Below are 112,838 nucleotides of genomic sequence, written 5' to 3' on the forward strand. Positions count from 1 at the left end.
CGCGCCGCTGGCGGCGGCGGCGTATTTCTACCCCCCCGCCCACCCCCCCTCCCCCCGGCGCGGGGGCCCCCCCCCCCGGGCGGGGGGCGGCCCCCCCCCCCCCCCCCCCCCCCCGCCACCGGCTTGTCCGCATACGTTCGTCCCCGCTACGAGCCGCCGACACAACGGCGGCTCCCCGGACGGGAGATGATCGGGGGTGCACACGTGCGCATCGGACTGCTGACGGAGGGTGGCTATCCGTATGTGAACGGTGACGCCGGACTCTGGTGCGACCGGCTCGTGCGCGGGCTCGGGCAGCACGAGTTCGACGTCTACGCGCTCAGCCGCACCCAGCGGCAGGAGGACGAGGGCTGGGTCCCGCTTCCCCCGCAGGTCAACCGGGTGCGAACCGCACCGCTGTGGACCGCCGAGGACGACGGGCCCGGGCACGGGCGGCGCGCACGCCGGCGCTTCACCGAGTGCTACGAGGAACTCGCAGGGGCGGTCTGCACGGCCCCGGATACCGATCCCCATGCCCCGGCGGACCGTTTCGGCAGCGCGCTGTACGGACTCGCCGAACTCGCCCGCGACGAGGGCGGACTGCCCGGCGCGCTGCGCTCCGAAACCGCCGTACGCGCCCTGGAGCGCGCTTGTCGCGCGCCCGGCGTCCTGCGCACCGCGCGCGAGGCCCGCGTCCCCGAACTGCTCACCGTCGCCGCACACCTCGAACGCGCCCTGCGCCCCCTCTCCCTCGACTGGTACGAGGACGACGACCTCGGCGCCGCGGACCTGTGCCACGCCACGACCGGCGGCCCGGCGGCCCTGGCCGGACTCCTAGCCGGCCACTTCTGCGGGGTGCCGCTGCTGGTCACCGAGTACGGCGTACAACTGCGCTCCCACTACCTCGCCTCCGGCCCCGGCACCGCGGCCCCGGCCGTACGGGCCCTGCTCGCCTCCTTCCACCGCCTGCTCGCCGCCGAGATCTACCGGCGGGCCGCGATCATCACGCCCGGCAACGGGCACGCCCGCCGATGGCAGGAACACTGCGGCGCGGACCGCGTCAGGATCCGCACCGTCCACCCGGGCATGGAGGCGTCCCGCTTCACGGAGGTCGGCGAATCCCCGGACCGCGCCGACCCGGGCACGCTGGTGTGGGTCGGTCGGGTGGACCCCGCCAAGGACCTGGTGTCCCTGCTGCACGCCTTCGCCGAGGTGCGCAGGTCCGAGCCCAAGGCACGGCTGCGCATCGTGGGCGCGGCGACCGGACCCGAGGCCCAGGCGTACCTGGGGCAGTGCGAGGTGCTGGCCGCACAGCTCTTCCCGGCCGAGGCGGAGGGCGCGCACGCGGTCGGCGAGAACCCCGTCTCCTTCGAGGAGATCGGCGGTCCCGAGGTCCCGACCCTCGCCGACGCCTACGCGGCGGGCGCCGTCGTCGTCCTGTCCAGTGTCGTCGAGGGCTTCCCGATCAGCCTGGTCGAGGCCATGCTGTGCGGCCGGGCCACGGTGTCCACGGACGTCGGGGCGGTGGTCGAGGCAGTCGGCGGCACCGGTCTCGTCGTGCCGCCACGCAATCCGCGAGCGCTCGCCGAGGCGTGCGTGACGCTGCTGCGCGACCCGGAGCGCCGTGCGCGCCTGGGCGCCGCCGCCCGCGCCCGCGCGCTCGAACTCTTCACCGTCGAGCAGAACATCGCGGCATTTCACAGCATTTACCTGGAGATCGTCTCGCGCTGTCCCGTACGCCGCGTGATCACCGGCAAGACCGGCGAACCCCTCCCGTTCGCCGTCCCCGCCGAGGCCCGCGTCCCCGGCCGCTGGACCGGCCCCGCGGCCCGCGTCGTGGCTCGCGGCGGCCCCGGGCGGGCGACCGGCGCACCGGGCCGGGCCATCCGGACAGTGGCGCCGGAGGCGGCGCGATGAGCGGCCTGGGTGAGCTGGACCGCCCCGGAACCCCCGACAACCCCGGGGCGTGGGACGCACGGTCGCAGGAGTGGCTGGCGGGGGAGAGGCCGGCGCCGGGCGCGGCGCACGGGTCCGGACCCGTGCCCACTGCCCGCCGGGGCGCCGCCGACCCGGTCAAGGCGCTGATGCACCGTCACCGCGAGCTGTGCGAGCGAGCCGTGGACCCGCTGGAGATCGCGGCGGGCCTCGAAGCCCACGGCGTCACCGACCGGACCGCCGCGAGCTTTCGCCACCGGGACGTGTTCTCGCTCGCCGAGGAGATGTTCGCGCGCGCCTCCCGCGACGCCGACAACGTCCAGCCCGCCGACACCGCCGCCCCTCCCCGGCCCCGTCTCGACTGGGCCCTGCTCACCCTCCTGCCGGGCGCCCTCGGCGCGGCGGTGGTCACCGGGCTGCGCCTCACCCACGGCCGGCCGCGCCTGCTGGTCGCCGCCGTGAGCCTCCTCGCCATGGCCCTCGCGGTGCGCGCGGCACTGCGCCGGGGCCCGCTGAGCACACCGGCCGGCACACGCGCGTGGCGCGCGGCGACCCGCACGCGCGCCGCGACCGTCTGGCTCCTCGCCTACGCCCTGCTCGGCGACGGCCTGCTCCGAGCCGTCCTGGAGGGCGGCCCCGACGAGCTGCCGACCGGCGCCGCGGACGGCCCCTGGCCCCTGGCCACCGCGCCCGTACTGGCCCTCTTCCTGAGCTGTGCACCGGCGGCCTGGTGCGCCCACCTGTTCGCCGCGCGGGCCCACCGCAGACTCACGGCCAGCCGCGGCCTGGACGAGTTCGCCACCGCCACCCGACCGGCGCTGTTCGGCACGCTCGCCCTGTTCCTGGCCCTCCTCACGGCCCTGCTCGCCGTGTGCGGCGCGGCCCTGCACCAGCCCGCCGCCTACCCGCAGGCACTCGCCCTGGGCGGCCTCCTCCTGCTCGCCCGCCTGCTCACCGTCCACCGCCATCGCCACGCCCCGGCGCTGGTCCTGGCCGGCGCGGCCGTGACGGAGGCGGCGGCCTCCGCCCTGGACCTCACGGGCCGCCTGCCCGGGTGCGCGTTCGCGGCGGCCCCCGTCGAGTCGCTCGTGGACGCCTGGGGCCCGGGCAGCGTGCCCACCCTCGCCTGCGCGACCGCGGCCCTGGTCCTGCTGGTCCACGCGAGCCGCACCCTGACCCGGGCCTCGGCCCACGCGCCGGCGGAGGACCGGACGGGAGACCAGCCATGACGAGACCAGGCATGACGAGACCAGGCATGGCGAACCCAGGCATGGCAAACCCAGGCAGGACGGCCGCAGGCCCAGGCGCCCGGCCGTTCGCCGCGGGCAACCGCAGGCAACCGCACCACCCCCTCGAAGGAGAACACCAGATGACCACCTCCCGACCCGGAGCGTCCGGAGCCACCGGAACAGCCGGAGCGATCACCCCGGGAGCGGCCCGATGAGAGTCCTGCTGATCGGAGCCAATGGCTACCTCGGCCGCTTCGTCGCCGACCGCCTGCTCGCCGACCCGGCCGTCCAGCTCACCGCACTCGGCCGCGGCGACGACGCCGACGTCCGCTTCGACCTGGCGACGGGCAGCCCCGGCGCCCTCACCCGCTTCCTCGACGCGGTCCACCCCGGAGTCGTCGTCAACTGCGCGGGCGCCACCCGCGGCGGCGCCCGCGAGCTCACCCGGCACAACACCGTCGCGGTCGCCACCGTCTGCGAGGCACTGCGCCGCAGCGGCTGCGGCGCGCGTCTGGTGCAGATCGGCTGCGGCTCCGAGTACGGCCCCAGCCAGCCCGGCTCCTCCACGGCCGAGGACGCCATCCCGCGCCCCGGCGGCCCGTACGGCGTCAGCAAGCTCGCGGCCACCGAACTCGTCCTCGGCTCCGGCCTCGACGCCGTCGTGCTCCGCGTCTTCTCGCCCGCCGGCCCCGGCACCCCGGCCGGCTCCCCGCTCGGCCGCCTCGCCGAGGCGATGCGCCGCGCCATGCAGTCCGGTGACGGCGAACTCAAGCTCGGCGGCCTCGGCGTCCAGCGGGACTTCGTCGACGTACGCGATGTCGCCCGCGCCGTGCACGCCGCCTCGCTGTCCGCCGCGCAAGGAGTCATCAACATCGGCTCGGGCCGTGCCGTGCGCCTGCGGGACGCCGCCACCGTCCTCGCCCGGGTGGCCGGGTACGGCGGTGCCCTCCACGAGCTCGACGGCCCGCCCGGCCCGCTGCGCACCGCCATCGGCCACCCCCGCCCCGACGCCGACCACGCCTCCCCGGTCGCGTACCCGTATCCGGACGGCTGCGGCAGCTGGCAGCAGGCCGATGTCCGTACCGCCCGCGACCGGCTCGGGTGGCGCCCCCGGATCAACCTCGAGGAGTCCCTCGCCGACATCTGGATGGAGGCGGCATGCCGTATCTGACCAGCACCAGGTCGGGCACCACGACCACCGGCATCCGCACCGGCTTCGGCGTCCCGGGCTACGCCCACCCCCTTGTCGCCCCGGCCGAATGGGCCGCGTTGACCCGGCCCGGCGCGCCCCTGCACTGGGTCGTCCTCAACGTCGCCCAGGGCCCCGGCACCCGCCCCGACCCGCACTGTCTCCAGGCGGCCGGTGGGCTGCGCAACGCGGGCGTGCGCGTCCTCGGTCACCTGGACGCCAGGTACGGCCTCCGTGCCTTCGGCGAGCTGGTCGCGGACGCGCACCGCTTCCTCGACTGGTACCAGGTCGACGGCTTCCTGCTCGACCGCTGCCCCGCCGAACGCCCCGCGCTCGGCGAGGTCCGCCGCACGGTGAGCAGGCTGCGCGCGATCCGTGACGACGCCCACATAGTCCTCGGCCACGGCACCCACCCCTGTCCGGGATACGCCGAGAACGCCGACCAGCTGGTGACCTTCTCCGGTTCCTGGAGCGACTACCGCTGGTCGCAGGTCGCCGAGTGGACCGCCGACTACCCGCCCGACCGCTTCTGCCACTTCGTGCACGGCGTGCCTCGCGGCCACCTCGACGAGGCACTCCGCATCGCCCGCTGGCAGGGCGCGGCGACGATCTGGTTCACCGACCGCACCGATCGCGGCGGTCGCCGAGGTCCGGGCAGCCGCGGCGGCCGCGTCGATCCCTGGGAGGGCATGCCCGGCTACTGGGACGAAATCGTCTCGCGTGTCGGAACGGGTGTCTCGGAATGAAAAAGGCCGTGGCAGTGTTACGCGGAGAACAACCGTACTGTTTGACCGACCAACGGAGTCCCCGTGTCGCTGCCACCCCTGGTCGAGCCAGCTGCTGAGCTCACCGTAGACGAGGTCCGCAGGTACTCCCGCCACCTGATCATCCCCGACGTCGGGATGGACGGGCAGAAGCGGCTGAAGAACGCCAAGGTGCTCTGTGTGGGCGCCGGCGGCCTGGGCTCGCCGGCGCTGATGTACCTGGCCGCCGCGGGCGTCGGCACCCTCGGCATCGTGGAGTTCGACGAGGTCGACGAGTCGAACCTGCAGCGCCAGATCATCCACAGCCAGTCCGACATCGGCCGCTCCAAGGCCGAGTCCGCGCGCGACAGCGTCAAGGGCATCAACCCGTACGTGAACGTGGTCCTTCACGAGGAGCGGCTCGAGGCCGACAACGTGATGGACATCTTCAGCCAGTACGACCTGATCGTCGACGGCACGGACAACTTCGCGACCCGCTACCTGGTCAACGACGCGTGCGTACTGCTGAACAAGCCGTACGTGTGGGGTTCGATCTACCGCTTCGACGGCCAGGCCTCGGTCTTCTGGTCCGAGCACGGCCCCTGCTACCGCTGCCTCTACCCGGAGCCCCCGCCCCCCGGCATGGTCCCCTCCTGCGCCGAGGGCGGCGTGCTGGGCGTGCTGTGCGCGTCCATCGGCTCCATCCAGGTCAACGAGGCCATCAAGCTCCTCGCGGGCATCGGCGAGCCGCTGGTCGGCCGTCTGATGATCTACGACGCCCTGGAGATGCAGTACCGCCAGGTCAAGGTCCGCAAGGACCCGAACTGCGCGGTCTGCGGCGAGAACCCGACCGTCACCGAGCTCATCGACTACGAGGCCTTCTGCGGCGTCGTCTCCGAGGAGGCCCAGCAGGCGGCGGCCGGCGCCACGATCACTCCCAAGCAGCTCAAGGAGTGGATCGACGACGGCGAGAACATCGAGATCATCGACGTCCGCGAGCCGAACGAGTACGAGATCGTCTCCATCCCCGGCGCCCGCCTGATCCCGAAGAACGAGTTCCTCATGGGCACCGCCCTCGAGGGCCTCCCGCAGGACAAGAAGATCGTCCTGCACTGCAAGACGGGTGTCCGCAGTGCGGAAGTCCTCGCCGTCCTGAAGTCCGCCGGCTTCGCCGACGCCGTTCACGTCGGCGGCGGCGTCATCGGCTGGGTCAACCAGATCGAACCGGACAAGCCGGTCTACTGAGCCACGGCTCGGCCCGTTCGTCCGACGGCGGGGGTTTCGCGCACCTCGGGTGCGTGGGGCCCCCGCCGTCGTCATGAGCAGACCTTGCCGTTCTTGGGAACCGTGCCGTTCAGCAGGTAGGCGTTCACCGTCGAGTCGACGCAGTCGCTCCCTCGGCCGTAGGCCACGTGTCCCTCGCCCTTCCAGGTGAGCTCGACGCCGACACCCCGGCCCAGTTCGTCGGCCATCCTGCGGGTGCCCTCGTACGGCGTCGCCGGGTCCCCGGTGTTGCCGACCAGCAGGATCGGTGCCGCGCCCGGTGCGCTCACCTCGGGGGTCTCGTACTGTCCGGGTACCGGCCAGTCGTGGCACCAGCCGGCCGCGTCCCAGCCCAGGAAGTCCCCGAAGACCGGCGAGAGCCTCTCGAATCGGGGCAGCAGCTTCTTCGTCTCCTGGAGCGTGGGCCGCTCCTTGTCGTCCAGGCACGATATGACTCGTTGGGCCTGGGTCGTCGTGTCGTAGTGCCCCGAGGCATCCCGCCCGTTGTAGTCGTCGGCGAGTGCCAGCAGCCGCGTTCCGTCTCCCGCTTCCGCCGCGGTGAGGGCGCCGGTCAGGTCCGGCCAGCGGGACTCGCTGTACAGCGGGAGGATGATGCCGGTGACGGCGAGCGTCTGGGTCAGCTTGCGACCGGAGGACGTGGGCAGCGGCCTCGCGTCGACCCGCCTCAGCAGGTCCACGATCTTCTGCGAGCCCTTCGCGGGGTCCTGGCCGGTCGACTTCAGGTAGTCGTCGAGTGCCCGCTGGAAGCCCTTGGCCTGGTTCTCGGCGTGGCCCACCGAGTCCGCACTCGGGTCGACCACCGCGTCGAGGACCAGGCGCCCCACGTTCTTCGGGAACAAGTGGGCGTAAACGCCGCCCAGTTCGGTGCCGTAGGAGAAGCCGAAGTAGTGCGTCCTGGCGTCACCGAGCACTTGGCGGATCAGGTCCATGTCGCGGGCGGTGTCGGTGGTCGAGACGTGGGCCATCAGTTTTCCGGCGGCCCGTGAGCAGCCCTTGCCGAAATCGGTGGCGTCCTGGAAGTACGCCTTCTCCTCGGCCGGGGTGTCGGGGGTGGCGTCCACCGCCTCGGCGGCCTGCACGTCCTTGTCGCCGCGGCAGCGGATGCCCTTGGTGGCGCCGACCCCGCGCGGGTCCCAGCTGACCAGGTCGTACCGCTCGCGCAGCGTGGACATGGTGGGCCCGAAGGCGGGCATCGTCGAGACTCCCGAGCCGCCCGGCCCGCCGAAGTTGAACAGCAGCGAGCCGATGCGGTCGTCCCCGGTGGCCTTCGCCCGGATCAGCGGCAGGCCGATGGTGGCGCCCTTGGGGCTGCGCCAGTCGAGCGGCACCTTGACCGTCGCGCACTGCCACTCACCGCTCGGTGCCGGGGAGTCTTCGGTGGCCTCGCAGCCACCCCAGTCGAGCTTCTGGGACGTGAGCGAAGAGGGGAGGCCGGCGGCGGAGGGGGCGGTCGGCGACGCCGACGGCGCATCGGACCGCCGCTTCGCGTCGTCCCCGCTCCCGTCCGGCCCGCTGCCGCACCCGGCCACCAGCATCGCGGCGGCGACCACGGCCGACCACCGTACGAAACGCGACATGCACACCCCCTCGCCAGGCCCTCCGCTTCTCGGTCGCGGTGAGCGGTCAAGCCATGGTAGGCGGATCTTCCCAAACCCGTTTTGGCCTGTGGATAACCGTCTGACCTGCGGCTTTTTGTCGTGGGGTCGCAGTGGTTCAGGAGCAGACGGTTCCCGCCGACGGCACCTTGCCCTCCAGCAGATAGCCGTTCACCGCAGCCTGCACGCACTTGTTCTTGCTGTCGTAGGCGCCGTGACCCTGCCCCTTGTACGTCAGTTCGACGCCGACACCCTTGCCGAGAGCGTCCACCATCTTCTTCGCGCCCTCGTACGGCGTCGCCGGGTCACCGGTGTTGCCGACGACGAGGATCGGCGCCGACCCGGGCGCGCTCACGTCGGGGTGGTCGGCGGCGCCCGGCACGGCCCAGTCGGTGCAGCCGATCATGCCCCAGGCCAGGTAGTCCCCGAACAGGGCGGAGGCGGCGCGGAATTCCGGCAGCTTCTGCTGGATGTCGGCGGCGGTGTAGCGCGGTTTCGCGTCGCCACAGTTGATCGCGGTGTTCGCGGCGGCGATGTTGCTGTACTCGCCGTTCTCGCTGCGTCCGTTCATCGAGTCGGACAGCAGCATCAGGATCCTGCCGTCGCCGTCGTAGGCCTGCTCCAGACCCTCGGTGAGGTACTCCCAGAAGTCCTTCGAGTACAGCGACTGCGCGATGCCGTTGGTCGCGTCGCTCTGCGTCAGCTCGCGCGGGAGGATACCGGGGATCGGTTTGCGATCGAGGTCGGCCAGCAGCTTGGCGATGCGGTCCTTGACGTCCTGCGGGGTGTCGCCGACGGGGCAGTCGGTGGTCTTCGAGGTGCAGTCCTCGGCGAAGTTGTCGAGCGCCAGCTGGAAGCCCCTGGCCTGTCCGAGCGAGCTCTGCTCAGGGTCCTGGGTGGGGTCGACGACGGCGTCGAAGACGGCGCGGCCGACGTTCCTGGGGAACAGGTGGGCGTAGACGCCGCCGAGTTCGGTGCCGTAGGAGATGCCGAAGTAGTACAGCTTGGGGTCGCCGAGGACCTGGCGCATCAGGTCCATGTCACGGGCCGCGTCGGTGGTGCGCACGTGCGGCAGGATGTCCTTGGAGTGCTTCTCGCAGGCCGCGTTGAACTGCTTGGTGCGCTCCAGGAGCTGGGTGCGCTCCGCGCTGTCGTCGGGTGTGGCGTCCTGCTGGAAGTACTCGTCGAGCTGCGCGTCGCTCTCGCACTCCACGGGCGCGCTGCGGCCCACCCCGCGCGGGTCGAAACTCACCAGGTCATAGCGGGTGCGCAGCTGCGCGTAGTCCTCGCCGAACGCGGGCAGCGTGGTGACGCCGCTGCCGCCGGGGCCGCCGAAGTTGAACATGAGCGAGCCGATCCGCTCGCTCGCCGCCCCGCTCGCCCTGGCCCGGATCAGCGCGAGGTCGATCGTGTCGCCCTTGGGGTCGCTCCAGTCGAGGGGCGCCTTCATCGTGGCGCACTGCCATTTGGCGCCGCCCGGCAGCGGCGAGGGGGCGCTGCCGCCGCCCTCGGCCGCCGACGGGGCCGGGCAGTCCGTCCAGTCCAGCTTCTGCGCCGTCAGGTTCCCGTCCTTCTCACCCTGATCGCACCCCGCCAGCAGTGCGGACAGCAGCACAGCCGAGGCCAGGGCGGCGGCGGCTCGGATGCGGGTGGGGTTCGGCATGTCTCCATCCTGCGGCCGCGTGACGCTGGGCGCGCGGGACGCGAGCCGTACGAGGTACGCCCCGCACCGGGCGCTAAAGTGCGCCCTTGCGCGACAGGTGGTTGAACGCCAGCCAGCCCGGCAGCACCGGCAGCCACAGTGTCAGCAGCCGGAACAGCAGGACTGCCGGTGCGGCGACCTCCTTGGGAAGGCCGACGGCGATCAGGCCGACGGTCAGGGTGGCCTCGACCGCGCCGACGCCGCCCGGGGTGGGCGCCGCGGAGCCGAGCGCGTTGCCAGCCAGGAAGACCACGGCGACGCTGGCGATGCTCAGCGAGGTCGTGTTGTCGCCGAACGCCCGGATCGACGCGTCCAGGCACATCACGAAGCAGGCGGTCAGCAGCAGCATGCCGCCGATGCCGGTGACCAGCTTCTGCGGCCGCTGGAGAACGTCCAGCATGCGTGGCACGACGCCGGCGAACAGCGACCTCACGCGCGTGACGACGAACTTGCGCAGGAACGGCACCGAGGTCACCACGAGCACGAGCACCGCCACCGTCAGCAGACCGGCGATGACCGTCCTGGACGGCGACAGTGACGGCGTCTTCTCGGTGCCGGTCAGATAGCCGAAGGACAGCAGCATCAGGATGTGGCAGCCGAGCCCGAACAGCTGAGAGGCGCCGACGCTCGCCACCGCGAGCCCGGGGCGCACGCTCGCGCGCTGGAGGAAGCGCGTGTTGAGTGCGACACCGCCGACCGCGGCGGGCGCCACGATCTTCACGAACGAGCCGGCGACCTGCGCGGCCACGGTCCGCAGGAAGGGCACACGCTCGGGCACGAACCCCAGCAGGGCCATCGCCGCCGCGAAGTAGCTGGCCGCCGAGAACAGCACGGCCGCGGCCACCCAGCCCCACTGGGCATTGGCGACCAGCGGACCGAACTCGATGTGCGTGAGCTGCGTCAGCAGGAAGTACGCACCGATCGCGCCGGCGATGAAACTGATCAGCGTGCGCGGTCGCACCCGCTCCAGCCGGGCCGGCTCCACGGGCGCCTGCGGCCTGATCCGCAGCACCTGGTGCCGGATCTGGGTGAGCAGGTCCTCCTCGCGCGCTTCCTCCAGGGCCTCGTCGATGGCCCGTTTCTCGGCCCGCTGCTCGGCGCGCACGGTCTTCTTGTCGGGTTTCTCCAGAGCGGGTCTGGTGTCGTCCGAGGCTTCCTCCAGGCGGGCCTGCTTGGCCTGCCGGGACGCGTCGAGGACCGCTTCGCGCTCGCGCTCGGCCCGTTCCCGGGCCAGTTTTCGCAGCGTCGCGCGCGTGGAGCGGGTCAGAGCGATCGGCTGGAGCATGGGCAGGCAGTCGGCGACCGCGTCGGGTCCGAGGACACCGACCGCGGAGGCCACCGCACGTTCGGCGCCCACCCGCAGGCCGAGCGTGGTGACCAGCTGGGCGACGTCCATGCGCAGCAGCAGATCACCGGCCGCGATCTCGCCGCCGCGCAGATCGGTGAGGATCACCGTGCCGGAACGATCCACCAGAATCGCGTCACCCGCGAGCCTGCGGTGCGCGATGCGCCGGGACTGAAGGGCCCGCACCTGGTGCCAGGTGCTGCGCAGCAGGTCGTCGGTGATCTCGTCGTCGGCCACCGAGTCGAGGCTGCGCGCGCCGGTGTGCTCGTAGACGAGCATCACCGCGTCGGGGCCCAGCTCGGACGTGGCGATCAGCTTGGGGGCGTTGGCGCCCGCCGCGATCGCCGCGTACGCCAGCAGCGCCTCCTGCTCCAGCGCTTGGCGCAGCGACTGGAGGCTGGAGCGGGTGGCGAAGCCGCGCAGGGTGAGGTTGCGCCACGCGCGGTAGAAGAAGCCCTGGGCCTGCTGCTCCCGGTCGACGACCGTGACGTCCAGCGGCGGGCCGTCCTCCAGGGTCACGAAGTAGCGCCGGCCGCGGTCCGCGTTCTCGGCGTCAGGGGCCTCGTCACGGGCCGCGCTGACCGGGTGGAACCCGACGTGCCGCAGCCCCGCCATCAGGGTCTGGCCGGTGGGACGGATGTTGGGGGAGCCGACCGCGTACAGCGTGCCGTAGGCCACCGTCCAGCCGATCAGCACGGTCAGGATGATCGAGAAGGGGGTCGTGTAGCCGGTGACCAGCATCGAGAAGGCGTCGAGCAGCAGCACGATCCACAGCACCGCGCGCCAGCGGGGCCGCCGGGACATGCCGACGGCCGTCATGTAGGCGATGACGGGGGCGAGGTAGCCGTGCACCGGGTCGGTCAGGGCGTGGATGTCACCGGGGGAGGGCTGGGTGAGCGCCTCCTGGATGGAGCCCGGTGCGGCCCGGGCGACCCACAGGTCGGTGGCGAGCGTCACACCGTGCGCGAGGACCGCCGCGAGCACGCCGTCGGCGATGCGCAGCCCGTCCCGTTTGATCAGCCGCTCGATCGCGAACGCGACCGGCACCAGGAGGATCGCGATGCTCGACGCCAGCCCCGCGACCCTGATCAGCAGATCGGGTGCCTGGCCGGTGCCCTTGTTGATGTCCTGCTCGAACCCCGAGGTGGTCCCGTGCGCGAACGCGGCGATCGCCAGCAGCACGGCGATGGCGAGCACACCCACCAGCAGGCGCATCAGGTCGGAGGGGCGGTGCACGCGCGCGGGGAGCAGCGGTTCGTCGCCCTCGACGGCTTCGGCGTGCATCTCGTCATCCGGCTCGGTTCCGGGCACTGCCGCGTCGTCGGGCCGCCGTGTGTCCTCGCCGGCCGGACGCTCGGCGGGTGCTTCGGCGGGGTCCGGGCGCGACGCCGCGGCAGAGGTGCCCTCCGCGCCTTCGGGGTGCACGCCCTGCTGCTTCATCGTCTCTTCTTGATCTCGTATCACCAGTCACCGCCCGCACGATGGTGGCATGCCGCACCGACACACGGGGGCATCAGGGTGCAAATGCGGGAGCGCACAGTCTGCCGGAAGCTCCGCCGGAGGGCGAGGGACCGTCCCGCCGCCGTCCGCGTCACGTTGTCGGTGGGGTGGGGCAGGATGGGGCGGATGAGCGAGCAGAGGCATCCGGAGGACACGCGCGCCGGATACGCGGACGCGCTGCCGGAGTACGCCGAGCGGGTCCTCGACGTCGCCGAGCTGATCCCGCCCGGGCGGGTCATGACGTACGGGGACGTCGCGGAGTGGCTCCAGGAGGGCGGCCCGCGCCAGGTGGGCCGGGTCATGGCCCTCTACGGCGGAGCCGTCCCGTGGTGGCGGGTCGTCCGCGCGGACGGCCTCCTGCTGCCCGGCCACGAACTGCGGGCGCTCGAGCACTACCGCGCCGAGGGCACTCCGCTGAGGGAGGCGGGCAGAGCGGCCGAGGGCCACCTGCCCCGCCTCGACATGAGGCGGGCCAGATGGGACGGCGGCGAGAGCGCGGAGGGTCACACCTGACAGCTTCCGCCATCGGACGCCCCCGAGGGGAGCCCGTGCCCCATAAGGGGGAAACGGGCCACCTCCGTGGCATGGCGTACGTTCGTGAGTCGTGGGGCTCGCGTGGCGCGAGCGCTGCGAGGGATGAACCGGAAGCCCTGCTTCCGTCCCTTTCGGCGGCGTCTCCGGCGTAGCGTCGGCTGCGCGCGTCCCCCTCACCCCGCGGCCACCGTCACGCACGCGTGACCGCCTGCCAACCAGCACACCCACCAGGACCGGCGAACCACGTGAGCTCCTCTTCCTCCACCAGGCGCCTGCCGCACCCCCCGGTGCGGCAGGGGAACAGTGGCGCTTACCGACTGGTGCGTACCCCTCCGACCGAGCCGGATCCCCTCCGTCTGGACGCCGCTCAGCGCTCCGTGGTTGACCACAGGACCGGCCCGCTGCTCGTCCTCGCAGGTCCTGGCACCGGCAAGACCACCACGCTCGTCGAGTCCGTGGCCGCGCGGATCGCCCGTGGCGGGGACCCCGAGCGCATCCTGGTGCTGACGTTCAGCCGCAAGGCGGCCGTCGACCTGCGCGACCGCATGGCCCGGCGCATAGGGGCGGCCCGCGCCCCCCAGGCGACCACTTTCCACTCGTACTGCTACGCCCTGGTCCGCGCCCACCAGGACAGCGACCTCTTCGTGGAGCCACTGCGCCTGCTCTCCGGCCCCGAGCAGGACGTCACCGTCCGCGAGCTGCTCGCGGGCCAGCCGGAGCTGGAGCGGCTCGGGCTGAACCACGTGCGCTGGCCGGACGAGCTGCGCGCCTGCCTGACCACCCGGGGCTTCGCCGACGAGGTCCGCGCGGTGCTGGCCCGCAGCCGCGAGCTCGGCCTGGGCCCCGCCGCCCTGGACGCCTTCGCCCGGCGCATCGGCCGCCCCGACTGGCAGGCCGCGGCGGCCTTCCTCGCCGAGTACCTCGACGTCATCGACCTGCAAGGCGTGCTGGACTACGCCGAACTCGTCCACCGCGCGGTGCTCCTCGCCCGCCGCCCGGAGACCGCCGCACGGCTCGCCGCCCGGTACGACGCCGTCTACATCGACGAGTACCAGGACACCGACCCGGCCCAGGTGCGTCTGCTGCACGCCCTGGCCGGCGGCGGCCGCACCCTGGTCGCCTTCGGCGACCCCGACCAGTCGATCTACGCGTTCCGGGGCGCCGACGTGAACGGCATCCTCGACTTCCCGCAGGCCTTCCCGCGCGCGGACGGCCGTCCGGCCGCCGTAGAGGTCCTGCGCACCTCCCGCCGGTCCGGCGCCGCCCTGCTGGCCGCGACCCGCCTGCTGACCCAGCGCATGCCGCTGACCCGCCTCCCCGCCGACAAGGTCCGCGCCCACCGCGAGCTGACCCCGGTACGGGACTCGGGCCGCGCCGAGGTCTACACGTACCCCACATCCGGTACGGAGCTCGACAACATCGCCGACATCCTCCGCAGGGCGCACCTGGAGGACGGCGTGCCCTGGAGCGACATGGCCGTCCTCGTACGCGCCGGGTCCCGCACCATCCCGACGCTGCGCCGCGCCCTCTCGGCGGCCGGCGTCCCCCTGGACATCGACGGCGACGACCTGCCCCTGCGCCACGAACCGGCGGTGGCACCGCTGCTGACGGCGCTCCGGGCGGTGGCCACGGCGGAGGCGGCGGAACGCCCCGGCCAGGACACCGGCCAGGACACCGGTCAGGACCCGGGCCAGGACTCCCAGCAGCCCGGCCAGGGGCCCTGCTGGCTCGACACCGAGACCGCCCTCACCCTGCTCGCCTCCCCCCTGGCCGGCATGGACGCCGCCGATCTGCGCCGCCTCGGCCGTGCCCTGCGCGAGGAGGAGCGGACGGCGGGCAACCCGTTGCCGCCGCCCTCGGACGAACTGCTCGCGCGGGCGCTCGCCGAACCGGAGCGCCTGGTCGCGCACGATCCCGCGTACGCGCGGGGGGCCCAGCGCCTCGGCGCGCTGCTCAGGAAGGCCCGGGAGTGCCTGGCGGGGGGCGGCACGGCCGAGGAGGCGCTGTGGGAGCTGTGGGAGGGCACGCCGTGGCCCGCCCGCCTGGAGCGGGCCGCCCGGCGCGGCGGCGCTGCCGGCCGCAACGCCGACCGCGACCTGGACGCGGTGTGCGCCCTGTTCGCGACCGCCGCGCGCGCGGAGGAGCGTACCGGCGGGCGGGGCGCCCTCAACTTCCTCGAGCAGATCGCGGCCGAGGACATCGCCGCCGACACACTGACCCGGCGTGCGCTGCGCCCCGACGCCGTACGCCTGATGACCGCGCACCGCTCCAAGGGCCTCCAGTGGCGCCTGGTCGTCGTGGCCGGCGTGCAGGAGGGGCTGTGGCCCGACCTGCGCCGGCGCGGCTCCCTGCTGGAGGCCGACCGCATCGGCCGCGACGGGCTCGCCGAACCGCTCACTCCAGGAGCGCTTCTCGCCGAGGAGCGCCGCCTGTTCTACGTGGCCGCCACGCGCGCGCGTGAGCGGCTCGTGGTCACCGCGGTGAAGGCGCCCGCCGACGACGGCGACCAGCCCTCCCGGTTCCTCACCGAACTCGGCGTCGAGCCGCAGGACGTCACCGGCCGCCCGCGCCGCCCGCTGTCCGTGGCCGCGCTGGTCGCCGAGCTGCGTGCCACGACGGTCGACCCGCGCGTGTCGGCGGGCCTGCGCGAGGCCGCCGCCCGCCGTCTCGCCCGGCTCGCCGCCCTCGCCGACGAGGACGGCCGCCCGCTGGTCCCCTCCGCGCACCCCTACCGCTGGTGGGGCATGTTCGAGCCGACCGAGAGCAAGGTGCCCCTGCGCGATCGGGACCAGCCGGTCGTGCTGTCGGGCAGCGCCCTCGACCAGCTCGCCAACACCTGCGCCCTCCAGTGGTTCCTGGGCCGCGAGGTGAAGGCCGACACCCCCGCCACCGCCGCGCAGGGCTTCGGCAACGTCGTCCACGTCCTGGCCGACGAGGTCGCCTCCGGACGCACACCCGCCGACCTCGACGTCCTCATGGAACGCCTGGAGTCCGTGTGGAACGCGCTCGCCTTCGACGCGCCCTGGAAGTCGGCGCAGGAGAAGGAGCACGCGCGCGTGGCGCTCGAACGCTTCCTGCGGTGGCACGTGCTGGACCGGACCGGGCGGACACCGCTGGCGAGCGAGCACGACTTCGACGTCAGCCTCGAAGCGGGTGACTACGAAGTCCGCATCCGCGGCCAGATGGACCGGGTCGAAGCGGACGGCGAGGGCCGGGCGTACGTCGTCGACTTCAAGACCGGCAAGCAGGCCCCGACCGCCCGCGAGGTGGAGCGGCACCCCCAGCTGGCCGTCTACCAGCTCGCGATCCGCGAAGGCGCCGTGGACGACGCCTTCGACGGCGTGCGGCCCGAGCCCGGCGGCGCCGAACTGGTCCACCTGCGGCAAGGCGCCGCCCAGCGGGACGGCGGCGACAGCCTGCCCAAGGTGCAGGCCCAGGAGCCGCTGAAGGGCGAGTGGGTCGGCGAGCTGCTGGCCAACGCCGCCGGGAAGGTGCTCGACGAGCGGTTCACGCCGAGCACGGGCCAGCACTGCACCCACTGCGCGTTCCGGGCGTCGTGCAGCGCACAGCCCGAAGGACGGCAAGTGATCGAGTGAGGCACCGGAACGGGGCCGGCTGACGCACGTGACGCATCGCACCACACCCGCTGACCAGCGCCTCCTCCGGCCCGGAGGGACGATCGGGCACCGGCTGTCAGTGCCCACCGCTAGCCTCTGACGACATGCCCGCCCGTATCACCGACCCCGAGCAGCTCAAGGAGCTCCTCGGCATCCCGTTCACCCCGGAGCAGATGGCCTGCGTCACCGCACCGCCCGCTCCGCAGGTGATCGTGGCCGGAGCCGGTTCGGGCAAGACCACGGTGATGGCCGCGCGTGTGGTGTGGCTGGTCGGCACCGGCCAGGTCGCCCCCGAACAGGTCCTCGGCCTGACCTTCACCAACAAGGCCGCCGGCGAACTCGCCGAACGCGTCCGCAAGGCCCTGATCCGGGCCGGCGTCACCGACCCCGAAGTCATCGACCCGGACAATCCGCCCGGCGAACCGGTGATCTCCACCTACCACGCCTTCGCCGGCCGGCTGCTGACCGACCACGGCCTGCGCATCGGGCTCGAACCGACGTCCCGCCTGCTCGCCGACGCCACCCGCTACCAGCTCGCCGCGCGCGTGCTGCGCGAGGCGCCCGGCCCCTACCCGGCGCTGACCCGCTCCTTCGCCGACCTCGTCAGCGACCTCCTCACCCTCGACGCCGAGCTCGCCGAACACCTCGTACGCCCCGAGGAACTGCGTGCCCGGGACGCCGACCTGCTGCGCACCCTCGCCGGCGCCAAGCTCACCAACGCCGACCTGCGCAAGGTCCCCGAGACGGCCGCCGCCCGCCGCGAGCTCGCCGAGCTGGTGCTGCGCTACCGGGCCGTCAAGCGCGAGCGGGACCTGCTCGACTTCGGCGACCAGATCGCCCTCTCCGCGACCCTCGCCCAGATCCCCGAAGTGGGCCGGGCCCTGCGCGAGGAGTTCCGCGTGGTGCTCCTCGACGAGTACCAGGACACCTCGGTGGCCCAGCGCGTCCTCCTAGCGGGCCTGTTCGGCGGCGGCACCGGCCACCCGGTGACCGCCGTCGGCGACCCCTGCCAGGCCATCTACGGCTGGCGCGGCGCGTCCGTCGCCAACCTCGACGACTTCCCCGAGCACTTCGCACACCCCGACGGGCGCCCTGCCACCCGCCAGGCGCTCAGCGAGAACCGCCGCAGCGGCGGCCGCCTCCTCGACCTCGCCAACGGTCTCGCCGAGCCCCTGCGCGCCATGCACGCGGGCGTTGAGGCCCTGCGCCCGGCCCCCGGCGCCGAGCGGGACGGCACGGTCCGCTGCGCCCTGCTGCGCACCCACGCCGAGGAGATCGACTGGATCGCCGACTCCATCGCCCACCTCGTCCACACGGGCAAGGCGCCCGGCGAGATCGCCGTACTGTGCCGCACGGCGACCGACTTCGCCCAGATCCAGGGCGCCCTCGTCGCCCGGGACATCCCCGTCGAGGTGGTCGGCCTCTCCGGGCTGCTGCACCTGCCCGAGGTCGCCGACCTCGTCGCCGTCTGCGAGGTGCTCCAGGACCCGGGCGCCAACGCCTCCCTGGTCCGCCTGCTGACCGGCCCGCGCTGGCGCATCGGCCCCCGCGACCTCGCCCTGTTGGGGCGGCGCGCCCGCCTGCTCGTGTCCCACACGCGCGTGGGCGCCGAGGACGACCCGGACCGCCGGCTCGCCGAGGCCGTCGAAGGGGTCGACCCGTCCGAGGTGATCTCGCTCGCGGACGCACTCGACACGTTCCTCGAATCACCCGTGTCACCCGTGGCCGGCGCCGGGGACGACGACGGGCTGCCCTTCTCGGCCGAGGCGCGCGTGCGGTTCGCCCGCCTGGCGGCCGAACTGCGCGAGCTGCGCCGCTCACTGGCCGACCCCCTGATGGACGTCCTGCACCGCGTCCTGACCGTCACGGGCCTGGAGGTCGAGCTGTCGGCGTCCCCGCACGCCCTCGCCGCGCGCCGCCGCGAGACGCTGTCCAACTTCCTGGACGTCGCCGCGTCCTTCGCCGCGAACGAGAGCGAGGCGAGCCTGCTGGCCTTCCTCGGCTTCCTGCGCACCGCGGCCCAGTACGAAAAGGGCCTCGACAACGCCCTCCCCGGCGGGGAGAACACCGTCAAGGTGCTCACCGCGCACAAGTCCAAGGGCCTGGAATGGGACGTCGTCGCCGTCCCCGGCCTGGTCACCGGCACCTTCCCCAGCAGCCAGGGCCGCGAGAAATGGACCACCCAGGCCAAGGTGCTGCCGCACGGGCTGCGCGGCGACGCCGACACCCTGCCCGACATCGAGACCTGGGACTCCCGGGGCATGAAGGCCTTCCACGAGGCCATGAAGGACCACCAGCACACCGAGGAGCTCCGCCTCGGCTACGTCACCTTCACCCGTCCCCGCTCCCTGCTCCTCGGCTCCGGCCACTGGTGGGGCCCCAGCCAGAAGAAGCCCCGCGGCCCGTCCGACTTCCTCATGGCCCTGTACGACCACTGCACCGCCGGCCACGGCGAGATCGAGGCCTGGGCCGACGCACCCGAGGAGGACGAGGAGAACCCCGCGCTCGACCGGGCGACCGCCGACCAGGCCTGGCCGCTGCCCCTGGACGAAGCCGCCCTGGCCCGCCGCCGCGCCGCCGCCGAGACCGTCCTCGCCCACCTCGAAACCCTCGCCACCGGGGACGCCGCCCACCCCGTGGCCACCCACGACCCCGACACCCACGACGACCCGGACTGGCCCGCACCGCCGGACGACGAAGAGCTCGCACACGACGAGCCACTCCTTCGCGACGAACCACCCCTTCACGACGAGCCACCGCCGTACGACGAACCCGACCCGTTCCATGAGGACCCGGCCGACTGGGACGCGTGGAGCACCGACCGCCCCACGGTTCCGCACCAGGCGACGGCACCCGAACCGCTCGCCGTCCGCACCCACCGCGCCGAACCGGACCCCGCCGCGTCCCTCACCCCCGAGGAGGCCCGCACCGTCGCCTCCTGGGACCGCGACCTGGACGCCCTCACCGGGGAACTCCTGCGCGCCCGGGAGAGCGTCACGGAAGTCCCCCTGCCGGCCACACTGACCGCGTCCCAGCTGCTGCGACTGACCGCCGACCCCGACGGATTCGCGCAGGAACTCGCGCGCCCCATGCCGCGCCCCCCGCAACCGGCCGCGCGCCGGGGCACCCGGTTCCATGCCTGGGTGGAATCCCGCTTCGAAGAGTTGACGCTGCCCATGCTGGAACCCGAGGAGCTGCCCGGCGGCGAGGCGGAGATCGCCGACGAACGCGACCTCGAGGCACTCAAGGACGCCTTCGAACGCACCGAGTACGCACACCGCACGCCCTACCGCGTCGAGGCCCCCTTCCAGCTCGCCCTCGCCGGCCGCGTCGTACGGGGCCGTATCGACGCCGTCTACCGGCACGACGACGGCGACCGGACGACGTACGAGATCGTCGACTGGAAGACCGGCCGCGGTCGCACCGCCGACCCGCTCCAGCTCGCCGTGTACCGGCTCGCCTGGGCCGAGCAGCAGGGAGTGCCGCCGGAATCGGTCACGGCCGCGTTCCTGTACGTGCGCAGCGGCGAGGTCGTCCGGCCCGCGCACCTGCCCGGACGGGAGGAACTGGAGAGGTCGCTCCTGGGGCAGGCAGAGTGTGACGAACCGCCCGCCGAGGATGTCGGCACGGGCCGATAGGGTCGTGAACATGAGCCAGACCCCGGACAGCGCCGTCCGCACGTACATCGAGCAGCACCGCGCCGCCTTCCTCGACGACCTCGCCGAGTGGCTGCGCATCCCTTCCGTGTCGGCCCAGCCCGACCACGCGCACGATGTACGGCGCAGCGCCGACTGGCTCGCCGCCAAGCTCACGGAGACCGGCTTCCCGACCGCCGAGGTCTGGGAGACCCCGGGCGCACCCGCGGTCTTCGCGGAGTGGCCCGCCGCCGACCCGCAGGCGCCGACCGTCCTCGTCTACGGCCACCACGACGTCCAGCCCGCCGCCCGCGAGGACGGCTGGGACAGCGAGCCCTTCGAACCCGTCGTCCGCGGAAACCGCCTCTACGCGCGCGGGGCGGCGGACGACAAGGGCCAGGTGTTCTTCCACACACTCGGCGTCCGCGCCCACCTCGCCGCCACCGGCCGCACCGCCCCCGCCGTCCACCTGAAGCTCCTGATCGAGGGCGAGGAGGAGTCCGGCTCCCCGCACTTCCGGGCCCTCGCCGAGGAGCACGCGGACCGCCTCGCCGCCGACGCCGTGATCGTCTCCGACACCGGCATGTGGGCCGAGGACACCCCCACCGTGTGCACCGGCATGCGCGGCCTCGCCGAGTGCGAGATCCACCTGTACGGCCCCGACCAGGACATCCACTCCGGCTCCTTCGGCGGCGCGGTGCCCAACCCGGCGACCGCCGCCGCCCGCCTGGTCGCCGCCCTGCACGACGAGCACGCGCGCGTGGCCGTCCCCGGCTTCTACGACGGCATCGTCGAGCTCACCGACCGCGAGCGCGCCCTCTTCGCCGAACTCCCCTTCGACGAGCAGACCTGGCTGCGCACCGCCAAGTCGTACGCCACCCACGGCGAGGCCGGACACACCACCCTGGAGCGCATCTGGGCCCGCCCCACCGCCGAGGTCAACGGCATCGGCGGCGGCTACCAGGGCCCCGGCAGCAAGACGATCATCCCGTCCTCGGCCATGGTGAAGCTCTCCTTCCGCCTGGTCGCCGGCCAGGACCCCGACCACATCGAGAAGGCGGTCCGCGCCTGGGCCGCCGAACAGGTGCCCGCCGGCATCCGGCACGAGATCACCTTCGGCTCGGCCACCCGCCCGTGCCTGACCCCGCTGGACCACCCCGCACTCCAGTCCGTGGTCCGCGCCATGGGCCGCGCGTTCCAGCAGCCGGTCCTCTTCACCCGCGAGGGCGGCTCCGGGCCCGCGGCCGACCTCCAGGAGGTCCTCGGCGCACCCGTGCTCTTCCTGGGCATCTCCGTCCCCTCCGACGGCTGGCACGCCCCGAACGAGAAGGTGGAGCTCGACCTCCTCCTCAAGGGCGTCGAGACCAGCGCCTACCTGTGGGGCGACCTCGCCGAGCACTGGCGCCATGCGCCCTGACCGCCCCACGCCGTTTCCTGCCCTACGTCCCGCTGAACCCGCCGACACACATCCGTTCCACCGGGGGAGTTGGAAGCACCCGTGACCACCTGGACCGACCAGACCGCCGACCGACCCATCTCGCTCACCGCCCCGAGCGGCATCGACCGCGCAGCCCACCACCGGCTCGACGAGGCCTGGCTCGCGGCGGCGTGGAGCCACCCCACGACCCGCTGCTTCGTGGTCTCCGGCGGCCAGGTCCTCATCGACGAGACGCCGGACGGCCGGACCGAACTCGTCATGACCCCCTCCTTCGAGGCGCCGCTCACCGAGGCCCACCGCTACTTCCTCGGCATCGACGAGGAAGGCGTCAGCTACTTCGCGCTCCAGAAGGACTCGCTGCCCGGCCGCATCGACCAGTCCGCTCGCCCGGCCGGCCTGCGCGAGGCGGGCCTGCTGCTCTCCGCGCGCGACACGGGCCTCATGGTGCACGCGGTCGGCCTCGAGAACTGGCAGCGCACCCACCGCTTCTGCTCCCGCTGCGGCGAACGCACGGTCATCGCCGCAGCCGGCCACATCCGCCGCTGCCCGGCCTGCGGTGCCGAGCACTACCCGCGCACCGACCCCGCCGTGATCATGGCCGTCACCGACCAGGAGGACCGCATCCTGCTCGGCCGCCAGGTCCACTGGCCCGAGGGCCGCTTCTCCACGCTGGCCGGCTTCGTCGAACCCGGCGAGTCCATCGAGCAGTCGGTGCGCCGCGAGGTCCAGGAAGAAGTCGGCATCAGCATCGGCCCGGTCGAGTACGTCGCCAGCCAGCCCTGGCCCTTCCCGTCCAGCCTCATGCTGGGCTTCATGGCCCGCGCCACCTCGACCGACATCGAAGTCGACGGCGACGAGATCCACGAGGCCCGCTGGTTCTCCCGCGAGGAACTGCGCGCCGCCTTCGAATCCGGCGAGGTGCTGCCCCCCTACGGCATCTCCATCGCCGCCCGCCTGATCGAGCTCTGGTACGGCAAGCCGCTGCCGACCCGCAGCTTCATGTGAGCCTCAGCACATGTGAAAGGGCGGTACCCGAGACCTCTCGGGTACCGCCCTTTTCGGCTGCCGTGCCGTCCTCAGGCGCCGATCTTCTGCTTCACCTGGGCCAGCGACGGGTTCGTCAGCGTCGAGCCGTCGGCGAAGAGCACCGTCGGGACCGTCTGGTTTCCGCCATTCGCCTTCTCGACGAACACCGCGGACTCCGGGTCCTGCTCGATGTTGATCTCGGTGTACGCAATGCCCTCGCGGTCCATCTGGCTCTTCAGCCGGCGGCAGTAGCCGCACCACGTGGTGCTGTACATCGTCACAGTGCCCTGCATCTCGCTCGCGCTCCTCTGGCAGCTCGGGGAAGGTCGTCCAGGGAGGGAACGCACACGACGGGGCCCCCATTCCCACAGGGGGTATGCGGTCCGACGTGACGCCTGCCGCATTAGTACGACTGCGGGGCCCTCCCTGTGGACAACCGCCACAGCCGTCTCCGGCGACCTGGCAGCATGGCCATGTGACAGCAGCAACGCACTCCACCCTCTTCCCGCAGGTACCGGACTCTGCCGACGCGGTGCTCGAAGGGCTCGACCCCGAGCAGCGCGAGGTGGCCACCGCCCTGCACGGTCCGGTGTGCGTGCTGGCGGGCGCCGGCACGGGCAAGACCCGGGCGATCACCCACCGCATCGCCTACGGGGTGCGCGCCGGTGTCCTCCAGCCCTCCAGCGTGCTCGCCGTCACCTTCACCAACCGCGCCGCCGGCGAGATGCGCGGCCGGCTCCGCCAGCTCGGCGCGCACGGCGTCCAGGCCCGAACCTTCCACTCCGCCGCGCTGCGCCAGCTCCAGTACTTCTGGCCGAAAGCGATCGGTGGCTCCATGCCCCGGCTCGTGGACCGCAAGATCCAGCTCGTCGCGGACGCGGCCGCCGCATGCCGCATCCGCCTCGACCGGGGGGAGCTGCGGGACGTCACCGCCGAGATCGAGTGGTCCAAGGTCACCCAGACCGTGCCCGCCGACTACGCGCCCGCCGCCGCCAAGGCCGGCCGTGCGGCCCCCCGTGACCCGGCCGAGATCGCCCAGCTCTACTCCGTCTACGAGGACCTCAAGCGCGACCGCGCGGTCATCGACTTCGAGGACGTGCTGCTGCTGACCGTCGCCATCATCCAGGACCGCCACGACATCGCCGACCAGGTCCGCTCCCAGTACCAGCACTTCGTGGTCGACGAGTACCAGGACGTCAGCCCCCTCCAGCAGCGCCTACTGGAACTGTGGCTCGGCGAACGGGACAACCTGTGCGTCGTCGGTGACGCCAGCCAGACGATCTACTCCTTCACCGGTGCCACCCCCGACCACCTCCTCGACTTCCGCACCCGGCACCCCGGTGCCACGGTGGTCAAACTGGTCCGCGACTACCGCTCCACCCCCCAGGTCGTCCATCTCGCCAACGGCCTGCTCGCCCAGGCACACGGCCGGGCCGCCGACCACCGGCTGGAACTGGTCTCCCAACGAGCCCCCGGCCCAGAGCCCGTCTACGCCGAGTACGCCGACGAGCCCGCCGAGGCCGAAGGCGCCGCCCGCCGCATCCGCGAGCTCATCGACGCGGGCGTCCCGGCCGCCGAGATCGCCGTCCTGTTCCGTACGAACGCCCAGTCCGAGACCTACGAGCAGGCACTCGCCGACGTCGCGGTCCCGTACCAGCTGCGCGGCGCCGAGCGCTTCTTCGACCGTCCCGAGGTCCGCAAGGCGGGCGTCGCGCTGCGTGGCGCGGCCCGCTTCGGCGGCAACGACTCCCTCCTGGACGACGTCGTGACCCTGCCGTCCCAGGTGCGTGCGGTGCTCTCCGGCGAGGGCTGGACCAGCGAGCCCCCGGCCGGCTCCGGCGCCGTCAGGGAGCGCTGGGAGTCGCTGGCCGCGCTGGTCAACCTCGCCCAGGACCTCGCCGCCGCCAGACCCGACGCCACGCTCGCGGACTTCGTCGCCGAACTCGACGAGAGGGCGGGCGCCCAGCACGCCCCCACCGTCCAGGGCGTCACCCTCGCCTCGCTGCACTCCGCCAAGGGCCTGGAGTGGGACGTCGTCTTCCTGGTCGGTGTCGCCGAGGGCATGATGCCGATCACCTACGCCAAGACGGAGGAGCAGATCGAGGAGGAGCGGCGCCTGCTCTACGTCGGCGTGACCCGCGCCAGAGAACGGCTCCACGTCTCCTGGGCGCTGGCCCGATCGCCCGGCGGCCGCCCCGTCCGCCGAGCCAGCCGCTTCCTCGACGGCCTGCGCCCCGGCTCGGCCACCGCGCTCGGCCGCTCGGCCGCCCGGACCTCCGCAGGTGTGGAGCGCGGTGCGGTGAACGGCTCCACGGCAGCGGTCCCGCGGCGGACCCAGCGCACCCCGGCCCGTTGCCGAGTGTGCGGGCGCACGCTCACCGACGCGGGCGAGATGAAGCTGATGCGCTGCGAGGACTGCCCCTCCGACATGGACGAGGGCCTCTACGAGCGACTGCGCGAGTGGCGCGCGGAGCAGGCCCGGCACAGCGGACAGCCGCCGTTCTGCGTCTTCACCGACAAGACACTGATGGCCATCGCCGAGACCGTCCCCGAGGACGACGGGGAGCTGGCCCGCATCCCTGGCGTCGGCGTGCGCAAGCTCAACCGCTACGGAGCCGATGTCCTGGCCATCTGCGCAGGCCAGCAGGCTGATTGAGGAGGCGCCGGCGGCTGATGCGAACTCGTCGAAAAAATAGTTTGCGCATGCCCCGGCAATCCCCATAGGTTCTAGGCACGGAAGCGGCGGCCTTCTCCAAGGCCCTGTTTCCGTGATGTACTTGCATATCCGAACGGGCTGGTTCACCCCAGCCCCTTGAGACGCCGAGAGGAGGCGAGTCCAGTGATCAGCATCAACACCAGCACCATCAGCACGGCCAAACTGACCGATCGCTCGGCCGTCTCCCTGTGCATGCTCGGCGTCTCGAACCTGGGCACCGGTCTGTCCGGCATCTCTGCCGTGCGTCCGGCGTCCTCCGTTGTCCTCGCGGATCTTCCCGTCCGTGAGCGCAATGAGCGACCGACCAAGGCACTGGAAGCAGTAGCGGCACAGGCGCAGGCCTATGCCTTTGCGGCGGCCGGTGCCGGATTCCGGAAGCAGACGACGCAGCATCACCTGATGTGGGCCTTCCGTGGGCCAGAACCCTGGAGTGATCCAGCCTGATCGCCGATCAGGCCGGCGCCTTCAGGGCCGCGGAACCCCACCCGGGATCCGCGGCCCTTCTGTTTTCCCCGAACGGGGACGGCAGAACGAAGGGGCCTCGGGACAAGAAAAGAACCCGGTACCAAGCCGACACCCGGTCAACAGGCCGGACCGACCAGACGAGGAAGACGAACCGTGCAACTCGAAGCGCACGCCCCGTCCGTACCGCCTTCCGAAACGATCCCCCCGCCCGGCCTCACGGAGGACTCCACCTTGATCCCGCTCACCGCGCTCACCGCGCTCGACGACGCCATCGAGAACCTCGGCGTACCCGTCCCCTGCCGTTCCTACGACCCGGAGGTCTTCTTCGCCGAGTCGCCGGCGGACGTCGAGTACGCCAAGTCCCTCTGCCGCACCTGCCCGCTGATCGAGGCCTGCCTCGCCGGGGCCAAGGAGCGGCGCGAGCCCTGGGGCGTCTGGGGTGGCGAGCTGTTCGTCCAGGGTGTCGTCGTCGCCCGGAAGCGGCCGCGTGGCCGCCCGCGCAAGAACCCGGTCACGGCATGAACACCGCAGGAACGATCGACCGCCCCCTCACGCACGACCCCAAGAAGCAGGCCCCGATGAAGCCGTCCACCAGCGAGCCCGCAGGCTCCGCGACTCCAGACTTCTCCACCACCGGCGCGACCGACTCGCGTCAGAACAGGACCCGAGAGATGCAACTCATCCCAGAAGCCCTGGCTCGTGCGCATATGCACGAGCGACTGCATGAGGCCGAGCGGGAACGCCAGGCGGTACGCCTGGTGTCCGCCCGCCGGATGCAGCGCCGGGCCGAGCGCGCCTCGCTGCGCGCCCGCCGCGCGCTGGCCATGGCGGTCATGCAGTAACCGATCACACCTGAAGCGGTGGCCTCCCGGACTCGGGAGGCGGTAGCTCCCCGTGGGGGCCGGTCCGTCCGAACGGACCGGCCCCCACGGTGCGTTGTGCCGCCCGAGCCTTGGCAGGCACAACACCTGGCGCGGCGCCCGACGGAGTGCGGGATTTCAGGGCCCTGGAGTCTCTTCCGCCAAGTCCTTGATCGCCCGCAGCCGGTGCTCCCACTGGGTGGCCAGCGCGTCCATCCAGCGTGTCGCCCGTTTCATCGGGTGCAACTCGGCTTCGTAGCGGACCTCGCGTCCGGTGCGGTGGGCGCGGACGAGCCCGGCGCGGTCGAGGACGGCCAGGTGTTTGGCCACCGCCTGCCGTGTGACGGGAAGCCCTGCCGCCAGCGACGTGGAGGTGGTGCCGCCCTGTCCGGCGAGGGTGGCGAGGATCTGACGGCGGATCGGATCGGCCAGGGCCACCAGGATGTCCTCAGGGGCCCCTTCGGCGTCGGTGCTGGTGGTCATGTCGTGTCGTGCTCGCAGTCCGTGCGCAGGTGATCGAGTTTGCCGGGCCAGTTCCGGCTGTTGGCGCCGTGGCGGACGGCTGACTCCTCGCCCGGCAGCCCGAGCCGCGCGAAGCCGCTTTCGACCATGGTGAGCCGGGTGCCTCCGGTGGAGTCCTCCGCGGTCAGGGTGAACTCGACGAGGGTGGCATTGGTGTCGTCCGGCTCCTCTCCGGCCGCGCCCTGGGACCAGCGCCAGGAGAGGGCGCGCGGCGGCTCGACCCGCTCGATGCGGGCGGGAATGGTGCCGTGCACGCCATGATCGAAGAGCAGCAGGCCACCGGGGCGCAGGTCGATCTTGACCGGTTCCCCGTTGCCGAACCAGCGGCCGAGGAAGGCGGGCTCGGTGAGCACCGACCAGACCCGTTCCGGGGAGGCGTCGATCACTATGCCGCGCTCGATGGTGTCGGGAACCATGGCAACCTCTTCTCGTCCGGAAGTGCTACCTAAAGGTTGCACACCAGGCGCCTACGTGCAACCAGATGGTTGCATCTCCTGGGTCGTTCACGCCTCCGCCGCCGGCTCCTCCGCAGCTTCCTCGGGTTCGACGAACCCTGGCAGCCACTCCTCCAGCTCGTCGCGCAGCCGTACCGTCGCCCCCAGCTGGCACAGGACCCCGATGGTGCTCAGGGTCACCCGGTGTATGAGCAGGTACGCGGGGGGCAGGTTGAGCTGTTTGCCCAGCTGGTAGGCGGGGGAGCGGGGGTCGGCGATGCGGGCCGCCTGGCTGCGCATCCAGGAGCGGGTGAAGGTGAACTCGTCCACCTGCGCCGGCTCGATGATCGGCAGGAGGTAGTCCAGGACCGCCTCTGGGTCGAGGTCTATGGACTCCTTGACGAAGCCCTCGGCGCACAGCAGCTCGTAGACGCCCTCGGCCCTGCCCTCCAGGGTCATGCGCAGGGAGTCGCCGATCGGCGTCGGCAGGCCCCCCGGGAGGCGGTCGACAGTGCCGAAGTCCAGGACGCCCAGGCGCCAGCTGTCCTTGCCGTCGGGCAGCAGGCGGAAGTTGCCCGGATGCGGGTCGGCGTGCAGCAGGGCCGTGCGGGCCGGGCCGGAGAACAGGAAGCGGGCCAGGAGCTGGCCGGCGCGGTCGCGCTGCTCCGTGCTGCCGTCCGCGATCACCTCCGAGAGCGGGATGCCGTCGATCCACTCCGTGACCAGCACCTGGTCGCACTGGTGCACCACCGCCGGGACCACGACGTCGGGATCGTCCGCGAATTCCTCCGCGTGGGCCTGCTGGGCCTGTGCCTCCAGGCCGTAGTCCAGCTCCTCGGAGACGCGGTCCCGCAGTTCCGCGATCAGCGGCTTGATGTCCATGCCGGGGATGAGTGGGCCCAACAAGCGGGCAAAACGGCTCAACTGGTTCAGATCGGACAGAAGGGCTTCGCCCGCTCCCGGGTACTGCACCTTGACCGCCACTTCGCGGCCGTCGTGCCACAGGCCCCGGTGCACCTGTCCGATCGAGGCCGCCGCCGCCGGCTTGTCCTCGAACTCCAGGAACAGCTCACGCCACTGTGGCCCCAGCCGCTCCTCCAGTACCGAATGCACCGTGCGGGTCGGCATCGGCGGAGCCGCGTCCTGCAGCTTCGTCAGTGCGGCCCGGTAGGGCCCGGCGATCTCCTCGGGCAGGGCCGACTCGAAGACGGACAGTGCCTGTCCGAACTTCATGGCCCCGCCCTTGAGCTCGCCGAGGACCTTGAACAACTGTTCGGCCGTCCGCTGTTGCAGCTCCCGGCCGACGATCTCCGCAGACTCGCCGACGATCCGCTTGCCCAGGCCCCAGGTCGCCCGCCCGGCGAAGCCGAGCGGGAGCGCGGCGAGCTTGGCGGTCCGGGTGACCGCCTTCCGGGGAAGATCAGACATGCGCCCTCCAAGTCCCAGTCGGCCGCGTCGCGTCTGTCGTGCTTCGTCGATTCGTCGACGGCCGTTGCACCGCCATTGTCTCGTGCGGCTCCTCGTCCGGGGAGGAGTGTTCCCCCTTACCTCTGTCCGCGGCCCCGCACGGGCATGCCGGATGCGGCCAGATCGGTCGGGCCTGCCAGTTCAGACCGGGTGCGGAGACCTCCCAGCGGGCCCCCGTGCTCGACGGTGATCCACCGTCCAGGAAGGCCAGGGCGTGCGCGGCCGCGAGGCCGGCGACCGTCGTCGCCAGGCCCAGGTCGCACGGCGGCACGGGCCGGGCCCTCCCGGAGCGCCACTGCGCGACCAGGCGGGGCCAGGCCGGGTCCCGGTCCGTGCGGCCCTCGTGCAGGCATCCGGCGCAGCCCGTCTCGCCGGGCAGGACGAGGGGACCCACGATGCCGGTTCCCTCCACGACACCCACATGGAGATGGGGCGTCCCCGAGGCCATCAGGGGCTCGGCCGTGGACGGGTCGGGCGCGTGCACGGTCACGTCGTCCCGCGGGGCGAGGATCACCAGGGAAAAACCGGGCTCACCACTCTCCGACGACGACCGCCGGCCACGACGCGGCGGCCGCCCCGGAGCCGCTCTGCGCACCGCCTGCCGCACGGCCTCGGCCCGCCGCTCACCGACGGACTCGACCGGCAACCCGCCCGGCCCCACGTCCCACGGCTCGACGCACCCCACGTCACGCACGTCCACCTCGCCGACGCCCGCCCCCGACAGCAGGGCGGCCACGAGGGCGCCGACCCGGCCGGCGCCCCTGATCTGAACGCGTTGCGAGCGGCGGGCCGCCAGCCGGGCGATCGCCTCTCCCGGCTCGGACGCGGTCAGCGACAGTGACGCCAGGTCCGGTCGCAGCCGGTCGAGGACGTCCGGCTCGGCGCGCAGCGCGTCGGCGCCCGGCCCACCCCCTTGCGCGTCATCGAGGAGACCCGCCCCCGTCAACTGTCGTACGAGCCCGTCGACATGGCCGTCGGGCAGGTCCATGCGGCGTCCCTCCTCGCGCAGAAGGGGCAGCCCGCGCGTGCCGTTCAGCAGATCCAGGAAACTGCCGGTCGCCGTGTCCATCGGACCGAGTGTCATCGCGTGCGCCGGAGTCATCCCGAACTGCACGGTATTGAGGTCACGCCAGCCGCGCCGGAGCGCGGGTTTCACCATCGGATGCATCACAGGCCCCCGTAGTCCTGGAAAAGTCCCGAACGTCTTCCCGGGCGGTGGAGCCGGTCACGCTCCGCCGACGAGTGCCAGCATGCCCGGTCCGGCGTGCGGGTGTCCGAAGTTGTCCACAAGCGGCGCGGTTCGTCATATAAATCTCCCGCTCGCAGTGGTCGTACAAATCAAACGCACGGCGGGCGATCGGCCGGGAACCCTTCCGGACCCGGGACTTCCCGCATGCGCAACGGGTAACGTCGGGGCGTGCCCGCCGACCCACTGCACCGCGCCGGAAAGCCACAGCGCAGCACGACGAGCCAGCCGCCGAGCGGCTCGGGGGCGAGCGCGATCGAGGTCCGCAGGAGCGCCCGGCGACGCCGGACGGTCTCCGCGTACCGCGAGGGCGATCGCACCGTGGTACTGATCCCTGCCCGGATGTCCGAGGCGGAGGAGCAGCGCTGGGTGACCGTCATGCTCGACAAGCTGGCGGCCCAGGAGAGCAAACGCGTACTGGACGACGGTGAACTGTCCGAGCGTGCACGACGGCTGTCGGCCCAGTATCTCGGCGGCCGGGCCAGGCCCGCCACCGTGCGCTGGGTCACCAACCAGAACACGCGCTGGGGCTCGTGCACCCCCGCCGAGGGCAGCATCCGGCTCTCGCACCGGCTTCAGGGCATGCCCGAGTACGTCATCGACTACGTCCTCCTCCACGAACTCGCCCACCTGCTCGTACCCGGCCACGGCCCGCGGTTCTGGCAGCTGCTGGAGGCCTACCCGCGCACCGAACGGGCCCGCGGTTACCTCGAAGGAGTGGTCGCCGCCGAGCGTTTGCCGCATGCGCCCGGTACGCGGTGAGCTGACCGATCGGTGCGTCGCGACCCCCGACGGACGCCGACCACGGTTGTGTACCGGGTCTGTACCGACTTCGTCCGGCCTCGGGGTTTGCCGTTAGCCTGGCGCGACGCACTCACATTCGGGATGGGGGACGGTCGTAACGCATGGCCAGGGAATTCCAACGGGGCCACAAGGCCAGGATCAGTGACCTCACGGCGGGCACCGATCTGTACGTAGGCGTGCAGATCTCCGCCCCCGGGCTGACCTTCGACATCAGCTGCTTCGGCCTCGACGCCGACGAACGTCTCTCCGACGACCGGTACTTCATCTTCTTCAACCAGCCGAAGTCCCCCGAGGAGGCCATCCAGCTCCTGGGCGCGCAGGCGGGGGACACGGAATCCTTCCGGATCACCCTGGACCGCATCCCGCCGCAGATCCAGAAGCTGTCGTTCACGGCGACCGTCGACGGCGCCGGTCAGATGTCGCAGGTCGGCCCCGGATACCTGCGCATCGTGGCGGGCGGCGAGGAAGTGGCCCGGTACTCGTTCAACGGCTCGGAGTTCTCCACCGAACGGGCCGTGATGCTGGGCGACTTCTACCTGAAGGACGTGTGGCGGTTCGCCGCCGTCGGACAGGGCTTCGACGGCGGCCTCGACGCGCTGCTGAAGAACTTCGGTGGCGAGGTGCTCGAGGAGGAGGCGCCCGCCGCCCCGCAGCAGCCGCAGGCCGGAGCCGCGCCCGGCTTCGCCCCGCCCGCCCAGGCCACCGCGCCGCCCGCGTTCGGCGCCCCCGCCGTCCCCGCTCCGGTGCCCGCGCCACAGCCCGCACCGGCGCCCGCCCCGCAGGGCTTCACGCCGCCGCACTCGCCCACCCAGCCCCCGGCTCCGGCACCCGCGCCCAACGTGCACGCCGCGCCGACCGTCATCGCCCCCCTGGCCCCGCCCACCGGCCCGGTGGCGCCGCCCGCCCCGGCTCCCCAGTACGGCGGGCCCGCCGCTCCGAGCGCGCCGCCCCTGCCCCCCGGCTACGGCGGCCAGCCGCAGGCCCCGCACGCTCCGGCCCCGCCGCCGGGGTACGGCCAGCCCACACAGCCCCCCGGCTACGGCCAGCAGCCGCCGTTCGGCCAGGTCCCGGGCCAGCAGACCGCGCCGTACGGCGTTCCTCAGGGCGCCCCGCAGGGCGCCGGTGTCGGCGCCGCGCTCCAGCAGTTCAAGGAGACGCCCACCGGGCAGCGCTGGACGCAGCAGAACAAGAAGCTCATCCGGGTCGACCTCGGCATCGGCGGCCAGCCCGTGCTCGCCCGCCAGGGCAGCATGGTGCTCTACCAGGGCAAGGTCGACTTCAGCTACAAGGGAGCGGGCTTCGCCGGCCGGATCGTGGGCAACGCGACCGGTCAGGAGATGCAGCTGATGCGCTGTACCGGCCAGGGCCAGGTGTTCCTCGCCGACAGCTCCACGCACCTGCACCCGGTCGAACTCCAGGGCGACGCGATCTGCGTCTCCGCCGAGAACGTCCTCGCCTTCGACGAGAGCCTCCAGTACGAGGTCCGCCGCATCGAGGGCCACGGCATCCCCGGCGGAGCCCTGTTCACCATGCAGTTCCAGGGCACCGGCACGATCGTCGTCAAGACCCACGGCACCCCCGTCGTCCTGCCGGTCACGCCCACCACGTTCGCCGACTGCAACGCGGTGGTCGCGTGGTCCGCCGCCTCCCAGGTGATCGTCTCCAGCCAGGTGCGCATGCGCCGCAACGCCTACCCCGGCGACACCGGGGAGAGCGTGAACCTCCAGTTCCGGGGCGCGCCCGGCAACTTCATCGTCGTTCAGCCGTACGAGGTCTGAGGGAGCCCGTCATGAACCAGCCGCTCGCGGGCTACGCCCCCGCACCCGTCACCGCCCGCATGGAGAACCACGGCAACCACATGCTGAAGGTCGCCATGCAGACCGGAAACGACCTCCTCGCGCGCGTGGGCTCGATGGTCGCCTACGAGGGCTTCATCCAGTACGAGCCCAACCCGCCGGCCGTGCGCCAGATCGCCCGCGACTGGATCACCGGCGAGGGCGCCCCCCTGATGAAGTGCACCGGCGACGGTCTGCTCTACCTCGCCGACTACGGGGCCGACGTCGTCGTGATCAACCTCAACGGTGACGGCATCTCCGTCAACGCCACCAACCTGCTCGCCTTCGACGCGCATCTCACCTGGGGCGTCGAGCGGGTCAAGGGTCTGGCGAAGTTCGCCGGGCAGGGCCTGTGGAACACCAGGATCTCCGGGCAGGGCTGGGTCGCCCTCACCTCCCGGGGCAAGCCGATCGTCGTCGACTGCGGCGGCGGCGAGGACGAGACGTACGTCGACCCGGACGCGCTCGTCGCCTGGTCCCCGAACCTCAAGGTCAAGGGCAAGCGCAGCTTCAAGGCGCAGTCGCTGATCGGCCGGGGCAGCGGCGAGGCCTACCAGATGGCCTTCTCCGGCCAGGGCATCGTCGTCGTCCAGCCCAGCGAGGACAGCACCGACCGCCTCCGGATCCGGGGCTGAGGGGGAGCACGAACACCATGCAGAGCCCGCTTTTCGCCCACAACGACTCCCAGACGCAGGAGCGCTGGAGCCTCCAGAACAAGCAGATGCTCCGCGTCGCCCTGGAGGGGCACGACGACATCCTGGCCCGCAAGGGCACCATGGTCGCCTACCAGGGGCTGGTCGAGTTCGACGCCGAGTACCGCAGCAACAACCAGGCACGCGCGCGTGCGTACACCGGCGAGGGCCTGGACCTGATGCGCTGCCACGGGCAGGGCACGATCTACCTGGCCAACCTCGCCCAGCACGTCCACGTCATGGAGGTGGAGCAGGACGGGCTGACGGTCGACAGCAGCTACGTCCTCGCCATGGACTCCTCGCTGCACCACGAGGTCATCGCCGTGGACAGCCTCTACGGCATCTCCGGCTCCGGGAAGTACCAGCTCAACATCACCGGGCGCGGCAAGGTCGCCCTGATGACCTCGGGCGCCCCGCTGCTGATGCAGGTGACGCCCGACAAGTACGTCAACTGCGACGCCGACGCGATCGTCGCCTGGTCCACCGGCCTGCGCGTGCAGATGCAGGCCCAGACGCACTCCTCCGGGGTGTGGCGGCGCAGGGGCAACACCGGCGAGGGCTGGGAGCTCAGCTTCATGGGCAGCGGCTTCGCGCTGGTCCAGCCGAGTGAACTGCTGCCGCCGCAGAACGCCCAGATCGGGCAGGGCCTCGCCGCCCAGTTCGGGATGGGACAGCAGGGGGCGCGTGGGCAGAACCAGGGGAACGTCTGGAGCTGAGCATGCGTAAGGGGTGACCGCTATGGCGGTCACCCCTTACCTCTTACGCCGTCAGAGCCTGGCGCGCGTGGCCTGGAGCAGCCGTACGACCGAATCGTCCGCGACGTCCGCCACCTCGTCGTACGCGAACCAGCGCAGGTCCAGCGACTCCTCGCTGATCTGCTGGACCGCTCCGGGCGGCGCCAGGACCGCGTACTGCACGTCGAAGTGCCAGTTGCACGGCGGCGGGATCGGGTGCCGGTCCAGGCGCACCGGACCACCCGGCAGCAGGGTCAGGCCGGTGATGCCCGACTCCTCCGCGGCCTCCCGGAGAGCCGCCGCCTCCAGCGTGGCGTCCTCCGGCTCGCAGTGGCCGCCCATCTGGAGCCACATCCGCAACTTCCGGTGAAGGGTCAGCAGGACGCGGCCCCGCTCGGGGTCGATCACCAGCGCGCTCGCCGTGATGTGACCGTCCCCGCAGGCCTTCCACACACCGTCCGGATGGGCCGCCAAGTGGTCGAGGTACGCCTGGCGCAGCTCTTCCTGGCCCCCGTGCCCCTTGAGCACGAGGACCGCGTCGTCGTACAGGCTCACTCGGCGTCGTCGCCCTTGCCCTCGTCCGCGTCCTTCTCGCCGAGGTCGGGCTTCCTCAGGTCCGGCTTCCCGGCCGAGCCGCCCGCCGCCTCGCCGAGCATCTTGTCCAGCTCGGAGAAGTCCAGCTGCTCGCGGTGGACGAAGCCGTCCGGGTCGTCCAGGTCGGTGGCCGTCGGCAGCATGTCCGGGTGGGCCCACAGGGCGTCCCGGCCGTCCACGCCGCGCGCGTCGGTGAGCGAGGCCCACAGGCGGGAGGCGTCCCGCAGGCGACGCGGACGCAGCTCCAGGCCGATCAGCGTGGCGAACGTCTGCTCGGCCGGGCCACCGGTCGCACGGCGGCGGCGCAGTGTCTCGCGCAGCGCGTCGGCGGACGACAGACGGGGCTTCGCGGCCGCGTGGACCACCGCGTCGACCCAGCCCTCGACGAGCGCCAGGGCCGTCTCGAGGCGGGCCAGGGCCGCCTTCTGCTCGGGCGTGTCCTCCGGCTGGAACATGCCCTGCTGGAGGGCGTCCTGCAACTGCTCCGGGTTCTGCGGGTCGAACTGGCCGACCACGTCCTCCAGCTTGGCGGTGTCGACCTTGATCCCGCGCGCGTAGCCGTCGACCGCGCCGAACAGGTGCGAGCGCAGCCACGGCACGTGCGCGAACAGGCGCTGGTGGGCGGCCTCGCGCAGGGCGAGATACAGCCGCACCTCCTCCTTCGGCACGCCGAGGTCCTTGCCGAACGCCTCGACGTTCGCCGGCAGCAGCGCGGCCTTGCCGGCCGGGCCCAGCGGCAGGCCGATGTCGGTGGAGCCGACGACCTCGCCCGCGAGCACGCCGACGGCCTGCCCGATCTGCGTGCCGAACATGGCGCCGCCCATCGAGCGCATCATGCCGATCAGCGGGCCCGCCATGGCCTGCATCTCCTCCGGCAGGACGTCGCCCATGGCCGCGCCGACCCGCTCTGCGACCGGGTCGACGAGCTCCTGCCAGGCCGGCAGGGTCGCCTCGACCCACTCCGCGCGCGACCAGGCCACCGCGGTGCCGGCACCGGACGGCAGGGACGTCGCGTCGTCCAGCCACAGATCGGCCAGACGGACGGACTCCTGCACGGACTGGCGCTCGGCGGGGCCGATGCTCGCGTCCTTGACGCCGTCCGGGGTGCCCTGGGAGACCGTCTGGCGGGCGATCTGCTTGGCCATGTCCCAGTTCACCGGTCCGCCCTCGTAGGAGAGCATCTGGCCCAGCTGCTGGAAGGCGGCGCCCAGGTCGGTGGGGTTCAGCGAACCGAACATGGCTGCGAGCGGATTGTCAGCGCCGGGGCCGCCGAAGCCGCCGGCTCCGGGCACGCCGAAACCGAACGGGTTGGCCGGTCCCTGCCCACCACCGCTCTGCTGGTCCTTCTTCTTGCCCTCGTCGCCGTCTTCCGGCTCCTCCGGCGGAAGGCCGAATCCGAATGGGGTGTCACTCACGGGATTCCTCGGCTGGTAAGGCCACCGGTTCTCCCGGTGGCGCGGCTGCCCGACAACACCACCCAGCGTAGACACCCCGACCCGATAGGGCCTCGATGCTTCGCCGACTCTCGGCCTGCGGCAGGATGGATGCCACCTGGTACGTACGCGTCACTAGCGCTCGTACCGAAGACAACCGCTGGAGACGCCTGGTGAGTTCCCCAGATCCGCAGGTTCGCGCAGCGCGAAACCACTCAACCGGTCCTGCCACGCGCGGGCCCGTCGTCGCCGTCACCGGCGCCGCTACCGGTGTCGGGGCGCTGCTCACCGAGCGGCTCGCCGCGTCGGACGAGGTCAAGCAGGTCGTCGCCATCGACGAGCGGCGAGGGGAGTGCGCGGCGGCGCAGTGGCACATCCTCGACGTGCGGGACCCGGCGATCGCGGAAAAGCTGCGGGGCGCAGACGTCGTCGTCCACCTCGCGCTCGACCTGGATCTGGAGACCGATCCGGCGGCGCGTACGGCTTACAACGTCCGGGGGACGCAGACCGTGCTGACCGCGGCCGCGGCGGCCGGGGTGCACCGGGTGGTGCTGTGCACCTCCGCGATGGTCTACGGGGCGCTGCCGGACAACGAGCTGCCGCTGTCGGAGGACGCGGAGCTGCGGGCGACGGCCGAGGCGACCGGGGTCGGGGACCTGCTGGAGATCGAGCGGCTGGCGCGGCGCGCTCCGCGGGCGCATCCCGGGCTGAACGTCACCGTCGTGCGGCCGGCGGTGCTGGTCGGGGGCACCGACACCGCGCTGACCCGGTACTTCGAGTCGCCTAGGCTGCTGGTGGTGGCCGGGTCGCGGCCGGCGTGGCAGTTCTGTCACGTCGAGGATCTGTGCGGGGCGCTGGAGTACGCCGTTCTGGAGAAGGTCGACGGGGAGCTGGCCGTCGGGTGCGACGGGTGGCTGGAGCAGGAGGAGGTCGAGGAGCTCAGCGGGATCCGGCGGATGGAGCTGCCGTCGGCGGTCGCGCTGGGGGCGGCGGCGCGGCTGCACCGGATCGGGCTGACACCGTCGCCGGCGGGGGATCTCGCGTACACGATGTACCCGTGGGTGGTGAGCGGGAGCCGGCTGCACGATGCCGGGTGGCGGCCGAAGTGGACCAACGAGGAGGTCCTCGAGGAGCTCCTGGAGGAGGTCTCCGGGCGGCACACCGTGGCCGGGCGGCGGCTGGGGCGGAAGGACGCGACGGCGGCCGGGGCCGCGGGGGCGACGGTGGCGCTGCTGGGCGCCGCGGCGGTGGTGCGGCGGGCCCGGAAGGCGCGGCGCCGCATCTGAGCAGCGGGTTCCTCGCCCCCGCCGCCCTTGCCCTTCCCACCCCCAGGGGCTCCGTCCCTTCAACCCCACCGGGGGCTGTGGCCCTTGGGTCCCTGCGGGGCTGCGCCCCTGCACCCCACCGGGGGCTGCACCCCACCGGGGGCTGCGCCCCCTGGACCCTGCGGGGCTCCGCCCCTGCACCCCGCCTTGGGTCCCTGTGGCTGTGTCCCTGGGCCCCTGCGGGGCATTCCGCCCCTGGGCGCTTGCGGGGCTGCGCCCGTGCACCCCGCCGGGGGCTGCGCCCCCTGGACCCTGCGAGGCTCCGCCCCTGCACCCCGCCTTGGGTCCCTGTGGCTGTGTCCCTGGGCCCCTGCGGGGCATTCCGCCCCTGGGCGCTTGCGGGGCTGCGCCCGTGCACCCCGCCGGGGGCTGCGCCCCCTGGACCCTGCGGGGCTGCGCCCCCTGGGCCCCTCGTGGGGCTCCGCCCCAGCGCTCCGCTGGGGCTGTGTGGCCCAGTCGCGGCGGGGCGGGGGCCTTGGTGTGGGTTGTTGTGCCGGGCGGAGGGGGGTGCTGGAGGCTGAGGGACCGTGTTGTTTCGCGTTGTTCGTGGGGTGCGGCACGATGGTCGTATGGAAGCCAACAGGGAGCACCCGGGCGAGCGTGCCGGTCAGGATCCCATCAGGTTGATCGGTGTCCGGGAGAGCGCCCTCTCGGTGGACGAGGTGTTCGGGGCCGTGGGGGACGAGGCCGCCGGGGGGATCGCGCTGTTCGTGGGGACGGTGCGGAATCACGACGGGGGTGCCGACGTCGACGCGCTCGGGTATTCGTGTCATCCGAGTGCCGAGGCGGAGATGCGGCGCGTCGCGGAGAAGGTCGTCGCGGACTTTCCGGTGCGGGCGCTGGCGGCCGTGCACCGTGTGGGGGAGCTGGTGGTCGGCGATCTCGCCGTCGTCGTAGCGGTCGCGTGTCCGCACCGGGCGGAGGCCTTCGAGGCCTGCCGGAAGCTGATCGACGACCTCAAGCACGAGGTGCCGATCTGGAAGCACCAGAAGTTCTCGGACGGCACAGAGGAGTGGGTCGGCGCCTGCTGAGCCACCTGCCGTACCCGGGTTGCGTAACCGGACCCCTCCCGTGAGCGTTGTCAGTGCGGAAGGTTAATCTGCTGATCAGTCAGTCCGGATGCTCACATTGGGGTTGGGAGGTCGCCATGGCGGCGCTCGCCTGGTTGTTGATTCCGTTGGTTGCTGCCATCGGTGCCGGTCTGTGGGGCAGTTGGGCCAACCGGACTCGGAAGGTCCGGAGCGACGGTCCCGAGCTGGACGGGTACGCCCGTTTCCGTGAGGCCATGGAGAGGTCCCACTCCCGTACTTGACGGGGACGGTACAAAGGCGGCCCTGACGGTGCGCCGACAGGGGCGTCCCGTACTGTCGAGACATGCCACGCCGCACCGCGACGATGCTCGCCTCCACCCTGATGCTGATCGCGCTCCTGTGCGCGGGAGTCTTCATCCCCGTGCCGTACTCGGAGATGTCTCCGGGGCCGACCGTGAACACCCTGGGGGACCACGACGGCGAGCCGGTGCTTCAGATCTCCGGGCACAAGACGTACGCGGCCTCGGGGCACCTCAACATGACCACCGTCAGGGTCACCAGCGCCGACTACCGGATGAACCTGGTGGAGGCCGTATACGGATGGCTCGCCCACGACGGCAAGGTCGTGCCGCACGACACGCTCTACCCGGACGGCAAGACGGAGGAGCAGTCCACCCAGGAGAACGCCGAGGAATTCACCCAGTCGCAGGAGAGCGCCAAGGTCGCCGCCCTGAAGGAACTGGGCGTCCCGGTGAAGTCGTGGGTGATCGTCTCCACGGTGGTCAAGGACTCCCCGGCCGAGGGCCGGCTGCACGCCGGTGACGTGATCAAGGCTGTGGACGGCACGGCGGTCAAGGAGCCGGCCGACGTCGCCAAGCTGGTGACCAAGCACAAGCCCGGCCAGGACGTCGTGTTCAAGATCGTCCCGGCCAAGGAACAGGCCGCCGCCGAGAAGGAGCACCGGACGGCGACCACGACCGACGACGTCAAGATCACCACGGCGACCTCCCACGACAGCGGAGCCAAGCGCGCCATCGTCGGCATCTCCGCCGGGACCGACCACACCTTCCCGTTCACGATCGACATCAAGCTCGCCGACGTCGGCGGCCCCAGCGCCGGCCTGATGTTCTCCCTCGGCATCTACGACAAGCTCACCCCGGGCGACCTGACCGGCGGCAAGTTCGTCGCCGGCACCGGCACCATCGACGACGACGGCAAGGTCGGACCGATCGGCGGCATCGAGATGAAGACCGTCGGCGCGCGCGACAAGGGCGCCCAGTACTTCCTGACGCCCGCCGAGAACTGTGCCGCCGCCGCCAAGGACACCCCGAGCGGACTCCGGCTGGTCAAGGTGCACACCATCAAGGACGCCCTCGAGGCCCTCAAGGACATCCGCGGCGGCGACACCGCGGACCTGCCGAAGTGCACGACCAAGGGCTGACCCCGGCAGTCGGCGAGATCGGTCAGCTCACTCCTCGAACGTCGCCCTCAGCGCGTCCGTCAGCCCCGGCACCAGCTCGGGGCCGGTGAGGACCTCCGTCGGGGAGTCCTTCTCGCGCAGCCGCAGCGCCGACTCGCGGGTGCCGTCGCGCAGCACCGCCACCGTCATGCGGACCTCCTGGCGCTCGGGGTGGGCGGCCACCCACTTCGCCAGCTTCGCCTCGTTCAGGCCCTCGGGGACCTGGGCCTCGGCGGACGGCGGCAGCATCAGGCGTTCCACGGTCAGCGCGCAGCCGGCCACCGCGTCGGGCCAGGCGATGGTGCCGAGGAACTCGTCGAGCGGCCGGTCCGTTGGAACCTCGTCCTGCTCGATCGGGGTGAGACCGGTGGTCTCCGGCTCGTCCTGGAGGCCGAGCTGCGCCGCGAGCGAGGGTTCCTGGGCCCGCAGCCGCGCGGTGTCTACGAGGGCGAAAAGGCGAGCGGGCTGGTCCCAGCCGAGGCCGGAGGCGTACTCGTCGATCTCGAGTACGGCCCGGGTGAGCGGGCTCGCTGCCATGGGAGTGTTGGACATGGTCACAATCCTGCCTCGTTCCCGGCCGGAATCGGGAACCGAGTAAACCGTGAGTAAGTTGCATATGTGTGGGACCGCGATCACGGGGGACCACGGAGGGCCCGAGAACACGAGGGCCTGACGGATCGACAGCGAACTTCGAGGGGCGCACCTTGGCTTTCCAGATGCCGGACCGCGGCGGAGGCCCGACGGGGCCGCGGATCAGAGTGGGCCGCCCGTCCCGGCGAGCCCGGACCCTGCTCATGACCTTGGGGGTCCTCGCCGCGCTCGGCATGGCGTTCACCATGTTCGCCGGCTTCTGGACGGACTGGCTCTGGTACCGCTCGGTGCACTACTCGTCCGTGTTCACCACCACCCTGTGGACGAAGACCGGCCTGTTCTTCGTCTTCGGGCTGCTGATGGCCATAGCGGTCGGCTTCAACATCTGGCTGGCCCACCGGATGCGGCCCCCGCTGAGCGCCATGTCCATGGAGCAGCAGAGCCTGGACCGCTACCGCATGGGGATCGCGCCGTACAAGAAGTGGCTGCTGATCGCCATCACCGCCCTGGTGGGCCTGATCGCGGGCGCCTCCGCGGCCGGCCAGTGGCGGACCTGGCTGATGTGGGTCAACGGCGTGCCCTTCCACCAGAAGGACCCCCAGTTCCACCTGGACGTCTCGTTCTACGCCTTCGACCTGCCCTGGTACCGGTTCCTGGTGGGCTTCGGCTTCGCCGCCGCGATCCTGTCCCTGATCGCCGCCGCGCTCACCCACTACCTGTACGGCGGGCTGCGCGTCACCAGCCCGGGCGCGCGCGCCACGGCCGCGGCGACCGGGCACCTGTCGGTGCTCCTCGGTGTCTTCGTCGCCCTGAAGGCGGTCGCCTACTGGCTCGACCGCTACGGGCTGGCGGTCAAGTCCAGCGACTTCAAGGCCAGCGACCACTGGACCGGCCTGAGGTACGTCGACGCCAACGCCTACCTGCCCGCCAAGACGATCCTGTTCTTCATCGCCGTCATCTGCGCCCTGCTGTTCTTCGCCACCCTGTGGCGGCGCACCTGGCAGCTGCCCGTGATCGGCTTCGGCCTGATGGTGCTCTCGGCGATCCTCATCGGCGGCCTGTACCCGGCGATCGTCCAGAAGTTCCAGGTCCAGCCGAACGAGCAGGCCAAGGAAGCGCCGTACGTCGAGAAGAACATCAAGGCCACGCGTGAGGCGTACGGCATCGACGACGCGGACGTCTCCGAGTACGCGGGCGAGAGCACCACCAAGGACAAGACGACCCTGCGCGACGACGCCGGCAAGGCGGCGAGCATCCGGATCCTCGACCCGAACATCGTCTCGCCCACGTTCCAGCAGATGCAGCAGATGCGGAACTACTACGGTTTCCCGACCAACCTCGACGTCGACCGGTACGGCAAGGACGGCGAGGACGGTAAGGACCAAGACACCGTCATCGGTCTGCGCGAGCTGAACCTCGCAGGCATCCCGAAGAAGAACTGGATCAACAACCACTTCCGCTACACCCACGGCTACGGGGTGGTCGCCGCCAAGGGCACCGAGGCGGACTCCGAAGGCCAGCCGGTCTACACCGAGAAGAACCTGCCGTCCAGGGGCGACCTGCCGACGTACCAGCAGCGCGTCTACTACGGCGAGAAGACCACCACGTACTCCATCGTCGGCGGCCCCCAGAAGGAGGTCGACTACTCCGACAACGAGGGCGAGAAGACCACCAGCTACAAGGCCACGAGCGGCGTCAGCCTCTCCAGCCCGATCAACCGCGCCGCCTACGCGGTGGCCTTCAACGAGCCGCAGATCCTCTACTCGGGCGCCATCGGCAAGGGCTCGCGGATCCTCTACAACCGCACGCCGAAGGAACGCGTGGAGGCGGTCGCGCCCTGGCTGACCATCGACGGTGACGCCTATCCGGCCGTCGTGGACGGCCGTATCCAGTGGATCGTCGACGCGTACACGACGACTAACGGATTTCCCTACGCCTCCCGTACGACCCTCGGTGACACGACCGCCGACTCGCTGACCGCCACCAACAACAACCGCGCGGTGGTGGCCCAGCAGAACCAGGTCAACTACATCCGCAACTCGGTGAAGGCGACCGTCGACGCGTACACCGGCGAGATCAAGCTCTACCAGTGGGACACCAAGGACCCGGTCCTGAAGACCTGGATGAAGGCGTTCCCAGGGACGGTGAAGCCCAGGGGTGCCATCTCCGACTCCCTGATGGCCCATCTGCGCTATCCGCAGGACCTGTTCAAGGTCCAGCGCGAGCTGCTCACCCGCTACCACGTGACCGACGCGCAGACCTTCCTGACCGGCAGCGAGGTGTGGCAGGTGCCGAACGACCCGACCAACAAGTCGGGCAACGCGGTGCCGCCGTACTACCTCAGCATGAAGATGCCCGGCCAGGCGTCGCAGGCGTTCTCGCTGTCCACCACGTTCACGCCCAACGGCCGGGACAACCTGAGCGCCTTCATGTCGGTCGACGCCGAGGCGGGCACGAGCGACTACGGCAAGATCAGAGTGCTGAAACTGCCGACGAGCACGGCGGTCGAAGGACCGAAACAGGTCCAGAGCAAGTTCAACTCCGAACAGGAGATCGCCGCGGCCATCAAGCTGCTCAAGGGCGGCGACTCCGACATCGAGTACGGCAATCTGCTGACCGTGCCGCTCGAGGGGGGCCTGCTGTACGCGGAGCCGGTCTATGTGCGCGGCGGCGGCCTCAAGTACCCGCTGCTGAAGAAGGTGTTGGTGACCTACGGGGGTAAGACCGCCTTCGAGAACACCCTCGACGGCGCCCTGGATGTGGTCTTCGGGGCGAAGCCGTCGACCACACCGTCCGACACGGACACCGGCACCGGTAACGCCAACCCGCCCACGTCCGACAACCCGACGGTCCAGCAGGCCCTGAAGGACGCCCAGAAGGCGTTCGACGAGGGCCAGGATGCCCTGAAGAAGAACGACTGGACGGCGTACGGCCAGGCGCAGAAGGACCTGGAGGACGCGCTGAAGCGGGCCGAGAAGGCGCAGTCCCAGCCCGACAAGACCGGTGGCGGCCGATCGGGCTGATCAAGCGGCACCCCGCGCCGTGATACGGTTGGCACACAACGGCGCGGGGTGGAGCAGCTCGGTAGCTCGCTGGGCTCATAACCCAGAGGTCGCAGGTTCAAATCCTGTCCCCGCTACTGAAATCGAAGGCCCGGATCCAAAACTGGATCCGGGCCTTCGTGGTGTGCGGAGGCGGCGGCGAACGCATTTTCCGGTGCGCGGAGCCGCCGCGCCGCCGTGGGGAGTTCGGCGATCTGTGTTTGACTTGTCTCTCTGTGGGCATGTCGACAAAACGCTGAAGTGACCTCACGGGCTGCGGTATACCGGGTGTACCCCGGTTGTAGGTGGTGCGACGATGGACGTTATGGGGGACAAGGCATCTCTGTTGGAGACAGGGCCTTTTGTGCAGCCTGCTGACTTTGCGCAGGATGCCGACGTTGTGCTGCCCGCCGACCTCGTGCCGTCCGCCGACCGCGACGAGGCCGGTGAGGCCGCGGAGGAGGCGCGTCAGCGGCTCGCCGCTCAGGCCGGTGACGCCGAGGCGATGAGCGTCCTCGGAGCCATGCTGCTGCGCCGCGGCGACCTCGACGGCGCCGAACCCCATCTGCGTGCCGCCACGGCGGCCGGCGACCGGGCCGCCGCCAACAACCTCGGCGTCCTCCTGCACCAGCGGGGGTACGCCGACGAGGCCGCCGGATGGTGGCGGATCGCCGCCGTCGCCGGTTCCGCGGCGGCCGCGCACGCGCTGGGCCGGCACCACCGCGAGCGCGGGGACGAGCCCGCCGCCGAGTACTGGCTGCGCCAGTCCGCCGAACAGGGGCACGCACTGGGCGCGTACGCGCTCGCCGACCTGCTCGAGCACCGCGGGGACGAACCCGCCGCCGAGCAGTGGATGCGGGCCGCCGCCGAGCGCGGCCACCGGGAGGCCGCCTACCGGCTGGCGCGCGCACTCGACCGCAGAGCCGCGAACGAGGAGGAAACCGGCACCGACAACGCTGTCGAGGAGAGCGAGCAGTGGTACCGCCAGGCCGCCGCACGCGGGCACCGGCGGGCCGCGCTGCACCTCGGCGCGATCCTGGAGAAGCGGGGTGAGCTGAAGGAGGCCGGGCGCTGGTACCTGACCTCCGCCAAGGACGGTGAGGCGCGCGCCGCCTGCGCGCTCGGCTTCCTGCTGCGCGACGCCGGGGACACCGACAGCGCGGCCGTGTGGTGGCTCAGGGCCGCGCAGGACGGCGACGGCAACGCGGCCAACGCGCTCGGCGCGCTGCACGCCGAGCGCGGCGAGACGCAGACCGCCGAACGGTGGTACCGGGCGGCGACGGACGCCGGTGACGACAACGGCGCCTACAACCTCGCCCTGCTCTGCGCCGAGCAGGGAAGGACCGCGCAGGCCGAGCAGTGGTACCGGCGGGCCGCGTACGCCGGGCACCGGGAGGCGGCGAACGCGCTCGCCATCCTGCTGTTGCAGGGCGGCGACACGACGGGCGCGGAGCCGTGGTTCTCCAAGGCGGCCGAGGCCGGGAGCGTGGACGCCGCGTTCAACCTGGGGATCCTGTACGCCGGGCGGGGCGAGGACGTCGTCGCGCTGGGCTGGTACGAGCGTGCGGCCGCCGCCGGGCACACGGAGGCGGCGCTCCAGGTCGGCATCGCGCGGCTGCGGGAGGGCGACGAGCAGGAGGCCGAGCGGCATCTGCGGTGCGCGGCGGGCGGCGGCAGCGCGGAGGCCGCGTACCGGCTGGCGACCGTGCTCGACGCGCGGCGGCCGGCCGAGCCGGCGCACGAGCTCGGTGAGGTCGTGCACGAGAAGACCGAGTGCGAGGAGTGGTACGAGCGGGCGGCGTGCCAGGGGCACCGGCGGGCGCAGGTGCGGGTCGGGATGCTGGCGGCGGCCCGGGGAGACGTGGTCGAGGCGGCGCGGTGGTACCGGGCGGCGGCGGAGGCCGGGTCGCGGAACGGGGCGTTCAATCTAGGGCTGCTGCTCGCCCGGGAGGGCAGTGAGCCCGAGGCGGCGGTGTGGTGGGAGCGGGCCGCGGACGCAGGGCACGGGCGGGCGGCGCTTCGGCTGGCCCTCGTCTACGCGCGTCGGGGCGAGCTGGCGGTCGGGCAGCGGTGGGCCGACCGGGCGGTGACGCTCGGGCCGGCGGAGGTCGCTGCGCGGGCGGCGCGGTTGCGGGACGCTTTGCGGGAGGAGTTGTCGGCGTAGCGCTCCGCTGGGGGGCGGGGGCGGGGGCGGGGGGCGGGGGCTGTGGTTGCCGCCGGATGTCTCGCCCCCGCCGCCCCTACCCATTCCCGTCGCATTCCCGTCCCCAGGGGCTGTGCCCCTCCAACCCCACCGGGGGCTGCGCCCCCTGGACCCCCGCGGGGCTGCGCCCCCTGCACCCCACCGGCGCTGCGCCCCCTGGACTCCGCTGGGCTGCGCCCCAGGCCACCGCCGGGCTGTGCCCGTGCACCCGGCCGGGGCCGCGCCCCCTACGTCCCTGCGGAGCTACGCGCCCACACCCCTGTGGGCTCGCTCCCTCTGAGCCCCGCAGGGCTGCGCCCCCATCCCCGACCGCCGTACAGACCGCCTGATCGAAAGCGATTTGCTTCCCGGCGCATCCTTCACGTAATGTCGGGTTCACCGACGCGGGGTGGAGCAGCTCGGTAGCTCGCTGGGCTCATAACCCAGAGGTCGCAGGTTCAAATCCTGTCCCCGCTACTGAAGGCCGAGGGCCGGAATCCAGGAATGGGTTCCGGCCCTCGGTGTTTGGCGTTTTGGCGTTCTCTGGGGGAGCGGGGGTGGCGCGAAGCCCCGGCGCCCCTTCAGGGGGCCGGGGCTTCGGGGTGGGGTCAGGCTGCCGCGCAGTTCGGGCAGACGCCGCGGTAGGTCACCTCGACGTCCGAGATCGTGAAGCCGAAGCGCTCCGAGTCGGGGAGGTCGGACAGCGGGTTGCCGATCGGGTGGACGTCCCGGATCGCGCCGCACCGGGCGCAGACCAGGTGCTGGTGCGGGCGGTGCGCGTTCGGGTCGTACCGCTTGGCCCGCTGGTCGGTGGAGACCTCGATCACCTCGCCGAGGGAGACCAGCTCGCCGAGGGTGTTGTAGACGGTCGCCCTGGAGATCTCGGGCAGCTTGGCGACAGCCCGGGCGTGGACCTCGTCGGCCGTCAGATGGACGTGTTCGCCGTCGAGGACCTCGGCCACGACGCGTCGCTGCGCGGTCATCCGCCATCCGCGTCCGCGCAGCCGTTCCAGAAGGTCGCTCATGCGAATCAGCTTAACAGCAAGAGGACCAGTTTCCGAACATGTGTGAGTTTGGAGCCTTGCTTGATTTGGATTTTGTCTAATGTAGGATCGAGGTTGATTGTTGATCAAGTTGTAGGGATGGGTAGACGTGACGCAGGGACCGCTCACGACGGAGACCGGTGCACCGGTGGCCGACAACCAGAACAGCGAGACCGCGGGTGCCGGCGGGCCGGTGCTCGTCCAGGACCAGCTCCTCCTGGAGAAGCTGGCCCACTTCAACCGCGAGCGCATTCCGGAGCGCGTGGTGCACGCCCGGGGCGCGGGCGCCTACGGCACCTTCACGGTGACCGCCGACGTCACCCCGTACACGCGCGCCGCGTTCCTCTCCGAGGTCGGCAAGCAGACCGAGGTCTTCCTGCGCTTCTCGACCGTGGCCGGCAGCCTGGGCGCCGCGGACGCGGTCCGTGACCCGCGTGGCTTCGCGCTGAAGTTCTACACCGAGGAGGGCAACTACGACCTCGTCGGCAACAACACCCCGGTGTTCTTCATCAAGGACGCCATCAAGTTCCCGGACTTCATCCACACGCAGAAGCGCGACCCGTACACCGGCTCGCAGGAGGCGGACAACGTCTGGGACTTCTGGGGGCTGTCCCCCGAGTCGACCCACCAGGTGACCTGGCTTTTCGGCGACCGCGGCATTCCGGCGTCCTACCGCCACATGGACGGCTTCGGCTCGCACACCTTCCAGTGGAACAACGAGACCGGGGAGGTCTTCTGGGTCAAGTACCACTTCAAGACCGACCAGGGGATCAGGAACCTGACCGCCGAGGAGGCCGCCAGGGTCGCCGGTGAGGACCCCGACTCCCACCAGCGCGACCTGCGCGAGGCCATCGAGCGCGGTGAGTACCCGAGCTGGACCGTCGGCGTGCAGATCATGCCCGCCGCCGAGGCCCGGACCTATCGCTTCAACCCCTTCGACCTGACCAAGGTGTGGCCGCACGCCGACTACCCGGTCGTCGAGATCGGCAAGCTGGAGCTGAACCGCAACCCGGAGAACATCTTCGCCGAGGTCGAGCAGTCGGTCTTCTCCCCGGCGCACTTCGTCCCCGGCATCGGCCCGTCCCCGGACAAGATGCTCCAGGGCCGCCTCTTCGCCTACGGCGACGCCCACCGCTACCGCGTCGGCATCAACGCCGGCCACCTGCCGGTGAACCGCCCGCACGCCACCGAGGCGCGCACCAACTCCCGTGACGGTCAGCTGTACGACGGCCGCCACAAGGGCGCCAGGAACTACGAGCCGAACAGCTTCGGGGGCCCCTTCCAGACGGACCGCCCGCTCTGGCAGCCGGTCCCCGTCTCCGGCGTCACCGGCGACCAGGCGGCCCCCGTGCATGCCGAGGACGACGACTTCGTCCAGGCGGGCAACCTCTACCGGCTGATGTCGGAGGGCGAGAAGGAGCGCTTGGTCAAGAACCTCGCGGGCGCCCTCGCGCAGGTCTCGCGGGACGACATCGCCGAGCGCGCGATCGACAACTTCCGCCGGGCCGGCGGTGACTTCGGCAAGCGGCTGGAGATCGCGGTCCAGGCCCTGCGCGGCTGACGGGCACCGACTGACGGGCCGGGTCCCTCGCGGGGCCCGGCCTGTCGGGCGTTCAGGCCGGTACGACGTGCGGCTGGGCCGGTGCCGGCACCCAGCAGCGGATGATGTCGCGGACCGAGACGATCCCGGCGGGCTCGCCGCGGTCGAGGACGATGAGGTGGCGGAAGCCGCCGTGGGCCATGGCGCGGGCGGCCTCCTCCAGGGTCCAGGTCGGGGCAGCGAAGACGACGTTGTTGGTGGTGTGGGCGTGGATGCGTTCCGTGTCCGGGTTCTGGCCGAGGCCCACGGAGTTGAGGATGTCCCGCTCGGTCAGGATCCCGATGCCGCCGGCATCCGGGTCGAGGACGATGGCGGCGCCGACCCGGCGGGCGGACATCAGGGCGGCGGCTTGGCGGAGCGTGTGGGCGGGGCCGACGGTGAGGACCACCGTGCTCATGGCGTCTCGGACGAGCATGGGATGGAGGCACCTCCAACAGATCCGGTGAACCCGTGAAGCACATCGTTCATCGATTCACAAGTTCACAACTGAGGGTGCCCTCAGCGTCCCAGGTAAAGGGCGGGTCAACAAGAGGGCGCGCGCAGCCAGTTGAGGGCGTGCGTGATCACCTCGTGCTGCTCAGTAGCGCTGGTTGAGGTACCCCAGCAACTCGTCGTGCAGCAGGCCGTTCGACGCGGCCGCATTGCCGCTGTGCGGGCCCGGGCGGCCGTCGAGGCCGGTGAAGGTGCCGCCGGCCTCGGTGACGATGATCGCGTTGGCGGCCATGTCCCACAGGGACAGCTCGGGCTCGGCGCAGAGGTCGACCGAGCCCTCGGCGACCATCATGTAGGGCCAGAAGTCGCCGTACGCGCGCGTGCGCCAGACCTCGCGGGTGAGGTCGAGGAAGCCGTTCAGGCTGCCCCGCTCCTCCCAGCCGCTGAGCGAGGAGTACGCGAAGGAGGCGTCGGCGAGCTTCGAGACGCGGGAGACGCGCAGGCGGGTGGCGGAGGTCAGGCTGCGGCCGGTGAAGGCGCCGTGGCCCTTCGCGGCCCACCAGCGGCGGCCGAGGGCGGGGGCGGAGACGAGGCCGACGACGGGCTGGTAGCCGCCCTCGGCCGCCTCCATCAGGGAGATGAGGGTGGCCCAGACGGGGACGCCGCGGACGTAGTTCTTGGTGCCGTCGATCGGGTCGATCACCCAGCGGCGGGGGCCGGTGCCCTCGATGCCGTACTCCTCGCCGAGGATCGCGTCCCTGGGGCGGGCGCGCTGGAGCTGGCCGCGGATGAGCTCTTCGGCGGCCCTGTCCGCCTCGCTCACCGGGGTCATGTCCGGCTTGGTCTCCACCTTGAGGTCGAGGGCCTTGAAGCGAGCCGTCGTCGCGGCGTCGGCCGCGTCCGCGAGGACGTGGGCGAGGCGGAGATCGTCGAGGTAGTCGGGCATGCAGGAACCGTATCCGGGTGACCTGGGGTGGGGCTACCGGGGGGCGGGGGGGTGTGCGCCGGGCCGGGGTGCGGAGAGGGCCGGTGGACACGCGCACGGTGGTTCGAAGGCGCCCCCCGGTGCCTTCGTGAACCCTTGACAGTGCCTGTGTGCGCGTCAAATCTGGGCGCAGAGCCGCTCGCCGAGGGAGGCGATGATGCCTGCAGCGCGGGAATCCCTACTGGACGCCGCCTACACGGCGCTTGCGCGACGGCCGTGGTCCGCCGTGCGGATGGTGGACGTGGCCGCGGCGGCCGGAGTGTCCCGGCAGACGCTGTACAACGAGTTCGGCAGCAAGGAAGGGCTGGCCAGAGCGCTGGTACGGAGAGAGGCCGACGAGTACGTCGCCGGGGTGGAACGGGCGCTCGCCGCGCACGCCGACCCGCGCGAGCGGCTCACCGCCACCGCCGAGTGGATGACGTCGGCCGCCCGGGACAACGCGCTGGTACGGGCCATGCTCACGGGCTGCTGGAGCGAGCGCCTGCCCGCGCCGACGCTGTCCGCCGTGCCGTCCTCCTCCGCCGTACCGGCGCAGCGCCGGGCGGACGGCCCGCTGCCCTCGCCCGGCGACTTCGTGCAGATCGTGCGGGACCGGGTGGTGACGGTGCTGACCGGTCCCGGCGCGGCCCCAAAGGACACCGCCGAGCTCGTCAGGTCCTGCGAACTGGCCGTACGGCTGGCCCTGTCCTGCGTGGCGGCTCCGCCGGGGGAGGGCGGGGTGGGGGAGTTGGTGCGGGCCGTCCTTCCGCGGCAGTCGGTGTGAGTGGTTACTTCAGCCAGCCCACCTTCGTGTAGTCGTCGTCCGCCAGTCCACCAGCGCCGAAGTTCGCGAGGTTCGAGCGGACGGCGAGGATCTGCGGGCGCTGGTAGAGCGGGATCGAGTGGCCGAGGGCCCAGATCCTGGCGTCTGCCTCGTTGTAGAGCTTGTTGGCGGCAGCCGTGTCGTTGGTCCGGCTCGCCTTCTCCAGCAGCGCGTCGACCTCCGGGGAGCCGACCGAGCCGTAGTTCTCGTAGAGGTTCTTGCCGGAGGTTTCGCGGTAGATCGGGTACGCCTCGGACCGGAACACCTGGTCGACCCAACGGAAGCTGGTGAGCTCGAAGTTGCCAATGGTGACGTACTTGGAGAAGTAGTCGTTGGCCGGCACCTTGTCGATGACCAGCTTGATGCCCGCCTGGCCGAGCTGCGCCTGCACCAGCTCCGCCTGGTCCACCTGGGCCGAGGTGGAGCCCGAGCTGAGCGTGTAGTGCAGGGTGAGCTGTTTGCCGCCCTTGACCCGGTTCTCGCCCTGGAGTTTCCATCCCGCCGCGTCCAGCAGCTCGCCCGCCTTCTTCAGGTCGTACGTGCCGTAGGTACCGGAGTTGTCCTGGTAGCCCGCCTGGTTGGGCATGAAGAAGTGGCTGCCGTAGGTCTTGAGCCTGACCGGGAGGTCCTTGCCGAAGGCGGTGGCGATGGCCTTGCGGTCGATGGCGTGCTGGAGGGCCTGGCGGACCCGGACGTCCTTGAGCGGGCCGCGCGCGCCGTTGAACTCGATGTGCACCTCGTCCCAGCGGGCGCCGACGCGGATGTCGGTGCCGGCCGCCTTCGCGAGCCGCTTGTAGTCCTCGGGGAGGAGCGCGGAGGCGTAGTCGATCTCCTTGTTGAGATAGGCGTCCGTCCAGGCCGTGTAGTCGAGGGCGCGGAAGACGATCGAGTCCAGCTTGGGCTTGGTGCCCCACCAGTCGGGGTCCGGGACCGCGGTGATCGTCTGAGCCGTCTTGTCGTACGAGGAGATCTTGAAGGCGGCACCGGTGATCGGGATCTTCTCCGTCCAGCCCTTGTTGAACTTCTCCGGCGTGTCGATCCCGGCGGCCGGCAGGAGGGGGTCGAACAGTCGCTTCCAGTCGGCGTACGGCTTGCCGAAGGTGACCTTGACCTGGTGGGCGTCGGCCCCCTGCTCGACCTTGGTGATCTGGTCGTAGCCGGAGGTGTTGGCGGCCTCGTAGTCCTTGTCCTTGCCGTTCAGGGCCCTCCAGACTGCCTGGAAGTCGCGCCAGCTCAGCGACTTGCCGTCGGACCACTTCGCCTTGGGGTTCAGTTTGTAGACGACCGTCTGCGGACTGGTCGAGGTCACCTCGGCGGACAGCAGGAAGTCCTTGTCCGGGTGCGACTGGCCCTGGGCGTCCGCGTTGAACAGGCTGGGTTCGACGAGCTCGTTGATGTCCGCCGCGTCGCCCTGGTTGCCGTTGGCGGTGTAGCGGTTGTAGTCCGCGATCCACTGGGAGATCGGCAGCTTGAGGGTGCCGCCCTGCCTGATGTCGCCGAGGGGATGCGCGTTGATCTCCTGGCTGCCGGCCGGGGCCGCGCTTCTCTGCGCCGCGGGTCTGCCGTCGTCGGCGGAGCCGCAGCCGGTCACCAGCAACGCGGCGGCCGCGGTGGCGGCGGTCCAGGCTGCGGCGGGGGTCTGGCGCATGTCGATGTCCTTCGTGGGGGCGGGCGGAGGTGCCGGATGCGCCGAACGTAGAACGGCTCACGACCATCGGGGGAGAGGTCCTGATGGGCTGTCATGTTCTCTTCATGATGTGGCAACAAGGCGCCTGGACCATTTCCTCTGTGCTTGCCTACCTGGCCAAACGCCTCGGCTACTACGCCGTGTTGCTCGTGGCCGCCGTCTGCCTCTCCTATCTGCTGGCCTCCTTGGCACTCGACCCGCGCGAGTACTACGCGGCCCGGCAGCCGCCCGTCTCCCCGGCCGCGGTGAACCACCACCTCACCGAGATCGGAGTCAACGACCATGAACCGCTCCTCACCCGCTTCCTGCGGTGGGCCGGGCACGCGGTGCGCGGCGATGCCGGGCAGACGATCGACGGCAGGTCGGTGAACGCCGAGTTCGGGCGGCGGCTCGGGGTGAGCCTGCGACTGCTGCTCGCCGGCACGCTCCTCGGCACGGTCGTGGGCGTCCTGGCCGGCGCGTGGACAGCCGTACGGCAGTACCGTTTCAGCGACCGGGCGGTCACCATCACGTCCTTCGCCCTCCTGTCGACCCCCGTGTTCCTGCTGGCGATCCTGCTCAAAACCGGTGCGATCTGGTTCAACCAGACGACCGGGACGGATCTGATCCAGTTCACGGGCGAGAAGAGCCCCGGAGTGGACGGCGGCTTCTGGACGGTTCTCAGGGACCGGTCGGTACACCTGCTGCTGCCCACCCTGTCCGTCGCGCTCTTCGCGGTGGCGAGCTACAGCCGCTACCAGCGCAGCACCATGCTCGACGTACTCGGCTCCGACTACCTGCGCACCGCGCGCGCCAAAGGGCTCGGGCGGTGGACGGTGCTGCTGAAGCACGGCCTGCGTACGGCGCTCATACCGATGTCGACCTACTTCTCCTACGGCTTCCTCGCGCTGTTCACGGGGGCCACCTTCACGGAGACGATCTTCGGCTGGCACGGGATGGGGGAGTGGTTCGTGGACTCGATCTGGAAGAACGACGTGAACTCGGTCGTCGCCGTCAACATCTTCGCCGCCGTCACCGTGCTGGCCTCCGGCTTCCTCGCCGACCTCCTGCACGCCGCCCTCGACCCGCGCATCAGGCAGGCGTCATGACCGCCACGATTCCCGAAGCCGTCGACGTCAGCGAAGCCCCCGCACCCGCCGGCCGCGCCGGTGTCGTGCTGCGCCGCTTCGTCCGCAACCGCACCGCCCTCGCCGGGGCCGTCGTCCTCGTGCTGCTCTTCCTGCTGGCCTTCGCCGGGCCGTACGTCACCCCGTGGTCGTACAGTCACATCGACTACACCGCCCTGCGCGCCGCGCCCGGCGCCGACCACTGGTGGGGCACCAACCGGATCGGTCAGGACGTGTTCGCGCAGACCGTGCGCGGGCTTCAGAAGTCGCTGGTCATCGGGTTGCTCGTGGCTGTGCTGTCCACCGGGCTCGCCTCGCTGGTCGGGGCCTCGGCGGGCTATTTCGGCGGCTGGACGGACCGGCTGCTGATGTTCTTCGTCGACCTGCTGCTGGTCTTCCCGTCCTTCCTGATCATCGCGATCGTCTCGCCCCGGCTGCGTTCGGGGGGCTGGTTCGCCTTCGTCGGACTGCTCGCCGTGTTCGGGTGGATGATCACGGCCCGGGTGGTGCGGTCGATGACCCTCTCGCTCAAGGAGCGCGAGTTCGTGCGGGCGGCGCGGTACATGGGCGTGGGACCTTTCCGGATCATCTGGCGGCACGTGCTGCCCAACGTCGCCTCCTTCCTCATCATCGACGCCACCATTCAGGTCGGCGGCGCGGTGATGAGCGAGACCGCGCTGTCCTACTTCGGCTTCGGCGTGCAGCCGCCCGACGTGTCCCTGGGCACGCTCATCGCCTCGGGGACGGGCGCGGCGGTGACGTACCCGTGGATGTTCTTCTTCGCGGCCGGGCTGCTGGTCGTGTTCGTGCTGGCCGTGAACCTGGTGGGCGACGGGCTGCGGGACGCCCTGGACCCCACCTCGAAGGGTGCCTCCCGATGAGCCCGTTGCTGGAAGTGACCGGTCTGGACGTCGACTTCGACGGCAGACCCGCGGTCCGCTCGGTGAACCTCGCCCTCGAACGCGGCCAGGTCCTCGGGCTGGTCGGCGAGTCCGGCTCCGGCAAGTCCGCGACCGCGCTCGCCCTCCTCGGGCTGCTGCCGGGCAACGCGTCGGTACGCGGGTCCGTACGGCTCGACGGCACCGAACTCCTCGGCGCACCCGAGCGGGAGCTGACCCGGATCCGGGGCCGCCGTGTCTCGATGGTCTTCCAGGACCCGCTGTCCGCGTTCACGCCCGTGTACCGGATCGGCGACCAGATCGCCGAGGCCGTCCGCGCCCACCAGGACGTCTCCCGGGAGCAGGCGTCCACCCGCGCCGTCGAACTGCTCGACCTCGTCGGCATCCCCGAACCCGCCCTGCGGGCCAGGGCGTTCCCGCACGAGTTCTCCGGCGGCATGCGCCAGCGCGCCATGATCGCCATGGCGATGGCCAACGCACCCGACCTGATCCTGGCGGACGAACCGACCACCGCCCTGGACGTCACCATCCAGGCCCAGGTCCTCGACGTCCTGCGCACCGCCCAGCGCGAGACCGGCGCCGCGGTGCTGCTGGTCAGCCACGACCTCGGGGTGATCGCCCGGACGGCCGACCGGGTCGCCGTCATGCACGAGGGCCGGGTCGTCGAGTCGGGCACCGCGGTGGAGGTCTTCCGGCACCCGAAGGAGCCGTACACCCAGCGGCTCCTGGCGGCCGTCCCCCGCCTCGACACCCCGCGCCGGACGCAACGGGCCACCGGGGAGCCGGTGGTGCGGGTGCGCGGGCTCACCCGCACCTTCCCCGTCCTCAAGGGCACCGCTTTCAAACGCCGCGTCGGCACGGTGTACGCCGTCGACGGCGTCGACCTCGACGTCCGGCGGGGCGAGACCCTCGCCCTGGTCGGCGAGTCCGGGTCCGGGAAGTCGACCACCCTCTTCGAACTGCTCGAACTGGCCGCTCCGGAAGGCGGATCCGTCGAACTGTTCGGGCAGCGCCTCGGGACGCTCACCAAGGCTCAGGTCAAGGCGTTGCGGCGGCGGATCCAGATCGTCTTCCAGGACCCGATGGCCTCCCTCGACCCGCGGCTGACCGTCGGGGACATCGTCGCCGAGCCGCTGCGCACCCAGGGCGCCGACCGGGCCACGATCGCCCGCCGGGTGCCCGAACTGCTCGCCCGGGTAGGCCTCGACCCGGCGCGCGCGGACCGCTTCCCGCACGAGTTCTCCGGCGGCCAGCGCCAGCGCGTCGGCATCGCCCGCGCCCTGTCCGTCGAGCCGGAACTGCTCGTCCTGGACGAGCCGGTCTCCGCCCTCGACGTCTCGGTCCAGGCCGGGGTGCTGGAGTTGCTCCAGCGGTTGAAGGAGGAACTGGGGCTGGCCTACCTCTTCGTCTCCCACGACCTGTCCGTCGTCCGGAACATCGCGGACCGCGTCAGCGTGGTCTACCTCGGCCGCACGGTCGAGGCCGGCCCGGTCGACGAGGTCTTCGCCCGCCCCCGGCACCCCTACACCCAGGCCCTGCTGTCCGCGGTACCCCTGCCCGACCCGGAGCGGGAGCGGCGGCGGACGCGGATCCTGCTCGCCGGCGACCCGCCGAGCCCCACCCGCCGCCACGACGGCTGCCGGTTCCGGACCCGCTGCCCGCTGTACGCGCAGCTCGCGGAGGAGGAGCGGAAGCGGTGCGCCCACGACGTTCCGGTGCTGGACGCGGACAGAGACGGAGACGGCGGCGACGGCGGCGGAGACGGCGGCGGCGACGGGGCGGCCTGCCACTTCCCGCGGGTACGGGAGGTCCTCTAGGCGGCTTCGGCCCGCAGCTTCTCGGCCCGTCGCCGGGGGTCGTAGTTCGGGCCGACGCCCTCGATGAGCAGCAGGTCGCCCACGATGTGGTCGGTCCGCAGCCGGAGGATCGCCTGGTAGGCGGGGGAGGCGTACCAGGCGCGCGCCTCGGCCAGCCCGGGGAACTCGATCAGCACCATGCTGCCCGTCCAGTCGCCCTCCACCACCTCGGCCGGCGGGCCGTGGATGACGAAACGCCCGTGGAAGGGGTCGAGGGTGCCCTGGATGCGCTCCAAGTACTCCAGCACGTCCGGGTGATGACGACGGTCGCGCAGATGCGCGAAGCCATAGGCGGCCACGGCACGCTCCTTCGCTCGCTCGCGCACGCCCCCCGCGGGACGGCGTACCGAACGTAGCGACGAGGGCCCGTACCCGGCGATTACCTCCGAGGTAAGGCCGGATGTCCGGTACTAGTGGGCCGAGCCGGACAGCTGAAGGCCGATCACGCCGGCGATGACCATGCTGATGGAGACGATCTTCAGGGTGGAGACCAGGTCACCGAGGAAGACCATGCCGTAGATCGCGGTGCCCGCCGCGCCGATACCGGTCCACACCGCGTAGGCCGGGCCCACGTCCAGCTTCTTCAGGGAGAGGGTGAGCAGGCCGAAGCTGCCGAGGGCGAAGCAGCAGAAGGCGACCGTGGGCCACAGCCGGGTGAAACCGTGGGAGAGCTTGAGGCACACGGCGAAGCCGGTCTCGAGCATTCCGGCCACGATGACCAGCAGCCACGCCATGTGCTGTCCTCCCGTTGGTCCGGCTCGGTGCGATTATGCACTTACCGGACTCGGGTCCCTCCAAACAACGCGGCGTCAGTCGCCTTCCGTGCGCTCACGGGTGGCCAGCAGCCTGCGCAGCGAGTACAGCCGTGCCGGGTCGGCGTGGCCCTCGGCCACCCAGGCGTCCAGCGCGCAGTCCGGCTCGTCGTGGCTGCACGCGCGCGGGCAGCCCTCCGTGCCGGGTTCGAGGTCCGGGAAGGCGTGGATGACGCGGGACGGGTCGATGTGCGCGAGGCCGAAGGACCGTACCCCCGGCGTGTCGATCACCCAGCCCCCCGCGGCGTCCAGGGGCAGGGCGAGGGCCGACGTGGTGGTGTGGCGGCCACGGCCCGTCACCGCGTTCACATGGCCCGTCGTGCGGCGGCGGTCCTCCGGGACCAGTGCGTTGACGAGGGTCGTCTTGCCGACGCCCGAGTGGCCGACGAAGGCCGTGATCCGACCGTCCAGCTGCTCCCGCACCCGCTCGGCCGCGCCGCCGTCCGCCAGCTCCTCGCGGCTGGTGACGACGTAGGGGATGTCCAGGGCGCCGTACAGCTCCAGCAGCTTGTCCGGCGGTGCCAGGTCCGACTTGGTCATCACCAGGAGGGGTTCCAGGCCGCCGTCGTAGGCCGCGACCAGGCAGCGGTCGATCAGCCGCGGGCGCGGCTCGGGGTCCGCCAGGGCCGTGACGATGGCCAGCTGGTCGGCGTTGGCGACCACCACCCGCTCGTACGGGTCGTCGTCGTCCGCGGTGCGGCGCAGGACCGAGGCGCGCTCCTCGATGCGCACGATACGGGCGAGCGTGTCCTTCTTCCCGGAGAGGTCACCGACGAGCGCCACGCGGTCGCCCACCACGGCGGCCTTGCGGCCCAGCTCGCGGGCCTTCATCGCCATGACGATACGGCCGTCGACGAGGCAGGTCAGACGGCCCCGGTCGACGGTGAGGACCATGCCCTCGGCCGCGTCCTCGTGCTTGGGCCGGATGTGGGTGCGGGGTCGGTTGCCCTTGCGGTTGGGGCGGCTGCGGATGTCGTCCTCGTCGGTGTGCTTGCCGTAGCGGCGCATGGCGGTGATCCCCTACGCCCTGTCGCTCCCGAGCATCCCGGTCCACAGCTCGGGGAAGTCGGGCAGGGTCTTCGCCGTGGTCGCCACGTTCTCGATCAGCACGCCGTCGACCGCCAGGCCGATGATCGCACCGGCCGTCGCCATGCGGTGGTCCTCGTACGTGTGGAAGGTCCCCCCGTGCAGCGGGCGCGGCCGGATGTGCAGGCCGTCGGCCGTCTCGGTGACGTCACCGCCCAGCTCGTTGATCTCCTTGGTCAGCGCGGCCAGCCGGTCCGTCTCGTGCAGCCGCAGATGGGCCACGCCCCGCAGCGTCGAGGGGGAGTCGGCGAGCGCGGCGACCGCGGCGATGCCCGGGGTCAGCTCGCCGACGTCGCCCAGGTCCACGTCGACACCGTGGATCGAGCCGGAGCCGGTGAAGACCAGGCCGTACTCGGTCAGCTCGCAGGAACCGCCCATCTCGGTGAAGATCTCGCGCAGCCGGTCACCCGGCTGGGTGGTCCTGGCCGGCCAGTCCGGGATCAGCACCTTGCCGCCGGTGACCAGCGCCGCCGCCAGGAACGGCTGGGCGTTGGACAGATCCGGCTCGACGGTCAGGTCACGGCCGAGCAGCGCGCCCGGGGTCACCCGCCACACGTTCGGCTCACCGCCCGACTCCGGGGTGTCCACCTGGGCGCCGACCGCGCGCAGCATGTCGACCGTCATCCGGATGTGCGGCATGGAGGGCAGCGTCGCGCCGGTGTGGCGGACCTCGACGCCCTGGTTGAACCGGGGGCCGGACAGCAGCAGCGCCGACACGAACTGGGACGAGGACGAGGCGTCGACCGACACCGGACCGCCGTCCAGCGCGCCGCCGCCGTGCACGGTCAGCGGCAGCGCACCCCGGCCGTCGTCGTCGATCCGGGCGCCGAGCACGCGCAGCGCGTCGATCACGCCGTTCAGGGGACGCTCGTACGACCTGGGGTCGCCGTCGAAGCGGACCGGGCCGTCGGCCAGCGCGGCCACCGGCGGCAGGAAGCGCATGACGGTGCCGGCGTTGCCGACGTCGACCGTGGCCGGGCCGTGCAGGCCCGTCGGGAGCACACGCCAGGCCTCGCCCGTGCCGTCCGGGCCTACGCCTTCCTCGATCTCCACGCCCATCGCGCGCAGGGCGCCGGCCATCAGCAGCGTGTCGCGGGAGCGCAGCGGGCGGCGCAGCCAGCCGGGCTCGGAGGCGAGGGCGGCGAGCACCAGGGCGCGGTTGGTGACCGACTTGGACCCGGGCACGTGGACCGTCGCGTCGACGGCTCCGCTCGCGTGCGGGGCGGGCCAGAGGGCGGTGTGGGCGTCGTTCGGGGCCATGGGCCCCACTTTAGTGGTGGACGGTGCGGGGCGTTGCGCGGCAGCGGGCCCGTCGGGGCTGGTCGCGCGAGGCTCAGACTTCCAGCAGCCAGCGGCCGCCGCCGATCAGCGAGCACAGCGACACCACGTGGAACAGGAACAGCCACAGGCCCGCCGGGACGTGCGTGAGCCGGGACAACTGGTCCGCGTCGGAGTCGCCCGCGCCGCCGCGCGACCGCTTCGCCTGGAGCTCGAACGCCGGGCGGACGCCGCCGAAGAGCAGGAACCACACCACCGCGTAGGCGAACGCGGCCTGCACCTGGGGACCGGCCAGCCAGGAGACCAGCAGGAAGGCACCGCCCGCCAGCACCACCGTCAACACGCCGTACGCGTTGCGGATCATCACCAGCATCGCCACCAGGAGCGCGGTCGCCAGCCACAGCAGCAGCGTGATCCGCCCGGCGGCCAGCAGGGCGGCGCCACCCAGGCCCAGCAGCGGGGGAGCGGTGTAACCGGAGGCGGCGGTGAGGATCATGCCGATGCCGTACGGCTTGCCCCGGCTGAGGGTGAGGCCGCTGGTGTCGGAGTGCAGCCGTATGCCGGTGAGCTGGCGGCCGGAGAGCAGCGCGACGAGCCCGTGGCCGCCCTCGTGGGCGATGGTGATCGCGTTGCGGGAGACGCGCCACACGGTGTGCGGGACGACCACCGCGAGCGCCGCGCCCAGGGTGGCGAGCACCACCCACAGATCGGGGTCCGGCTGGGTCCCCATGAGGCGGTCCCAGACGTCGGGCAGCGCGGTGGCGGCGGTGCTCTCCATGTTCGGCGGTTGCTCCCTCTTGCTGTGCGGAGTCTGGCAGTGTGGCACGTATGTGCGGACGGTATGCGGCGAGTCGTAGGCCCGAGGATCTCGCGGGAATCTTTGAAGTCGAGAAGTGGGAGCCCGAGGAGACCTTGGAGCCGGATTACAACGTGGCTCCGACCAAGGAGGTCTACGCGGTCCTGGACCGTCCTGTGAAGGACGCCGAGACCCCGCGCCCGGTTCGCCAGCTGCGCAAGCTCAAGTGGGGTCTGGTCCCCTCCTGGGCCAAGTCGCCCGAGGGCGGCGCGCGGATGATCAACGCGCGGGCGGAGACCGTGCACGAGAAGCCGTCCTACCGCCGCGCCTTCGCCGCCCGGCGCTGCATCCTGCCCGCCGACGGCTACTACGAGTGGGTCACCGGCAGTCAGGAGCGGGACCTGGAGGTCGAGGGGAAGAAGAAGCGGCCGCGCAAGCAGCCGTACTTCGTGCTGCCCGCCGACGGGTCGGTCTTCGCGATGGCCGGGCTGTACGAGTTCTGGCGGGACCGGACGCTGCCGGACGATCACCCGCAGGCCTGGTGGGTCACGTGCTCGGTGATCACCACGGAGGCGGAGAGCACGCCGCTGGCCGTCGCGCCCGCGGAGGGGCCGCATTCGCTGGCAGAGATTCATCCCCGGATGCCGCTGATGCTCACGGCGGATCGGTGGGACGCGTGGCTGGACCCGTCCCGTACCGATGTCGAGGATCTGCGGTCGCTGCTGGTGCCGCCGCCTGCGGGGCTCATGCGGGCGTATCCCGTTTCGACTGCCGTCAGCAATGTGCGGAACAACGGGGCTGACCTGTTGAAGGAGCTGGAGGGGCCGGAGGTGGGCACGCTGTTCTGAGCGGGGTTCGGGGGTGCGCGGGGTTGGCGCTGGGGCGGGGGTCGCGCAGCCCGGCGCTTGCGGGGTGCCTCCCCCACTCTCGGCTTCGCTCGAGCGGGGGGACCCCCACCGCCCACCCGTGCCGCCTGGGGGTCCCCCCAGGCCCTCAAGGCCCCTTGAGGCACTGGGGGAGGCACGACTGCCCGCAGCTAGGTCGGCAGGGAACTGCCCGCAGCTAGGCTGGAGATCGTGACCCGTACCGAGATCGTCGACACCGATGCCGGGGCCGCCCGTATCACCTGGCACCCGGCCAGGAAGCCGAGGCTCGTCCTGGCCGTCAGCCACGGTGCCGGAGGTGGTGTCGAGGCGCGGGATCTTCAGGCGCTTGCCGGGGTGTTGCCTGGGCACGGGGTGACATTGGCGCTGGTCGAGCAGCCGTGGCGGGTGGCGGGGAAGAAGGTGGCGCCCGCGCCCAAGACGCTGGATGCCGGGTGGCGCGGGGTCTGGCCCGTGATCGGCAAGCAGGGGCTGCCGGTGGTTTCCGGCGGGCGGAGTGCGGGGGCGCGGGTCGCCTGCCGTACGGCCGGAGAGCTGGGGGCCCACGCCGTTCTCGCGCTCAGCTTCCCCCTGCACCCGCCGGGCAGGCCCGAGAAGTCCCGCGCCGACGAACTGCTGGGCGCCGGGGTGCCGACGCTCGTCGTGCAGGGCGGCAACGATCCGTTCGGTAGGCCGGAGGAGTTCCCGGACGGGACGGACATCGTCGAGGTGCCGCACGGCGATCACGGTTTCGCCGTGCCCAAACGCGCGGAGATCACCCAGGAACGGGCACTGGAGGTCGTCACCGACGCGGTCGTCCAGTGGACCGCGTCACTCGGCTGACCGCCGGGAATGCTCGGCAGCGCGGCGCTGTTGTGGCGGACGGAAGTGCTGAACCACCAGCACGGATGTCGTAGGAGAGGAAGTCCGCCGCATGGGTTCGACCTTCTGCCCGAGCCGCAGCAGCCGTACTGACCTGGACTGGACAGTGCTGCACGCGGCCAAGACCGCTCCTATTCGAGCGGCGGCAGGCACCGGTCGTCGTCTATCCTCCGAATCGAGTGGGTCCGGTTTCGGCCTCACGCGCGATCTTGAGGAGGTGGGTCCGGTCACTGGGACGGACGCAGGGACCGACAACGGCCAGGCGGAGCTGCCCGAGGGCCAGGGCGCCGGTGCGGAGTCGACCGTGGAGCGCAGCGCGCGCTTCGAACGGGACGCGCTCGAATTCCTCGACCAGATGTACTCGGCCGCCCTGCGCATGACGCGCAACCCGGCCGACGCCGAGGACCTGGTGCAGGAGACGTACGCGAAGGCGTACGCGTCCTTCCACCAGTTCCGCGAGGGCACCAACCTCAAGGCGTGGCTGTACCGGATCCTCACGAACACCTTCATCAACTCGTACCGCAAGAAGCAGCGCGAGCCCCAGCGCAGCGCGGCCGAGGAGATCGAGGACTGGCAGCTCGCCCGTGCCGAGTCGCACATGTCGACCGGTCTGCGCTCCGCCGAGTCGCAGGCGCTCGACCACCTCCCCGACTCGGACGTGAAGGAAGCGTTGCAGGCGATCCCCGAGGAATTCCGCATCGCCGTCTACCTCGCAGACGTAGAGGGCTTTGCGTACAAGGAGATCGCGGACATCATGGGGACACCCATCGGTACGGTGATGTCCCGGCTGCACCGGGGCCGCCGTCAGCTGCGCGGCATGCTCGAGGACTACGCCCGCGAGCGTGGGCTGGTCCCGGCCGGCGCCGGGGAGTCGAACGAAGCGAAAGGCTCGGGCTCATGAGCTGCGGAGAGCCGCACGAGACGGACTGCAGTGAGGTCCTGGACCATCTGTACGAGTTCCTCGACAGTGAGATGCCGGACGTCGATCGTGACAAGTTCAAGCAGCACTTCCAGGAGTGCTCGCCGTGCCTGGAGAAGTACGGCCTGGAAGAGGCCGTGAAGAAGCTGGTCAAGCGGTGCTGCGGGCATGACGACGTGCCGACCGACCTGCGCGCCAAGGTCCTGGGGCGGCTCGACCTGATCCGCTCCGGCCAGACGGTGCCCGAGCACGACGTGACGGCCGCGCCGGTCACATCCCAGGAGTCCTGACCCTCGGGTCATCACCCGAACGTGCTAATCCTCGGGTCATAGGCCCTCGAACCCCCCGACTACCGCCCTAGGCTCCGAACGCCTGGCAGGGCTGGTCGGGGGAGGGGTCATGGAGGCGGTTCCGGCACGGGTACGCGGCTATGTGGCCGGTGTCGCCCTGCTCGCGCTGCTGTGTCCGCTGCCGCTGCCCGCGCTCCACACCCCCTGGTGGGCGGTCGCCCTGCTCGCCGGGCTGTACACGGCCTGCGAGCACGCCGTACGGCGCCGTTTCCCGGGCACGTTCCAGCCCGTCTACCCCGTTCTGCTCGCCGGGGCGTTCCTGCTGCCCCCGGCCGCCGCCGCGCTCGTACCGCTGCCGGGCGCGCTGCTGTCCCACGTGGGCCGGCGGCCCGCGACCGCGCGGCGGATCTGGCGGGCCGCCCGGCTGGCGCTCGCCGTGTGGGGTGCGGCCCAGGTGCACTGGGCGCTGGGCGGCCAGGCCGCGGTCGTCGCCTCCGACTTCCCGTACGCCCTGCTGCCCGCCGTGGCCGCCGTGCCGGCCTTCTGCCTGGTGCTGGCCGCCCTCGACGGCGGGATGCTCGCCGTCGAGGGCCGGGTGCCGGCGCGCCGGGCCTGGCGAGGGCTGCTGTCGCGGTCCCTGGCGCCGACCGGGGTGCACGGGCTGGCCGGGCTGATGATGGCCGTGCTGTGGCGCAGCCCGTACGGGCCGGTCGCCGCGCTGCTCGTGCTGCTGCCGATGTGCGTGTCCTGGTGGGTGTTCGCCCAGTACCACCGGGAGCGCGCCGCCCACCAGGCGACCATCCGCGCACTGGTGCAGGCCGTCGACATCAAGGACGGCTACACCCGCGGGCACAGCGAGCGCGTCGGACAGGCGTCCGTGCTGATCGCCCGCGAACTGGGCATGGACGACGAGCGGGTCGAGGTGCTGCGCTTCGCCGGGATCCTGCACGACGTCGGCAAACTCGGCGTGCCCACGCGGCTGCTCCGCAAGGACGGACCGCTCACCCCCGAGGAGCGGCGGGTCATCGAACTGCACCCCGAGTACGGCCACGAGATGGTGCGCGGCATCTCCTTCCTCGGCGAGGCGCGCGCGGCGATCCTGCACCACCACGAGCGCATGGACGGCACCGGATACCCCTACGGCCTGGTGGGCGGCCAGATCCCCGAGTGCGCCCGGGTCGTCGCCGTCGCGGACGCCTTCGACGCGATGACGTCCACCCGGTCCTACCGCAGGGCCCGGCCCGTACCGGCCGCCCTGGAGGAGCTCCAGCGGTGCGCGGGGGCGCAGTTCGACCCCCGGATGGTCACCGCGCTGGCTCGGGCCCTGGGGCGGCACGGCTGGTGTCCCGCGGTCACCGCCGACGAGCCGGAGTGCGCCACGGCACCACCCGAAGCCGTCGCGGGGCGGACCGGAGCGCGGCGATGACCGCCCTGCGCCTCATCCACGCCTGTGCCGCCCTCGTCGCCGGTGCCGCCCTCGCCGACACCCTCTGGACCGGCCTGGACGAACGCGGTGCCGCCCTCGCCTTCGGCGTCCTCGTCACGGTCGGCGAACTCATCCGGTGGACCGGAGCCAAGGTCAGGGAGGCCGCGCCGATCGGCGCCGCCGGGGCGCTGGCGTACGCGCTGCTCGGGGAGGACGCGGGACACGCCACCCGGCACGACGCGCCCCAGGTCGTCGCCGTCGTCCTCGCCGCCTCCCTGCTGGGCAGCGTGCCGCACATCTGGAGCGGGCGGACCCGGACCCTCGACCACCTGGCCCGCCGCGTCCTCACCGTCGGCTTCGCCGCCGTCTGCTTCCAACCGCTCTACAGCCGGGGCGTGTTCGAGAGCTGGGGCGGGCCGGCCTATGCGCTGCTGCTGATCGCGCTGCTCTCCCTCACCGCGCTGTGCGACGCCCTGCTGGCCGCCGCGCTGGCGCACTCCCGCAGCCGCTGGCCGTTCGGCCCGCTCCTCAGGGACGAGCTGCGGGGACTCGTCGGGATCGGGTCCGCCGTGTGCGCGACCGGGGCGGTGATCGCGCTCGCCATCGCCGTCGCGGGTCTGTGGGCGCTGCCCGTCTTCTGCCTGCCGCTGCTGCTCACCCAGCAGTCGCTGCGCCGGTACGCGGCCGTGCGCGCCACCTACCGGCAGACCATCGCCTCCCTCGCGCGGGCCACCGAGATAGCCGGCTACACCCCGGCCGGGCACGCCCACCGGGTCGCCGCGCTCAGCCGGGCCGTCGGCCGGGACCTGGGACTCACGCGGCCGGAGCTGACCGTACTGGAGTACGCGGCCCTCATGCACGACATCGGCCAGCTCAGCCTCGTCGACCCGGTGCCGGCCGGGGCCACCGCGGTGCTGCCCGCCGAGGAGCAGCGGCGCATAGCACTGCTCGGCGGGGCCGTCGTACGGCAGACCGGGGTGAACGCGGCGGTCGCCGTGGTCGTGGAGCGGCAGGCCGACCCCTATCCGGAGCAGCCGCTCGCCGCACGGATCGTCCGGGCCGTGAACGCCTACGAGGAGAAGACCCGGGACGCCGGGCCCGGCGGGCCGCTGAAGGCGCTGGAGGAGCTGCGGCTCGGCACGGCCGGGGAGTACGCGCCCGAGGTCGTGGAGTCCCTCGCGCGGGTGCTGTGGCACCAGCGCGGCGGCGGGAGCCTGTCTGACCGTCCCGCGGGCTGGGTAACCCATGGGTAATGAGCGCCCTGGCCTGCGTACGTGGTTGGATGCGAGGGAGAGGGTGTCCGGGGGCACAAGCCAGCCCACTGTGCGGAACTGGAACTGGCAGGCGGGAATCGTGAGGATCTTCGGCAAGGGACGGCACCGGCCCTCCGCCTCCTGGCGGCAGGCCACCGACCGGGCGTTTACGCTGATCGGGGACGGCAGGTACGAGGACGCGGGCGAGCTGCTGACGCGCGCCGCCGACCTGGAGCCCTGGCTGTCGGAGTCCTGGTTCAACCTCGCCCTGCTGCACAAGTTCCGGCACGACTGGGAACAGGCGCGGGCGGCGGGCCTCAGGGCCGTGGCGCTGCTCGAGAAGGAGACCGGGGCGCCCGACTGGTGGAACGTGGGCATCGCCGCCACCGCCCTCCAGGACTGGCCGCTGGCGCGCCGGGCCTGGCAGGCCTACGGGCTGAAGGTGCCGGGAGGGGCCACCGCCTCCGGGGAGCCGCTGGGGATGGACCTGGGCAGCGCGGCCGTACGGCTGTCGCCGGAGGGTGAGGCCGAGGTCGTGTGGGGCCGCAGGCTCGATCCGGCGCGGATCGAGGTGCTGTCGATTCCGCTTCCCTCGTCCGGGCGGCGCTGGGGCGAGGTCGTGCTCCACGACGGTGTGCCGCACGGTGAGCGGACCACGGCCGCCGGGCACGCCTACCCCGTCTTCGACGAGATCGAGCTGTGGGCGCCCTCGCCGGTGCCCACCTGGGTGGTGCTCCTGGAGGCCGCCACCGAGGCCGACCGGGACGCCCTGGAGCAGCTCGCCGCCGACGCCGGGTTCGCGGCGGAGGACTGGTCGTCGTCCGTGCGGCTGCTGTGCCGGATGTGCTCCGAGTCCCGGATGCCGTCCGACGAGGGCGACGGTGTCCACCTGGACCCCCACGACCACAGCGAGCCGGGGCACCCGGGCCCGCTGGGCCACCGGACCGACGGGCAGCTGTGGGTGCCGGAGCGGGAGTGTGGCGTCGCGGCGCCCGCCGCACTGGTGAGGGGACTGCTGGACGGCTGGGTGGCGGACAGCCCGGACTCGCGTGACTGGCGGGATCTGGAAGAGGTCTGCTGAGCGTTCGCCGTACCCTGTATCAGCACCACACCTGTGGTGTGCACCCCAGTTTTTCCGAGGAAGGCGTACGTCGGTCATGGCCCAGCAGGACACCGATCAGCAGCACGCGGGCGTGCTCCCCGTCGACGAGGAGGGCTTCGTCGTCGACACGGAGGACTGCGAGGAGCGCGAGACCGCCTGGCGTGAGCGCGGCACCTCGCGGCCGATCACGGTCGTCGGCAACCCGGTGCTGCACAAGGAGTGCAAGGACGTCACCGAGTTCGGCGAGGAGCTCGATCAGCTGGTCGCCGACATGTTCGCCAGCCAGCGCACCGCCGAGGGCGTGGGCCTGGCCGCCAACCAGATCGGCGTCGACCTGAAGGTCTTCGTCTACGACTGCCAGGACGACGAGGGCGTGCGGCACGTCGGCGTGGTCTGCAACCCGAAGCTCGTCGACCTGCCCGCCGACAAGCGCCGGCTGGACGACAGCAACGAGGGCTGCCTGTCCGTCCCGACCGCGTACGCGCCGCTCGCGCGCCCCGACTACGCCGAGGTCACCGGGCAGGACGAGAAGGGCAACCCGGTCAAGGTACGGGGCACCGGCTACTTCGCTCGCTGTTTGCAGCACGAGACCGACCACCTGTACGGCTACCTCTACATCGACCGTCTCTCCAAGCGTGAACGCAAGGACGCGCTGCGGCAGATGGCCGAGAACGAGCCACGCTACCCCGTGGTCGCCAACGACTGAGCCCCCGCTCCGCGCGTGCGGGGACCGTACGGGAGCAGCGACGACGCCCGGTCAGGATCCGTCCCGACCGGGCGTCGTTCGTTTGTTCGTCGCATGATTCCCGGCATCTTGGGGTGGTGAGTGGGGCAAATCCGTTCCCAGAGCGGTCAGTTGTGGTGCTGAATGGAAGTGCGGGGATACGCAACGGCGCACGCCCGGCACAGCGGGAGGGGCGTGCGTAACTGGCGGCTGAGAGGGGTTTGTTCGTGCATGCTTTCCCACGCGGCACCACATCGACACCGACGGCGGTCGCGGTTCCGCCGTCGCTCGCCCTTCCGGTGATCGAGGACGCGTTTCCCCGGAACCTGCACCCGTATTGGCCAAAGCTTCAGGAGAAGACCCGCCTGTGGCTGCTCGAAAAACGGCTCATGCCGGCGGACAAGGTGGAGGAATATGCCGACGGACTGTGCTACACCGACCTCATGGCCGGGTACTACCTCGGCGCGCCCGACGAGGTGCTCCAGGCCATAGCCGACTACAGCGCGTGGTTCTTCGTCTGGGACGACCGCCACGACCGTGACATCGTGCACGGCCGCGCGGGCGACTGGCGGCGGCTCAGGTTCCGCCTGCACACGGCCCTCGACTCACCCGGGCACCAACTGCGCCACCCGGACCCTCTGGTGGCAGGCTTCGCGGACAGCGTGCTGCGGCTGTACTCCTTCCTGCCGGGCACCACGTGGAACGCGCGGTTCGCCCGGCACTTCCACGCGGTGATCGAGGCGTACGACCAGGAGTTCCGCAACCGCACGAAGGGACACGTCCCCGAGGTCGAGGAATACCTCGCCCTCAGGCGCCAGACATTCGCCCACCGGATATGGACGGACCTGCTGGAGCCGAGCGCGGGACTCGAACTCCCGGACGCCGTGCGGAAACATCCGGCATACCGGCGACCGGCCCTGCTGAGCCAGGAATTCGCCGCGTGGTACAACGACCTCTGCTCACTGCCGAAGGAGATAGCGGGCGACGAGGTGCACAATCTCGGAATCAGCCTGATCACCCATCAGGAACTCACCCTGGAAGAGGCGGTCGGGGAAATCAGGCTGCGCGTCGAGCAATGCGTCGACGAATTCCTGGAGGCGGAGCGGACCGCCTTGCGGTTCGCCGACGACCTCGACGACGGCACGGTGCCGGGAAAGGAACTCGGCGCGGCCGTACGGGCCTGCCTCGGCAATATGCGGAACTGGTTCAGCTCCGTCTACTGGTTCCACCACGAGTCCGGCCGGTACATGGTCGACAGCTGGGACGACCGGTCCACGCCCCCGTACGTCAACAACGAAGCGGCAGGTGAGAAATGACCGTCGAATCCGTGCGACCCCTGACGTCCGACGCCCCGGAGCTGCGGGACCCGCCCCTCGCCGGGGGCGGCGTCCCGGTCCTCGGCCACGGCTGGCAGCTGGTCCGCGACCCGCTGGCCTTCATGTCGGGGCTGCGCGACCACGGCGACGTCGTGCGCCTCAGGCTCGGCCCCAAGACGGTGTACGCCGTCACCACGCCGGAGCTCACCGGCGCGCTGGCGCTCAGCCCCGACTACATCATCGCCGGACCGCTGTGGGAGTCCCTGGAGGACCTGCTCGGCAAGGAGGGCGTGGCCACCGCCAACGGCTCCCTGCACCGCCGCCAGCGGCGCATCATCCAGCCCGCCTTCCGCCTCGACGCGATCCCCGCCTACGGTCCGGTCATGGAGCAGGAGGCGCACGCGCTGAACGAACGCTGGCAACCCGGCGAGACCCTCGACTGCACCTCCGAGTCCTTCCGCGTCGCCGTGCGCATCTCGGCCCGCTGCCTGCTGCGCGGCGAGTACATGGACGAGCGGGCCGAGCGGCTGTGCGTCGCCCTCGCCACCGTCTTCCGTGGCATGTACCGCCGGATGGTCGTCCCGCTCGGACCGCTCTACCGGCTGCCGCTGCCGGCCAACCGGGAATTCAACCGGGCACTGGCCGATTTGCATCTCCTGGTCGACGAGATCGTCGCCGAACGCAGGGCATCTGGTCAAAAGCCGGACGATTTGCTGACGGCATTGCTGGAGGCGAAGGACGACAATGGCGACCCCATCGGAGAACAGGAGATCCACGATCAGGTGGTCGCCATACTCACCCCCGGAAGCGAAACAGTCGCCTCCACGATCATGTGGCTCCTCCAGGTCCTCGCCGAACACCCGGAACACGCCGCCAGGGTGCGCGCCGAGGTCGAATCCGTGACGGGCGGCCGGCCCGTCGGATTCGACGACGTGCGGCGGCTGACCCACACGAACAATCTCGTCGTCGAGGCCATGCGTTTGCGCCCCGCTGTATGGATATTGACGCGGCGGGCGGTGACCGACACCGCTCTGGGCGGCTATCGCATTCCGGCGGGGGCGGACATCGTGTACAGCCCGTACGCGATCCAGCGCGACCCGCGTTCCTACCCGGACCACCTCGGGTTCGACCCCGACCGCTGGCTGCCGGAGCGGGTCAAGGACGTGCCCAAGCACGCGATGAGCCCGTTCAGCGTCGGCAACCGCAAGTGCCCCAGCGACCACTTCTCGATGGCGCAGCTGACCCTGATCACCGCGGCGGTGTCGGCGAAGTACCGCTTCGAGCAGGTCAGCGGGTCGAACGACGCGACCCGGGTGGGCATCACGCTCCGCCCGCACCGGCTACTGGTCAAGCCCGTTCAGTGGTGACGCGCCCCGTGTGACGCCTGCCGCTACCGGCGCGCGCTCAGGCGGCCTCAGGCCCCCGGAACGCGCGCCGGTAGGCGTTCGGGGTCGTGCCCAGCGCCCGGACGAACTGGTGGCGCAGCGCGGCCGCCGTACCGAACCCGGTCCGCCAGGCGATCGCGTCCATCGTCTCGTCCGTACCCTCCAGCAACTCCTGGGCCAGCAGCACCCGCTGGCGCAGGATCCAGCGGTAGGGGGTGGTGCCCGTCTCCTGCTGGAAGCGGCGGGCGAAGGTGCGCGGGGCCATGTGGGCGCGGGCCGCGAGCTGTTCCACGGTGACCTCCTCGTCGAGGTGCTGCTCCATCCACGCGAGCACCTCGCCCACGGTGTCGCAGGAGCTCTTCGGCAGCGGCCGCTCGATGTACTGGGCCTGCCCGCCGTCCCGGTGCGGGGGCACCACCATGCGCCGGGCGATCTTGTTGGCGACCTCCGGGCCCTGCTCCTTGCGCACGATGTGCAGGCAGGCGTCGATGCCGGCGGCGGTGCCGGCCGAGGTGATCACCGGGTCCTCGTCGACATAGAGCACGTCCGGCTCGACGACCGCGCGCGGGAAGCGCCGGGCGAGCTCGTCGGAGTGCCGCCAGTGCACGGCACAGCGCCGCCCGTCCAGCAGCCCGGCCGCGCCCAGCAGGAAGACGCCCGAGCAGACGCTGAGCACCCGGGCACCCCGCTCGACGGCCCGGCGCAGCGCGTCGAGCAGCGCGGGCGGGTACTCCCGGCTCATGTACGTGTCACCGGCCGGTACGGCGATCAGGTCCGCATCGTCGAGCCGCTCCAGACCGTACGGCGTCGACAGCGTGAACCCGCAGCCGGTGCCCAGTGTCGGACCCTCGGCCGAGGCGACCGCGAAGTCGTACACCGGCAGCCCCTCGTCGCTGCGGTCGATGCCGAACACCTCGCAGACGACGCCGAGCTCGAAGGGGTGCACGCCGTCCAGCAGCACGGCCGTCACGTTCTTCAGCATGCTGCCAGTGTGCCTCCGCAGTGGCAGGAATTTGAAGATGTACGGCAGTCCTGCCACTCACGGTAAGCAGTGTCCGGCGCGACAGTGGTGTCATGACTACAGCGCAGACAGAAGGCCTGACCGCAATGCTCGTCGTCCTCGGGATCTTCGTCCTGATGGTCCTCCCGTCACTGATCGGCATCGCGCACGACCGGCGCGTCGACCGACAGATCAGGGAGGCCCAGCAGGCACGGGAGGAGACCGCGGATCAGAAGTCCTCGTCCAGGTCGACGGTGCCCTCCACCGCCACCTGGTACGCCGAAGGACGCCGCTCGAAGAAGTTGGTCAGCTCCTGAACACCCTGCAGCTCCATGAAGGAGAAGGGGTTCTCGGAGCCGTACACCGGGGCGAAGCCGAGGCGCGTCAGACGCTGGTCGGCGACGCACTCCAGGTACTGTCGCATCGAGTCGGTGTTCATACCCGGGAGGCCGTCACCGCACAGGTCGCGCGCGAACTGGAGCTCGGCCTCGACGGCCTCCCGCAGCATGTCGGTGACCTGCTGCTGGAGCTCGTCGTCGAAGAGGTCCGGCTCCTCCTTGCGGACGGTGTCCACGACGTCGAAGGCGAAGGACATGTGCATCGTCTCGTCGCGGAACACCCAGTTGGTGCCGGTGGCCAGACCGTGCAGCAGACCCCGGCTGCGGAACCAGTAGACGTACGCGAAGGCACCGTAGAAGAACAGGCCCTCGATGCACGCGGCGAAGCAGATGAGGTTGAGCAGGAAGCGGCGGCGGTCGGCCTTCGACTCCAGCCGGTCCAGCTTCTCGACCTCGTTGATCCACTTGAAGCAGAACCCGGCCTTCTCGCGGATGGACGGGATGTTCTCCACGGCCGCGAAGGCGGCGGCGCGGTCCTCCGGGTCGGGCAGATAGGTGTCGAGCAGCGTCAGATAGAACTGGACGTGCACGGCCTCCTCGAAGAGCTGGCGGCTCAGGTAGAGCCGCGCCTCGGGGGAGTTGATGTGCTTGTACAGCGTCAGCACCAGGTTGTTCGCCACGATCGAGTCGCCCGTCGCGAAGAACGCGACCAGCCGGCCGATCAGGTGCTGCTCCTCCGGTGACAACTTGGCGAGGTCGGCGACGTCCGAGTGGAGGTCGACCTCCTCCACGGTCCAGGTGTTCTTGATGGCGTCCCGGTAGCGCTCGTAGAAGTCGGGGTAGCGCATGGGGCGGAGAGTCAGCTCGAAGCCGGGGTCGAGCAGGTTCTGGTTGGGCATTACTGGCAGGCCTCGCAGGACTCGGGGTTTTCCAGGGAGCAGGCGACCGCGTCGGGGTCGGCGACCTGCTGGACGGGGATTGTCTTCTGGGGCTGCGCCTGGCCCTGGGCGGCGCGGGCGATGCGGGTCGCCGGGCGGGAGCGCAGGTAGTACGTCGTCTTCAGGCCCTGCTTCCAGGCGTACGCGTACATCGAGGAGAGCTTGCCGATGGTCGGCGTCTCCAAGAACAGGTTCAGGGACTGGGACTGGTCCAGGAACGGGGTGCGGGCGGCGGCCATGTCGATCAGGCCGCGCTGCGGGATCTCCCAGGCCGTGCGGTACAGCGCCCGTACGTCGGCCGGGATCCAGGCGAAGTCCTGCACCGAGCCGTTCGCGTCGCGCAGCGCCTCACGGGTGCGGGCGTCCCAGACGCCGAGCTCCTTGAGGTCCTTCACCAGGTACGAGTTGACCTGGAGGAACTCGCCGGACAGCGTCTCGCGCTTGAACAGGTTGGACACCTGCGGCTCGATGCACTCGTAGACGCCGGCGATCGAGGCGATGGTGGCGGTGGGGGCGATGGCCAGCAGCAGCGAGTTGCGCATGCCGGTCGTCGCGACGCGCTCGCGCAGCGCCGCCCAGCGCTCCGGCCAGGTGAACCCGACGCCGTAGTGGTCGGGGTGCAGCACGCCCCGGGCCGTACGCGTCTTCTCCCAGGCCGGCAGCGGGCCGTTGCGCTCGGCGAGGTCGGCGGAGGCCTCGTACGCGGCGAGCATGACGCGCTCGGCGATACGCGTGGACAGCGCCTTCGCCTCCGGCGAGTCGAAGGGCAGCCGCAGCTTGAAGAAGACGTCCTGGAGACCCATCGCGCCGAGGCCCACCGGACGCCACTTGGCGTTGGAGCGGCCGGCCTGCTCGGTCGGGTAGAAGTTGATGTCGACGACGCGGTCGAGGAAGGTGACGGCGGTACGGACGGTGTCGTCCAGCCGCTCCCAGTCGATGTCGCCGGTCGCGGTGTCGACGAAGGCGCCGAGGTTGACCGAACCCAGGTTGCAGACCGCGGTCTCCCCGTCGTCCGTGACCTCCAGGATCTCCGTGCACAGGTTCGAGGAGTGCACGACGTGACCCGGCTCGGCCGTCTGGTTCGCGGTGCGGTTGGCGGCGTCCTTGAAGGTCATCCAGCCGTTGCCGGTCTGCGCGAGGGTGCGCATCATACGGCCGTACAGGTCACGGGCCGGGATGGTCTTCTTCGCGAGCCCCTCGGCCTCGGCCTTGCGGTACGCCGCGTCGAACTCCTCGCCCCACAGGTCGACCAGCTCGGGCACGTCGGCCGGGGAGAACAGGGACCACTGCTCGTCGGCGTTCACGCGGCGCATGAACTCGTCCGGGATCCAGTGCGCGAGATTGAGGTTGTGCGTACGGCGGGCGTCCTCGCCGGTGTTGTCGCGCAGCTCCAGGAACTCCTCGATGTCGGAGTGCCAGGTCTCCAGGTAGACCGCGGCGGCACCCTTGCGCCGGCCGCCCTGGTTCACGGCCGCCACGGACGCGTCGAGGGTCTTGAGGAACGGCACGATGCCGTTGGAGTGCCCGTTGGTGCCGCGGATGAGGGAGCCGCGCGAACGGATCCGGCTGTACGACAGACCGATGCCGCCGGCGTGCTTGGAGAGCCGGGCGACCTGGTGGTAGCGGTCGTAGATGGAGTCCAGCTCGTCCTTGGGGGAGTCGAGGAGGTAGCAGGACGACATCTGGGGGTGCCGGGTGCCGGAGTTGAACAGGGTGGGGGAGGAGGGCAGGTAGTCGAGGCGGCTCATCAGGCCGTAGAGCGCGGCCACTTCGTCGACCGAGCGGGCTGTGTCGTCCTCGGCGAGGCCGCTCGCCACCCGCAGCAGGAAGTGCTGGGGCGTCTCGACGACCTTGCGGGTGAGGGGGTGCCGCAGGAGGTAGCGGCTGTGCAGGGTGCGCAGGCCGAAGTAGCCGAAGCGGTCGTCGGCGCCGGTGTCGATCAGCGCGTCCAGGCGGGCCGCGTGCAGCCGTACGAAGTCGGCGGTGCGGTCGGCGATGAGGCCCTCGCGGTGGCCGACGGCCACGGACCCGGTGAACGAGGTGACGCCCTGGGAGGCGGCCTCCGCGGCGATGCTGATGGTCAGCAGCCGGGCGGCCAGCCTGGAGTAGGCCGGGTCCTCGGAGATCAGGCCGGCGGCCGCCTCCGTGGCCAGTTCGCGCAGTTCCGCCTCGTCGGCGCGGGCGGACCGGCCGCGCAACGCGGCGGCGGCCACCCGGCCGGGGTCGGCGTCGGGCAGGTCGGCGGTCAGCTCGGTCAGGGTCCGCAACAGCGCGGTACCGGGACCGTCGGACTCCACCGGGGTCGCCTCGGTCGCCGGGATGGCTGAAGCCGGGTCGGCTGGCGCGATGGTCACGTGGGGCACTCCCTCGCTCGGCAGGGGGCCTGGCGGAGGGCAGGGGGCAGCACACGAGCGCGCACGGCGTCGCGTCCACCGGCCCACTCCACGAGGCCCGGACGTCAAGGCACCCGGGCCGGACGGCCGGGGCGCGCTGTCGGCAGGTCCTCGGACTGACTCCTGTGCACAGACATGCACAAGTACACCGTTGCGGGACAGTTCCGGATTCGCACCGGATTCCCCTGCGGCGACAACGAGCATGAGCATACATCTTGTGCTCGCCCGTCACGCCACCCCCAGATGTTGTGTCGGGGCGGTTTCAGAGCGTCAGCTCGTAGGTGAGGAGAGTGATGTCGTCGAGGTCCGGGATCGGGTTCCAGTCCCGCCCGGGGCTGCGGACGAAGCCGAGTCGTTCGTAGATGCGATGGGCGGCGCGCATGGTGCGCTGGGTCGACAGGACGACCCGTACACACCCCTCCGCGGCCCGCGCACGGTCCACGCAGGCACGGACGAGGGCCTCGCCGGCACCCCGGCCGCGCGCCGCCCGAGCGACCGCGAGCATCCGTATCTCGGCCTCTCCCGGTCCGGCGATGTCGGCCATGGGCCCGCCGGAGGGTACGAAAGTGACCCCGCCGAGTACGTTTCCGTCCGCCACCGCGACCAGCACGTCGGCGGCCGCCGCTCGCTTGGCCACGTCTCTGAGCTCACCGAGGTACCAGTCGCTCTCCCCGAAGTCGAGGAGGCCGTCGTCGAGGTAGGCGCGGGCGGTCAGTTCGCCGAGAGCCGCGTACTCGTCGGGTTCCACTTCACGGATCTGGATGTCCATGGCCCGCAGTGTGCCCCACGCACCAGACGGCGGGCCGCCGGATTTCCCGACGGCCCGCCGCAGCCCTGCCTGCTGGGGCCTCCTCTAGTGGGAGGCTCCGGCCGTCGCCGGGGGCAGTTCCACCTCGACGCCGGGGTCGCCCGCGTCCGCCGTGTAGTCCTCCGGCTTGGTCTCGTCGACGCCCTCGGGGGCCTTCGCCGCCTTCAGGACGAAGGTCAGGACCACCGTCACCACGACGTTCAGGACGAACGCCGTGAGGCCGATGTAGCCGATCTCACCGATACCGGGGATCTCCTTCGCCGAGCCGCCGAAGTGTGCTTGCGTCGGCGAGGCCACCCCGTACGCGGCGAACGTGCCGTACACCATGCCGACCGCCCAGCCGGCCAGCAGGGCCCAGCGGTGGAACCAGCGGGTGAACAGGCCGCCGACCAGCGCCGGGAAGGTCTGGAGGATCCAGATGCCGCCGAGCAGCTGGAAGTTGATGGCGACCGTCTTGTCCATGGTCAGGACGAAGACCAGCGCGCCCACCTTCACCAGCAGCGACACGATCTTGGAGACCCGGGTCTCCTCCTTCGGCGTGGCGTCCGGCTTGATGAAGTCCTTGTAGATGTTGCGGGTGAAGAGGTTGGCCGCCGCGATCGACATGATCGCCGCCGGCACCAGCGCGCCGATGCCGATCGCCGCGAAGGCCACGCCCGCGAACCAGTCCGGGAACATGTCCTCGAACAGCTGCGGGATCGCCAGCTGACCGTTGGTGACCTTCACCCCGGCCGCGATCGCCATGAAGCCCAGCAGCGCCAGCAGGCCCAGCATCAGGGAGTACAGCGGCAGGATCGTGGTGTTGCGGCGGATCACCTCACGGCTGCGCGAGGACAGGGTCGCGGTGATCGAGTGCGGGTACATGAACAGCGCCAGCGCCGAGCCCAACGCCAGCGTGGCGTACGTCCACTGGCCCGCCTCCGCCGGCACGAGCGCGCCGCGCGGCTTCCCGGTCGCCGGGTTGACCTGGCTGAACGCGTGGCCCGCCTTGGCGAAGACGTCGTCGAACCCGCCCAGCTTGATCGGGATGTAGATGATCGCGACGGCGATGACGATGTAGATCAGCGCGTCCTTGACGAACGCGATCAGCGCGGGCGCCCGCAGGCCCGACGAGTACGTGTACGCGGCCAGCACGCCGAAGGCGATCAGCAGCGGCAGGTCCTTCACGAACCAGTTGGTGTTCTCGCCGCCGCCGACGCCCATCACGTCCAGCACGGCCTGGATGCCGACCAGTTGGAGCGCGATGTACGGCATCGTCGCCAGGATGCCGGTCAGCGCCACCGCCAGCGACAGGCCCTTGGAGCCGAACCGGCCGCGCACGAAGTCCGAGGTCGTCACATAGCCGTGCTTGTGCGAGACCGACCACAGGCGGGGCAGGAACGTGAAGATCAGCGGGTAGACGAGGATGGTGTACGGCACCGCGAAGAAGCCCGCCGCGCCCGCCGCGTAGATCGCCGCCGGCACCGCCACGAAGGTGTAGGCCGTGTACAGGTCGCCGCCGAGCAGGAACCACGTGATCCAGGTGCCGAACGACCGGCCGCCCAGGCCCCATTCGTCGAGGCTGTGCTCGTTGTCGGCCTTGCGCCAGCGCGCGGCGAGGAAGCCCATGGCCGTGACGGCCAGGAAGAAGAAGATGAAGACGCCGAGCGCGACGCCGTTCACGCCGTCCTTCATTCCGCCGCACCCCCCTTCGCGGTGTGGCGGGACCGCTGGTCACGGCGCCACAACTGGTAGGCGGTCATGGTCAGCGCGGTGGAGATCAGCACCCACAGCATCTGGTACCAGTAGAAGAACGGGATGCCGATGAACGCGGGGTCCGCCTTCGCGTAGGAGCCGACCCACAGCATCGCCACGAAGGGCGCGACGAGACACAGGCCGATGATCACCCGGACCGGCGTCACCACCGGTGGTTTCACTTCAGGCGTTTCGGACATGCCACAGCTCCGTCCCCTCACTGATCACCTGTGTAATGCGCAGGCAATCTAGGCGACAGTGTCACGCCGGCGGAAGACCTCATCCGCATATCGGTATGTCGATTTCGGGGTTGTGGCGTGAAGATGCCGACTCGGCTAATCCTGCGGTCGCTTGAGTCTCGCCACGAACTTGTAGCGGTCCCCCCGGTACACCGAGCGCACCCACTCCACCGGCTTGCCCTCGCGGTCCAGGGAGTGCCGGGACAGCATCAGCATCGGCAGGCCCACGTCCGTACCGAGCAGACCCGCCTCGCGCGGGGTGGCCAGCGAGGTCTCGATGGTCTCCTCGGCCTCGGCGAGGTGGATGTCGTAGACCTCGGCGAGCGCGGTGTACAGCGAGGTGTACTTCACGAGGCTGCGGCGCAGCGCCGGGAAGCGCTTGGCCGACAGGTGCGTGGTCTCGATGGCCATCGGCTCGCCGTTGGCCATGCGCAGCCGCTCGATGCGCAGCACCCTGCCGCCGGCCGTGATGTCGAGCAGCTCGGCGAGCCGCTCGTCGGCGGTGATGTAGCCGACGTCCAGCAGCTGCGAGGTCGGCTCCAGACCCTGGGCGCGCATGTCCTCGGTGTAGCTGGTGAGTTGCAGCGCCTGCGAGACCTTCGGCTTGGCGACGAAGGTGCCCTTGCCCTGGATGCGCTCCAGCCGGCCCTCGACGACCAGCTCCTGAAGGGCCTGGCGGACGGTGGTGCGCGAGGTGTCGAACTCGGCGGCCAGCGTGCGCTCGGGCGGGACGGGGGTGCCCGGCGCCTGGGTCTCCGTCATGTCGAGCAGGTGCTTCTTCAGGCGGTAGTACTTGGGCACGCGCGCGGTACGGACGGTGGCGCCACTCTCGTTCTCCGCACTGCTGACGTCGGTGCTCATGCTCTGCCTTCCCGGCTCCGGGTGCCCAAGCGACCGACATGCCCATCGGCCACGGCTCACATCGTGGCACGGCTCAGCGCGTCGGGTCCCCACCCGCACGCTCCGTGATCTCCTCTGTATACCGTTGTGATCCTGCTTGGTCTAGTCCAAAGCCGTGGTTGCCGCACCTTGTACCTACCTCAAGCCGACCATGCCGGCCTCAGATGCCCTGCCAGTCCGGCTTGTGGGCATAGGTGTGCCGGAAGTAGTCCGCGAGCTTGAGCTTCGACGCCGCGGCGTCGTCGACGACCACCGTGGCGTGGGGGTGCAGCTGGAGCGCCGAGGCCGGGCAGACGGCCGCGACCGGCCCCTCGACCGTCGCCGCCACCGCGTCCGCCTTGCCCTCGCCGGTGGCGAGCAGCACCAGGTGGCGGGCCTCCAGGATGGTGCCGATGCCCTGGGTGATGACGTGGTGCGGCACCTGCTCGATGTCGCCCTCGAAGAAGCGGGCGTTGTCGATGCGGGTCTGCTCGGTGAGCGTCTTGATACGTGTGCGCGAGGAGAGCGAGGAGCAGGGCTCGTTGAATCCGATGTGCCCGTCGGTGCCGATCCCGAGCAACTGGAGGTCCACGCCCCCGGCCTCGGCGAGCGCCCGGTCGTACGCCTCGGACGCGCCCTGCACGTCCTCGGCGGTTCCGTCCGGGCCCATGAACGCGTCCATCGCGATCCCGAGCGGTTCCAGCACCTCCCGGCGGAGCACGGACCGGTAGGACTCGGGGTGCTCGGCGGGCAGTCCCACGTACTCGTCGAGCTGCGCTATTCGCGCCTGCGCGGCGTCCACGGCCCCGGCCCGCACCTTGGCCGCCAGGGCCCGGTAGATGGGCAGCGGGGTCGAGCCGGTGGCCACGCCCAGCAGGGCCCCGGGCTTGCGTCGCAACAGCTGTGCCATGGCCTCGGCGATGAGTTCGCCGCCCGACTCGGCGTCCGGAACGATGACAACTTCCACGCTGGGGCCTGCCGATCTGTGTGGTTACCGGTCAGTGTGGTTTAGACCAATCGAAAGAATGGTACCGCGCGCACCCCGGCTACGTCAGCGAGCCCCCTGTGGCATCCACCCAGCTCCCGGTGACCCAGCGCCCGGCGTCGGAGGCGAGGAAGGCCACCACGTCCGCGACGTCGGCCGTCTCGCCCACCCTGCCCAGTGCCGATATCTCCGCCGCCCGCGCCCAGCCGCCCTCGGTGCCGTGCAGCAGCTCGGCGGTGTTGTCGGTGTCGATGATTCCCGGGGCCACCGAATTGACGGTGACGCCCCGGCGGCCCAGCACCTTGGACAGGTCCCGGGAGAAGACGTCCAGGGCGGCCTTGGTCATCGCGTAGGCGATCTGGTGGGGAAAAACGGCGGTCCGGGCGAGGCCGGACGAGATGTTGATGATCCGGCCGCCGTCGCGCAGCCGCTCCAGGCCGTGCCGGACGATGAAGAACGGCGCCCTCACGTTCACCGCGAAGACCTGGTCGTAGGTCGCCTCGTCGATCTCCTCGATGGGCGGGGCGCCGCCGATCCCCGCGTTGTTGACCAGGATGTCCAGCCCCTCCGCGTGCCGGTCGAACTCCTCCCAGAGGGCCTCCGCGTCCCCCGGCCGCCCCAGTTCGGCCCGGATCGCGAAGGCGGAGCCGCCCGCCGCCTCGATCGCGGCCACCGTCTCCTTCGCCGCCGCCTCGCTGCTGCCGTAGTGCACCGCGACCCGCGCCCCGTCGCGCCCCAGCCGCTCGGCGATCCCGCGCCCGATCCCCCTGCCCGCCCCCGTGACGAGTGCCGTCCTGCCTGTGAGCACACCCATGCCGACGCCCTCCGAATTACCTAGTGATCGATACACAAAGACCGTACAACGCGTCGGCGGCCCTTTTCTAGGGAGCGCTATAGAATTCACCCCATGGTGTCGAGTGAGCTGAGCGAGTCGAGCGGCGAGGCGAAGCAGCGGGCCGGCGTCGCCTCCAGATCCCGGGGCCGCCCCCGCTCCTTCGACCGGGCCACCGCGCTGGAGAGGGCGCTCATGGCGTTCTGGGAGCACGGCTACGAGGCGACCTCGGTCTCCGACCTCACCAGGGTCATGGGCATCGGGGCACCCAGCCTCTACGCGGCCTTCGGGGACAAGCAGTCGCTGTTCGAGGAGGTCGTCACGGTCTACGCGGGGACGCACGGATCCTTCGGGGACCGGGCCTTCGCCGAGGAGCCCACCGCCAGGGCGGCCGTCGAGCGCATGCTGCGCGAGGCCGCGGCCGAGTACACCGATCCCGCCCATCCGTACGGCTGCCTGGTGATCCACGCGGCCATCAACTGCACCAGCCCCGAGGTGGAGGCGCTGCTGCGGGAGCGCCGCAAGGCCAACATCGCCGCCTTCGAGCGCCGCATCCGCGAGGACGTGACCGCGGGCGAACTGCCGGCGGACCTCGACGCCGTCGCACTGGCCCGGCACACGGGCGCCGTGATCCAGGGGATGTCCCAGCAGGCGCGCGACGGCGCGAGCCGGGAGGAACTGACCGCACTCGCGGAAATTGCCATGGCCATCTGGCCCCGTACGTGACCCGGGCGGGCTAGGCTTCGAAGCGCCAAGTTGCAACAACTCCCGACGCATGGACACATCTGCTGGTCTAGTCCACAATGCGTAGGACGCACTCTTCCGCCTTCCCCGCACAGGAAGGCGGACCGAGGACCCGGAGCTCTCTGCCCTGACTGCCCCGGATCCTCATCCATCGGCCGACCGGGACCGCACACCCCACGGCCGTTGCTGCTCCGGGCTGCGGTGCCGGGAGGGTTGAGGGTCCCTCCCAGGCGCCGCGGCCCGCGGGTGTTTTTCGGCCAGGTCCGGCCCCCGGGTACGCTCGCAGACGTGCCCTCCATGAACGAACTCGTACGCCAGCACACCGCCCTCGACGACTCCGACCTCGAGTGGCTCCACCTGCTGGTCTCGGAGTGGCAGCTGCTCTCCGACCTCTCCTTCGCGGACCTGGTCCTGTGGGTCCCCACGCGCGACGGCACGCGGTACGTCTCGGTGGCCCAGATGCGCCCCAACACCGGCCCGACCTCCTACCAGGACGACATGGTCGGCCATCTGGTCCCGCGCGGCCGGCGTCCCATGCTGGACGCGGCGCTGGACGAGGGCCGGATCGTGCGCGAGGGCGACCCGGAGTGGCGCGAGGAGGTCCCGGTACGGGTCGAGTCGATCCCCGTACGACGGGACGGGCGGGTCCTCGGCGTCATCGCCCGCAACACCAATCTGCTGACCGTGCGCACCCCGAGCCGCCTGGAGCTCACCTACCTCCAGAGCGCCTCCGACCTGGCGCAGATGATCGCGGCCGGCTCCTTCCCGTTCCCCGACCAGCAGGTCGACATGGACGCCTCGCCGCGCGTCGGCGACGGCCTGATCCGGCTGGACGCTGACGGCATCGTCCAGTACGCCTCGCCGAACGCCCTGTCCGCCTATCACCGCCTCGGTCTCGCCGCCGACCTGGTCGGCCAGGAACTGGGTACGACCACCGCCGAACTCGCCCCGACCCGGGGCCCGGTGGACGAGGCGCTGGCCAAGGTCGCGAGCGGATGGGCGCCGCGTGAGTTCGAGATCGAGTCCAACGACGGGGTGATCCAGTTCCGGGCGATCCCGCTCAAGCCCAAGGGGACGCGCATCGGTTCACTGGTCCTGCTGCGGGACGTCACCGAACTGCGCCGCCGCGAACGCGAGTTGATAACCAAGGACGCCACCATCCGGGAGATCCACCACCGGGTGAAGAACAACCTCCAGACGGTGGCGGCCCTGCTCCGCCTCCAGGCCCGGCGCATCGAATCCGAGCGCGGCCGGGAGGCGTTGGAGGAGGCCGTGCGACGGGTCGGCTCCATCGCCATCGTGCACGAGACGCTCTCCCAGAACCTGGACGAGCGGGTGGAGTTCGACGAGATCGCCGACCGGGTGCTCGCGATGGTCGCCGAGATCTCACCGGGCAAGGTCGCCGGCCGGCGCAGCGGCCGCTTCGGCATACTCGACGCCGAGGTCGCCACCCCGCTGTCCATGGTCCTGACCGAGATCCTCCAGAACGCCCTGGAGCACGGCTTCCGCGACGGCGACACCGGAACCGTCGAGGTCTCCGCGGTCCGCGGCGGCACCACCAAGGAGGCCCGCCTCCTGGTCACCGTCCAGGACGACGGCGTCGGCCTCCCCGACGGCTTCGACCCCCACCGCTCGGGCAACCTGGGCCTCCAGATCGTACGGACCCTGGTGGAGGGCGAGTTGGGCGGCACCTTCGACATGGTCCCGGCGCCGGAGCGGGGGACGCGGGTGATCCTCGACATCCCGGTGCGGGCACAGAAATAGGCACGGACACAACGGAGGCACCCCGAACAGCATTGAGCCCCGGACCACAAGTGGCCCGGGGCTTAAGCTCGTTGCTGCTCTACTAAGCGCATCGGGGGTACTGCGCGCTGCGGCTCGGGGGCGGGAGATGCGTACTCGCTGTACGCGCCGCCAAGCTCAGGCTGTCAGCAGGGGTGGGTTGTCAGGCGGAGGCCTGACGAGCCCGGTTGCGGGCGGCGCGGCGCTTCATCGCGCGACGCTCGTCCTCGCTGAGACCACCCCAGACGCCGGAGTCCTGGCCGGACTCGAGCGCCCACTGCAGACACTGCTCCATAACCGGGCAGCGACGGCAGACGGCCTTGGCTTCCTCGATCTGCAGCAGCGCAGGACCGGTGTTGCCGATGGGGAAGAAGAGCTCGGGGTCTTCCTCGCGGCAAACGGCGTTGTGACGCCAGTCCATGGCTGCTACCTCTCCTTGGTATTACATGCAGATTGCTTGTGAATGTGAACGCTTTCACGAATCCCTCAACAAGTGAAGGGCCGACCGCCGAGTCTTCCCCGGCGTGGTCCTGTGTCTGAAGAGGGGTTCCGGTGATCAGTGGAGGCCGGTGTTGCGGCCGTCCCGATCGCCACGTAGAGACTCGCAAACCTCAGCGGCGGATACAACCCCTTCCGGAAAGTTTTTTTTGATTCCTCGGTGTCGACTGGGTCACAGCCGTACTTCCATGGGGTGGATCCTGGCCTAAACGTTCGAGTGAAAGGACTTTAGCCCGTTCCGCTCACACAATCACACGCAGTGCGCGGCGTACGCCTGTGAACGTCACGCTGGTACGCAGTCCCAGGTGGTCGCCGTCCATCTGAAGGGGGAGTGGCACCTTCGAATGCAAGGTGAAGCCGTCCAGGTCATGCAGGGAGCTGGCGTGCTTGCCATGGGGGCCGCGCTCAGGGGACGAAGTGAGCAACTGGGTGCCATACCGGGCAACCGCGGCCGTGGACAGGCGGCTGAGACCGAGTACGTCGAGGCCTTTATCGAACGAGGCCTTAGGCGACGTGTACATCGGGCGATTGCCGAGATAGGTCCAAGGCGACGTGTTCGAGACTATCGCCACGACAAGGTCGGTGACCGGGTCCCCGCCGGGGTGTTCGAGCGTGATCGTGCCGTGCCGGCGGTGCGGCTCGCCGAGGAACTGCCGGACGACCTGACGGACGTACAAGGCGTGCGTCGACTTCTTGCCCAGCTCGCGCTGCTGCTCGACCCGGCCGACCACACCCGCGTCGAAGCCGAGGCCCGCGTTGAACGTGAACCAGCGGGAGGGGACCGCCTCGTCCTCGGTGCCGGGCGTGCCCGAGGCCAGACCGAGACCGACGACCCGCTCGCGGCCCTCGCGCAGGGCGTCCAGCAGGGCGCCGGTGGCCTCGACGTTGTCGTTGGGCAGGCCCAGGGCGCGGGCGAAGACGTTGGTGGAGCCGCCGGGGACCACGGCGAGGCCGGGCAGCCGGTCCGGGTCGGGGCCGGCGTGCAGCAGGCCGTTGACCACCTCGTTGACGGTGCCGTCGCCGCCGAGGGCCACGACCAGGTCGATGTCGTCGCTCTCCGCCGCCTGCCGGCCCAGGTCCCGGGCGTGACCGCGGTACTCGGTGGTCACCGCCTCCAGCTTCATCTCGCTCGCCAGCGCGTGGATCAGCACGTCACGCCTACGTGCGCTTGTGGTGGTTGCCGCCGGATTGACCACGAGAAGTGCACGCATGGGTTGCAGGTTACCTACTGGGTGGTACTGGGCCCAGACCGAGGTAGGGATCCGGTAAGAGAAGGGGGCGTGAGCCTGGACACCCCGGGCTCCGGGGCGAGGGCTACCCTTCAGGGGTGAGCAGCGAGCAGAACCCCACCACCGAGACCCCAGCGGAGGCCGACGGCCCCCGTCCGCGCCGGCTGACCTACGCGGCCGCGCTGGCCGCGCTGGAAGGGTCCGCGCTGGTGGTCGGGGGTGTGTGGACGCTCGTACTCGGCGTCACCGGCGACCCGGACGACCGGCAGCAGGCCGTGACCCTGGCCATCACCCTGATCGTGCTCGCCCTGCTGCCGCTGCTCGCCGCGCGCGGCCTGCTGCTGCGGCGCGGCTGGAGCCGGGGCCCCGCCGTGATCACGCAGATCATGGCGCTCCCGGTCGCCTACAGCCTCCTCCAGGCCGACAGCGCCGCGATCCCTGCGGGTATCGCCCTCGCCGTGGTGGCGCTGACCGCGCTGGTCCTCCTGCTGAACCCGGCCACGACCAGGGCGCTGGGCATCAAGGGGCCGGGCCGGGCGGAACGGTAGCCCTCCGACGGGGCTGCCTGAAGCCCCGTCGGTTACTCCTCGACCAGCAGCTTCTCCCGCAGCTGGGCCAGGGTGCGGGCCAGGAGGCGGGAGACGTGCATCTGGGAGATGCCGACCTCCTGGGCGATCTGGGACTGGGTCATGTTGCCGAAGAAACGGAGAAGGAGGATCCGCTTCTCCCGGGGCGGGAGATCCTCCAGCAGGGGCTTGAGGGACTCGCGGTACTCGACGCCCTCCAGGGCCTCGTCCTCCGCGCCGAGGGTGTCGGCCACCGCGGGGGACTCGTCGTCCGTGTCGGGAACGTCCAGGGAAAGCGTGGAGTACGCGTTCGCCGACTCCAGGCCCTCCAGGACCTCCTCCTCGGAGATCGCGAGCTTCTCGGCCAGCTCGTGCACCGTGGGGGAGCGCCCGTGCTGCTGGGACAGCTCGGCCGTGGCCGTGGTGAGCGACAGGCGCAGCTCCTGAAGCCGGCGCGGCACGCGGACCGCCCAGCCCTTGTCGCGGAAGTGCCGCTTGATCTCGCCGACGACGGTCGGAGTGGCGTACGTGGAGAACTCCACGCCCCGGTCCGGGTCGAAGCGGTCGACCGACTTGATCAGCCCGATGGTGGCGACCTGGGTGAGGTCGTCCAGCGGCTCACCACGGTTGCGGAAGCGGCGTGCGAGATGCTCGACGAGCGGCAGGTGCATGCGGACCAGCTGGTTGCGCAGCTCGGCGTACTCCGGGCTGCCGTTGCTCAGCGCCCGCAGCTCGACGAACATCGCACGCGCCCCACTGCGGTCCTGGGGGCCGTGCTGCGCGCCCTGAAGGGCCGGCACGGCCTGTGCGTCCAGCTCGTCGTCGTCCCGTTCGTGCTCGCTCATCGTCCCGCCCGTCGCCCTTCCCCGAGCCCTCGCCTCCGTCCGGGCCGGGGACCCCCCGCTCCGCCGCTCCAGAGGCGCGCTCTGCACGGCACCTTCCCGATCCCGCTGCCCGTCGTCCGGGAAGCCGGCCTCCGCGGAGTGGTCCTCCGGGTGCGGCCTGGCCTGCTCTGGGATCCCGTCGATGCCGTCCCGCATGCGTGGGGAACCGTCCGGAGAGCCCGCGTCTCCGACCGGCAGCTCACGTGTGCCGCGCTCTTCGTCCCGCACCGGACCGTCCCCGTTCCTCACGCCGGCCCGGGTCCCGCGCCGCGCTGTTTGTAGAGGCTGATCGACACGGTCTTGTCCTCGTCGACGGCCGAGGAGACCTTGCCCGCCAGGGCCGACAGCACGGTCCAGGCGAAGGTGTCCCGCGAGGGAGCGTGCCCGTCCGTGGTCGGCGCCGAGACCGTGACCTCGAGCGAGTCGTCGACGAGCCGGAAGACACAGCTGAGCACGGAGCCGGGCACGGCCTGCTGGAGCAGGATCGCGCAGGCCTCGTCCACGGCGATGCGCAGGTCCTCGATCTCGTCCAGGGTGAAGTCCAAGCGGGCGGCGAGACCGGCCGTCGCCGTCCGCAGCACCGACAGGTAGGCACCCGCAGCCGGCAGCCGGACTTCCACGAAGTCCTGGGTCGCGGGCTCGCCTGCGATCTGGGACACCCTCACCTCCATGGTGGTACAAGCTTTAAGGGGCCGAGGGTCGCCCCTCGGGGTAACGCGATACGTGGTTCAGCGGTGACGCTATCGCGCTCCGAACGTTCCTGTCCCCGGGACCCCAACCCCCTGGCGTCACTCACAGTAAAGCTGTGGATACGCTCCGTGTCTAGAGGGTCGGCGGTCCCAATTGGGGAGAGCGCGCGCCGGGTTGACGTACCCAGACGTCAGACGCTCGAACCGTCCGGATCGGCGCCTCCTTACAGGGTCACACGAGTACGTGGTCCACGAAGCACCAGCGCCAGCTCTCTCCGGGTTCGAAGGTCCGCATCACGGGATGACCGGACTTCTCATGGTGTTCCGTGGCATGCCTCCCCGGTGAGGAGTCACAGCAGCCGACGTGGCCACAGGTCAGACACTTCCGCAGCTGCACCGGGTGTGTGCCGTTCGCGAGACACTCCGGGCAGGTCTCGTTCTGCGGTTCGGGCTCCGGGTGCGGCAGCGCGTCGGCGTGCGTGCACTGTTTCATGATTGCCAGATTACGACGGGCGTGCGGGTGACCGCGCGGAAAAAGAGGGCGGGCGAGGACGATGGACGTGTTGCCGCTGCTGCTGCTGGTGGCGGGGAGTGCCGCGATCGCGGGGGCGGCCCGGTGGACGCCGGTGCCGGCGCCGCTGCTGCTGGTCGCGGTCGGCCTGGTGGTTTCGTACGTCCCCGGGGTGCCCGACTACACCCTCGACCCCGAGGTCGTGCTGCCCCTCCTGCTGCCCCCGCTGCTGTACACGTCGGCGACCGACAGCTCCTACCTCGACCTGCGGGCCCAGCTACGGCCGGTGGCGCTGCTGTCGGTGGGATACGTGCTCTTCGCGACCTTCGTCGTCGGCTGGGCCGTCTACCTGATCGTCCCCGGGATGCCGCTGACCGCCGCGCTGGTGCTGGGCGCCGTGGTGGCGCCGCCGGACGCGGTCGCGGCGACCGCGGTCGCCCGTCGGGTCGGCCTGCCCTCGCGGATCACCACGATCCTCCAGGGCGAGTCCCTGCTGAACGACGCCACCGCGATCACCGCCTACAAGGTCGCGCTGGCCGCGGCCGTCGGCGAGGGCGCCACCTGGCTCGGCGGCATCGGTGAGTTCCTGCTCGCGGCGGTCGGGGGCGTCGGCGTCGGCCTGGTCCTGATGGCTCCGCTTCACTGGCTGCGCACGCACCTGAAGGAACCCCTGCTCCAGAACACGCTCTCCCTGCTCATCCCGTTCGTCGCCTACGGCGTCGCCGAGCAGCTGCACGCCTCCGGAGTCCTCGCCGTCGTGGTCGTCGCCCTCTACCTCGGCCACCGCGCGTGGGAGGTCGACTTCGCCACCCGGCTCCAGGAGGAGGCCGTGTGGAAGATGGTCGCCTTCGTCCTGGAGTCCGCGGTCTTCGCGCTCATCGGGCTCCAGCTGCCGGTCGTCCTCAAGGGCCTCGGGGAGTACGAGGGTGCCGACGCCACCTGGTACGCGGTGGCCGTCTTCCTGGTGGTGGTCGCGGCCCGGTTCGTGTGGGTGTATCCGGCGACCTTCGTGCCGCGCCTGCTGTCGTCGCGGATCAGGGAGCGGGAGGCGAACCCCACCTGGAAGGGCGCGATGGTCACCTCGTGGGCCGGGATGCGGGGCGTGGTCTCCCTGGCCATCGCCTTCTCCATCCCGCTCACGGTGCACGGCGGCGGCCCCTTCCCGCAGCGCAACCTCATCCTGTTCCTGACCTTCACCACGGTGATCGGGACACTGGTGGTACAGGGCCTGACCCTGCCCCCGCTGATCCGCCTGCTGAGGTTCCCCGGCCGGGACGCGCAGGCCGAGACGCTCGCCGAGGCCAATGCCCAGGCGCAGGCCTCCCGGGTCGCCGAGCAGCGCCTGGAGGAACTCCTCTCGGACGAGCGCAACGCCCTGCCTCCGCCGCTCGCCGACCGCCTGCGCATGGTCCTGGAGCGCCGCCGCAACGCCGTCTGGGAGCGGCTCGGCGCGGTGAACCCCGTGACCGGGGAGACGGTCGACGACACCTACCGCCGGCTGTCCCGGGACATGATCAGCGCCGAACGCGAGGTGTTCGTCCGGCTGCGCGACCACCGCTACATCGACGACGAGATGCTGCGCACGCTGCTGCGCCGGCTGGACCTGGAGGAGGCGGCGGCGTACCGGGAGGCGGCGTAGGCACTGGCCGTGCGGGTTTTCCGGGGCGCGGGCTGGTCATGGGACGGAGTGCTCGCGGGACGGGCTGTTCGTGGGGTGGGGTGCTCGGGGCGGGGCCGTCGCGGATGGGGCGGTCACAGGAGGGGCTGGTCCCGCGGCGGGTGGGAACGGGACGGGATGGTCCTGCGACGGGCGGGAACGGGACAGCCGGTCACGGGGCGGGCCGGTCACGGGAAGGGGCGGCCGGTGATGACGGCCGTGATCGTCGTACCGCGTGGGAAGGCGCCCTCGCCGGTGAGGGTGACGAGGGCGTGGAGCATCTTGGCGACATACAGACGCTCCACGGGCAGGCCGTGGCGGTCCTCGAAGTCCGCGGCGAAGGCTTCGAGTCCCGCGGGGACGCGGGCGTAGCCGCCGAAGTGGAAGCGGTCGTCGAGCGACCAGGTGCCCCGGCGGCCGCCGAAAGCACGCTCCTGGAGCTCCCGTGTCTCGGCGGCCAGGAAGCCGCCCTTCAGGACGGGTATGCCCAGGGCGCGCTGGTCAGGGGCCAGACCGGCGGCCGTACCGGCGAGGGTGCCGCCGGTTCCGCAGGCGAGGGCGACGACGTCGCCGTGGCCGCGCAGTTCCCGCCCGAGGGCCTGGCAGCCGCGCACGGCCTCGGCATTGCTGCCGCCCTCCGGGACGACATGGGCGTCCGGCTCGTCGAGGGCGCGCAGGATGACGTCGAGGGCGCCGGGTTCGGCCTTGCGGCGGTATGTCGACCTGTCGATGAAGTGCAGGCGCATGCCGTCGGCCTCGCAGCGGGCCAGGGAGGGGTTACGGGGCCGGTCGGCCAGCTCCTGGCCGCGGACCACGCCGACGGTGGTCAGGCCGAGGAGGCGGCCCGCGGCGGCGGTGGCCCGCAGATGGTTGGAGTACGCGCCGCCGAAGGTCACGATCGTGCGGCCGCCCGCCGCCCCGATGTTCGGGACCAGCTTGCGCCACTTGTTGCCGATCAGGTCCGGGTGGATCAGATCGTCCCGCTTGAGCAGGAGCCGCACGCCGTGCCTCGTGAACCGCTCGTCGGCCACCTCCCGCAGGGGGGAGGGCAGACGGGGGCGGAGGGTGTCGGGGCTGGTCACGGGTTCATTGTCGCCCGGGACGGCCCGGGCGCTACGCCTTCAGGCGTGCCCTGATCCGCTCCCTCATCCAGCTCATCGTGAAGCCCCGCGGGTCCACCTTCCCGGGCTGCCACTCCAGGTGGCCGATGACCGAGCGTTCCGTCCAGCCGTGGTGGCGGCAGACCGCCGCGGCGGCCTTCTCGATGGCCTCCAGCTGGGCCACGGGCCAGGGGTCGTCGCCGTCGCCGAGGTTCTCGCACTCGAAGCCGTAGAAGTACCGGTTGCCGTCGGTGTCGGCCTCGTTGTCCGGCGGCAGCCCCTTCTCGGCGATCACGGCGCGCAGCACGTCGTCGTCGCCGAGCCCGGCGTGGTTGGCGCGGCCGTAGCCGACGAGGTGGACGGTGCCGTCCTTGGTGATCACGCCGTGGCAGAGCGGGCCCGGCAGCTCGGTGTAGCCGTCCCGGCAGAGGTCCACGGTCCGCTCGCTGCCCCTGGTCACCGTGTGGTGGATCATCACGCCGTGCACAGGTCCCCACGGCCCCTTGTGGTTGCGGTTGTGGTGTTCCCAGTCGCCGACCTCGACGACGGTGAGCCCCTCGGCTCGCAGGGCGTTGAGGAAACCGTTCGCGGACATGGGTGAGGCCATGATCGCCTCCTTCGCGCTGTGCCGGGCGGCAGCCGGTCGCGACCGCCTCGTACAGCTGCTTCTCTACCGAAACCGGACGTCCCGGTATGCATCGTTCGCACACTGTGCGAGCCGATCAGGACAACCCCCGCAATCCCGGCATGTGGTGAGCGTGGTCCCTCTGTTTGCCCGGTAGTCCGATGATCCAATCCCGCTCTTTCGGGTAATGGTGCGGACACGTTGCGTGATGAGAGTCTGACCGTGAGATCGATGCCCGGCGCAGTTCGGCGCCGGAGCATGACCGGGAGGGCAATTCTCTATGTCGGTAGGCGAAGAGGTCCGCGAGGAACAGAACAAGCCGCAGCAGAGTCTGAACACCGCGGCGGCGCGGAACCTGGCCACGACCACCAAGTCCGCACCCCAGATGCAGGAGATCAGCTCCCGCTGGCTGCTGCGGATGCTGCCCTGGGTGAACGTCCAGGGCGGCACGTACCGGGTCAACCGGCGACTGACGTACGCGCTCGGCGATGGGCGCATCACCTTCGTGAAGACCGGAGAGCGCGTCGAGGTCATCCCCGGCGAACTGGCCGAACTGCCGGCCCTGCGGTCCTACGACGACCAGGAGGTGCTCTCGGAGCTCGCGCAGCGCTGCCACCGGCGGGACTTCGCCCCGGGGGAGGTGATCGCCTCCTTCGGCAGCCAGACCGACAAGGTCTACCTCCTCGCCCACGGCAGGATCGAGAAGGTCGGCACGGGCCCGTACGGCGACGACGCGGTCCTGGGCGTCCTCGCGGACGGCGCGTACTTCGGCGAGCAGGCCCTCCTCGACCCTGACGCCATCTGGGAGTACACCGCGCGCGCGGACACCGCCTGCACGGTGCTCATCCTCTCCCGCGAGGACTTCGAGCAGGTCGCCGAGCGCGCCGACTCCCTGCGTGAGCACGTCCGCCGGCAGCGCGCGATCCCGAACCAGCGCACCAACAAGTACGGCGAGAAGGCCGTCGACCTCGCGGCCGGCCACAGCGGCGAGCCGGACATCCCGCACACCTTCGTCGACTACGAGGCCAGCCCGCGCGAGTACGAGCTGAGCATCGCGCAGACCGTGCTGCGCATCCACACGCGCGTGGCCGACCTCTACAACCAGCCGATGAACCAGACCGAGCAGCAACTCAGGCTCACTGTCGAGGCGTTGAAGGAGCGCCAGGAACACGAACTGATCAACAACCGTGAGTTCGGCCTGCTCAGCAACTGCCAGTACGACCAGCGGCTCCAGCCGCACGACGGCGTGCCCAGCCCCGACGACATGGACGAACTGCTCAGCCGCCGGCGCGGCACCAAGCTGTTCCTCGCCCACCCGCGCGCGATCTCCGCGTTCGGCCGCGAGCTGAACAAGCGCGGACTCGTCCCCGAGACCGTCGACATGGGCGGCAACCGCATCCCCACCTGGCGCGGTGTACCGATCTTCCCGTGCAACAAGATCCCGGTCACCGAGGCACGGACGAGCTCCATCATCGCCATGCGACTGGGAGAGGAGGAACAAGGCGTCATCGGGCTGCGCCAGTCGGGCATCCCGGACGAGATCGAGCCCAGCCTGTCCGTCCGCTTCATGGGCATCAATGAACAGGCCATCATCAAATACCTGGTCACGGCCTACTACTCGGCGGCGGTCCTGGTACCGGACGCGCTGGGTGTACTGGAGAACGTCGAGATCGGCCGCTGGCGGTGACGTTTCCGCACCTGGTCGCCGTGTCCCCGTCGGCCGGGACGGGTAGACCCTCCGGGTACGCGCTCAGCCGGGGCGGAAACGCCACGGTCCGCGGGCTTCGCGAGGGGGACCCATGGCCGAGTTCATGACGGGGACGAAGCAACGCCCAGGAGGATCGCCGCAGGCTGGCGGGGTGCTGGACCCGCCCGAACGGCCAGAGGTCGCGGGGGCAGGCCCCCCGGGTTCGCACGACGGGCACGAGGCAGCGGCGATCCTGGACCGGTCCCGTGCCTCGGTCGACCCCGAACTGCGCGCCGCCGTGGAGTCGTTGCCCTCCTCGATACGGCGGATCGCGCAGTACCACTTCGGGTGGCGGCACGCGGACGGCACCCCGGCGACCGGCAGCGCGGGCAAGGCCATACGCCCCGCGCTCGTCCTCGCGGCGGCCGACGCGCTGGGCGGACCGGGGGCCCGGGCGGCGTCCCTGCGGGCGGCCGCGGCGGTGGAGCTGGTCCACAACTTCACACTGCTGCACGACGACGTGATGGACCGCGACACCTCCCGCAGGCACCGGCCCACCGCGTGGACGGTGTTCGGCGACGCCGACGCGATCCTCGCCGGGGACGCCCTCCAGGCGCTCGCCCTCCGGCTGCTCGCCGGGGACCCGCATCCCGCGTCCGGACCGGCGGCGGCCCGGCTCGCGGACTGCGTCGTCGAACTGTGCGCCGGTCAGCACGCGGACACGGCCATGGAGAAGCGGGCCCCGGACGACGTCACGCTCGACGAGGTGCTCGTGATGGCCGAGGCCAAGACCGGCGCGCTGCTCGGGTGCGCCTGCGCGCTCGGTGCCCTGTACGCGGGGGCGACGGAGGAGGAGGTGGCGGCGCTGGATGCCTTCGGCCGCCAGGCGGGGCTCGCCTTCCAGCTGATCGACGACGTCATCGGCATATGGGGCGACCCCGAGCGCACCGGCAAGCCGGCCGGAGCCGATCTCGCGGCCCGCAAGAAGTCGCTGCCGGTCGTCGCGGCGCTCACCTCGGGAACCCCGGCCGCCGTGGAACTCGCCGAGCTGTACGGGAAGCCGTACGAGGAGGGGGACACGGAAGGAATCGCCCGCACGGCCCAGGCCGTGGAGCGGGCCGGCGGACGGGACTGGGCGCAGGCCCAGGCGGCCGATCGGATGGCCCGGGCGATGCAGGAGCTGGCCCGGGCGGTCCCGGATCCGGAGGCGGCGGGCGGTCTGCTGGCGCTGGCGGAGTTCGTGACCCGGCGCAGCAGCTGAGGCCGGCGCCCGCCGGCTACTCGTCGGGCTGTTCGACCGGCTGCTCCACCGGCGGTTCCATCGGCCGTTCCACCGGCGGTTCCATCGGCCGGTCCGTCGGCCGTGAAGAGACCCCGGAGCCTCCGGGGCCGTGCGGCTCCTGACCCCGCACGGTCACCGGGGGCTCCGGCCAGGCGGGTCCCGCACATCCCCACGGTGTGCGGGCCCCGCCCTTCGTCTCCTACGCTGAGGAGCATGGGCAGCGAGGGGCACGCCTGTCCGGCCTGCGGACGGCCCGTGGAGACGGTGATCCGGCGCCACAAGACGCTGGGCGCCTGGGTCCCGCTGTGGGTGCCCGGGCCCTGCCGCAACCCCGACTGCCCGGCGAACGCCGAAACCGGGCCCGAGCAGCGGACCGGGCCCCCGGCACCCCCCGGAAATCAAGCGGCGCGGCAGGAACCCGGCCCGTAGCGTGACCGCATGACGAAACTGCCGTACATCGTGCACATCACCGAACGCTCCCTGTGGGACGCCGCCCGCGAGCGCGGCACCTACGAGGTGTCGACCCGCGGCCGCACCCTCCAGGAGGAGGGCTTCATCCACTTCTCCACCCGCGACCAGCTGCCGCGCATCGCCGCCTTCCTGTACGGGTCCTACGAAGGCCCCGACGAACTGGTCGTCCTGGTCGTCGACCCCGGCCGGGTCGGTGTGCCCGTGAAGTACGAGGCCATGGAACCGGGCGGCGAGGAGTTCCCCCATGTGTACGGGCCCCTGCCGGTCGACGCGGTGGTGGAGGTGGAGCCCTGGGGGTGATGGGGTCCCACCCAGCCGCCCCCACCCAGGTGCTCCGCCCGGCGCTCTACCCGGGCGGCAGTGCGCCCGTCCGCGGATCCCGGCCGGTCAGGCAGTAGACCCCGCCCGCCGGATCGCGCATGACCGTCCAGTGGCGGCCGTCGGCGACGAAGGAGGCGCCCAGGCGCTCGTGGCGCGCGCGGCTCGCCGGGATGTCCGCGCAGGCCATGTCGAGGTGTGCCGAGGCGGGCCCTTCCTCGCCGAGCCGCTGCAACAGGACGCGGACCGGCAGGCCTGGCGGCGGCCTGAGCACCCGGAACTCCGTGAGGGAGCCCGCCAGCAGGTCCCAGCCGGTCAGTTCCGCCCAGAAGGCGACCTCGGCGTCGTACGCGGACGGCGGCACGTCCAGGCACACCTGGTCCAGCCTGCTGCCGGCGACCACCGGCGGCCGCACCGACTCCCCGTGCCAGGGCACCGCGCAGAACGACTGCCCGGCGGGCGACCTCAGTACGGTCCACCCGTCGTGCTCCGCGACCACGCCCGCGCCGAGCTCCCGGGCCGACTTCACCAGCGCCGGCACGTCCTCGGCACAGAGGTCGAGATGCGCACCGCCGTCGCCCGCGCCGACGCCCTGGAGCTTCACGCAGGGGTCGGTGTCGTCCTCGGGCAGGAGCGTCACGAACTCGCCCCGCTCGCCCCGGGGTTCGGACAGGCGGGTCCCGGTGACGGCCGTCCAGAACTCCCGGGCGCGGTCCAGGCGTCCGGCCGGCCGGTCGGCGAAGGCGTACGTCCAGCGGATGTTCACGCGTCGGTCCGCTCGATGAACCGCAGCATGTTCCCGGCCGGATCGCGGAACGCGCAGTCGCGCATGCCGTACGGCTGGTCCGTCGGCTCCTGGAGCACCTCGCCCCCGGCCTCCTCGACCCGCGCGTACAGGGCGTCGCAGTCACGGGTGGTGAAGATGACTCCGCGCAGCATGCCCTTGGCGAGCAGTTCGGCCATCGCCTGCCGGTCGGCGGGCGAGGCGTCCGGGTTCATGCCCGGCGGCTCCAGCACGATCTCCACGTCCGGCTGGAGCGGCGAGCCGACGGTCACCCAGCGCATCCCTTCGAAGCCGACGTCGTTGCGGACCTCCATGCCCAGGATGTCGACGTAGAAGTGGAGCGCCTTGTCGTGGTCGTCGACGGCGATGAAGCACTGCTTGAGTTTCAGGTCCATGTGCTCACGCTAGTTCGGGGCGGCGGGCCGCGCTGCCTCAGCTCATGGCCCAGATGTAGGGGTCGTGTTCGTGTTCGGCGGGGGCGGGACCGGGTGCGGGGGAGGGGCGGGGCGCGGCGGTCCGGGTGCCGGAGTAGGCGGCGAGGGCCGCGTGGACGTCGCGCTCGTGGACGGACGAGATCATGTCCGTGGGCATGTCCGACCGCGCGGCCTGCATCCGCACCAGCGCGGCGGCCTCGTCCAGCAGGCTGATCGCCGAACCGGGCAGGGACTGGTCGGGGACGTGGTCCCGCGCGAGGACGGCGGCGGCCTCCAGGGCGTCGACGGTGAACACGACGCCGTGGTGGATCGCCACGCGATTGCCGACGGCACGGAGGATGTTCCGCACGTCGTCGACGGACGGCTCTTCGACGAGCACCGGCTGGACGAGCCGGTCGAGGCCGGGATCGGGCGCCCGGCGCTCGTACTGCGCCCGCCCGCAGTCGCCGAAGACGAAGACGTCGGGGGTGCCGAGCAGGGGGCGGAACAGGTTCAGGGGTGTGGTGACGCCGTCGGACAGGTGCAGGGGGGTGAGGGCGCCGTCGAGGTAGAGGACGACGTGCGGGCTGTTCCTGAACTCGTCCAGCAGGTCGGCGATGAGAGCCCCGCCCCGGGCCCGGTGCTGCGGGTCGGCGAGAGTGGCGCCCAGATCCAGCGCGCGGACGGTGTGGTCCCGCAGAACCGCCGGCAGGCGTCCCTCTGTGATCGCCGAGGCGACACCGAGTGCCACGGCCTTCTTGCCGACGCCGTGCTCCCCGACGAGCAGGGGAACGTTGCGGTGGTGGCGGGTGAGTACCTGGAGCACCCGGTCGATCTCGGTGGCGCGGCCGACGACGGGGCGCGGGACGAGCACGCGGGTGAGGGCGGCGAGGAGGCCGGCGGACTCGGTGGGGCCGGGGCGTGCACCGTCGATGACCGACTGCCGTACGCGGTCCATGTGCACCCCGTTCGCCCGCAGGACGTCCACCGCGGTGCCGCCGTCCACGGTGGTCAGGGCGAGCAGGATGTGCATCGGTTCCACGTCGGCGGCGCCGAGGAGAGTGGCCTCCAGGGGCGCTTGCTCGAGTACGGCCTTGGCCCGGGCGCTGTAAGGGAGCGCCTGCGGAGACTTGCTGCTGCCCAGGCCACGCGCCCCCAGGACCGATCCGCGGATCTGCGTCGAAGAGACACCCAGCAGTTCCTCGAAGGCCTCGCCGGTCCCGTCCCGCTCGGCCTCTTCGATCAGCGCCAGAAGCAGGTGTTCCGTGCCGATGTTCCGGTGCTTGAGGGTCCGGGCGTTGCGCTCCGCGCAACTCACGACCGACAGCGCCTCCTGGCTGAACCGCCCGTCCCCTCTGAACCTCTCAGGCATCAGCCCGCCCCCTCCCCTTCCACCCCCGCCAGGTCCCCCCGGGCCCTCCGCGTATGCGCATGCTCCACGCCCAGCACCCGCTCCCGCTCCGCCACCAGCTGCCGCAGCAGCGCCACCGCCTCGTCGCGGGCGCCGGTCAGGGCGAGGTTGCGGGCCAGGATGTGCCGGGTGCGCAGGGTGTGCGGGTGCTCGGCGCCCAGCACGCGGCCCCGGTCGGCCAGCAGTACCCGCAGCATGCCGATGGCCTCCTCGCGGTGACCCGCCTCGCCGAGGTTGACGGCGAGGAACTGCCGGGTGCGCAGGGTGTCCTCGTGGTCGGGGCCGAGGATCCGCAGCTGGTCGGCGAGCAGCTGCCGGAGCAGTCCGGCGGCCTCCACCGGGGTGCCGGCGCCGCCCAGGCTGTGCGCGTAGGACTGGCGGGCGCGCAGGGTGTCGGGGTCCTCGGGGCCGAGGATCCTGATCTGTTCGTCGAGGATCTTCTGGAGCTGGCCGGCCGCGCCCTTCCAGTCCCCGGCCTTGCCCTGCTCCACCGCGGCGATGTGCCGTCTGCGCAGGTCGGGACCGGCGGTCGCGGCGAAGGCGCGGTTGATGCCCAGGGCGATCCGGTGCGCGGTCCCGGCGCCGCGGTTGAGCGGGGTGGGCAGGCCCTCGGCCTCCATGATCGCCCGCAGCCGCTGGTAGAGGTCGTCGATCGTGAGCAGCTCGGGCCCGCCGACCACACCCTCGCGCAGCAGCCGCATGAGCCGGCCGGAGAACGCGGTGTGGTCCTCCTCCGGCAGCGCGAGGGCGACCTGGTCGCGCTGCGCCGAGGTCAGCACATAGGTGCCGGCCACCTCGAGCTGCCCGATCCGCTCGCCCTCGCCGCCGGAGAGGGAGTCGGAGACGGCCCGGCCGGAGAAGCAGCAGTCGAGGACGACCACCTTGGTCTCGGCGGGGCTGTCGAGCACGGCGTCGCGCAGCTTGTCGTACTCGAGGGAGTTGAACTCCGGCGCCGCCCACTCGCTGTCGGGCAGCGCCAGGTACAGCTCGTGGCGCCGGCCGCTGACCAGCCCGTGCCCCGCGTAGTACACGAGGAGCAGGTCCTCCGCCTCGGCCACGGCGGCCCGCAGCCGCCCGCCGACGGTCCTGAGGTCACCCTCGTCGAGCAGCGTCGTGCAGTGGCTGTCGGGGACCAGTCCGTAGTACTGGTCGGTGAAGAGGCCCGCCAGGTCGGTGATGGTGCGATTGACGGCCGGGAGGTCGGGCAGGGCCGGGTCGGAGTAGTGGCCTGCGCCGATCAGTACGACCCGGGAGCGGTGGGGGTCGGGGAGGCGCACGTCAGTCCCGCACGCTTTGCTCCGGCCCCTCCTCGCGGGCCTGCCGCAGGAGTTGGGCCACGTCCTCGGTGTCGACCCGTTTGGCGTCGATCTCGACGACGCGCCCGCCGTCCAGCTCGACCTTCAGACGCACGTCGCTGCGGCGCGGCTGGGCGATCCAGGTGCGCAGACAGGAGGCGAGCACGGTCAGCGGGCCTCCTGCCCCCAGCAGTACGGTCACCGTGTCCAGGGCGCCGCCCAGCTGTCCCGGCTCGGGTGCGCTCCCGGTCGGCCGGACCTTTCCGGCGAGCTCCGGTTCGCCTCTGAGCCAGTCGGTCAGCGACTCGGCGTCCTTGACCGGGTCCTGGCTCAGGACGGAGATGAGTGCGGTCGCCACGGCTCCCCCGTTTCCGCTCGAATGACCTTGCGATGACCTTGGCAACGATCTGCCCATCGGCCTTGCAACAAGCTTGATCGACAAGGCTGTTGGGAAGAGACCAGTGTAAGCCGGGCGGAGCGGGGGAGTGCCGGTCAGTAGGGGCGGCGCCGGGGCCGGGTGAAGGTGCGGGCCACGCAGGACGGGATCACCGCGGTCTCCTCGTGCGGGCGGGCCCGGTACGCGCTCGGGGTCTCGCCGACCAGCTCGGTGAAGCGGGAACTGAACGAGCCGAGGGAGGTACAGCCCACGGCGATGCAGACCTCGGTGACGCTGAGGTCGCCGCGGCGCAGCAGGGCCTTGGCGCGTTCGACGCGCCGGGTCATGAGGTAGCTGTACGGCGTCTCCCCGAAGGCCTTGCGGAAGCTGCGCTGGAAGTGGCCGGGGGACATCAGGGCGGTGCGCGCGAGCTCGGCCATGTCGAGGGGCTCGGCGTACTCGCGGTTCATACGGTCGCGTGTCCGGCGCAGGCGGACGAGGTCTTCGCGCGTCACCCGGACAGCATGGCACGGCGGGTGCGCACACGGTGAGCCTCACTTCGACGGACCCTTCGGCTCCGGTCGGCCAAGAGGCGCGCCCGGGTCAATGCCATGCGCAGCGTCCTCGCCCGCTTCGACCACACCGACAAGGACGAGGAGATGTCGGCCACCCCGACCCACGCGTCGTGGGTGCCGCGGCGGGCCTGCTGGAGGCCGGGGAGGACGACGACGGCGGCCAGTGAGCCCGCTGAGGCGGGGCCGGAGTCGGGAGGACCGCAGTACGGTGGAGCCGCGCGGGCCGCACGCCCGCGTGAACGGCTCCAGCGCACGGTCGTCCTCGCGGCTCACCAGCCGCCCACCCTCCGGAGCTGCCGACGTGACCGAACAGTCCGCCGCACACGCCGCCGCCGTCACCGACCGGGTCCGCCTCGCGGGTAGCGCCTACAACGGTGACCGGGATCTGGTCGCCCGCCAGTCGCTCTACCAGTGGCAGACGCCCCGTCACGCCCTGCCCGGCATCGTCGCCGAGAAGCTGGGCGGCGTGCGCGGGCGCGTGGTCGATGTCGGCTGCGGCAACGGCAGGTTCATCCAGCGGCTCCGTGCGGACCGGCCCGATCTGGCCCTGCTCGGCCTGGACGTCGCTCCCGGCATCCTCGCCGGTGTGCCCGGCCCCGTAGCCGTGGCGGACGCCACCCGCCTGCCGCTGGCCACGGCGAGCGTCGACGCCGCCCTGGCGCTGCACATGCTGTACCACGTCCCCGACATCCCCCAGGCGGTCAGGGAGTTGTCCCGTGTCGTCGCCCGAGACGGGTTGGTGATCGCCTCCACCAACAGCGACCGGGACAAGTCCGAACTCGCCGATTTGTGGCAGCGGGCCGCCGGCGACGTCCTCGGCACCCGACGCGGCCCGGCTCTCATCTCGCTCGGCGCCCGCTTTTCACTGGAGAAGGCCCGGGCCTTCCTGGGGGCGGAGTTCGGCCGCGTGGAGACGATCGAGCTGCCCGGCACCATCACGGTCCGCGACCCCGGGCCGGTCATCGCGTACCTGGCCTCGCACCGGGCCTGGGCGGACCAGCACGATGTGCCCTTCGACGCGACCATCGACAGGGCCCGTGCCATCCTCGACGGTCACATCGCCCGGCACGGGGCGTTCACGGTCAACAGCAAGGGCGGCATCCTGCTCTGCCGCCGATGAGCGCGCGGCGGTGCGCCGCCGGACGCCGACGCCGGACACCGACGCCGGACGCCGAAGGGGCCCGGCCGGTGTGTGCCCGGCTGGGCCCCTTCTCGAGGCTTCGTGACTGCGGAGCTGCGCAGTGTCAGGCCTTCTTGGTCTCCCAGAAGATCTTGTCGATCTGGGCGATGTAGTCCAGAGCCTTCTGGCCCGTCGCCGGGTCGGTGGAGGCCTTGGCGGCCGAGAGGGCCTTCAGGGTGTCGTTGACCAGCTGGTGCAGCTCCGGGTACTTCTCGAAGTGCGGGGGCTTGAAGTAGTCGCTCCAGAGCACGGAGACGTGGTGCTTGGCGAGCTCCGCGCGCTGCTCCTTGATGACGGTGGCGCGCGCCTGGAAGTGCGGGTCGTCGTTGGCGGCCATCTTCTCCTGGACGGCCTTAACCGACTCCGCCTCGATGCGGGCCTGGGCCGGGTCGTACACGCCGCAGGGCAGGTCGCAGTGCGCGCTGACCTTGACCTTGGGGGCAAACAGGCGGGAAAGCATGGAGCATTCCTTCCTCGTGATCGTCTTCTCAGGTGGGACATTACTCCCTGAGGGACGGGTTTTCGCGAGTGCCCCCTTGGGCTTAGGACAAAAGTCCGGGGTCAGACTGAGACTGGTGGAGGAACGGACCGGGGAGGTGCCGGGGATGCCGGAGCTGTCGCAGGAGACCGAACGGGGGAGGGCCGCTGCGCCCTTCGGGCTGGCCGAGGTGACCGGGCCGTCCATGGTGCCCACGCTGTACCACGGGGACCGGCTCGTGGTGCACTACGGCACCAGGATCAGGCCGGGGGACGTGGTCGTCCTGCGCCATCCCTTCCAGCAGGACCTGCTCGTCGTCAAGCGCGCGGTGGAGCTGCGCGAGGGCGGCTGGTGGGTGCTCGGGGACAACGCGTACGCGGGAGGGGACAGCACCGATTACGGGGCCGTGCCGGAGGACCTGGTCCTCGGACGGGTCCGGTTGCGGTTCCGGCCGCTCAAGGCCGGTCAGCGCTCGCCGCTGGCGGTGGCCCGCTGGGCGCTGTCGGCCGCGAGGCCGGTCCTCTCCGACCGGTCGGCCTCCAGTCGCTTGCGGGCGCGGTAGGCGGCCACGTTGGCGCGGGTCGCGCAGCGGTCCGAGCAGTAGCGCCGGGAGCGGTTGGTGGACGTGTCGAGGTAGGCGTTGCGGCAGGGTGCCGCCTCGCACAGGCCGAGACGGTCGACGCCGTACTCCGTGAGGTGGAAGGCGAGGCCCATCGCGGCGATCGCCGCGTAGCCCGCGGTGGCGTTCGACGGGTGGTCGGCCAGGTGCATGTGCCACAGCGGGCGGCCGTCCTCGTCCCGGTGGTCGTGCCCGGAGATCTGCGGGCTCACCGGGAACTCCAGGAGCAGGGAGTTCAGCAGGTCGACGGCCAGGGTCTCGTCGCCGGCGTCGGCCGCCTCGAAGACCGCGCGCAGCCGGGCGCGGACGGAGCGGAAGCGCGTCACGTCCGCGTCGGTGGTACGGCGGGCCGCGGAGGAGTTGGCGCCGAACAGATCGCGGACCGCGTCGACCGAGGTCAGGGTGTCCTTGCCCCGGACCGGCTCCTCGCTGTTGACGAGACGCACGGCGTAGTCCGAGTAATAGGCCAGTTCCACTTGTAGTCCTTACGGAGGCACTCTATGGTTTGGGATGCGGTCGGGTAATAGCCGGTCGTGCTTCCAGGGTATTACGCAGGCGAGGGGAGACGGGGCTTCCATGACCACCAGTACCGGAACCGACTGGGCGGCCTGGCAGGAGAGCTGGGACCGGCAGCAGGAGTGGTACATGCCGGACCGTGAGGAACGCTTCCGCGTCATGCTCGACATGGTCGAGGCGCTCGTCGGCACCGCGCCGCGCGTCCTCGACCTCGCCTGCGGCACCGGCAGCATCACCGCCCGGCTGCTCGCCCGGTTCCCCGACGCCACCAGCGTCGGCGTCGACCTCGACCCGGCCCTCCTCGCCATCGCCGAGGGCACCTTCGCGGGCGACGAGCGGGTCACCCTCGTCACGGCCGACCTCAAGGATCCCGACTGGCCGGCGAAACTGCCGTACGACTCCTACGACGCCGTCCTGACCGCCACGGCCCTGCACTGGCTGCACAGCGAACCCCTCGCGGCCCTCTACGGTCAGGTCGCGGGACTCGTCCGCGACGGCGGTGTCTTCATGAACGCGGACCACATGATCGACGACACGACGCCCCGGATCAACGCAGCCGAGCGCGCCCAGCGCCACGCCCGCATGGATCAGGCCAGGGCCGCGGGCGCCCTGGACTGGGCCGAGTGGTGGCAGCTGGCGGCCGAGGACCCGGTCCTGGCCGGGCCGACCGCCCGCCGCTTCGAGATCTACGGCGAGCACGCCGACGGCGACATGCCGCCCGCCGCGTGGCACGCACGTGTCCTGCGGGAGAAGGGCTTCGGCGAGGCCCGGCCGGTGTGGTGCTCGCCGTCGGACACCCTGCTGCTGGCGCTGAAGTGACGGTGGGGGCGGCAGTGACAGCGGGGCGGTAATGGCTGAGGGGCGGTACGGAGATCCGTACCGCCCCTCAGCTCAGCGGAGCGTCACAGCACCTTGGACAGGAACGACTTCGTCCGCTCGTGCTGCGGGTTCGTCAGGACCTCGCGGGGGTGGCCGGACTCGACCACCACACCGTCGTCCATGAACACCAGGGAGTCCCCGACCTCGCGGGCGAAGCCCATCTCGTGCGTCACGACGATCATCGTCATGCCGTCCTGAGCGAGGTCCCGCATCACGTCGAGCACCTCGCCGACCAGCTCGGGGTCGAGGGCCGAGGTCGGCTCGTCGAAGAGCATCAGCTTCGGCTGCATCGCCAGCGCCCGGGCGATGGCGACGCGCTGCTGCTGGCCGCCGGAGAGCTGGGCCGGGTAGTGGCCCTTGCGGTCGCCGAGGCCCACCCGGTCGAGGAGCCGCTCCGCGCGCTCCCGGGCGACCGCCTTCGACTCGCGCTTGACCTGGACCGGCGCCTCCATGACGTTCTCCAGAGCCGTCATGTGCGGGAAGAGGTTGAAGCGCTGGAACACCATGCCGATGTCCCGCCGCTGCGCCGCGACCTCCTTCTCCTTCAGCTCGTAGAGCTTGTCGCCCTTCTGCCGGTAGCCCACCAGGTCGCCGTCGACGTACAGCCGGCCGGCGCTGATCTTCTCCAGGTGGTTGATGCACCGCAGGAAGGTCGACTTGCCGGAACCGGACGGGCCGATCAGGCAGAACACCTCGCGCGGGTTCACCACCAGGTCGATGCCCTTGAGGATGTGCGCCAGCCCGAACGACTTGTGCACGCCCTCGGCCCTGACCATCGGCGCGCCGCTGCTCGGCGGTGTGATGTCCTTGCTGAGACCGGTCATCGGGCCACCTCCGGACGGCGGAACGAACCGAACATGCGGAGGTTCTTCTTCAGGCGCTGGAACGGCGTCGGCGGCAGGTTGCGCGTCGAACCGCGGGCGTAACGGCGTTCGATGTAGTACTGCACGATGCTGAAGATCGTGGTCAGGAACAGGTACCAGATGCAGGCGACGAAGTACATCTCGACGACCGCCAGCGAGGCGCTGGAGATGTCGGTGGCCTTCTTGATCAGCTCGGGGAGCTGTACCGCGTAGGCCAGCGACGAGGTCTTCAGCATGTTGATGAACTCGTTGCCGGTCGGCGGGATGATGACCCGCATGGCCTGCGGGAGGACCACCCGGCGCAGGGTCTGGCCCTGGGTCATGCCCAGCGCGTGCGACGCCTCCGTCTGCCCCTCGTCGACCGACTGGATGCCGGCGCGGACGATCTCCGACATGTACGCGGCCTCGTTCAGGCCGAGTCCCAGCAGGGCCGTGAGGACCGGAGTCATCACCTGGTTCATCTCGTCCTTGTAGAACCCCAGGTTCAGGACGGGGAAGACGAGGGCGATGTTGTACCAGAGCAGCAGCTGGACCAGGACCGGGGTGCCGCGGAAGAACCAGATGTAGAACCAGGCCACGGTGCTGGTGACCGGGTTCGACGACAGCCGCATCACGGCGAGGACCACGCCGAGGGCGACGCCGAGCACCATGGCCAGCACGGAGATGTACAGCGTGGTCCAGGCGCCGGCCACGATGCCCGGATCGAAGACGTAGTCCGGGATGACGCTGTAGTTGATCTTCGCGTTGGAGAACGCGATCCCGATCAGCGCCACGATGGCGATGACCACGACCCCGGACACCCAGCGGCCGTAGTGCCGTACCGGTATGGCCTTGATCTGCTCCGGCGGCAGCGACGGCGCCGGAACCTTGTCGACTATGTCAGTCACAGTGACAGCCCTTCAGTGGTGCGTGAGGCTGTTCAGGAGCCGCCGTTGATCTTCGACTCGGTGACCGCGCCCTGCGTGACGTTCCACTTCTGCAGGATCTTCTGGTACTCACCGTTCTTGATGATCGCAGCCATGGCGGCCTGGAGCGCGTCCCGCAGCTGGGTGTTCTCCTTGCTGACGGCGATGCCGTACGGACCCGCCTCGATCTGGTCGCCGACGACCTCGAAGTCCTTGCCGCCGCCGGAGGTCTTCGCGTTGTAGGCCGCCACCGGGAAGTCGTTCAGGTCGGCGACGGACGCGCCCTGCTTCAGACGGAGCAGCGCCTCGGGGTCGGTGTCGAAGGTCTGGAGGTCGATGGCCTTCTTGCCGTCCTTCGTGCACTTCTTGTTCTGCGCCTTGGCGATGCCCTCGGACGTGGTGCCCTTCTGCAGGGCCACGACCTTGCCGCACAGGTCGTCGAGCGACTTGATGCCCTTCGGGTTGCCCTTCTGGACCAGGATCGAGGTGCCGGCGGTGAAGTAGTCGACGAAGTCGACGCCGTTGCCGACCTTCTTGCCGGTGTCCGAGTTGATGCCGTTCTGGCGGTCCTTGGTGTCGTTCATCGCCGACATGAGCACCTGGAACCGCTTGGCCTGAAGACCCACGATCAGGTTGTCGAACTTGCCGTTCTGGAACTCGAACTTCACGCCCAGCTGCTTGCCCAGGGCGTCCGCGATGTCCGGGTCGATGCCGACGGCCTTGCCGCCCTGCATGACCTCGACCGGCGGGTACGCGATGTCGGAGCCCACCTGGATGACACCCGCCTTGCGGATGTCCGCGGGGAGCTTCGCGGCGAGGGGCGCCGAGGAGGAAGCGGAGCTCGAGTTGTCCGAGCCGCTCTTGTCGGTGTGGTCACCGCAGCCGGTGAGCAGCAGAGCGCCTGCGACCGCGGTCGCACCGACCGCGGCCAGGCGGGAGTGCGCGGCGGTCGTACGACAGATGGAGCGTGCGGTCATTGTGGTTCCTCCGGCGGATGGGTGGAGATGCCGATGGGTCGACGAGAACACACACCTTCGGGTGTCGCGACCTCGTGGGTTTACGGCATCTTGCCATTCGGTCTACGCCGTTCAGGTGACTGACTATGTCAAAATCGGATAACGGGTGACCCCCGAACCGCATCAGGTCGGCACATCCTCGGCATCCTCGGCGCCTCATCGCCCGGTATCTGCGGGAATCCAGCCACCCAGCCGGAAAATCTCCGGCGCATCTCATGATGTGGTCGGTGCTCGAGGCCGTGACCAGGCCCCGTCGAGGGCCGCGATGTGACCTTGCACCTAATGGACTCGTCGTCGGTGCCATCCGTCCGGTAAGAAGGTTCTTTACACCCCTCATCCGGGGCTCAGGGCGCGTGTGCGGCGCGCCCGTCGTGTACGCCCGCCCGTACGTATCAGTGAATCGGGCCGTACACGTCCCCGCCCACCCCTCACCAGGAGTGGTCAACCCTCAACCGTAAATACTTAAGGGGTAAAACAAAGTGGCAGCGGAGATCGTCAATCCTCGCAGCGACAGCAATACGGACCAGGACGGCGGGGCCGAGCCCCTCGATTCCTTCGATCCGGCGTTCGCGCTGCACCGCGGCGGCAAGATGGCCGTGCAGGCCACCGTGCCGGTCCGTGACAAGGACGACCTTTCCCTCGCGTACACGCCCGGTGTGGCGCGCGTGTGCACCGCGATCGCGGAGAAGCCCGAGTTGGTCGACGACTACACGTGGAAGTCGTCGGTGGTCGCCGTCGTGACCGACGGTACGGCCGTGCTGGGGCTCGGGGACATCGGTCCCCAGGCCTCCCTCCCGGTGATGGAGGGCAAGGCGATCCTGTTCAAACAGTTCGGCGGTGTGGACGCGGTGCCGATCGCGCTCGACTGCACGGGCGTGGACGAGATCGTCGAGACCGTGGTCCGGCTCGCCCCGTCCTTCGGCGGGGTGAACCTCGAGGACATCTCGGCACCCCGGTGCTTCGAGATCGAGCGGCAGCTCCAGGAGCGGCTGGACATCCCGGTCTTCCACGACGACCAGCACGGCACGGCCGTGGTGACGCTGGCGGCGCTGCGGAACGCGGCGCGGCTGAGCGGCCGGTCGATCGGCGACCTGCGGGCCGTCATCTCCGGCGCCGGCGCGGCCGGTGTCGCCATCGCCAAGATGCTGGTCGAGGCCGGCATCGGGGACGTCGCGGTCGCCGACCGCAAGGGCGTGGTGTCCGCCGACCGGGAGGACCTGACCTCCGTCAAGCGCGAGCTGGCCTCCTTCACCAACAAGGCGGGCATCAGCGGGTCGCTGGAGGACGCGCTGGCCGGCGCCGACGTCTTCATCGGCGTCTCCGGCGGCACGGTCGCCGAGGCGGCGGTGGCCTCCATGGCGGAGGGTGCCTTCGTGTTCGCGATGGCCAACCCGAACCCGGAGGTGCACCCCGAGGTCGCGCACAAGTACGCGGCCGTCGTCGCCACCGGCCGGTCGGACTTCCCGAACCAGATCAACAACGTGCTGGCGTTCCCCGGGATCTTCGCGGGCGCGCTCCAGGTGCGGGCCTCCCGGATCACCGAGGGGATGAAGATCGCGGCGGCCGAGGCGCTCGCCGCGGTCGTCGGGGACGACCTCGCCGCCGACTACGTCATTCCCTCGCCGTTCGACGAGCGGGTGGCTCCCGCGGTGACCGCGGCGGTCGCTGCGGCTGCCCGGGCCGAGGGTGTCGCCCGTCGGTGACGTCTGGATGGCCCCGTCCGTCCGGGCGGGGCCATTTTTTTACCCGCCCGCCCTTTCGTGTGGTTCGCCGGGAGCACCGGCCCCGGGTTCAGATCATTGGGCCGAACTGGCAAGAGGGCATGTGTCACAGGGCCCTCTGGTTCCGCCGGCCCCGCCGGGAACCTATCGTCGAGCCCATGTTCGCTGTCTACGCCGCCCGAATCGACCGCGACCAGCCGCTTTCCGGCCTGGAGTTGGGGGAGCGCCCGGCCCCCGAGGCCCGTCCCGGCTGGAGTACGGTCAACGTCAGGGCCGCCTCCCTCAACCACCACGACCTCTGGTCCCTGCGCGGCGTCGGCCTCGCGGAGGACAAGCTGCCGATGATCCTCGGCTGTGACGCCGCCGGCGTCGACGAGGACGGCAACGAGGTCGTCCTGCACTCCGTCATCGGGCAGTCCGGCCACGGTGTCGGCCCGGACGAACCCCGCTCCATCCTCACCGAGCGCTACCAGGGCACCTTCGCCGAGCAGGTCACCGTGCCCACCTGGAACATCCTGCCCAAGCCCAAGGAGCTCTCCTTCGCGGAGGCCGCCTGCCTGCCCACGGCCTGGCTGACGGCGTACCGGATGCTGTTCACCAACGCGGGGGTACGGCCCGGTGACTCCGTCCTCGTCCAGGGGGCCGGCGGCGGTGTCGCCACGGCCGCGATCGTGCTCGGCAAGGCGGCCGGGCTGCGGGTCTTCGCCACCAGCCGGGACGAGGCCAAGCGGAAGCGGGCCCTGGAGCTCGGAGCCGTCGAGGCGGTCGAGTCGGGGGCGCGGCTGCCGCAGCGGGTGGACGCCGTGATCGAGACCGTCGGCGCCGCCACCTGGTCCCACTCGGTGAAGTCGCTGCGGCCCGGCGGCACGATCGTCATCTCCGGTGCCACCAGCGGCGACCGCCCCTCGCACGCCGAACTGACCCGCATCTTCTTCCTGGAGCTGAAGGTCGTCGGCTCCACGATGGGCACCAAGGACGAACTGGAGGACCTGCTCTCCTTCTGCGCCGCCACCGGTGTCCGCCCCGTCATCGACGAGGTGCTCCCGCTCGACCGCGCCCGCGAGGGCTTCGAACGGCTGGCGTCCGGCGACCAGTTCGGCAAGATCGTCCTAACCAACGGCTGATCCCCACTTCCGCACCTCACTTCTGCGCCTCGCGGCTGTCCGACGGCCGGTCCGGTTTTCGGGCCGGCCGTCGCCGTTTGTCAACCACGGTTGACGGGAGGGTGATGTCAACCTATGTTGACACCATGACCGAAGCAACGGATCTCGCCGAGCGTGCGGGCGACCGCGATCCACGGGTCGGGCTGCGGGCCGTCGCCGCACTGCGCAGGCTGCTGGAGCAGCTGGAGGCGGTACAGGTGCGCAGTGCGCGCAACCAGGGCTGGTCGTGGCAGGAGATCGCCGCCGAACTGGGCGTCAGCAGGCAGGCCGTGCACAAGAAGTACGGGAGGCAGTGATGTTCGAACGCTTCACCAAGGATGCCCGGGAAGTCGTGCAGGGGGCGATCGAGCACGGGGAACGTGCGGGGTCGCAGTCCGTCGGCGCGGAGTATCTGCTGCTTGCCCTGCTCGACCGGGAAGCGAGCCGCGCCTCCTTCGCGCTGGCCGCGCTCGGGCTCGCGGAGCGCAAGGCCTCCGTGCGGGAGGCGCTGGCCGACGCGCGGCGGCGGGCAGGTCTGTCCCGGGCCGAAGCGGACGCCCTCGCCGGACTCGGGATCGACGTCTCGGAGATCGTCTCCCGGGTCGAGGAGGTGCATGGCGTCGGGGCGATGTCCGGCGACCGCCAGGACAAGGGCTGGTGGTCGGGCCGCCGTTCCTTCGGCCGGGACGCCAAGGACGTCCTGGAAGGGGCGCTGCGCGTCGCGGTCGCCCGCCGTGACCGTCACATCGGCGACGAGCACCTCCTGCTCGCCCTCACCTCCCGTCCGGGCGTACCCGCCGAGGTCCTCGCCGACCACGGCGTGACCTTCGAGTCGCTGACAAGGGTGCTGTACGGCGGCGGCGAGGCGAAGGCGGGCTGAACCCGCCCCCTCCTCCGGCCGCGCTCAGGCCCTGGGCGCCCGCAGGATCACCCCGATGTGTGCCGCCGCCGTCGACAGGTGGCGGCGGGTGTCGCGGAGCTGCTCGTCGGTGACGCCGTGATCGCGGGCCGCGTCCCGGATGTCGTCCCGGAACCGGTCGAGCAGACGGTCCAGATCACGGGCGGGGTCGCCGGTGGGTTCCTCGTGGGCCCAGGCCGGTTCGTAGTCGGCGGGGAAGTCCTCCGGGGTGTCGGAGTACTCCGGGGCGGACTTCCCCGTGCCGGTAGCGGCCTCGGTGCCCGTGCGGCCGAAGCCGAAGTCCTTGCCGTACTCCTTTCCGAACTCGCTGAATTCCTTGCTGAGTTCGGACAGACCTTCCCGGACCCCCGTCGGCCAGTCCCCCCGCGCGAAGTGGTCCTGGACGTGCTCCTGGACGCGGCGGGCGATGCGCTGCACCTCCTCCTGGGCCTGGGCCCGCGCCCGTGACTGCGCCTCCTGGGCCTGGTGGCGGGCCCGCTGGGCCTCCTCACGGGCCCGGCGGCTCTCGTCCTTGGCGCGGCGGGCCTGCTCCTTCCACTCCTGCTTCACCCGGCGCATCTCCTCCTTGGCGACGCGCCAGGCCTCCTTGTCCGGGCCGCCGTACTCCCCGAAGGGGCCGTGGTCCCCGGTACCCGCCTTGCCGCCCCGCCGGGCCTCGGAGGCCGCCGCCCGCATCTCGCGCCGCAGATCGCCCGCCGCGCCGCGCACGTCGGCCCTTATCTCGGCGGCGAGTTCGGCGACCGACTCGCGGATCTCCAGCTCCAGGTCGGCCAGCTCGCCGCTGCGGTCGGCCAGCTCGGTGCGGCCGGCGTCCGTGATGGCGTACACCTTGCGGCCGCCCTCGGTGGTGTGGGTGACCAGGCCCTCGGCCTCCAGCTTGGCCAGCCGGGGGTAGACGGTGCCCGCCGACGGTGCGTACAGGCCCTGGAAGCGTTCCTCCAGGAGCCGGATCACCTCGTAGCCGTGGCGCGGGGCCTCGTCGAGCAGCTTGAGCAGGTAGAGGCGGAGGCGGCCGTGGGCGAAGACGGGAGGCATGTCAGAGCACCTTCTTGTCGGTCGTGCCGTCGGCCGGGGCGTCGCTGTCCGCGTGGCCGCCCGAGCCGGAAACGGAATTGTCCCCCGAGTCGTGCCGTGGTCCCGCCGGTTGGGCGTCCTCCTCGTCACCCGCGGGCGGGCGGCGGAGCAGGGCGATCGAGCCGGAGACCGTCGTGGCCCTGAGCTTGCCGGTGCCCGCGCCGAGCCGTCCTGTGACCTTGTGGGCGCCCCACTGGCCGTGCACCCGGAGGCCTTCGAAGGCGTTGGAGATGCTTCCGCTCGCGGTGTTCGCCTCCACGTCGGCGTCGGCCGGGTGCGGGAGCCGGATGGCGATCTCACCGGAGACGCTGGTCAGTCTGACGTCGGTCGGGCCGTCCGGATCGAGGTCGATGATCATCGAGCCGCTGACCGACTCGGCCCGTACGGAGGAGCCCGAGGCCTCCACCACGGTCAGGTCTCCGGAGACGGAGTTGAACCGCAGGTCGCCCGTGACGGCCTGGGCCTCGAGGTTGCCGGACACCGTTTCCGCGTGCACCGGGCCGGAGAGGGACACGAGTGTGGTGTCGCCGGTGACGCCCTTGACCGCCGAGGGCCCGCGGAGCCCGGAGACGACCGCTCCGGCGCCGATCACGCCGACCTCCACCCGGGTGTCCGCCGGTACCGCGAGGGAGACGACGGCGCTGCGCCGCCAGCCCTTCCGGTCCAGCCACTTCAAGAAGCCCTTCCAGGGCAGGTCCTCGTAGGCCACCGTGAGGGTGCCGCCCTGCTGGGTGACCACCAGGGGTGGGCCCTCGATGTCGGTGACCTGGAGGCGGGCGGAACCCTCGTCCGTACCCACGACGTTGACTGTTCCGTTGACCACGCGTACGTGCAGATCGCGGACGGGGGTGTCGAAGGTGAGCTTGGTGGGCTCGGCGACGGACCACTGGGACATGGTGTGACCTCCTCGCAGGGACGCGACACGCCATATCGCGTCTACAGAGAAACACGATATATCGTGCTCACGGGAAGTCAAGTCACCCGATCGAGGGCATGCCTGACACTGGACCCCGTACGGGCGGCCCAGTGTCGGGTGTCGGGAGGATCGGCGGCTCTTCCGCGGCTGCGTCGCGGCTGCGCGCGGCTACACGGCGCCTATTCGTCGTCCTCGTCGTCCAGGCGGGCGAGCCAGGTCGCCAGTCGCTCCACCGGGACCTCGAAGTCCGGGTTCAGGTCGACGAACGTGCGCAGCTGCTCGGCGAGCCACTCGAAGGTGATCTCTTCCTCGCCGCGCCGCTTCTCCAGTTCCTCGATGCCTCGGTCGGTGAAGTACATGGCTGGTGCTCCGTGGTCAGTACAGGGGTAGGGGGGCTCCCGTGCGGGAAGAACCCTCTCCCCGCGGGAAGGAGAGGCGCTGGCTTCCCGCCCGGGAAGCCACGACAGAACAGGAAAAGGATAGGCGGAACCAGTGCGGGGCCGGCTGCCCGGCGGCGGGCCGGCCAAGGGGAGACGGGGGAACGGGGGAGTGGCATGGGGCAGGAAGTGACGCGGGTGGCGCGGATCGAGCTGCCGGACGGCACACCGGTGTGGGCCCGGATATCCGGGGCCGAGGAGCTCGCCGTGCCGACGGGAGAACTGTCGTTCACGGACACCGGGTTCGCCGAACGGGTGGAGGCGAGCGTGGAGAGCCTCCACTCGCTCGTCACCGGCGTCGCCCGCTCGCTGGCCGGCCCGCTGCGCGCGGTGCGTCCGGACGAGGTGAGCGTCGAGTTCGGCATCGAGCTGACCGCGAAGGCCGGGAAGGTCGTCGGGCTGCTGG

General features: G+C 71.3%; 105 protein-coding genes, 2 tRNA genes, 1 pseudogene and 1 riboswitch (1 of these 109 running past the window's edge). Of the genes and pseudogenes, 58 read left to right on the forward strand and 50 right to left on the reverse strand.

From position 1 onward, the window contains the following. Positions 1-204: 204 nt before the first annotated feature. The 5 genes from ACFY01_RS27020 to moeZ all read left to right on the forward strand — a co-directional run bounded on the left by ACFY01_RS27020 (position 205) and on the right by moeZ (position 6,320). Positions 205-1,896 (forward strand): DUF3492 domain-containing protein, encoded by a 1,692-nt coding sequence (locus ACFY01_RS27020; RefSeq protein ID WP_390738323.1) that lies wholly within the window; start codon positions 205-207, stop codon positions 1,894-1,896. Beyond that, a complete protein-coding gene (locus ACFY01_RS27025) occupies positions 1,893-3,143 on the forward strand; it encodes a hypothetical protein (RefSeq protein ID WP_390738324.1) in 1,251 nt (416 codons plus the stop codon). Before ACFY01_RS27020 ends, ACFY01_RS27025 begins: the two co-directional genes overlap by 4 nt. A gap of 211 nt (positions 3,144-3,354) precedes the next feature. Then, positions 3,355-4,314, forward strand: coding sequence for an NAD-dependent epimerase/dehydratase family protein (locus ACFY01_RS27030; protein ID WP_390738325.1), 960 nt, complete (start codon positions 3,355-3,357; stop codon positions 4,312-4,314). Then, positions 4,302-5,078, forward strand: coding sequence for a spherulation-specific family 4 protein (locus ACFY01_RS27035; RefSeq protein WP_390738326.1), 777 nt, complete (start codon positions 4,302-4,304; stop codon positions 5,076-5,078). The genes ACFY01_RS27030 and ACFY01_RS27035 overlap by 13 nt, the downstream gene beginning before the upstream one ends. 63 nt (positions 5,079-5,141) lie before the next feature. Beyond that, positions 5,142-6,320: an adenylyltransferase/sulfurtransferase MoeZ gene (moeZ, locus tag ACFY01_RS27040; RefSeq protein ID WP_390738327.1), complete on the forward strand. Its 1,179-nt coding sequence runs from the start codon at positions 5,142-5,144 to the stop codon at positions 6,318-6,320. 71 nt (positions 6,321-6,391) lie between these two features. Here the strand turns inward: moeZ and ACFY01_RS27045 are convergent, their stop codons facing one another. The 3 genes from ACFY01_RS27045 to ACFY01_RS27055 form a co-directional block, all read right to left on the reverse strand. Further along, positions 6,392-7,936: an alpha/beta hydrolase gene (locus ACFY01_RS27045; RefSeq protein ID WP_390738328.1), complete on the reverse strand. Its 1,545-nt coding sequence runs from the start codon at positions 7,934-7,936 to the stop codon at positions 6,392-6,394. A gap of 136 nt (positions 7,937-8,072) precedes the next feature. Beyond that, a complete protein-coding gene (locus ACFY01_RS27050) occupies positions 8,073-9,617 on the reverse strand; it encodes an alpha/beta hydrolase (RefSeq protein ID WP_390738329.1) in 1,545 nt (514 codons plus the stop codon). 73 nt (positions 9,618-9,690) lie between these two features. Next, a complete protein-coding gene (locus ACFY01_RS27055; protein ID WP_390738330.1) occupies positions 9,691-12,441 on the reverse strand; it encodes a YbhN family protein in 2,751 nt (916 codons plus the stop codon). A gap of 186 nt (positions 12,442-12,627) precedes the next feature. Between ACFY01_RS27055 and ACFY01_RS27060 the strand changes: the two genes are divergently transcribed. From ACFY01_RS27060 to nudC, 5 genes are all read left to right on the forward strand, one after another. Further along, positions 12,628-13,014, forward strand: a complete 387-nt coding sequence (locus tag ACFY01_RS27060) for an MGMT family protein (RefSeq protein ID WP_390738331.1) — start codon at positions 12,628-12,630, stop codon at positions 13,012-13,014. Positions 13,015-13,280: 266 nt separating this feature from the next. Further along, positions 13,281-16,631, forward strand: a complete 3,351-nt coding sequence (locus tag ACFY01_RS27065) for an ATP-dependent helicase (RefSeq protein ID WP_390738332.1) — start codon at positions 13,281-13,283, stop codon at positions 16,629-16,631. A gap of 125 nt (positions 16,632-16,756) precedes the next feature. After that, the gene (locus ACFY01_RS27070) at positions 16,757-20,290 is read left to right on the forward strand and encodes a UvrD-helicase domain-containing protein (protein WP_390738333.1); all 3,534 of its coding nucleotides are present in this window, start codon (positions 16,757-16,759) and stop codon (positions 20,288-20,290) included. A gap of 10 nt (positions 20,291-20,300) precedes the next feature. After that, complete coding sequence (locus tag ACFY01_RS27075; protein WP_390738334.1) at positions 20,301-21,704, forward strand: dipeptidase; 1,404 nt, start codon at positions 20,301-20,303, stop codon at positions 21,702-21,704. Between the two features lie 81 nt (positions 21,705-21,785). Beyond that, on the forward strand, positions 21,786-22,730 hold the full coding sequence (gene nudC / locus ACFY01_RS27080) for an NAD(+) diphosphatase (RefSeq protein WP_390738335.1): 945 nt from the start codon (positions 21,786-21,788) through the stop codon (positions 22,728-22,730). Positions 22,731-22,801: 71 nt separating this feature from the next. Here nudC and ACFY01_RS27085 read toward each other — a convergent pair whose 3' ends face one another. Then, positions 22,802-23,044: a mycoredoxin gene (locus ACFY01_RS27085; protein WP_390738336.1), complete on the reverse strand. Its 243-nt coding sequence runs from the start codon at positions 23,042-23,044 to the stop codon at positions 22,802-22,804. A gap of 182 nt (positions 23,045-23,226) precedes the next feature. Here ACFY01_RS27085 and ACFY01_RS27090 point away from each other — a divergent pair, with 182 nt between their 5' ends. From ACFY01_RS27090 to ACFY01_RS27105, 4 genes are all read left to right on the forward strand, one after another. After that, positions 23,227-25,407: an ATP-dependent DNA helicase UvrD2 gene (locus ACFY01_RS27090; RefSeq protein ID WP_390738337.1), complete on the forward strand. Its 2,181-nt coding sequence runs from the start codon at positions 23,227-23,229 to the stop codon at positions 25,405-25,407. A 183-nt stretch (positions 25,408-25,590) separates the two neighbouring features. Continuing rightward, positions 25,591-25,911 (forward strand): hypothetical protein, encoded by a 321-nt coding sequence (locus ACFY01_RS27095; protein ID WP_390738338.1) that lies wholly within the window; start codon positions 25,591-25,593, stop codon positions 25,909-25,911. 174 nt (positions 25,912-26,085) lie between these two features. Continuing rightward, positions 26,086-26,454, forward strand: coding sequence for a WhiB family transcriptional regulator (locus ACFY01_RS27100; protein ID WP_010984500.1), 369 nt, complete (start codon positions 26,086-26,088; stop codon positions 26,452-26,454). After that, positions 26,451-26,774, forward strand: coding sequence for a hypothetical protein (locus ACFY01_RS27105; RefSeq protein ID WP_390738339.1), 324 nt, complete (start codon positions 26,451-26,453; stop codon positions 26,772-26,774). The genes ACFY01_RS27100 and ACFY01_RS27105 overlap by 4 nt, the downstream gene beginning before the upstream one ends. Positions 26,775-26,930: 156 nt before the next feature. Here ACFY01_RS27105 and ACFY01_RS27110 read toward each other — a convergent pair whose 3' ends face one another. The 4 genes from ACFY01_RS27110 to ACFY01_RS27125 all read right to left on the reverse strand — a co-directional run bounded on the left by ACFY01_RS27110 (position 26,931) and on the right by ACFY01_RS27125 (position 30,383). Next, a complete protein-coding gene (locus ACFY01_RS27110) occupies positions 26,931-27,275 on the reverse strand; it encodes an ArsR/SmtB family transcription factor (RefSeq protein WP_390738340.1) in 345 nt (114 codons plus the stop codon). Next, positions 27,272-27,730: an SRPBCC domain-containing protein gene (locus tag ACFY01_RS27115; RefSeq protein ID WP_390738341.1), complete on the reverse strand. Its 459-nt coding sequence runs from the start codon at positions 27,728-27,730 to the stop codon at positions 27,272-27,274. The genes ACFY01_RS27110 and ACFY01_RS27115 overlap by 4 nt, the downstream gene beginning before the upstream one ends. Before the next feature lie 87 nt (positions 27,731-27,817). After that, the gene (locus ACFY01_RS27120) at positions 27,818-29,176 is read right to left on the reverse strand and encodes an ABC1 kinase family protein (protein WP_390738342.1); all 1,359 of its coding nucleotides are present in this window, start codon (positions 29,174-29,176) and stop codon (positions 27,818-27,820) included. Continuing rightward, positions 29,169-30,383: a TOMM precursor leader peptide-binding protein gene (locus ACFY01_RS27125; protein ID WP_390738343.1), complete on the reverse strand. Its 1,215-nt coding sequence runs from the start codon at positions 30,381-30,383 to the stop codon at positions 29,169-29,171. Before ACFY01_RS27125 ends, ACFY01_RS27120 begins: the two co-directional genes overlap by 8 nt. Before the next feature lie 249 nt (positions 30,384-30,632). On the opposite strand from ACFY01_RS27125, the gene ACFY01_RS27130 reads away from it, so the two are divergent. The 4 genes from ACFY01_RS27130 to ACFY01_RS27145 all read left to right on the forward strand — a co-directional run bounded on the left by ACFY01_RS27130 (position 30,633) and on the right by ACFY01_RS27145 (position 34,508). Further along, the gene (locus ACFY01_RS27130; protein ID WP_390738344.1) at positions 30,633-31,223 is read left to right on the forward strand and encodes a M48 family metallopeptidase; all 591 of its coding nucleotides are present in this window, start codon (positions 30,633-30,635) and stop codon (positions 31,221-31,223) included. 143 nt (positions 31,224-31,366) lie between these two features. Then, positions 31,367-33,043, forward strand: a complete 1,677-nt coding sequence (locus tag ACFY01_RS27135) for a TerD family protein (protein ID WP_390738345.1) — start codon at positions 31,367-31,369, stop codon at positions 33,041-33,043. A gap of 11 nt (positions 33,044-33,054) precedes the next feature. Beyond that, entirely contained in the window at positions 33,055-33,735 is a 681-nt protein-coding gene (locus tag ACFY01_RS27140; RefSeq protein ID WP_390738346.1) for an AIM24 family protein, read from the forward strand. A gap of 17 nt (positions 33,736-33,752) precedes the next feature. Continuing rightward, complete coding sequence (locus ACFY01_RS27145) at positions 33,753-34,508, forward strand: AIM24 family protein (protein ID WP_390738347.1); 756 nt, start codon at positions 33,753-33,755, stop codon at positions 34,506-34,508. A 51-nt stretch (positions 34,509-34,559) separates the two neighbouring features. Here the strand turns inward: ACFY01_RS27145 and ACFY01_RS27150 are convergent, their stop codons facing one another. Together ACFY01_RS27150 and ACFY01_RS27155 are read right to left on the reverse strand one after the other, a co-directional pair. Further along, positions 34,560-35,081 (reverse strand): NUDIX hydrolase, encoded by a 522-nt coding sequence (locus ACFY01_RS27150; protein WP_390738348.1) that lies wholly within the window; start codon positions 35,079-35,081, stop codon positions 34,560-34,562. Further along, positions 35,078-36,535 (reverse strand): zinc-dependent metalloprotease, encoded by a 1,458-nt coding sequence (locus tag ACFY01_RS27155; protein ID WP_390738349.1) that lies wholly within the window; start codon positions 36,533-36,535, stop codon positions 35,078-35,080. Before ACFY01_RS27155 ends, ACFY01_RS27150 begins: the two co-directional genes overlap by 4 nt. Before the next feature lie 191 nt (positions 36,536-36,726). Between ACFY01_RS27155 and ACFY01_RS27160 the strand changes: the two genes are divergently transcribed. The 3 genes from ACFY01_RS27160 (at position 36,727) to ACFY01_RS27170 (ending at position 40,350) form a co-directional block, all read left to right on the forward strand. Further along, entirely contained in the window at positions 36,727-37,839 is a 1,113-nt protein-coding gene (locus ACFY01_RS27160) for an SDR family oxidoreductase (RefSeq protein ID WP_390738350.1), read from the forward strand. Positions 37,840-38,447: 608 nt separating this feature from the next. Further along, on the forward strand, positions 38,448-38,909 hold the full coding sequence (locus tag ACFY01_RS27165) for a molybdenum cofactor biosynthesis protein MoaE (RefSeq protein WP_390738351.1): 462 nt from the start codon (positions 38,448-38,450) through the stop codon (positions 38,907-38,909). A gap of 343 nt (positions 38,910-39,252) precedes the next feature. Continuing rightward, a complete protein-coding gene (locus ACFY01_RS27170) occupies positions 39,253-40,350 on the forward strand; it encodes a PDZ domain-containing protein (protein ID WP_390738352.1) in 1,098 nt (365 codons plus the stop codon). Between the two features lie 27 nt (positions 40,351-40,377). Here the strand turns inward: ACFY01_RS27170 and ACFY01_RS27175 are convergent, their stop codons facing one another. Next, a complete protein-coding gene (locus ACFY01_RS27175) occupies positions 40,378-40,920 on the reverse strand; it encodes a PPA1309 family protein (protein WP_390738353.1) in 543 nt (180 codons plus the stop codon). Between the two features lie 164 nt (positions 40,921-41,084). Here ACFY01_RS27175 and ACFY01_RS27180 point away from each other — a divergent pair, with 164 nt between their 5' ends. The 4 genes from ACFY01_RS27180 to ACFY01_RS27195 all read left to right on the forward strand — a co-directional run bounded on the left by ACFY01_RS27180 (position 41,085) and on the right by ACFY01_RS27195 (position 46,659). After that, positions 41,085-43,982: a UPF0182 family protein gene (locus tag ACFY01_RS27180; protein ID WP_390738569.1), complete on the forward strand. Its 2,898-nt coding sequence runs from the start codon at positions 41,085-41,087 to the stop codon at positions 43,980-43,982. Positions 43,983-44,024: 42 nt separating this feature from the next. After that, positions 44,025-44,098 (forward strand) — tRNA-Met (locus ACFY01_RS27185). 218 nt (positions 44,099-44,316) lie between these two features. Continuing rightward, entirely contained in the window at positions 44,317-46,164 is a 1,848-nt protein-coding gene (locus tag ACFY01_RS27190) for a tetratricopeptide repeat protein (RefSeq protein ID WP_390738354.1), read from the forward strand. A 421-nt stretch (positions 46,165-46,585) separates the two neighbouring features. Further along, a tRNA-Met gene (locus ACFY01_RS27195) sits at positions 46,586-46,659 on the forward strand. A 131-nt stretch (positions 46,660-46,790) separates the two neighbouring features. Here ACFY01_RS27195 and ACFY01_RS27200 read toward each other — a convergent pair. Further along, positions 46,791-47,207, reverse strand: a complete 417-nt coding sequence (locus ACFY01_RS27200; protein ID WP_390738355.1) for a Fur family transcriptional regulator — start codon at positions 47,205-47,207, stop codon at positions 46,791-46,793. 127 nt (positions 47,208-47,334) lie between these two features. Between ACFY01_RS27200 and ACFY01_RS27205 the strand changes: the two genes are divergently transcribed. Beyond that, the gene (locus tag ACFY01_RS27205; RefSeq protein ID WP_390738356.1) at positions 47,335-48,786 is read left to right on the forward strand and encodes a catalase; all 1,452 of its coding nucleotides are present in this window, start codon (positions 47,335-47,337) and stop codon (positions 48,784-48,786) included. Positions 48,787-48,838: 52 nt separating this feature from the next. Here ACFY01_RS27205 and ACFY01_RS27210 read toward each other — a convergent pair whose 3' ends face one another. Together ACFY01_RS27210 and hisN are read right to left on the reverse strand one after the other, a co-directional pair. Then, a complete protein-coding gene (locus ACFY01_RS27210) occupies positions 48,839-49,240 on the reverse strand; it encodes a cyclic nucleotide-binding/CBS domain-containing protein (RefSeq protein WP_390738357.1) in 402 nt (133 codons plus the stop codon). 162 nt (positions 49,241-49,402) lie between these two features. Then, complete coding sequence (gene hisN / locus ACFY01_RS27215) at positions 49,403-50,203, reverse strand: histidinol-phosphatase (protein WP_390738358.1); 801 nt, start codon at positions 50,201-50,203, stop codon at positions 49,403-49,405. 196 nt (positions 50,204-50,399) lie between these two features. Between hisN and ACFY01_RS27220 the strand changes: the two genes are divergently transcribed. Continuing rightward, positions 50,400-51,005, forward strand: a complete 606-nt coding sequence (locus tag ACFY01_RS27220; RefSeq protein ID WP_390738570.1) for a TetR/AcrR family transcriptional regulator — start codon at positions 50,400-50,402, stop codon at positions 51,003-51,005. Positions 51,006-51,009: 4 nt separating this feature from the next. Here the strand turns inward: ACFY01_RS27220 and ACFY01_RS27225 are convergent, their stop codons facing one another. After that, positions 51,010-52,692 (reverse strand): ABC transporter family substrate-binding protein, encoded by a 1,683-nt coding sequence (locus ACFY01_RS27225; RefSeq protein WP_390738359.1) that lies wholly within the window; start codon positions 52,690-52,692, stop codon positions 51,010-51,012. Between the two features lie 140 nt (positions 52,693-52,832). Between ACFY01_RS27225 and ACFY01_RS27230 the strand changes: the two genes are divergently transcribed. From ACFY01_RS27230 to ACFY01_RS27240, 3 genes are read left to right on the forward strand one after another with little or no spacing between them, the layout of a single operon-like run. After that, positions 52,833-53,819, forward strand: coding sequence for an ABC transporter permease (locus ACFY01_RS27230; RefSeq protein ID WP_390738360.1), 987 nt, complete (start codon positions 52,833-52,835; stop codon positions 53,817-53,819). Further along, complete coding sequence (locus tag ACFY01_RS27235) at positions 53,816-54,718, forward strand: ABC transporter permease (protein ID WP_390738361.1); 903 nt, start codon at positions 53,816-53,818, stop codon at positions 54,716-54,718. Before ACFY01_RS27230 ends, ACFY01_RS27235 begins: the two co-directional genes overlap by 4 nt. Continuing rightward, entirely contained in the window at positions 54,715-56,553 is a 1,839-nt protein-coding gene (locus ACFY01_RS27240) for a dipeptide ABC transporter ATP-binding protein (RefSeq protein ID WP_390738362.1), read from the forward strand. Before ACFY01_RS27235 ends, ACFY01_RS27240 begins: the two co-directional genes overlap by 4 nt. Here the strand turns inward: ACFY01_RS27240 and ACFY01_RS27245 are convergent. The 5 genes from ACFY01_RS27245 to ACFY01_RS27265 all read right to left on the reverse strand — a co-directional run bounded on the left by ACFY01_RS27245 (position 56,550) and on the right by ACFY01_RS27265 (position 60,546). Continuing rightward, positions 56,550-56,891 carry a DUF1330 domain-containing protein gene (locus ACFY01_RS27245; protein ID WP_390738363.1) on the reverse strand — a complete coding sequence of 114 codons (342 nt, stop codon included), beginning with the start codon at positions 56,889-56,891 and terminating at the stop codon, positions 56,550-56,552. The genes ACFY01_RS27240 and ACFY01_RS27245 overlap by 4 nt on opposite strands. 111 nt (positions 56,892-57,002) lie before the next feature. Then, entirely contained in the window at positions 57,003-57,326 is a 324-nt protein-coding gene (locus tag ACFY01_RS27250) for a DMT family transporter (protein WP_390738364.1), read from the reverse strand. Between the two features lie 75 nt (positions 57,327-57,401). After that, positions 57,402-58,412: a ribosome small subunit-dependent GTPase A gene (rsgA, locus tag ACFY01_RS27255; RefSeq protein ID WP_390738365.1), complete on the reverse strand. Its 1,011-nt coding sequence runs from the start codon at positions 58,410-58,412 to the stop codon at positions 57,402-57,404. Between the two features lie 12 nt (positions 58,413-58,424). Then, entirely contained in the window at positions 58,425-59,750 is a 1,326-nt protein-coding gene (aroA, locus tag ACFY01_RS27260; protein WP_390738366.1) for a 3-phosphoshikimate 1-carboxyvinyltransferase, read from the reverse strand. 73 nt (positions 59,751-59,823) lie between these two features. Then, positions 59,824-60,546 (reverse strand): M50 family metallopeptidase, encoded by a 723-nt coding sequence (locus ACFY01_RS27265; RefSeq protein ID WP_390738367.1) that lies wholly within the window; start codon positions 60,544-60,546, stop codon positions 59,824-59,826. 50 nt (positions 60,547-60,596) lie between these two features. On the opposite strand from ACFY01_RS27265, the gene ACFY01_RS27270 reads away from it, so the two are divergent. From ACFY01_RS27270 to ACFY01_RS27315, 10 genes are all read left to right on the forward strand, one after another. Then, positions 60,597-61,412 (forward strand): SOS response-associated peptidase, encoded by an 816-nt coding sequence (locus tag ACFY01_RS27270; protein ID WP_390738368.1) that lies wholly within the window; start codon positions 60,597-60,599, stop codon positions 61,410-61,412. Between the two features lie 228 nt (positions 61,413-61,640). Then, a complete protein-coding gene (locus tag ACFY01_RS27275) occupies positions 61,641-62,270 on the forward strand; it encodes an alpha/beta family hydrolase (protein WP_390738369.1) in 630 nt (209 codons plus the stop codon). A gap of 256 nt (positions 62,271-62,526) precedes the next feature. Continuing rightward, positions 62,527-63,210: an RNA polymerase sigma factor SigR gene (gene sigR / locus ACFY01_RS27280; protein ID WP_207927702.1), complete on the forward strand. Its 684-nt coding sequence runs from the start codon at positions 62,527-62,529 to the stop codon at positions 63,208-63,210. After that, on the forward strand, positions 63,207-63,518 hold the full coding sequence (rsrA, locus tag ACFY01_RS27285) for a mycothiol system anti-sigma-R factor (RefSeq protein WP_390738370.1): 312 nt from the start codon (positions 63,207-63,209) through the stop codon (positions 63,516-63,518). Before sigR ends, rsrA begins: the two co-directional genes overlap by 4 nt. A gap of 109 nt (positions 63,519-63,627) precedes the next feature. Further along, the gene (locus ACFY01_RS27290; RefSeq protein ID WP_390738371.1) at positions 63,628-64,944 is read left to right on the forward strand and encodes an HD-GYP domain-containing protein; all 1,317 of its coding nucleotides are present in this window, start codon (positions 63,628-63,630) and stop codon (positions 64,942-64,944) included. Next, positions 64,941-66,197, forward strand: a complete 1,257-nt coding sequence (locus ACFY01_RS27295) for an HD-GYP domain-containing protein (RefSeq protein ID WP_390738372.1) — start codon at positions 64,941-64,943, stop codon at positions 66,195-66,197. The genes ACFY01_RS27290 and ACFY01_RS27295 overlap by 4 nt, the downstream gene beginning before the upstream one ends. A gap of 100 nt (positions 66,198-66,297) precedes the next feature. Next, positions 66,298-67,278 (forward strand): tetratricopeptide repeat protein, encoded by a 981-nt coding sequence (locus ACFY01_RS27300; protein WP_390738373.1) that lies wholly within the window; start codon positions 66,298-66,300, stop codon positions 67,276-67,278. A 76-nt stretch (positions 67,279-67,354) separates the two neighbouring features. Continuing rightward, positions 67,355-68,005 (forward strand): peptide deformylase, encoded by a 651-nt coding sequence (gene def, locus ACFY01_RS27305; protein WP_390738374.1) that lies wholly within the window; start codon positions 67,355-67,357, stop codon positions 68,003-68,005. Between the two features lie 245 nt (positions 68,006-68,250). After that, on the forward strand, positions 68,251-69,339 hold the full coding sequence (gene cyc1 / locus ACFY01_RS27310; protein ID WP_390738375.1) for an epi-isozizaene synthase: 1,089 nt from the start codon (positions 68,251-68,253) through the stop codon (positions 69,337-69,339). Beyond that, on the forward strand, positions 69,336-70,706 hold the full coding sequence (locus ACFY01_RS27315; RefSeq protein WP_390738376.1) for a cytochrome P450: 1,371 nt from the start codon (positions 69,336-69,338) through the stop codon (positions 70,704-70,706). Before cyc1 ends, ACFY01_RS27315 begins: the two co-directional genes overlap by 4 nt. Before the next feature lie 37 nt (positions 70,707-70,743). On the opposite strand, the gene ACFY01_RS27320 is transcribed toward ACFY01_RS27315, so the two are convergent. Further along, positions 70,744-71,706 carry a GlxA family transcriptional regulator gene (locus ACFY01_RS27320; protein ID WP_390738377.1) on the reverse strand — a complete coding sequence of 321 codons (963 nt, stop codon included), beginning with the start codon at positions 71,704-71,706 and terminating at the stop codon, positions 70,744-70,746. A 92-nt stretch (positions 71,707-71,798) separates the two neighbouring features. Here ACFY01_RS27320 and ACFY01_RS27325 point away from each other — a divergent pair, with 92 nt between their 5' ends. Continuing rightward, positions 71,799-72,041: a hypothetical protein gene (locus tag ACFY01_RS27325; RefSeq protein WP_390738378.1), complete on the forward strand. Its 243-nt coding sequence runs from the start codon at positions 71,799-71,801 to the stop codon at positions 72,039-72,041. On the opposite strand, the gene ACFY01_RS27330 is transcribed toward ACFY01_RS27325, so the two are convergent. From ACFY01_RS27330 to ACFY01_RS27365, 8 genes are all read right to left on the reverse strand, one after another. Beyond that, complete coding sequence (locus ACFY01_RS27330; RefSeq protein WP_390738379.1) at positions 71,954-72,961, reverse strand: ribonucleotide-diphosphate reductase subunit beta; 1,008 nt, start codon at positions 72,959-72,961, stop codon at positions 71,954-71,956. The genes ACFY01_RS27325 and ACFY01_RS27330 overlap by 88 nt on opposite strands. Continuing rightward, a complete protein-coding gene (locus ACFY01_RS27335; protein ID WP_390738380.1) occupies positions 72,961-75,354 on the reverse strand; it encodes a ribonucleoside-diphosphate reductase subunit alpha in 2,394 nt (797 codons plus the stop codon). Before ACFY01_RS27335 ends, ACFY01_RS27330 begins: the two co-directional genes overlap by 1 nt. A gap of 123 nt (positions 75,355-75,477) precedes the next feature. After that, positions 75,478-75,610, reverse strand: a riboswitch (cobalamin riboswitch). Between the two features lie 45 nt (positions 75,611-75,655). Continuing rightward, entirely contained in the window at positions 75,656-76,162 is a 507-nt protein-coding gene (locus ACFY01_RS27340) for a GNAT family N-acetyltransferase (RefSeq protein WP_390738381.1), read from the reverse strand. 84 nt (positions 76,163-76,246) lie between these two features. Further along, the gene (mctP, locus tag ACFY01_RS27345) at positions 76,247-77,875 is read right to left on the reverse strand and encodes a monocarboxylate uptake permease MctP (RefSeq protein ID WP_390738382.1); all 1,629 of its coding nucleotides are present in this window, start codon (positions 77,873-77,875) and stop codon (positions 76,247-76,249) included. Then, a complete protein-coding gene (locus ACFY01_RS27350; protein ID WP_390738383.1) occupies positions 77,872-78,135 on the reverse strand; it encodes a DUF3311 domain-containing protein in 264 nt (87 codons plus the stop codon). The genes mctP and ACFY01_RS27350 overlap by 4 nt, the downstream gene beginning before the upstream one ends. Before the next feature lie 135 nt (positions 78,136-78,270). Next, a complete protein-coding gene (locus tag ACFY01_RS27355) occupies positions 78,271-79,035 on the reverse strand; it encodes a GntR family transcriptional regulator (protein ID WP_390738384.1) in 765 nt (254 codons plus the stop codon). A 199-nt stretch (positions 79,036-79,234) separates the two neighbouring features. Next, positions 79,235-80,020 (reverse strand): glucosamine-6-phosphate deaminase, encoded by a 786-nt coding sequence (nagB, locus tag ACFY01_RS27360; RefSeq protein ID WP_390738385.1) that lies wholly within the window; start codon positions 80,018-80,020, stop codon positions 79,235-79,237. A gap of 79 nt (positions 80,021-80,099) precedes the next feature. Continuing rightward, complete coding sequence (locus ACFY01_RS27365) at positions 80,100-80,852, reverse strand: SDR family oxidoreductase (protein ID WP_390738386.1); 753 nt, start codon at positions 80,850-80,852, stop codon at positions 80,100-80,102. A gap of 93 nt (positions 80,853-80,945) precedes the next feature. Here ACFY01_RS27365 and ACFY01_RS27370 point away from each other — a divergent pair, with 93 nt between their 5' ends. Further along, complete coding sequence (locus ACFY01_RS27370) at positions 80,946-81,596, forward strand: TetR/AcrR family transcriptional regulator (RefSeq protein ID WP_390738387.1); 651 nt, start codon at positions 80,946-80,948, stop codon at positions 81,594-81,596. A 306-nt stretch (positions 81,597-81,902) separates the two neighbouring features. Next, complete coding sequence (locus tag ACFY01_RS27375; protein ID WP_390738388.1) at positions 81,903-83,378, forward strand: sensor histidine kinase; 1,476 nt, start codon at positions 81,903-81,905, stop codon at positions 83,376-83,378. 181 nt (positions 83,379-83,559) lie between these two features. Here ACFY01_RS27375 and ACFY01_RS27380 read toward each other — a convergent pair whose 3' ends face one another. Both ACFY01_RS27380 and ACFY01_RS27385 read right to left on the reverse strand, forming a co-directional pair. Continuing rightward, a complete protein-coding gene (locus ACFY01_RS27380; RefSeq protein WP_016639615.1) occupies positions 83,560-83,817 on the reverse strand; it encodes a WhiB family transcriptional regulator in 258 nt (85 codons plus the stop codon). 319 nt (positions 83,818-84,136) lie between these two features. Further along, positions 84,137-85,105, reverse strand: a complete 969-nt coding sequence (locus tag ACFY01_RS27385) for a diacylglycerol/lipid kinase family protein (protein ID WP_390738389.1) — start codon at positions 85,103-85,105, stop codon at positions 84,137-84,139. Between the two features lie 116 nt (positions 85,106-85,221). Here ACFY01_RS27385 and ACFY01_RS27390 point away from each other — a divergent pair, with 116 nt between their 5' ends. Further along, positions 85,222-85,671 carry a hypothetical protein gene (locus ACFY01_RS27390; protein ID WP_390738390.1) on the forward strand — a complete coding sequence of 150 codons (450 nt, stop codon included), beginning with the start codon at positions 85,222-85,224 and terminating at the stop codon, positions 85,669-85,671. 32 nt (positions 85,672-85,703) lie between these two features. Here ACFY01_RS27390 and ACFY01_RS27395 read toward each other — a convergent pair whose 3' ends face one another. The 3 genes from ACFY01_RS27395 to ACFY01_RS27405 all read right to left on the reverse strand — a co-directional run bounded on the left by ACFY01_RS27395 (position 85,704) and on the right by ACFY01_RS27405 (position 87,755). Further along, the gene (locus tag ACFY01_RS27395) at positions 85,704-86,822 is read right to left on the reverse strand and encodes an RNA polymerase sigma factor SigF (RefSeq protein WP_390738391.1); all 1,119 of its coding nucleotides are present in this window, start codon (positions 86,820-86,822) and stop codon (positions 85,704-85,706) included. Beyond that, positions 86,819-87,232: an anti-sigma regulatory factor gene (locus tag ACFY01_RS27400; protein ID WP_004925829.1), complete on the reverse strand. Its 414-nt coding sequence runs from the start codon at positions 87,230-87,232 to the stop codon at positions 86,819-86,821. Before ACFY01_RS27400 ends, ACFY01_RS27395 begins: the two co-directional genes overlap by 4 nt. Positions 87,233-87,494: 262 nt before the next feature. Further along, on the reverse strand, positions 87,495-87,755 hold the full coding sequence (locus tag ACFY01_RS27405; RefSeq protein ID WP_390738392.1) for a UBP-type zinc finger domain-containing protein: 261 nt from the start codon (positions 87,753-87,755) through the stop codon (positions 87,495-87,497). Between the two features lie 61 nt (positions 87,756-87,816). On the opposite strand from ACFY01_RS27405, the gene ACFY01_RS27410 reads away from it, so the two are divergent. Continuing rightward, positions 87,817-89,412, forward strand: a complete 1,596-nt coding sequence (locus ACFY01_RS27410) for a Na+/H+ antiporter (protein ID WP_390738393.1) — start codon at positions 87,817-87,819, stop codon at positions 89,410-89,412. Positions 89,413-89,618: 206 nt separating this feature from the next. Here ACFY01_RS27410 and ACFY01_RS27415 read toward each other — a convergent pair whose 3' ends face one another. Both ACFY01_RS27415 and ACFY01_RS27420 read right to left on the reverse strand, forming a co-directional pair. Beyond that, positions 89,619-90,512 carry a 1-aminocyclopropane-1-carboxylate deaminase/D-cysteine desulfhydrase gene (locus ACFY01_RS27415; protein WP_390738394.1) on the reverse strand — a complete coding sequence of 298 codons (894 nt, stop codon included), beginning with the start codon at positions 90,510-90,512 and terminating at the stop codon, positions 89,619-89,621. A gap of 31 nt (positions 90,513-90,543) precedes the next feature. Then, a complete protein-coding gene (locus tag ACFY01_RS27420) occupies positions 90,544-91,137 on the reverse strand; it encodes an N-acetylmuramoyl-L-alanine amidase (protein WP_390738395.1) in 594 nt (197 codons plus the stop codon). A gap of 298 nt (positions 91,138-91,435) precedes the next feature. Between ACFY01_RS27420 and ACFY01_RS27425 the strand changes: the two genes are divergently transcribed. From ACFY01_RS27425 to ACFY01_RS27440, 4 genes are all read left to right on the forward strand, one after another. Next, the gene (locus ACFY01_RS27425) at positions 91,436-92,842 is read left to right on the forward strand and encodes a family 2B encapsulin nanocompartment shell protein (RefSeq protein ID WP_390738396.1); all 1,407 of its coding nucleotides are present in this window, start codon (positions 91,436-91,438) and stop codon (positions 92,840-92,842) included. Between the two features lie 112 nt (positions 92,843-92,954). Continuing rightward, entirely contained in the window at positions 92,955-94,103 is a 1,149-nt protein-coding gene (locus tag ACFY01_RS27430; RefSeq protein WP_390738397.1) for a family 2 encapsulin nanocompartment cargo protein polyprenyl transferase, read from the forward strand. A gap of 234 nt (positions 94,104-94,337) precedes the next feature. Beyond that, a complete protein-coding gene (locus ACFY01_RS27435; protein WP_390738398.1) occupies positions 94,338-94,553 on the forward strand; it encodes a hypothetical protein in 216 nt (71 codons plus the stop codon). Positions 94,554-94,562: 9 nt separating this feature from the next. Then, positions 94,563-94,895 carry a DUF952 domain-containing protein gene (locus ACFY01_RS27440; RefSeq protein ID WP_390738399.1) on the forward strand — a complete coding sequence of 111 codons (333 nt, stop codon included), beginning with the start codon at positions 94,563-94,565 and terminating at the stop codon, positions 94,893-94,895. 46 nt (positions 94,896-94,941) lie between these two features. Here ACFY01_RS27440 and ACFY01_RS27445 read toward each other — a convergent pair whose 3' ends face one another. The 6 genes from ACFY01_RS27445 to ACFY01_RS27470 all read right to left on the reverse strand — a co-directional run bounded on the left by ACFY01_RS27445 (position 94,942) and on the right by ACFY01_RS27470 (position 99,707). Further along, complete coding sequence (locus tag ACFY01_RS27445) at positions 94,942-95,679, reverse strand: VOC family protein (RefSeq protein WP_390738400.1); 738 nt, start codon at positions 95,677-95,679, stop codon at positions 94,942-94,944. Next, complete coding sequence (locus tag ACFY01_RS27450) at positions 95,676-96,092, reverse strand: VOC family protein (RefSeq protein WP_361809865.1); 417 nt, start codon at positions 96,090-96,092, stop codon at positions 95,676-95,678. Before ACFY01_RS27450 ends, ACFY01_RS27445 begins: the two co-directional genes overlap by 4 nt. A gap of 37 nt (positions 96,093-96,129) precedes the next feature. Then, positions 96,130-97,482 carry a Clp protease N-terminal domain-containing protein gene (locus ACFY01_RS27455; RefSeq protein WP_390738401.1) on the reverse strand — a complete coding sequence of 451 codons (1,353 nt, stop codon included), beginning with the start codon at positions 97,480-97,482 and terminating at the stop codon, positions 96,130-96,132. Beyond that, positions 97,482-98,798, reverse strand: a complete 1,317-nt coding sequence (locus ACFY01_RS27460; RefSeq protein WP_390738402.1) for a tetratricopeptide repeat protein — start codon at positions 98,796-98,798, stop codon at positions 97,482-97,484. The genes ACFY01_RS27455 and ACFY01_RS27460 overlap by 1 nt, the downstream gene beginning before the upstream one ends. Before the next feature lies 1 nt (position 98,799). Beyond that, positions 98,800-99,174, reverse strand: a complete 375-nt coding sequence (locus ACFY01_RS27465) for a hypothetical protein (protein ID WP_390738403.1) — start codon at positions 99,172-99,174, stop codon at positions 98,800-98,802. Between the two features lie 134 nt (positions 99,175-99,308). Further along, the gene (locus ACFY01_RS27470) at positions 99,309-99,707 is read right to left on the reverse strand and encodes a helix-turn-helix domain-containing protein (RefSeq protein WP_390738404.1); all 399 of its coding nucleotides are present in this window, start codon (positions 99,705-99,707) and stop codon (positions 99,309-99,311) included. Positions 99,708-99,779: 72 nt separating this feature from the next. On the opposite strand from ACFY01_RS27470, the pseudogene ACFY01_RS27475 reads away from it, so the two are divergent. Together ACFY01_RS27475 and ACFY01_RS27480 are read left to right on the forward strand one after the other, a co-directional pair. Continuing rightward, positions 99,780-99,934, forward strand: a pseudogene (locus tag ACFY01_RS27475) (polyphosphate kinase 2); the annotation flags it as partial. Between the two features lie 134 nt (positions 99,935-100,068). Next, positions 100,069-100,887, forward strand: a complete 819-nt coding sequence (locus tag ACFY01_RS27480; RefSeq protein WP_390738405.1) for a class I SAM-dependent methyltransferase — start codon at positions 100,069-100,071, stop codon at positions 100,885-100,887. Between the two features lie 124 nt (positions 100,888-101,011). Here the strand turns inward: ACFY01_RS27480 and sodN are convergent, their stop codons facing one another. After that, positions 101,012-101,407, reverse strand: a complete 396-nt coding sequence (gene sodN / locus ACFY01_RS27485) for a superoxide dismutase, Ni (RefSeq protein WP_020136639.1) — start codon at positions 101,405-101,407, stop codon at positions 101,012-101,014. Between the two features lie 145 nt (positions 101,408-101,552). Between sodN and sodX the strand changes: the two genes are divergently transcribed. Continuing rightward, entirely contained in the window at positions 101,553-101,987 is a 435-nt protein-coding gene (sodX, locus tag ACFY01_RS27490) for a nickel-type superoxide dismutase maturation protease (protein WP_390738571.1), read from the forward strand. Here the strand turns inward: sodX and ACFY01_RS27495 are convergent. Further along, positions 101,891-102,520, reverse strand: a complete 630-nt coding sequence (locus ACFY01_RS27495) for a CGNR zinc finger domain-containing protein (RefSeq protein ID WP_390738406.1) — start codon at positions 102,518-102,520, stop codon at positions 101,891-101,893. The two genes, sodX and ACFY01_RS27495, sit on opposite strands and share 97 nt — an antisense overlap. A gap of 100 nt (positions 102,521-102,620) precedes the next feature. Here ACFY01_RS27495 and ACFY01_RS27500 point away from each other — a divergent pair, with 100 nt between their 5' ends. Continuing rightward, complete coding sequence (locus ACFY01_RS27500) at positions 102,621-103,379, forward strand: class I SAM-dependent methyltransferase (RefSeq protein WP_390738407.1); 759 nt, start codon at positions 102,621-102,623, stop codon at positions 103,377-103,379. An 83-nt stretch (positions 103,380-103,462) separates the two neighbouring features. On the opposite strand, the gene ACFY01_RS27505 is transcribed toward ACFY01_RS27500, so the two are convergent. Genes ACFY01_RS27505 through ACFY01_RS27515 form a run of 3 tightly spaced genes read right to left on the reverse strand, consistent with a single transcriptional unit; the run spans position 103,463 to position 106,184 of the window. Further along, a complete protein-coding gene (locus ACFY01_RS27505) occupies positions 103,463-104,263 on the reverse strand; it encodes an amino acid ABC transporter ATP-binding protein (protein ID WP_390738408.1) in 801 nt (266 codons plus the stop codon). Continuing rightward, a complete protein-coding gene (locus ACFY01_RS27510; protein ID WP_390738409.1) occupies positions 104,260-105,189 on the reverse strand; it encodes an amino acid ABC transporter permease in 930 nt (309 codons plus the stop codon). Before ACFY01_RS27510 ends, ACFY01_RS27505 begins: the two co-directional genes overlap by 4 nt. A gap of 32 nt (positions 105,190-105,221) precedes the next feature. Then, the gene (locus ACFY01_RS27515; protein ID WP_390738410.1) at positions 105,222-106,184 is read right to left on the reverse strand and encodes an ABC transporter substrate-binding protein; all 963 of its coding nucleotides are present in this window, start codon (positions 106,182-106,184) and stop codon (positions 105,222-105,224) included. Between the two features lie 518 nt (positions 106,185-106,702). Here ACFY01_RS27515 and ACFY01_RS27520 point away from each other — a divergent pair. The 4 genes from ACFY01_RS27520 (at position 106,703) to ACFY01_RS27535 (ending at position 109,966) form a co-directional block, all read left to right on the forward strand. Beyond that, entirely contained in the window at positions 106,703-107,926 is a 1,224-nt protein-coding gene (locus ACFY01_RS27520) for an NADP-dependent malic enzyme (protein ID WP_390738411.1), read from the forward strand. A gap of 176 nt (positions 107,927-108,102) precedes the next feature. Next, entirely contained in the window at positions 108,103-109,068 is a 966-nt protein-coding gene (locus ACFY01_RS27525) for a zinc-binding dehydrogenase (protein ID WP_390738412.1), read from the forward strand. Positions 109,069-109,193: 125 nt separating this feature from the next. Then, positions 109,194-109,403, forward strand: coding sequence for a helix-turn-helix domain-containing protein (locus ACFY01_RS27530; RefSeq protein ID WP_018571396.1), 210 nt, complete (start codon positions 109,194-109,196; stop codon positions 109,401-109,403). Next, a complete protein-coding gene (locus tag ACFY01_RS27535; protein WP_390738413.1) occupies positions 109,403-109,966 on the forward strand; it encodes a Clp protease N-terminal domain-containing protein in 564 nt (187 codons plus the stop codon). Before ACFY01_RS27530 ends, ACFY01_RS27535 begins: the two co-directional genes overlap by 1 nt. A 24-nt stretch (positions 109,967-109,990) precedes the next feature. Here ACFY01_RS27535 and ACFY01_RS27540 read toward each other — a convergent pair whose 3' ends face one another. The 3 genes from ACFY01_RS27540 to ACFY01_RS27550 all read right to left on the reverse strand — a co-directional run bounded on the left by ACFY01_RS27540 (position 109,991) and on the right by ACFY01_RS27550 (position 112,354). Then, the gene (locus tag ACFY01_RS27540) at positions 109,991-111,040 is read right to left on the reverse strand and encodes a helix-turn-helix transcriptional regulator (RefSeq protein ID WP_390738414.1); all 1,050 of its coding nucleotides are present in this window, start codon (positions 111,038-111,040) and stop codon (positions 109,991-109,993) included. A 1-nt stretch (position 111,041) separates the two neighbouring features. Further along, positions 111,042-111,974, reverse strand: coding sequence for a DUF4097 domain-containing protein (locus ACFY01_RS27545; protein ID WP_390738415.1), 933 nt, complete (start codon positions 111,972-111,974; stop codon positions 111,042-111,044). Between the two features lie 200 nt (positions 111,975-112,174). Further along, positions 112,175-112,354 carry a DUF6104 family protein gene (locus tag ACFY01_RS27550; protein WP_028420339.1) on the reverse strand — a complete coding sequence of 60 codons (180 nt, stop codon included), beginning with the start codon at positions 112,352-112,354 and terminating at the stop codon, positions 112,175-112,177. 195 nt (positions 112,355-112,549) lie between these two features. On the opposite strand from ACFY01_RS27550, the gene ACFY01_RS27555 reads away from it, so the two are divergent. After that, positions 112,550-112,838 carry the 5' portion of a CU044_2847 family protein gene (locus ACFY01_RS27555; protein WP_390738416.1) on the forward strand. It continues 791 nt past the right edge of the window, so only the first 289 of its 1,080 coding nucleotides appear in the window; it begins with the start codon at positions 112,550-112,552; the stop codon falls past the right edge of the window.

Source organism: Streptomyces sp. NPDC001480, assembly GCF_042894725.1.
Lineage (GTDB): Bacteria > Actinomycetota > Actinomycetes > Streptomycetales > Streptomycetaceae > Streptomyces.

Excerpts from the sequence above, each read along its gene's own strand:
- ACFY01_RS27025 (WP_390738324.1), top strand. The coding sequence starts at position 1,893 with ATGAGCGGCCTGGGTGAGCTGGACCGCCCCGGAACCCCCGACAACCCC.
- ACFY01_RS27030 (WP_390738325.1), top strand. The coding sequence starts at position 3,355 with ATGAGAGTCCTGCTGATCGGAGCCAATGGCTACCTCGGCCGCTTCGTC.
- ACFY01_RS27035 (WP_390738326.1), top strand. The coding sequence starts at position 4,302 with ATGCCGTATCTGACCAGCACCAGGTCGGGCACCACGACCACCGGCATC.
- ACFY01_RS27045 (WP_390738328.1), bottom strand. The coding sequence starts at position 7,936 with ATGTCGCGTTTCGTACGGTGGTCGGCCGTGGTCGCCGCCGCGATGCTG.
- ACFY01_RS27050 (WP_390738329.1), bottom strand. The coding sequence starts at position 9,617 with ATGCCGAACCCCACCCGCATCCGAGCCGCCGCCGCCCTGGCCTCGGCT.
- ACFY01_RS27055 (WP_390738330.1), bottom strand. The coding sequence starts at position 12,441 with ATGAAGCAGCAGGGCGTGCACCCCGAAGGCGCGGAGGGCACCTCTGCC.
- ACFY01_RS27060 (WP_390738331.1), top strand. The coding sequence starts at position 12,628 with ATGAGCGAGCAGAGGCATCCGGAGGACACGCGCGCCGGATACGCGGAC.
- ACFY01_RS27070 (WP_390738333.1), top strand. The coding sequence starts at position 16,757 with ATGCCCGCCCGTATCACCGACCCCGAGCAGCTCAAGGAGCTCCTCGGC.
- ACFY01_RS27075 (WP_390738334.1), top strand. The coding sequence starts at position 20,301 with ATGAGCCAGACCCCGGACAGCGCCGTCCGCACGTACATCGAGCAGCAC.
- ACFY01_RS27085 (WP_390738336.1), bottom strand. The coding sequence starts at position 23,044 with ATGCAGGGCACTGTGACGATGTACAGCACCACGTGGTGCGGCTACTGC.
- ACFY01_RS27105 (WP_390738339.1), top strand. The coding sequence starts at position 26,451 with ATGAACACCGCAGGAACGATCGACCGCCCCCTCACGCACGACCCCAAG.
- ACFY01_RS27110 (WP_390738340.1), bottom strand. The coding sequence starts at position 27,275 with ATGACCACCAGCACCGACGCCGAAGGGGCCCCTGAGGACATCCTGGTG.
- ACFY01_RS27115 (WP_390738341.1), bottom strand. The coding sequence starts at position 27,730 with ATGGTTCCCGACACCATCGAGCGCGGCATAGTGATCGACGCCTCCCCG.
- ACFY01_RS27120 (WP_390738342.1), bottom strand. The coding sequence starts at position 29,176 with ATGTCTGATCTTCCCCGGAAGGCGGTCACCCGGACCGCCAAGCTCGCC.
- ACFY01_RS27125 (WP_390738343.1), bottom strand. The coding sequence starts at position 30,383 with ATGCATCCGATGGTGAAACCCGCGCTCCGGCGCGGCTGGCGTGACCTC.
- ACFY01_RS27135 (WP_390738345.1), top strand. The coding sequence starts at position 31,367 with ATGGCCAGGGAATTCCAACGGGGCCACAAGGCCAGGATCAGTGACCTC.
- ACFY01_RS27140 (WP_390738346.1), top strand. The coding sequence starts at position 33,055 with ATGAACCAGCCGCTCGCGGGCTACGCCCCCGCACCCGTCACCGCCCGC.
- ACFY01_RS27145 (WP_390738347.1), top strand. The coding sequence starts at position 33,753 with ATGCAGAGCCCGCTTTTCGCCCACAACGACTCCCAGACGCAGGAGCGC.
- ACFY01_RS27165 (WP_390738351.1), top strand. The coding sequence starts at position 38,448 with ATGGAAGCCAACAGGGAGCACCCGGGCGAGCGTGCCGGTCAGGATCCC.
- ACFY01_RS27170 (WP_390738352.1), top strand. The coding sequence starts at position 39,253 with ATGCCACGCCGCACCGCGACGATGCTCGCCTCCACCCTGATGCTGATC.
- ACFY01_RS27175 (WP_390738353.1), bottom strand. The coding sequence starts at position 40,920 with ATGTCCAACACTCCCATGGCAGCGAGCCCGCTCACCCGGGCCGTACTC.
- ACFY01_RS27180 (WP_390738569.1), top strand. The coding sequence starts at position 41,085 with ATGCCGGACCGCGGCGGAGGCCCGACGGGGCCGCGGATCAGAGTGGGC.
- ACFY01_RS27190 (WP_390738354.1), top strand. The coding sequence starts at position 44,317 with ATGGACGTTATGGGGGACAAGGCATCTCTGTTGGAGACAGGGCCTTTT.
- ACFY01_RS27200 (WP_390738355.1), bottom strand. The coding sequence starts at position 47,207 with ATGAGCGACCTTCTGGAACGGCTGCGCGGACGCGGATGGCGGATGACC.
- ACFY01_RS27210 (WP_390738357.1), bottom strand. The coding sequence starts at position 49,240 with ATGCTCGTCCGAGACGCCATGAGCACGGTGGTCCTCACCGTCGGCCCC.
- hisN (WP_390738358.1), bottom strand. The coding sequence starts at position 50,203 with ATGCCCGACTACCTCGACGATCTCCGCCTCGCCCACGTCCTCGCGGAC.
- ACFY01_RS27220 (WP_390738570.1), top strand. The coding sequence starts at position 50,400 with ATGCCTGCAGCGCGGGAATCCCTACTGGACGCCGCCTACACGGCGCTT.
- ACFY01_RS27225 (WP_390738359.1), bottom strand. The coding sequence starts at position 52,692 with ATGCGCCAGACCCCCGCCGCAGCCTGGACCGCCGCCACCGCGGCCGCC.
- ACFY01_RS27235 (WP_390738361.1), top strand. The coding sequence starts at position 53,816 with ATGACCGCCACGATTCCCGAAGCCGTCGACGTCAGCGAAGCCCCCGCA.
- ACFY01_RS27240 (WP_390738362.1), top strand. The coding sequence starts at position 54,715 with ATGAGCCCGTTGCTGGAAGTGACCGGTCTGGACGTCGACTTCGACGGC.
- ACFY01_RS27250 (WP_390738364.1), bottom strand. The coding sequence starts at position 57,326 with ATGGCGTGGCTGCTGGTCATCGTGGCCGGAATGCTCGAGACCGGCTTC.
- rsgA (WP_390738365.1), bottom strand. The coding sequence starts at position 58,412 with ATGCGCCGCTACGGCAAGCACACCGACGAGGACGACATCCGCAGCCGC.
- aroA (WP_390738366.1), bottom strand. The coding sequence starts at position 59,750 with ATGGCCCCGAACGACGCCCACACCGCCCTCTGGCCCGCCCCGCACGCG.
- ACFY01_RS27265 (WP_390738367.1), bottom strand. The coding sequence starts at position 60,546 with ATGGAGAGCACCGCCGCCACCGCGCTGCCCGACGTCTGGGACCGCCTC.
- ACFY01_RS27270 (WP_390738368.1), top strand. The coding sequence starts at position 60,597 with ATGTGCGGACGGTATGCGGCGAGTCGTAGGCCCGAGGATCTCGCGGGA.
- rsrA (WP_390738370.1), top strand. The coding sequence starts at position 63,207 with ATGAGCTGCGGAGAGCCGCACGAGACGGACTGCAGTGAGGTCCTGGAC.
- ACFY01_RS27290 (WP_390738371.1), top strand. The coding sequence starts at position 63,628 with ATGGAGGCGGTTCCGGCACGGGTACGCGGCTATGTGGCCGGTGTCGCC.
- ACFY01_RS27295 (WP_390738372.1), top strand. The coding sequence starts at position 64,941 with ATGACCGCCCTGCGCCTCATCCACGCCTGTGCCGCCCTCGTCGCCGGT.
- def (WP_390738374.1), top strand. The coding sequence starts at position 67,355 with ATGGCCCAGCAGGACACCGATCAGCAGCACGCGGGCGTGCTCCCCGTC.
- ACFY01_RS27315 (WP_390738376.1), top strand. The coding sequence starts at position 69,336 with ATGACCGTCGAATCCGTGCGACCCCTGACGTCCGACGCCCCGGAGCTG.
- ACFY01_RS27320 (WP_390738377.1), bottom strand. The coding sequence starts at position 71,706 with ATGCTGAAGAACGTGACGGCCGTGCTGCTGGACGGCGTGCACCCCTTC.
- ACFY01_RS27325 (WP_390738378.1), top strand. The coding sequence starts at position 71,799 with ATGACTACAGCGCAGACAGAAGGCCTGACCGCAATGCTCGTCGTCCTC.
- ACFY01_RS27330 (WP_390738379.1), bottom strand. The coding sequence starts at position 72,961 with ATGCCCAACCAGAACCTGCTCGACCCCGGCTTCGAGCTGACTCTCCGC.
- ACFY01_RS27340 (WP_390738381.1), bottom strand. The coding sequence starts at position 76,162 with ATGGACATCCAGATCCGTGAAGTGGAACCCGACGAGTACGCGGCTCTC.
- mctP (WP_390738382.1), bottom strand. The coding sequence starts at position 77,875 with ATGAAGGACGGCGTGAACGGCGTCGCGCTCGGCGTCTTCATCTTCTTC.
- ACFY01_RS27350 (WP_390738383.1), bottom strand. The coding sequence starts at position 78,135 with ATGTCCGAAACGCCTGAAGTGAAACCACCGGTGGTGACGCCGGTCCGG.
- ACFY01_RS27355 (WP_390738384.1), bottom strand. The coding sequence starts at position 79,035 with ATGAGCACCGACGTCAGCAGTGCGGAGAACGAGAGTGGCGCCACCGTC.
- ACFY01_RS27365 (WP_390738386.1), bottom strand. The coding sequence starts at position 80,852 with ATGGGTGTGCTCACAGGCAGGACGGCACTCGTCACGGGGGCGGGCAGG.
- ACFY01_RS27370 (WP_390738387.1), top strand. The coding sequence starts at position 80,946 with ATGGTGTCGAGTGAGCTGAGCGAGTCGAGCGGCGAGGCGAAGCAGCGG.
- ACFY01_RS27380 (WP_016639615.1), bottom strand. The coding sequence starts at position 83,817 with ATGGACTGGCGTCACAACGCCGTTTGCCGCGAGGAAGACCCCGAGCTC.
- ACFY01_RS27385 (WP_390738389.1), bottom strand. The coding sequence starts at position 85,105 with ATGCGTGCACTTCTCGTGGTCAATCCGGCGGCAACCACCACAAGCGCA.
- ACFY01_RS27405 (WP_390738392.1), bottom strand. The coding sequence starts at position 87,755 with ATGAAACAGTGCACGCACGCCGACGCGCTGCCGCACCCGGAGCCCGAA.
- ACFY01_RS27410 (WP_390738393.1), top strand. The coding sequence starts at position 87,817 with ATGGACGTGTTGCCGCTGCTGCTGCTGGTGGCGGGGAGTGCCGCGATC.
- ACFY01_RS27420 (WP_390738395.1), bottom strand. The coding sequence starts at position 91,137 with ATGGCCTCACCCATGTCCGCGAACGGTTTCCTCAACGCCCTGCGAGCC.
- ACFY01_RS27425 (WP_390738396.1), top strand. The coding sequence starts at position 91,436 with ATGTCGGTAGGCGAAGAGGTCCGCGAGGAACAGAACAAGCCGCAGCAG.
- ACFY01_RS27430 (WP_390738397.1), top strand. The coding sequence starts at position 92,955 with ATGGCCGAGTTCATGACGGGGACGAAGCAACGCCCAGGAGGATCGCCG.
- ACFY01_RS27435 (WP_390738398.1), top strand. The coding sequence starts at position 94,338 with ATGGGCAGCGAGGGGCACGCCTGTCCGGCCTGCGGACGGCCCGTGGAG.
- ACFY01_RS27440 (WP_390738399.1), top strand. The coding sequence starts at position 94,563 with ATGACGAAACTGCCGTACATCGTGCACATCACCGAACGCTCCCTGTGG.
- ACFY01_RS27450 (WP_361809865.1), bottom strand. The coding sequence starts at position 96,092 with ATGGACCTGAAACTCAAGCAGTGCTTCATCGCCGTCGACGACCACGAC.
- ACFY01_RS27455 (WP_390738401.1), bottom strand. The coding sequence starts at position 97,482 with ATGCCTGAGAGGTTCAGAGGGGACGGGCGGTTCAGCCAGGAGGCGCTG.
- sodN (WP_020136639.1), bottom strand. The coding sequence starts at position 101,407 with ATGCTTTCCCGCCTGTTTGCCCCCAAGGTCAAGGTCAGCGCGCACTGC.
- sodX (WP_390738571.1), top strand. The coding sequence starts at position 101,553 with ATGCCGGAGCTGTCGCAGGAGACCGAACGGGGGAGGGCCGCTGCGCCC.
- ACFY01_RS27500 (WP_390738407.1), top strand. The coding sequence starts at position 102,621 with ATGACCACCAGTACCGGAACCGACTGGGCGGCCTGGCAGGAGAGCTGG.
- ACFY01_RS27505 (WP_390738408.1), bottom strand. The coding sequence starts at position 104,263 with ATGACCGGTCTCAGCAAGGACATCACACCGCCGAGCAGCGGCGCGCCG.
- ACFY01_RS27515 (WP_390738410.1), bottom strand. The coding sequence starts at position 106,184 with ATGACCGCACGCTCCATCTGTCGTACGACCGCCGCGCACTCCCGCCTG.
- ACFY01_RS27525 (WP_390738412.1), top strand. The coding sequence starts at position 108,103 with ATGTTCGCTGTCTACGCCGCCCGAATCGACCGCGACCAGCCGCTTTCC.
- ACFY01_RS27530 (WP_018571396.1), top strand. The coding sequence starts at position 109,194 with ATGACCGAAGCAACGGATCTCGCCGAGCGTGCGGGCGACCGCGATCCA.
- ACFY01_RS27535 (WP_390738413.1), top strand. The coding sequence starts at position 109,403 with ATGTTCGAACGCTTCACCAAGGATGCCCGGGAAGTCGTGCAGGGGGCG.
- ACFY01_RS27540 (WP_390738414.1), bottom strand. The coding sequence starts at position 111,040 with ATGCCTCCCGTCTTCGCCCACGGCCGCCTCCGCCTCTACCTGCTCAAG.
- ACFY01_RS27545 (WP_390738415.1), bottom strand. The coding sequence starts at position 111,974 with ATGTCCCAGTGGTCCGTCGCCGAGCCCACCAAGCTCACCTTCGACACC.
- ACFY01_RS27550 (WP_028420339.1), bottom strand. The coding sequence starts at position 112,354 with ATGTACTTCACCGACCGAGGCATCGAGGAACTGGAGAAGCGGCGCGGC.